This is a genomic window from Patescibacteria group bacterium (assembly GCA_004297215.1).
Lineage (GTDB): Bacteria > Patescibacteriota > Patescibacteriia > UBA9934 > GWF2-40-263 > 2-01-FULL-63-20.
Map to the genome: position 1 here is coordinate 169854 of SCUM01000001.1, position 112878 is coordinate 282731.

Consider the following 112878-nt stretch of genomic DNA (forward strand, 5'->3'; position numbering starts at 1 on the left):
CCTTGGGTTCCCGCCGCACAAGAAAGGGCGACAGACGTTCTTCAAGGAGCTCGCCTCAACGGAGGGGACGGTCGTGTTTTATGAAAGCACGCATCGGATCATGAAGTGCCTGGAGGAGCTTGATGGGCTTGAGGAGCTTAAGGAGCGACGGCTTGTCGTCTGCCGTGAACTCACGAAGCTGCACGAGACGACGTATCGTGGGACGGCGGCGGAGGTGACAGAACGGTTGAAAGCGACTAGTATTCGGGGCGAATTCGTGGTCGTCATCGGACCAAGTGCGTAGTGAGTAGTTGGTAGTACGTAGATTTTCTACGTTCTATGTCCTACGCACTACCACCTACCAACTACGCACTATCGATATGTCCAAATTCTACCTCACGACGCCGATTTACTACATAAACGGCGCTCCGCACGTCGGGCACGCCTACACCGGAATCATCGCCGACGCGCTTGCCCGCTACCGCCGCATGCGTGGGGACGAGGTGTTTTTCTTGACGGGCACCGACGAGAACAGCCAGAAGAACGTCGAGGCCGCGGAGAAAGCCGGAAAGAAGGATGACATCCAGGGGTATTTGGACACCATGGCGGCCACCTGGCAGGAAACGTTCGACGAGCTGGGGTTCACGAACGACCGGTTCATCCGCACCACCGAGGCGGCGCATGCGAAGGCCGTCGAGAAGTTCTGGAAAGCGGTCGAGGCGAAGGGCGACATCTACGAGGGCGAATACGTCGGCCTCTACTGCAAGGGGTGCGAGGCGTTCTATACGGAAACGGACCTCGTCGACGCGAAATGCCCGCTCCATAAGACCGCCCCCGAATCCATCAAGGAGAAGAACTATTTCTTCAGGCTCACCAAGTACCGCGATGCCTTGCTCGAGCATATCGGCAAGAACCCGGATTTCGTCGTCCCCGCCGCGCGCCGCAACGAGATCATGAGCTACATCCGTGATTTCATGAAGGACGTGTCCATCTCCCGCTCAAGCATGAAGTGGGGGATTCCCGTGCCCGGCGACGAGACGCAGCGCGTGTACGTGTGGTTCGACGCGCTCATCAACTATCTCACCGGCGTCGGGTACGGCACCGACGAAGCCGCGTTCAAGAAGTGGTGGCCAGCCGACCTGCACCTGGTGGGGAAGGACATCATCAAGTTCCATTGCGCGCTGTGGCCCGCGATGCTCATGAGCGCCGGGCTGCCGCTGCCCAAACGCGTGCTTGCGCACGGGTTCTTCACGATCGACGGCGAGAAGATCTCCAAGTCGCTTGGCAACGCCATCGATCCGGTGGCCGTCGCGGGCGAGTACGGCGTTGACGCGCTGCGGTACTTCCTGTTCCGCGAAATCCGCCTGGGCGAAGACGGCGATTTTTCCCTGACGCGCCTTGCGGCCCGCTACGACGGCGATTTGGCGAACGAGCTTGGCAATCTCGTGCACCGCGTGCTCACGATGACCGAGAAATACTTCGACGGGTCGGCGCCCCAGCGAGCCGACGGATTCCTCGCCGGCGCCTGGGACGGCTACCACGCCGCCTGGGAGGAGCTGCGCACACACGACGCGCTTGATGTCGTCTGGAGCCTTGTGCGCCAAAGCAACCAGCTCATCGAGGAGCGCGCGCCGTGGCAGCTTGCCAAGATGGGCGAGACGAAGCTCCTCGGGGACACGATGTACGCGCTCCTCGAGACGCTCCGGCACATCGCCTGGATGCTCTACCCCTTCATGCCAGAGACGGCAGAAAAGATGTTCGCGAAGCTCGGTCTCGCCGCCCCCAAGGAGTTTACGCAGCCGTTTGAAACGGCTTGGGCCTGGGGCGAACTCGTCCCGGGTGCTAGGATTGAGAAGGGAGAACCGTTGTTCCCGCGTAAGGAAAGGAAGGAGGCCTAAATGTCCCTCGTAGACGTCATCCTCATCTTCATCGTCGGCGGATTCACGATGTTCGGCCTGTTCTTCGGGCTCGTTCGCACGCTCGGCGGGCTCATCGGGACGATCGTCGGCATGGTGGTGGCCTCGCGACTGGTGGGGCCGGTGTACGACCGGTTCGGTTGGCTCATGGGCGGGGGAGGGACCGGCAAGGTGGTGGCATTCCTGATCGTATTCTTCGTCTTCGGGCGCATCTTCGGGCTCGGGTTGTGGCTCCTTCGCACCGTGTTCGGCTGGTTCGCCTGGATCCCGCTCGCCGGGCTCGTGGACAGGATCCTCGGCGCCGCGTTCGGCCTCATCGAAGGGATCGTGTTCGTGAGCGTCGCCTTGTTCTTCGCGCTGCAGTTCCTGCCGGACGACGCCGTGAAGATGGCGCTGTCCGCCTCCATCGTGGGGAAGGGGATGCTCGCGATCGTGGCCGCCCTTCAGGTGATCTTCCCATCCAGCCTCAAGGCCGCCGGCTGATATGCTCGTGGATGCGCACTGCCACGTGCATTTCCGCGGATATGGGGAGGAGAAGGGCGATGTCGTCCGGCGGGCGCGCGACGCCGGCGTAAAAATGATTACCGTCGGAACGAACCTCGCGACGAGCCGCGAAGCGTTGGCGTTCGCCGAGGGCCAGGACGACGTCTGGGCGACCGTCGGCCTGCATCCTAACCACACCACCGCTTCGCCACATCACGACGAGGAGGAGCTCGCGTCCGCGCCCCCCACGGAAGGGGAGCGGTTCGACGCCGACGCGTTCCGCGTCCTCGCGTCGCATCCCAAGTGCGTCGCGATCGGCGAATGCGGATTGGACTACTATCGGCTCGCAGGGGACGCGTCCGAGGCGAAGGCCCGGCAGACGGCCGCGGTTCGCGCGCAATTCGACCTCGCTACGGAGGCAGGCAAGCCGGTGGTCATCCACTGCCGCGATGGTTCGACGCCGCTCACCACAGGTGCGCACGCCGACCAGCTTGCGCTCATCAGGGAGTACGTCGCGGACGGGAAGTTGTCCCGTCGCGGTGTCATCCACTGTTTCACCGGCACATTAGAAGAGGCGCAAGCCTATGTCGCCGCCGGTTTTCTCATTTCGTTCACGGGCATCATCACGTTCCCGCCCAAGGCGAGCTATCTCCCCCTTGGTAAGGGGGAGCATGAGGGGGTCGCGCTCTCTGCCTTGCAGCGAGTCGTCCAGGCGCTCCCGCTCGAATCCATCCTCGTCGAGACGGATTCCCCCTATCTCACCCCGATCCCATTCCGCGGAAAACAAAACGAACCGGCCCATGTCCGTTTTGTCGCAGAAAAGATCGGCCAACTGAAAAACCTCCCTTTCGAGGAGGTCGCGCGCGCGACGACGGAAAACGCCCATCACCTCTTCAGTCTATCCTGAGGGCCTTGTCCGCCTGAGGCCTTCACGCCTGCGCCGTCCACAATAAAAGAGCCCCCGGTCGCGACAGATGTCGCTTCCAGGGGCCGTGCTGCCTGTGACGTGCTACCTAGTGCACCGTCGGAGGCTTCTCGGCCTCTGTGACGGGAGGTGCGGACTCGGCACCGTCCCCCGTGTCGAACCCCGCGAGATCGGGATCCACGGCCGGTGACGCAGCCGCCGCCTCTGCGGCTGCCGGCGCTTCGGGCGGAGCTGCTTCTGCCTTCTGCTTCTTCAGCTTCGCCTCGATCTCGCCGATCAGGGCCTTGAGCGCCTCGTACTGGTTCACGAGACGCTCGCGAGGCACCCTCATCCCACGATGCTCGAACTCCTTCCGCCTCTTGCCCGGCTCGTAGCGCGAGAGGTTCTTCATGGCCCGCGCGAGGACCTCATCGGAAACGCCGTGGCCGATGTCGAGCAGGTCCCGGAGCGCCGGACGCGGGAATGCCTCGCCGCCGGCCCTGATCGCATCCTTCACCTCGATGGCGTCGGAGGCATCAGGCTGCTTCACGAGCGGCACGATATCGGCGATGATCTCGTGCAGCATCTCGCGATGCAGGAACACCGTCATGACGCCCTTGCAGTGCAGGTCGGCCTCCTTCACCCGCACGACCTTCCCGAACGGGATGAGCGCCACCGCGTCCCGGATGGGCACGTTCTCCTGACCGTACGTCTGCCCATGGAACAGGAGCGTCATCTGCGGCGGGCTCTTCGGGTTGAGGTCCTGGAACTCGCCCCGCGCCCGCGCCTCATGCAGGTTGGCCGGGACGGCATACGCCGTGCTCCAGCCGCGTTTCCAGGCGACCAGCATCTTGCGCGGCTTGCCGTCGGCGTACGTCTCGCCCTTCATGCGCAACTCGCTGGCAAGCAGCACGACCGTCGGGCATGGGACCCGTGAAAGCACGTACCCGCCGAGCCGGACCAGGGTCCCCGTCTCGTCGATGCGTTGCCTGGCGGCCGTCTCCGTGGCCTCGATGCCGTAGCAGTGGTCGTCCTTCCTGATCCCGAACGCCTCGTCGTCCGCCTCGGCGACGAAGGTGACGGCCTCGCGCACCGTCACGGTCTCGACCACCTCCATCTTGGCCTTCTTGTCGTAGTGCTTGCGCTCTTTTTGCACATCGTGAAACATCTCCTCGTCGACGGTGATGGCCTTGATGTACGTCCTCGAACTGAACACGAGGGTCATCTCCACGATGTAGTCCGGGTTGGAAAGGCCGACGCTGGCGTAAATCTTCCCTTGCTCTTCGAGCTCGTAGGGGAACTTCATGGCTCAGGCTCCTTCGCGTCCGTGATCGAGCGCGGCCACCATGGCACACGCTCGCAAGGACTTCGGAAGGTATCAGAAAAACGCGGTCTTGTCAATCTGAACCGACGGAAGGAATTCCGAAGGATATTGACGATTTCGAGATTTTTTGCTACGGTCTTGGGTCTACGTCAACCGGTTTTGACAGAGAGGAGGTCTGCCGTGGACGAAATCGAACGAATCAGTGCGTGCAAGACGATCATTTACTTGCTGATGGGAAAGCAGGTATCGGACGAGAGGCGAAGCGCTGCCGCCGGGCTGCTTCCGGAGGAGGCGTGGGTTGATACGCTGCTCCTCAACGAAGTCGCCGACCATGAACAGGCGATGGAGAAGGCGAAACGAGCCATCGCCATCATCGTGTGGGCTGGCAAGCTGAAGGCGGGCAAGGTCCCGCTCACGCCAAAGAATGTTCAGCTCATCGGCGAGAAGCTGGCCGCGGCGGGGTGCGGGGGGGATCTCGAGGCGTGCGAGATCATGGCGCTCGAGACCATGCTCGCCGAGCCGCCTTCAAAGGAGCCCACGCTTCCCGCCGACGCCCTGGACGACGAGGACGACGATGAGGACGAGTCGGGCGAGGACGAGGACGGAGGCGACGATGCGGGTGACGACGCGGACGAGGATGGATCGGACGAGGGCGACGCCGATGATGCGGATGCCTCGACCGCTGACACGTCGACGCCGCTCACCCAGGCACCGATCGTCACCGGCCTCGGCCGCCGTCCGTCGTCCAGGCACGACAACGGCGACGAGAAGGAACGCGATCGCGTGAAGGACGTGAAGCAGGACGCCGACAAGCCGGCGAACGGTCCTGCCTACCGGATCTGCGGCGACCTCACGGTCCCGCCGCCCGTGCCCGGCGACCCGTTCTCGTTCCACGACGGCGAGCTGTGCCTGAACGAGCGATGGAAGCACCTGCGTTCCATGATCGTCGCGGCCGTCGAGCTGTTCCAGTCGACGGTCGAAGGGGAGCGCGAGGTCGGCAGGAAGGCCCTGATCGACCTGCCCGCGAATCTCGACAAGCCCGAGTGGAGCGCCTACTACGGCCCGCGCGTGAGTGAGGCGGGGCGGAAGATGCTCAAGCACGTCTCATCGTGCTTGGACCTCAACCCCGCCCAGCCGGCAGCAGCCGCCCCTGTCATCTGACAGCGGGCGGAAGTTCCTTCGCCGCTGATGCGTCTCAGGATGACCGAACCCTCTGCGGATTCGGTCATTTTTCATTCCATTGACTCGCGAACGGGTTCCCCATATACTTCCGGCGTCTTTATGACGAACGATCAGGCCTATATCCGGCTTGCCATGCGGATTTTCGCTGATTTCGGCGTCAGTACCGCGGTGCCTGCCGTATTGGCCGCGCTTGGAGGGAAATGGCTGGACGCCCGGTACGGGACCGCCCCGAAACTTCTCATCGCCTGCCTGGCCGCCGCCCTCGCCCTGACCGCCCTGACGATCGTCCGCAAGGCCCGCCGATACTCGGCCGAATACCAGCGCCTGATCGCTTCCGAATCGAAGGCTCCTCCTTCGCCTGAATCCTGAACCTTGTGCTCGTTCCTGCCGCCGCAGAACCCATTTTCCACATCGGGAGCTTCCCGGTCACCAACGCCCTGATCAACGGGTGGATTGCGGCCGGGTTTTTCGTGGGCCTGGCGTTCATGCTGCGCTCGCGCTCGGCGCTCGTGCCGACGGGGGTCCAGAACGCGGCGGAGACGGTCGTCGAGGCCGCCCTTGGGGAAGTGCAGAAGGTGACGGGCGACCGGGAACGTGCCCTGCGGTTCCTGCCCATCGTCGGGACCCTGTTCGTATTCATCCTGTTCTCCAACTGGATCGGCCTGCTTCCGGGCAGCGGTTCCGTCGGGATGTGGCAGGTGCATGGCGGAGAAAACCTGCTCGTCCCGGTGATGCGCGCGGCCACGAGCGACCTCAACTTCACGCTCGCGATCGCCCTGTTCGCCGTGCTCGCCTCGCACCTGTTCGGCCTGCGCGCGGTAGGGCTCGGCACGCACGTCGGCCGATTCATCCAGATCCCCGGCCTCATCAGGTCGTTCTCGAAGGGACCGATGGCCGTGATGGTGGCGCTTATCGAGTTCGCCGTCGGCTTGCTCGAGATCGTCTCGGAATTCGCCAAGGTCGTGTCGCTGTCCCTGCGCCTGTTCGGCAACGTGTTCGCGGGCGAGGTGCTGCTCACGGTGATGCTCGGGATCTTCGCCTATGGCCTGCCTATCCCGTTCCTGTTCCTGGAACTCCTGGTCGGCATCATCCAGGCCACGGTGTTCGCCATGCTGACCCTCGCGTACCTTACGGTGATGACCACGCCGCCCTCGCATGGGGAAGAGGGCGCGCACTGATTGTCGGTTGCCGCCTCTCAACCGAAAACGGCTGGGAGGCGCTAACTCGATAATGTCTGAACCCTATGGATGCTGAATCCGCAAAGTTCATCGCCAAGGCGGTTGCCATGGGCGTCGGCGCCATCGGCCCGGGCCTGGGCATCGGTCTCATCGGCGCCAAGGCCATGGAGGCGATCGGCCGCAACCCGGAAGCCACGGGCAAGCTGTTCGTCCCCATGCTCCTCGGCATGGCCTTCGCCGAAGCCATCGCGATCTACGCGCTCGTCGTCTCGTTCACGCTGTAGGCCGAAGGCCGCAGGCGGACAAGGCCCCAGGGCTGCCCTGAGGCCTTCACGCCTGAAGCCTTCCATCCAAAACCCATTATGTCTGAACCTACCGGCGGACTCGCGACCTTCGGGATCGACGGCCGCATCCTCCTCGCCCAGCTCATCAACTTCCTGGTGGTGCTGTTCGTGCTCAAGCGGTTCGCTTGGGGGCCGATCGCGGCGCGTCTGGATGCGAGGTCGAAGAAGATCGAGGAGGGGATGAAGGACGCCGAAGAGGCGGCGAAGCGGCTGAAGTCGGCCGATGCGGAACGCGCGTCGATGCTTTCCGCGACGAGATCGGAAGCGTCGGCCATCGTCGAGAAGGCGCGCGCGGACTCCGAGGCCATGCGCGCCGAACTCATCGCCAGGGCGAAGGGCGACGTGGAACGCGTCGTCATGGGCGGCAAGGCGCAGCTGAAGGCCGAGCAAGAGGCGATGAAGGCCGAGCTCAAGCGCGACGTGGCGGAATTCGCGGTGGAGGCGGCCAGGCGCATCCTGGCCGAAGGCGTCAGCAAGGAATCGTCCGAACGCCTCTCCTCCGAGATGGTCGTGGCGTGGGCCAGGAAGGAGGTATGAAGGCGAACCCCAAACAGCTGGCCGCCACGCTTCTTACGGCGGCCGAAGGGAAGTCCGGGGCGGCGCTCGACGAGACGGTCTACGCCTTCCTCGAGATGATGCATGGGCGGGGCGAGCTCCATCGGACGCGGGAGGTGATGCGCGCCGTGGACACGCAGTGGCGCAAGCGCTATGGGGTGTCACGGGTCTCCGTGGAATCCGCGCATGCGCTCCCGGTGAAGGTCCAGCAGGCCGTGGACAAGCTCGCGAAGGGCGCGGATGTCTTCTTCTCGATAGACCCCTCGCTCATCGGCGGCGCGCGCGTGCGGGTGGACGACCTGGTGATCGACAACACCGTGCTCGGCAGGGCCGACCGACTCAAGCGGCAATTGATGGAACGCATCTGATATGGCAACCAAAGCAGACATCCTGAACAGCCTCAAGGAGCAGCTCGCTTCCTTCCAGTCCGGCATGCAGGAAAGCCAGGTCGGCACGGTGCTCTCCGTCGGGGACGGCGTGGCGCGCCTTTCGGGCCTTTCCAGGCTCCAGGCTTCCGAGATGATCGAGTTCCCGGGAGGCATCCTGGGCGTCGCCCTCAACCTTGAGGAAGACACGGTGGGCGCCATCGTGATCGGCGACAGTGCGCGCATCAAGGAGGGCGACACGGTGAAGGCGACCGGGCGCATCCTCTCGATCCCGATTTCCGATGCCGTGCTCGGGCGCGTCATCGACCCGCTGGGGAACGCCAAGGACGGCAAGGGCGTCATCCGCGCCGCGCAGTTTTTCCCGATCGAGAAGATCGCCCCGGGCGTGATGACGCGCCGCAGCGTGGGCGTGCCGCTCGCCACCGGCGTGAAGGCGGTCGACGCGCTCATCCCGATCGGTCGCGGCCAGCGCGAACTCATCATCGGCGACCGCCAGACCGGCAAGACCGCCATCGCGGTCGACGCCATCATCAACCAGAAGGGGACCGGGGTGAAATGCATCTACGTCGCGATCGGCCAGAAGGAGTCCAAGGTCGCGAAGATCGTGGCCAAGCTCGAGGAGGCCGGAGCGATGGAATACACCACGGTCGTGGTGGCCGGCGCGTCCGACCCGGCGGCCTACAGCTTCGTGGCGCCCTACTCCGGTTGCGCCATCGGCGAATACTTCATGGCAAAGGGCGAGGACGCGCTCGTGGTGTACGACGACCTGTCCAAGCACGCCTGGGCCTACCGCGAGATCTCGCTGCTCTTGCGCCGCCCGCCGGGCCGCGAGGCCTACCCGGGCGACGTGTTCTACCTCCACTCCCGCCTGCTCGAGCGCGCGGCGCGCCTTGACGAGAAGAACGGCGGCGGCTCGCTCACCGCGCTGCCCATCATCGAGACGCAGGCCGGCGACGTGTCCGCCTACATCCCGACCAACGTGATTTCCATCACGGACGGGCAGATTTACCTCGAGACAGACCTGTTCTACCGCGGCATCCGCCCGGCGCTGAACGTCGGGTTGTCCGTGTCGCGCGTGGGCTCGGCCGCGCAGACCAAGGCGATGAAGAAGGTGGCCGGCCGCCTGCGCCTGGACCTCGCGCAGTTCCGCGAGCTCGAGGCGTTCGCGCAGTTCGCCACGGACCTCGATGAGAAGACGCGCAGCCAGATCGAGCGCGGCCGGCGCCTCACCGAGATCCTCAAGCAGCCGCAATACCAGCCGATGCCGTTTGAGGAGCAGGTCGCGGTCATCTACGCCGTCACCAACGGCCATTTCGACGCGATCCCCGTGGCCGACATCGCCGAGACGGAAAAGAAGTTCCACGCGTTCATGCGCTCCTCCGGCGCCAAGGCGCTCGCGGCCCTGCGGGAAAAGAAGGCCATCGACGACGAGGTCGAGGCGGGCCTCAAGGCGGCGATCGCGGATTTTATTGAAACGCTAAAGGCATGAAGGCCGCAGGCAGACAAGGCCGCAGGGAAGCCCTGAGGCCTTCACGCCTAACGCCTTAACGCCTCCTATGGCCGTCCAAACCCGTTCAATCAAGCGTCGCCTCAAGTCGGTGCGCAACACGCGCAAGATCACCAAGGCGATGGAACTCGTGGCCGCGAGCAAGATGCGCAAGGCCGTGAGTTCGGCGTTGGGCAGCCGTCCGTACGCGAAGATCGCCTGGGAGACCGTGCGCTCGATTTCCGAAGTGGTGGACGTGAGCCTGCACCCGCTGCTCATGCCGCGCGTGGGGAAGCCGGAAAAGGCGCTGCTCGTGCTCATCACCTCCGACCGCGGGCTCGCCGGCGGGTTCAACAGCAACGCCGTGAAGCATGCCCTGTCCGAAGTCCGCAAGGCCGGCGTCTCGTCCGTGTCGGCCGTGTGCGTGGGACGGCGCGGGGCCGAGGCCGTGAAGCGGGCGGGGTATCCGGTGCTCGCGAGCTTCGTGGACGTCACCAACAAGCCCACGTTCCAGGACATCCTGCCCATCGGCAAAGTGGCCGTGGAGGAATACCTGGCAGGGCGGTGCGACACCGTACTCATCGCGTACACGGATTTCGTGAGCGCCCTCACGCAAAAACCCGCGGTGCTTGAGCTGTTGCCCTTGGTCGATGAGGCGAGGAAGGCTCCGGGCGGCAAGGCCGCAGGAGAAGCTGAAGCCTTCACGCGTGAGGCCTCGAGGCCTTCCGACTTCACCTTTGAACCCTCACCGCAGGCCGTGCTCGACGCGTTGCTCCCGAGGATCGTCGAGGCGATGACCTACCAGGCCGTGCTCGAGTCGGCCGCGAGCGAACACTCGGCCCGCATGATGGCCATGCGCAGCGCCACGGACGCCGCTTCCGAAATGATCGACGACCTGAATTTCACCTTCAACCAGGCACGCCAGGCGGGCATCACGCAGGAGATCGCGGAGATATCAAGCGGCAAAGCCGCCTTGGAAAGCCAATAGCCGTCAGCCATTAGCCATTAGTAATATTTAGCGACTATCCATAAGCTGACGGCTGACGGCTAGTGGCTAAAGGCTCTACACTATTATGAAAGGAACCATCTCCCAAATCATCGGCCCGGTCGTGGACGTTCGCTTCGACGGCGCGCTCCCGGCCATCACGAGCGCGCTCACCATCGCGCACGAAGGAGGGACGCTCACGCTCGAGGTGGCCCAGCACGTGGGCGGCGGCGTGGTGCGCGCCATTGCCATGAGCACCACCGACGGCCTCACCCGCGGCATGGAGGTACTCGACACCGGCGCGCCGATCTCGGTCCCGGTGGGCCCGGAAACGCTCGGGCGCATGTTCAACGTCACCGGCGACGAGATCGACAACCTCGGGGCGGCGCGAGCCAAGCGCCGCGACCCGATCCACCGCAAGGCGCCGAGCTTCGACGAGCAGGCTACCAAGGACGAGGTGTTCGAGACCGGCATCAAGGTGATCGACCTGATCTGCCCGTTCCTGAAGGGCGGCAAGACCGGGCTCTTCGGCGGCGCCGGCGTGGGCAAGACCGTGCTCATCCAGGAGCTCATCCACAACATCGCCACGGAGCACGGAGGCTACTCGGTGTTCGCCGGCGTGGGCGAGCGCACGCGCGAGGGGAACGACCTGTACATGGAAATGAAGGAGTCGGGCGTGCTCGCGAAGACCAGCCTCGTGTTCGGCCAGATGAACGAGCCCCCGGGCGCCCGCGCGCGCGTGGCGCTCTCCGGCCTCACCATCGCCGAGTACTTCCGCGACGTGGAGGAGCGCGACGTGCTGCTGTTCGTCGATAACATCTTCCGCTTCACCCAGGCAGGCTCCGAGGTGTCGTCGCTCTTGGGCCGCATCCCGTCGGCCGTGGGCTACCAGCCCAACCTGGCCACGGAAATGGGCGGGCTGCAGGAACGCATCACCTCCACCAAGAAGGGTTCCATCACCTCCATCCAGGCGGTGTACGTGCCGGCTGACGACCTTACCGACCCGGCTCCGGCCACCACCTTTGGCCACCTCGATTCTACCGTGGTGCTCTCGCGCGGCCTGTCCGAGCTCGGCATCTACCCGGCCGTCGATCCGCTCGACTCGAGCTCTACGGTGCTCTCGCCCGATGTCGTCGGTCAGGAGCATTACGACGTGGCCCGTGGCGTGCAGAAGGTGCTCCAGCGCTACAAGGACCTCCAGGACATCATCGCGATCCTCGGCATGGACGAGCTTTCCGAGGACGACAAGCTCGCCGTCTCCCGCGCGCGCAAGATCCAGAAGTTCTTGAGCCAGCCGTTCCATGTGGCCGAGCAGTTCACCGGCATCAAGGGCGCCTTCGTGAAGCGCGAGGACACCGTGCGCTCGTTCAAGGAGATCCTGGAAGGGAAGCATGACGACAAGCCCGAGCAGGCGTTCTACCTCAAGGGCGGCATCGAGGACGTGATCACGGCGTCCAAGTAGCCCTTTTATGTCCCTCTCCCTGAAAATCGTCACGCCCGAACGGGTGGCCTACGAGGCCACCGTGGATTCGATTACCGCGATGACGCAGGACGGGGAAATCACGGTCCTGCCCGGTCATGCGCCCCTCGTGAGCGCGCTGCGGCCAGGCGAAGCCAGGGTGAAGGTCGGCGCCGACGAATCGTTCCTCGCGCTCTCCACCGGCTTCCTGCAGGTGCGCCCCGACAACGAGATCGTGATCATCGCCGACCACGCCGAGCGCATGGAAGAGCTCGAGCTTGAGGCCGTCAAAGCTGCCAAGGAACGCGCCAAGGCGCTCATGGAAGAAAAGCGCCACATCGACGACGTCGCGTTCGCGGGCGCCGCCGCGCTCATGGAGCGTGAGCTGGCCCGCGAAAAGGTGGCCCTGCGCCGACATCACGCCCGTGGTCCGCACATCGAAAGCCAGCCATAAAAAACGGGGCCGAAAGGCCTCGTTTCGTTTGGACTAACGGTTGACAAAATCGCCAAAACATGATATTTGTTCAACGCTTATGATCCTCTAAACAGGACGGGGTGGCATCGTGCCAGCAATCGTTAAACGTACTTCTGGATACGTAGTTGAACGGCTAGATTTGCGTGCGACGTGGGATACTGCCTCAGAAGTATCCGCGCTCCTCAAACGACTGAGGGGGTTGAAAATCTACAAGAAGTCGCTCGTGTATTGCGGATTCGACGCGTCCTGGATAAACCGGATTCAGGACAACCATCCTGCAGTGATGTCGAGGCGATCCACCTTCTGTTCGACGGAAAAAGACCTGCTCGATGGCGACGAGTTGGAAAGCGCGCTCTATTACGCGCACGGACATCCCCGACCTTGCATGGCTGTCTATGACAGCGCAAGGCTACAACAGGATCCAGGACACCGCGCCCTATATTTCTTCAAAGAGGAGTGTGGCGGCTACCACGGGGCCTTGATCGCGTTATTTGTTCTCGGAGGATAGCTCGGAGCGGCTCAGCAATGGGCCGCTCTCTTTTTATTCTGCCTCTTCCGGCGGGAGCGTCTTTTCGATGCGTTTCGCGTGTGCGCGGGCGCCGGCCATTTGCTTGCGTTGGTCGGCCTCATGCTTCTTGAGCTTTTTTCGGACATCATCCTTCACCCGCATGCGCAGGATGGTGTCGTACCCGCTCGCGACATGAGGCTGCAGCTCGGGGGCCGCCTTGGCGATCGCCTCCTCAAGGGCTTGGGTCTCCCCTGAGCCTGTCGAAGGGTCGCCTTCGGCAGAATTGGCCTTCAGGATGGCCTGCAACGCCATCCAGACGCGCTCGGTATATCCCGCGGCGCGTCTCTCGAATCCATACTCGGAATCCCACATACTCCTTCATGGTATCACGGCCGCCCCCCCAGGGGTTGACTTTTTGCCCACAATAGGTTAGGTTGTCAGCGGATCGGTCAACCTGTCCCCCCCAAGTCGGCGGAACGCTTCCGCCCCGATCCCGCTCCCCGAGCAGGGTGAGCGCGTGCGCACGTGTCGACCCGCTTCGGCGAAATCTCCCCCCGATTTCGTCGACCGGAAGACGCCTCGCGCACCTGAGAGACCTTGCAATAGGCCTCTCATTTTTATTTGTGCTACCATGCGGCCGATATGGGATCCGACCGGCTTTTGCATGGGCTGAACGATGAGCAGGCCAAGGCCGTGCGGCATGGGGAGGGGCCGCTGCTTATCGTAGCCGGGGCCGGGACGGGGAAGACCACTGTCATCACCAAGCGCATCGCCTGGCTCATCGAGACGGGAGCGGCAAGGCCCGAGAATATCCTCGCGCTCACGTTCACGGACAAGGCGGCGGGGGAAATGGAAGAGCGCGTGGACCAGCTGCTGCCGTACGGGTACGTGGACCTGCAGATTTCTACTTTCCATGCGTTCTGCGAAAAGCTGCTGCGCGACTACGGGACGGAGATGGGATTGCCGCGCGATTTCAAGATGCTCACCGAGATCGATTCCTGGCTGCTTGCCCGCCAGCATTTCGATCGATTTGACCTCGAACATTATCGGCCGCTGGGGAATCCGACGAAATATCTGCGTGGTCTCCTTTCGCATTTCTCCCGCTGCAAGGATTCAGCCGTCAGCCCGGAGGAGTACCTCAAGTTCGCCGAGGAGAAGCGGGCGAACCTTGATTCCGCGAATTCGGATGAAGAGGCGACGAACGAGATCCGGCGGATTTCCGAATTGGCCAAGGCATATCACACGTACCAACAGATCCTCATCGAGAACGACTCGCTCGATTTCGGCGACCTTATCGCCTATGCGCTTCGCCTTCTCCAAACGCGCCCGAACGTCCTGAAAGCCGTGCGTGCCAAGTATTCGTTCGTCTTGGTCGACGAGTTCCAGGACACCAACCTCGCGCAGTACGAGCTGGTGAAGCTCATCGCGGCGCCGAAAAACAACCTCACGGTGGTGGGCGACGACGACCAGGCGATCTATTCGTTCCGCGGGGCGAGCCTCGAGAACATCCTCACGTTCGAGAGCGATTACCCGAAGGCGGCGCGCGTGGTGCTCACCGACAACTACCGCTCGGTGCAGACGATCCTCGACCACGCCCACCGGTTCATCCAGGCAAACAACCCGAACCGTCTTGAAGCACGCGCCGAAGGGGGGCTGGACAAACGCCTGAAATCCGCACGAACGGACGCGGGGGCGGTCGAACACGTTCATTGCACGACCGTCGAAGAAGAGGTCGGTGAGGTTGCGCGACGCATCCTGGCCCTCAAGGAAAAGGATCCGGAGCTCAATTGGAACGACGTTGCCATCCTCACGCGCAGCAACGACGCGGCCCTGCCGTTCATCGCGGCGCTCGATCGTCGCCGGATCCCGTACCTGTTCTACGCGCTGCGCGGGCTGTACGTGAAGCCGGCCGTGCTCGACGTGGTGGCGTTCCTGCGCGTGCTCGACAACCCGTTCGACAGCCCCAGCTTCTACCGCGTGCTGTCGCATCCGAATTTCGGCATCCCGCATGTGGCGCTCGTCGAACTTTCGCACGCGGCGAATAGGAAAGGGAAGTCGCTGTACGAGGCGTGCCAGAACGCCCGCGCGTGGAGCGGACTCGATGCGGACGATCTCGGCAAGGTCGACGCGCTGCTGGCGCTCGTCCTGCGTCTTCGCCCGGAGGCGACAAGACGGAAGGCGTCGGAGCTGTACGTCCTCGTCGCGCGCGAGGCCGGATACGTGGAGCACCTGAACGCGCTGCCGGACCGTGCCAAGGCCGAGGCGTTCGCATTCCTCGAGCAGTTCTACCGGCGCATGAAGGCGTTCGAGGAGCGGCACGAGAACCCGGTGCTCAAGCACTTCCTCGAGGAGTACAAGCACGAGCGCGACGCCGGCGAGGAAGGGGCGCTCGCGCCGGACGTCGAGAGCGGCCCGGACAACGTGCGCGTGATGACCGTGCACGGGTCGAAGGGGCTCGAGTTCAAGCATGTGTTCGTGGTGAGCCTCATCGACCGTAAGTTTCCCACGGACGTCCGACGCGACGCGATCCCGCTCCCGGAGGGACTCGTCCCGGCCACGCACGGGGAAGGGGAGTGGCACCTTGAGGAAGAACGCCGCCTGTTCTATGTCGCGATGACGCGGGCGAAGGAAGGGCTCTATCTCACCTCGGCCGACGATTACGGCGGCGCGCGAAAACGCAAGGCGTCCCGTTTCCTGGCCGAGCTCGGCCTTACGCAGACGCAGCCGCGACGGATCGCCGCGAAGGAGATGTTCGACGCGGACGAGGATGCCGGCGGGGTCGTCCTGTCCGAAACCGCGGTAACGATCCATGTCCCGAAACATTTCTCGTTCTCCCAGCTCGTCGCGTTCCGTTCATGCCCGCTCCAATACAAGTTCGCGCACATCCTCAAGATTCCCGTGTTCGGCAAAGGGACCTTCTCGTTCGGGAAGACGATGCACAACACGTTGCACAAATATCTGCAGGCATGGCTGGAACGGACGAGCGTGAAGCAGGAGTCGCTCTTCGCGACGAACGCAAGCTATCCCTCTCCTTTCGAAGGAGAGGGCATGGGTGAGGTAGGCGTGCCGTCCGTGCCCGTTCCGTTCGAAGAGATGATGGCGATGTACGAGGAGTCCTGGATCGATGACTGGTATCGTGACGACGCTGAACGTGAAAAATACCGAAAGGAGGGTAAGGCCTCACTCAAGACCATCTTCGGGCAGTTCGAAGCGCGACGGCCGTTGCCGCACATGTTAGAACAGGCGTTCACCCTGAAGGTAGGTGACATCACCCTTAAGGGTCGCATCGACCGCATCGACGCGCTTCCCGAAGGCGGCTACGAGATCATCGACTACAAGACCGGCACGCCGAAGACGGAAGAGAAGATGGACAAGGGCGACCGCGAACAGCTGTATCTCTATCAGCTCGCCGCGCAAGAGTTGCTCGGGCTCGAGGTGAAGAGGCTGACCTATCACTATCTCAAGGACCACTCCCAAGTGTCGTTCCTCGGCACCGCGGACGACCTGCTCACCCTGCGCGAAGACATCGTGGACCGGGTGAACCGCATCAAGGCGAGCGCGTTCACGGCGACGCCGAACCAGTTCACCTGCGCCACCTGCGACTTCCGCGACATCTGCGAATTTTCTCAAGCGTGAACGTATGGCATTCGATGCGTTGAAGGATCTCCTCCCGGGCGCGATGAACCGCGGGCATATCGCCGAGCAGGTCGCGATCGCGCGGGCGCTTGAAGGGGCGAACCGCGCGATTGCCGCGGCGCTTCCGGCCGGGCGCGACGGGGACGCCCGCGCCCTGTCGCTTCGCGACGGGGTGGTCATGATCGCCTGCCTGAACGCGCCGGCGATGCGGCTCATCTCGCGCATCGAGCGCGACGTGGTGGCCGGGGCGCTGAAGGAAGCGCCCAAAAGCGACATCCACGGCATCCGCGTCCGTCTCGTGCAACGGATCTCCGCCTCCGGAGATATGATAGGATGAGTGCCGTATGACCTTACGCGGCTACCTCGCCGTCATGGCGCTCGCCTCGGTCGCGGCGTGGCTCTCGTGGATCATCGTGCTCGTGGCCATCGACCCGTCGCAGGCGGGCACGCTCGGATTCGTGTTCTTTTACCTCACCCTTGCGGCCGCGCTCATCGGTTCCATCGCCACGCTCGGCGCGGCCGTCCGCGTGTGGGCGAGGCGCGAGGAGCTTGCCGCCCGGCACGTGTCGAAGTCGCTCCGGCACGGGCTGTTCGTCACGGCGCTCGTCATGCTGTCGCTTCTCCTGCTTCCGAAAGGGTTCCTCACCTGGTGGACCGCCACCTTGCTCATCATCTTCTTTTCCTTGCTCGAACTCGCGTTCGTTTCGGCCCAAAAGGGGAGGGGATAACGGGTGCATACGCGCCCTTGTGCCTAACCCCGGGCTTGGCTAAGCTTCGGGCGGGATTATGCTGAACCGGTTGCTCGGACGCTTCTCCAAGGACCTCGGGATCGACCTCGGCACGTCGAATACGTTGGTGTACTCGCAGGAGCGCGGCATCGTCATCAACGAGCCGTCGATCGTGGCCGTGAACGTCCGATCGAACCAGATCCTCGCGGTCGGGCGCGACGCCAAGGACATGCTCGGCAAGACCCCGCCGCACATCTCCATCACTAAGCCGCTTTCCAAAGGGGTCATTTCCGATTTCGAGGTCACGGAAAAGATGCTCAAGTACTTCATCGACCAGGTGCACAAGGAATCCTTCACCATCGTCCCGAGGCCGCGCGTGGTGATCGGCGTGCCGCTCGAAACCACCGAGGTGGAACGCAAGGCGATCGAGGACGCGGCGCTCTCGGCCGGCGCGCGCGCGGTGTTCATGGTGGAAAACCCGCTCTTGGCCGCCATCGGCGCGCGCCTCCCCATCACCGATTCGGTCGGGACCATGGTGGTGGACGTGGGCGGCGGCACCACGGAGATCGCCGTCATGTCGCTTTCCGGCATCGTGACCTGGAAGTCCCTTCCCGTGGCCGGCGAGGAGATGAACAAGAACATCATCCAGTACGCCCGTGACGTCTTCAGCCTGCTCCTGGGGGAGCGCAACGCCGAGCAGGTCAAGATCCGCGTGGGCACCGCCATCCCGCCCGCCGACGGGCCGCTCACGCTCGAGATGCGCGGCCGCGACCTGGTGACCGGCCTCCCGAAGGAGATCCTCGTGAACGACGGGCAGGTCCGCGAGGCGCTTCGCCGCAGCATCTCCACCATCATCGAGAACGTGAAGGCGACGCTTGAGGTGACCCCGCCCGAACTGGTGTCGGACATCTATGAGCGCGGCATCGTGCTCACGGGAGGCGGCGCGCTCCTGCGAGGGCTGGACGTCCTGTTGAGCCGCGAGGCCGCCATCCCCGTGCGCGTGGCGGAGGACCCCCTGACCTGCGTGGTGCGCGGGGCAGGGGCGTTGCTTGACGACGAGACGCTCCTCAAGGACATCGCCATGCCGTCGAGCCAAGGTCCGGTGAGCTGATCCCTGTGAGACGTGAAACGTCGCGCCTCATCCGCTACGCGTTCGTCGCCGCCGCCCTGGGAGCGGCCGCGATCTGGTTCCGGACCCCGCTGGAACGGATGGCCTCGGCGGCCGTCGCCCCGCTCGCCCGCTCGGGGCGCTGGATCTCCGGGTCGATCGAGGAGGACGAGATCGGGAAGCTCGAGGCTCGGGTCGCGTCGTTATCGACCGACCGCGCCGAGCTGGAACTCCTGCGCGACGAGAACCTCCGGCTGCGCGACCGCCTCGCCTTTCAGGAACGCACGCGATTCAACGCGGTCCAGGCCACCATCGTCCTGCGAGACGCCTCCCGGCCTACGCGCCGGTTCGTCTTGGATCGCGGGGCGGATGACGGGGTGGCCCCGGGCGCGGCCGTGGTCGCGGGCAACGGCCAATACGTGGGCAAGGTCGTAGGGGTCACGGCCGCCACCGCGACGGTGGCGGAGGCGACGGCGCCTGGGGAAAAGACCGCGACCACCCTCCTCAACCTCACCCGGACGATCGGGCTTTCGGAGGGGGACGGCTCGTCATTGCTCACCATGCGCTTCATCCCGCACGACCAGGCCATCGCCGTGAACGACCTGGTGGTCACCTCCGGGCTCGAGGACCACGTGCCCGCCGGGCTGGTGGTGGGGGTGGTGAACGCGGTCACGGACGATCCCACCTCGCCGTTCCAGGACGCGGTCGTCGAGCCGATCGTCGACCTCAGGCGCGAGACGTCGCTCGCCATCCTCGTCGACTAGGCCTGTGCCGCGCATCGTGCTCTCGGCGGCCATCGCGACCCTCCTCTTCCTCGTCGAACGTTCGCTGTTCGGCGCGCTTCCGGATCCCTTCCCGCGCACCCCGCTCGTGCTTGCCTGCGGGACGTACCTCGTCCAGCACCTGGACCTGCGCGACGGAGCCGCCTGGATCATCCTCTCCGGACTCCTCAGCGACGTCATCGGACTCACCGCGCCGGGGGCCGTCCTTGCAGGCGCGGTGGCGGCCGCCACCTGCCTGACGTTGTCCCGATCGGTATTCACCAATCGTTCCTTGTACGGCATCGTCGCCTGCGGCGCCTGCACGATGATCGCCTGGGCCGTCACGTACGCGTCCCTCCTGGCGATCCAGGGAGCGCTTGCCCATGCCCCAAGCGGCTGGGCCGACCCGATCCTCGGCCTTCCGAGCACGCTCGTGCTCGGGACGGTCATCCTCGCCTTCCTCTTCCGCCTAGCCAAGCGCCTTCGCGGAGCCCTTTCCTCCGCCATCATGCTGAATCGATGACTTCACGCATGCTATGGTCCCGACGTCCCTGCGTAACGATGACCCGTCCCACCCGTTCCGCCTCCAGGAGGACGGCCGGTTTGGGCGGGTCGGCGCGGCCGAAGGGATCGGGCAGGACGCCGGCATCCTCCTCGAGCACGCCACGGCCGGGGAGGGAATCTCGCGCGTCGGCACGTCGATCCCGTCGCGACGCTATGTCGGCGCCGCGACAGGCGCATCCATCCTGCTGATCGGCCTGCTCGCCCGATGCGTGGACCTGCAAGTGGTGCGGGCCGCCGCCTACCGCGCGCTGGCCGAGGGCAACCGGGTCCAGGAACGCGTCACCGACGCCCCGCGCGGCATCGTGGCCGACCGCCACGGGAACGTCCTCATCCGGAACGTGTCATCGTTCATGCTCACCCTCACCGCCTCGGCGCTCCCGACCGACGAGGCGCAGCGCGACCTGGTGCTGTCCCGCGCCGCGGAGCTTGCCGGGGTAACGAGGACGGACATCGACCTGCTCCTTTCGGACGCCTCGCGCACGGACCTCCCCGTGCCCGTGCGTCGCGGCATCCCTTACGAGTCCGCCATGCGCCTTGCGGTGGAAACGTCGCGCCTTCCCGGCTTCGCGCTCGACACCTCGATCTCCCGCCAATACGACACCGACGCAAGCTCGCTCTCCCATGTCCTCGGGTATGTCGGACGGATGGACCAGGGAGAGCTTGACGCGCACCCCGGATATCGCCGGACCGACGACATCGGCAAGGCCGGGATCGAACGCGGGGCCGAGGCGCTGCTGCGCGGCCTCCCGGGCCGCCAAGTCGTGGAGGTGGACGCGCTTGGCAACGAGCTGACCCTCGTTTCCGACGTGCCAAGCGTCCCGGGAGCCAACCTCATCCTCGCGATCGACGCGGATCTCCAGTCCCTCATAGAACGGCGCCTGGAAGAGACCTTCGCGCGCAGCGGCACGTCCCGGGCGTCGGTGGTCGCGCTCGATCCGCGTTCCGGCGCCGTTCGCGCGCTCGTGAGCCTCCCTGCCTACGACAGCAACAGCTTCGCGCTTGGCATCAGCCACGCCGAATATGAGCGCCTCGTCACGGACGAGGACCAGCCGCTGTTCCCGCGCGCGGTTTCCGGAGAATTCCCGAGCGGGTCCGTGTTCAAGCCGTTCGTCTCGTACGCGGCGCTGAAAGAAGGGGTGGTGGACGAACGCACGAGTTTCCTGTCCACCGGCGGGATTTCCATCGGGCCGTGGTACTTTCCGGACTGGAAGGCCGGCGGACACGGCACGACCGACGTCCGCAAGGCGATCGCGGACTCCGTCAACACGTTCTTTTACGTCGTCGGCGGCGGGCTCGACCAAGTGACGGGGCTTGGCGTGGAACGCATCACCGATTACGCCAGGATGTTCGGATTCGGCAAACGGACGGGCATCGAGCTGCCCGGCGAGGCGGACGGGTTCCTCCCGACGAAGGAGTGGAAGCTGGAAACCAAGGGGGAACGATGGTTCGTCGGAGACACCTACCACCTCTCGATCGGACAGGGCGACCTGCTCGCCACCCCGCTTCAGGTCGCCGCGGCGACGGCGGCGATCGCCAATGGCGGACGGACGGTGCGTCCGCATCTCATCGAAGGCGTCGACGGTCCGACCGTCCCCGGGCAGGCGATCTTCGCCTCCCGCGTGCCGTCGCAGACATTCGATCCGGCCCTGGTGCGCGTGGTCCAGGAAGGGATGCGCCAAGGGGTCACCAAAGGCAGCTCGAGGGGCCTCGCGGGCATGTCCATCGCGCTTGCGGGAAAGACCGGGACGGCCCAGACGCCGGGAGACAACCCCACGCATGCCTGGTGGACCGGTTACGGCCCGTACGGCAGCCCCACGCTCGCGGTCACGATCCTCATCGAGCATGGAGGGGAGGGGTCGAGCGCGGCGATCCCGATCGCCCGGGACATTTTCGACTGGTGGAGCGTGAACGGGGAGTGATCAGGAACCTCGGACGCGGCCGACGATCGCGCAGGCCGCGAACAGTCCGGAGGCCGCGAGCACGATGGGGGCGCCGGAAGGCAGGTCGAATCGGATGGAGGCGAACAGGCCGAGGATCATCGCGAGTTCCGAGAGGAGGACGGTCATGATGAGCGTCCCGCGGAAGGTGCGCGCCACCTGCCTCGCGGCGGCGGACGGGATGATGAGGAGCGCCGACACGAGGATGAGGCCGACGAGCTTCACGCCGAACACGATCGCGGCGGCGAGGGACAGGTAGAGGAGCAGCGTGTGCAGCCGGACGTTGACCCCGCTGACCGCGGCGGATTCCTGCGAAAGGGAGAGGAACGTGAGGGAGCGGCGCGCATGGATGACCCAGGCGCCGATTCCCAACGCGGCAAGCGCGGTGAGGGCGAGGTCGCCGCCGCCCACGGACAGGATGCTGCCAAACAGCGCTTCCTCAAGCGCCTCGAAGTCCTGCGCGCCGCCCAGCGCGCCGAAGAGCACGATGCCGACGGCCATGCTCGTCGTGAATAGGATCGCGAGGATCGTATCTGACGGGAGCCTCGTCGAACGTTCGAGGCGGTACATCGCATAGGCGATGCACAGTCCCCAGGCAAGGGCGACGGGAAGCGCTGACACGCCGCCGATGACCGCGACCGCTACCCCGGCAAGGGACGCGTGGCCGATCCCTTCGCCAAACAGCGCCATGCGCTTCAACGCGGCGAACACCCCGAGCGTGCCGATGAGCGGCGCGATGATCATGCCTGCGGCGAACGCGCGGGAGACCGGGTCGGCGAGGACGAAGGAAAGCGGTTCCATAGGTCATGAGCCTCCGTGATGCGGATGGCGCTGATGTTCGTAGACGTCGGTATCCTGGCCGAACAGCTCGCCGACGTTCTTGCGCGTGAGGACCTCTTTCGGGGGACCGGCGCACAGCAGCCGCCGGTTGAGGCACAGGACGTCGTCGACGATGCGGGCGATCACGGAGATATCGTGGCTCACGATGAGCACCGTCGTCTTGTGCTCCTTGTTCAGGTGCCGGATCACGTCGTAGAACGCCGATTCGCCGGCCGCGTCGACCCCGGTGGACGGCTCATCGAGGATGAGCAGTGGCGGGTTGTTGAGGATCGCCTGGGCGATGAGCACGCGCTGGAGCTGCCCGCCGGAAAGCGAGCCCAGACGCGCGTCGAGGACGGAGAACGGGAGCCCGACGTCCGCGATCGCCTGGTCCGCCGAGCAGCTCGTACAGGCGGGCTGGCGGGAGAGCGCCATGAATTCGCGCACGGTGATCGGAAATTCGATGTCGAACGCGAAGCGCTGGGGGACATATCCGATATCCCCGTGCATGTCATGGGGATGGCGGCCGAAGACGGCGATGGACCCCTTGGTAACGGGCTGCAACCCGAGGATGGCGCGCAGCATCGTGGTCTTTCCGGAGCCGTTGGGGCCGATGAGCGCCGTGATGACGCCTTCGCGCACCTCGAAGGAGACGTCTTCCACGGCAGGGGTGCTCCCGAAGGATATACTCACGCGTTCCGCCTTGATGGCCGGCACGTGCCTATGCGAGCGGCTGTGCGAGTGGATGGACATAGTCCGGTCCATTATCGGCAAACATCCGCCTCTGGTCAATCTTCCGCGTCCCGCTGGCGGATGCTATCATCAACGCCCATGAGGCGCCTTCCCGTCATCTTCCTGCTTTGCCTGTCCTGTATCGCCCTCTCGCGCGCCGTCTTGGCGCAGCAGGACGGCACGCCGCCGGAAAGCCGCGACACGCAAGCCACGGTCACGCGGATCCTCGACGACAAGGTCGTGGACGGCAACCGTCAGATGAGATTCGAGGCGCAGGACGCCGGCGGGGCGTCGTACGAGGTTGACACCTCCTCGTCGTACACCGAAGGGCTTCGCTACGACGTCCGACCCGGCGACCGCGTGTTGCTGGTGCTGCTCCCCAACGAGGGAGGCGGATACGACGCCCAGCTTGCCGACGTGATACGGACGCGCGGCCTCCTGATGATCGTGGCGCTTTTCGCGCTGCTGACCGTGGCCGTGGGGCTCATGCGCGGATTCACGTCCCTCGTGGGCCTGGCGGTCACCATCGGCATCCTGTTCGGCCTCGTGCTCCCGCGCATCCTCTCCGGCGGCGACCCGGTCCTTACCACGGCGCTCGGCGGGGCGGGGATCCTCGCCGTCAACATGCATCTCTCGCACGGGTTCAGCCGCCGCACGTTCGTCGCCTTCCTCTCGACCGTCCTCTCGCTCGGCTTGGCCGTGGTCTTTGCCCGCCTGTTCACGGCCTGGGGACGGCTTTCCGGGATGGGATCCGAGGAGGCGGCATTCTTATCCTGGCAGATGGGCGCGGGGTGGGACGCGCATGGGATCCTCCTTGCCGGCATGATCCTCGGCGCCGTCGGGGTCCTCGACGACATCGCCGTCACCCAGACGGAGGCGGTGGCCGAAATCGCGCAGGCGAATCCGTCGCTTTCGCCGCGCGAGCTGTACGTGCGCGCGATGCGCGTCGGCCGTCATCACATCGCCTCCACCGTGAACACCCTCGTGCTCGCGTATGCGGGCGCTTCGCTGCCGCTCCTGCTCCTGTTCCTCAATTCTTCCGTGAGCTACTCGCTGTTCGCCAATACCGAAGTCGTGGCCGAACAGGTGGTCCAGACGCTGGCCGGCACCGCGGCCTTGGTCCTTTCCGTCCCGATTTCGACCTTCCTCGCGAGCCGTCTTGCGGCCTCAAATGACGGTGTGCATAAGGAACTTGACGGCCACCGCCACGCCGGGTAGTCTTTTCCCAGACAGAGAAAGACCAATGGCTCGTGGCCGATTTTCGGCCGCGAGTTGTTTTCACCCCACCTATGCCCACCTACCTCTCCAAGGAAAAACTGAAGGAAATGGAAACCGAGCTCGAAACGCGTCGGATGGTCACGCGTAAGGAGATCGCCTCCCGGTTGGAAGCGGCCAAGGAGCTTGGCGACCTGTCCGAGAATTTCGAATACCATGAGGCAAAGGACCAGCAGGCGCTCAACGAGACGCGCATCGTGGACCTTGAGGGAATGGTCAAGGACGCCGTGCTAGTGGAGCAGAAGTCCGGCGGAGAAATCGAGCTCGGATCCAGGTTCGTGGCGGAAGTCGCCGGCAAGGGCCGGGAATTCGAGATCGTCGGCAGCAACGAGGCCGATCCCATGGCCGGGAAGATCAGCAACGAATCGCCGCTCGGCCAGGCATTCATCGGGCGCGGGGCGGGGGAGGAGGTCGAGGTCGCGGTCCCGTCCGGCACCATCTCGTATCGCATCGTCGACGTCCGTTGATTCGCGTTGACAACGCAAGGCGTGAACGATAAAATACGGCGAGATTGAGCCGTATTTTCCGTATGATCGAAGAAGAAGCCGTCCGGCGCGAACGCCTCAAGGTCCTGCGTGAGGCGGGCGAGGATCCCTATCCGCCCCGCGTCACGCGCACGCATGAGATCGCCTCCTATCTCGCGCGATTCGCGTCGTTCGAGGCGTCTCGTGAACGCGTCACGCTGGTCGGCCGCATGAAGACCATCCGCAAGCATGGCGGACTCACGTTCGCGCAGCTGGAAGACGGCAGCGGCATCGTGCAGGTGGCGCTGCGCCGCGACGTGGTCGGGGAAGCGCGCTACGCGTTTTTCCACCAGGTGGCCGACATGGGGGATTTCCTCGAAGCTGCCGGGACGGCATTCGTCACGAGGAAGGGGGAGAAGTCGCTCGACGTGACCGCCTGGCGCATCATCAGCAAGAGCCTCCTGCCCATGCCGGAAAAATGGCACGGGCTTTCCGACGTCGAGATCCGCTATCGCAAGCGATACCTCGACCTCATCGCCAATCCGCACGTCCGATCGATCTTCAAGACCCGCGCCACCGTCGTGAAGGCGATGCGCGACTATCTGGACCGACACGGGTTCCTCGAAGTGGAGACGCCGGTTCTTCAGGCGGTCCCGGGCGGAGCCGCGGCGCGGCCGTTCGTCACGCACCACCACGCGCTTGACATCGACATGTACCTGCGCATCGCGCCGGAGCTCTATCTCAAGCGGCTCGTCACGGGCGGGTACGAACGCGTGTACGAGGTCGCCCGCTGCTTTCGGAACGAGGGGATCGACCACGCCCACAATCCCGAGTTCACCCAGATCGAGGCGTACGCGGCGTACATGGATTACGTGGAACTCATGGCGTTCGTGGAAGGGATGGTGTTCGACGTCGTGAAGGCGTGCGGATTGGATCCGGCTGCCGTCCCGTTCCAAGGGAACGTCCTTGACTTCACTCCGCCCTGGCCGCGCCTCACCTTCCGCGACGCGCTCCGGCAATTCGCGGACCTCGACATCGAGGCGTTTCCCACGCGCGAGGCGATCGCCAAGGAGGCGCTGCGCCTTGGCGTGCCGGTCGCGACCGCCGACGGCCACGCCACCATCATCGACAACGTCTACAAGCACCATGTGCGCACCAAGATCGTCCAGCCGACGTTCCTGATCGATTATCCGGTCGAGATCTCGCCGCTGGCCAAACGCAAGCCCGAGGATCCGCGATACGTGGAGATGTTCCAGCTTGTCTACGGCCCGGGCGTGGAGAACGTGAAGGCGTTCACTGAGCTCAACGACCCGCTCGACCAGGAGGAGCGGTTCCGGCAGCAGGACGAGGCGCGCGCGAAGGGTGACGCCGAGGCCCAGCACGGGGACAGCGATTTCGTGGAGGCGCTCAAGCACGGCATGCCGCCGACGGCCGGATTCGGCATCGGGATCGACCGCCTCACGGCGACCCTCGCCGACGCGCACGCCCTGAAGGAGGTAATCCTGTTCCCGACCATGCGGCCGGAGCATTGACCGCCTATGCGCAGCCGGAGGATCAGGTTGTCCGACCGCCTGTCTCGCGACCGTTTCCGGTCGCGACGGTTCGAGAACCCGTATTTCCGGCGCACGAAACGGGGAGACCGAAAGGGATGGCTGGTCGGCCTCTGCGTCCTCCTGGCCGTCATGGGCATCCTCGGCGCCGCCGGATACGTGTTCGCCTCGTCACGGTTCGATATCGGTGACGTTTCCGTCGAAGGATGCAGGACGATCCCGACGGACGCCGTCTCGGCCATCGTGCGGTCGCACATGGATGAGCGGGTGCTGCTCGTGCTGCACCGGCGTAACCGGTTCCTGTTCGATCCGGCCGTCGTCCGGACCGACATCCAGGCGGCGTTCGACCTGGCATCCCTCGAGATCTCGAGGGATGGGGGCCACGTGACGGTCCGGCTCGAGGAAAAGGTGTCCCGGCTCGTCTGGAAAAGCGCGGATGCCCGTTTCCTCGTGGATCGCCAAGGGACCGTGATCCGCCCGATTGCCGACGGGGAAGACCCATCCGCCGGAGCGGACCGGCCGCTGCCGATGCTCCTGGACGTGAACCGGGGCGCGGCGACCGTCGGGACGGCCGTGCTGACCCCAGACGAGGTGGACGGGATTTTCGCGTTCCACGAGCAACTCACGCGGTCCGGCATCCTGTTTGGCACCACGCGCGTGGACCGCCTGGCGGGGAAGTGGGTGAGCGTGGACACCGCGGACGGGTACGGGATCCTGTTCGACCCGCTTTCGGACATCCAGGCGCAGACGGACAACCTCAACGCGGTCCTGCGCGACCAGGTGAAGGATCCGTCAAAGCTCCAATACATCGACCTGCGATTCGAAGATCACGTCTACTTTAAGTGATATGGACTACCTTCGATACGACGATGGCAACATGTTCTCTTCCGCCAGCGGGGAAGGAGGGGTGCGAACGCACGAGGTGGGCGAACTGCACGATCGGCTTATGGCCGCGCACGCGAGGCTCGAGGGCCTGCGACGCGACGCGACGCAGGGGTTCATGGACCTGCCGGGCGCCACCGACGGCCTACGGGCGTCGCAAGAGGCGGCGCATCGCGTGACGCGCGACTTCTCCTGCCTGCTCGTGATCGGCATCGGCGGATCCGACCTCGGCGGGCGCACGCTGGTGCAGGCGCTGGGCGATCGGGAGAAGGGCGTCCCGGTCAAATTCCTCGCCTCGCCGGATCCTGACGCCGTCGCCCCGATCCTCGACGATCCGGATTTTCTCCGAGACGCCGCCATAAGCGTCGTGTCCAAGTCCGGCTCCACGCTTGAGACCGCAGCCGTCTTCTTCGCCGTGCGCGACGCGCTCATCCGCGCCGTGGGCGAAAAAAACCACGCTCGGCACGTCTTCGTGACGACGGACCCCACGGACGGTCCGCTGCATCGCCTCGCGAAGGAACGAGGATATGGAATCCTCCCGCACCCGCTCAACGTCGGGGGACGGTTCTCCCTGTTCTCCCCGGTCGGACTGTTTCCGGCCCTGTGCGCCGGAGCGGACGGCAACGGCGTGCTGGAGGGCGCCCGCTGGCTCGAGGATCATCGGCGCGAGAAGGGGCCGGATTCGATGCCGGCGCGGTTCGCGGCGCTGCAGTATCTCGCCATGACCGCAAGGTCGCAGCCGATTCACGTGCTCATGCCGTATGCGGCCCGCCTCCAGGCGTTCGCCTCATGGTACAGGCAGCTGTGGGCGGAATCCCTCGGCAAGCGCAAGGGGAACCGCGGCGTCGGTCCCACCCCGGTCGCTGCCCAGGGACCGGTCGACCAGCATTCCCAGGTCCAGCTGTATGCAGAGGGGCCCAGGGACAAGACGGTCACGTTCATCGAGACGGGACGGTTCCGCCGCGACGTGCGCGTGCCGGCGGATCTCCCGGACCCCTTCGGCTACCTTTCGGGAAAACCCTTCGACGAATTGCTGAGAGCAGAGCGTGGAGGGACGGCCGAGTCACTCGCGCACGCCGGACGGCCGAACGGGACCTTGCACATCCCGTCGATAGAGGCAGGTCCGGTCGGAGCCCTCGCCCAGTTCTTCATGACCGCGACGGCCTATATGGGCGAACTGATGGGCGTGGACGCGTATGACCAGCCGGGCGTAGAAGCGGGCAAGATGGCCGCACGTCACATCATCGAAGGGATCCTATGAGATTGACCGTCTTTCGCTCCGCGGCCGTGATGGCAGGCGTATTCCTGATCCACTTGCTCCTTTCCAGGGCATTTGACATGTACGATCGATTTCCGAATTTCGACATCCCCATGCATTTCATCGGCGGATTCGTGGCCGGCATGGTTGGAATCGCCCTGCACGTCAGGCTCTCGGGAAGGGGACACGCGCGAAACGCGTCCTATCCCGTGGCGTACCACGCGCTGTTCGTCCTTGGCATCGTGATGGCGATCGCCGTCGGTTGGGAATTCCACGAGTTCGTCCTTGACTGGTACAACCGTGAAGACGTCAGTTGGCGCCTGACGCAGCCGTCAATCGCCGATACGATGCTCGACCTGCTGATGGGCGCCATCGGGGGACTCATGAGCGTCCTCGCGTTCAGGAAACAACTATAGCGGAGAACGGCGGGTTCAGAATCCCTAATGCGTCGTATAAGATATATTGTACGACACATCATCCCTTCCGATCAAAGGGCGGCCAGCAGACTCGTCCCGTACGCAAGCGCCAGCATCCCTGCCCCGATGAGGAAGACGGAACTGAACACGAACACGAGGACTTGGACCAAGGAATCCTCTTTCGCGACCCCGATGAACATGGTCGCGCTGATGAACAGGAACAGTCCCAACGGCACGGCGACGAAGAGCCAGCCGACGATTTTCACGATCAAACTGATGGATGGCATAACGCCACATTCAAATCGTAAGGAGGCTTCGTTGTCAAGACGCCCTTCCCTACGGTTTCGAGATCATGAAAGGCATCGGGTCCACGGGAATTCCCCCCTTACGGACTTCGAAATGCAGGTGCGGGCCAGTGGACAGCCCGGCTCCTGACGTCCCCGGCATCCCTCCGGACAGGCCGATCGTCTCTCCGCGAGCCACGAATTGGTCCGCCTTCACCTTCACCTTGGAAAGGTGGGCGTACAGCGTTGCCAGGCCGTTCCTGTGGATGACCATCACGTAGTTGCCGTACATGCTCCCCACGCGCGTCCAGGCCACATAGCCGGGAGAAGCGGCCCCGACGGGGGTCCCCTGGGGCTGCGGGATGTCCAGGCCGGAGTGCTCGAATAAACGTCGGAACGGATAGGTCGGGTCATGGAACAGCGTGGAAATGCCCCGATACCCCGCATCGACGGGCCAGGACATCACGGAACTGTCCCCGACGATATCGGTCGCATCGAGCTTTTCCTGGATATCGCCCTGCAAGGCGGCGATCTGCTGGGCCACGTACGCCTCTTCCTCGCGCAGGCTTGCGACGATGGCGCGGAATTGCGCTTCCGAGGCCTGGCTTTCGGCCAACAAAGATTCTTTCGCCCCTTTTTCGAGCTCGAGCTGCCTTCGATTGGCAAGCAGCGTCTCTTGGATCGACGCGAGCCGGGCCCTCTTCCCCTCTTGATCCGTCCGGGCGACCAGGAGCTGGTCCCGTTCGGCGCGGGCGCGCTCCAGGGCGGAAGCGAGCTCCTCATTCACGTCCGCGAGCTGCTGCAGCCGGTCGAACAGGTCGGCGACCGACTCGCTCGAAAAGAGCGCCTGCAGCAACACGTCCCCGTCGGACGAATCCATGGAACGGATCAGTTCGGCCATCAGGAGCTTTTGGCGCTCCAGCTGGGATTCGTGCGCCCTGACCTGCTTGTCGAGGACCTGCACCTGCGCCGCGACCAGGTCCAGCTCGACCATGTTCCCCTCGATATCGAGTTCGGTCTTCGCCGCCCGATTCTCAAGAAGGCCGATCTGGTCGTCCAGGCTGGCGGCTTCCGACTCCTTCTTGGCGATTTCCGCCTTATACGCGCTGATCCTGTCGTGCAGGCCGTCGACGGACGCCTGTTTGTCCTTGATTTGCCCGTTCAGTTGGTTGATTTCGGCCGCGACCGTCGGATCGTCTACCGTGGACGTCTCAAACGTCGCCGACCGACCGGTTCCGATACGCAAACACGCGGCGAACGCGAGCGCCGCGAAGACGGATAATCCCGTGAGCTTGATGGAATCCCTCCTGTGACCTGTCATGCGGAAAGTAGGTCAATGGCTTTTTTCAGACGCTGGAGCGTTTCCGCCTTCCCAAGCACCCAGGCGTACTCAAACGGGCTTGGCGACGCGCTGCGGCCGCTCAGGGCCACGCGCATGGGCCAGAGCATGTTGCCGTTCGACAATCCTTTATCCGCAATATACCGCTTTACGGCCGTTTCTATCAACGCGACGGAAGAGAACTCGGATTCGGGAAGCGATTCGATGAGCGTTCGCGCCGCGGTCAGGTTTATCAAAGCGTCGGCCTGATCCGCCTTCTTCCAGACGAGCATTCCCGGGTCATACGCCGGAAGCTTCGCAAAAGATTCGACGGCGTCGACAATCCCGGCGAGCGTCACGAGTCGATTACGCTCGACCGCGCAGATCTTGAGGAGGGTGTTCGCATCAGTCCCCTTCCCTGCGGCGATCAGGAAAGGCAGGCAAAGCGCCATGAGTTCCTCCGGCGACTTGCGACGGATGTATTGGCCATTCATCCAGTCCAGCTTTTCGGGATTGAAGACGCCTCCTGACGAATTGACCTTCTCCAGTTCAAACCCCGCCTTGAGTTCCTCGATTGAATACAATTCTTGTTCGCCGCTCGGGTTGAACCCGATGAGCGCCACAAAATTCAGGAGCGCTTGCGGCAAATAACCCTTCGCAAGATAGTCCTCGACCGCGACGTCGCCCTGTCGCTTTGAAAGTTTTGATCGGTCAGCGTTCAGGATGAGCGGGAGATGCGCGAACGTCGGCACTGTCCAGCCGAACGCCTTGTAAAGCATCACATGCTTGGGCACGCTTGAAATCCATTCCTCGCCACGGATCACATGCGTGACGCCCATCATGTGGTCATCCACGACGTTGGCGAGATGATACGTGGGAAATCCGTCGCTCTTCACGAGCACTTGGTCGTCCACTTCCCTGTTATCGATCTCGATACGGCCGCGGATGGCATCGTCGATGACTGTCGTCCCTTCGGGGATTTTCAGACGGATCACGAACGGTTCGCTTGCAGACATCTTTTGCTCAACCTCTTCCTTCGACAGGGAGAGGCAATGCCGATCGTACTTCGTGGTGAGTTTTGCGAGCTCCTGCTGCTTGCGTAGCGAATCCAGACGGTCCTTCGAGCAAAAGCAGCGGTAGGCGACCCCCTTTTCGACCAGGATCCGGGCATGGTCATCGTGAATCGCCTTGCGCTCGCTCTGGATATACGGCCCGTTTTGTCCCTTCTCGACCACCTTCCCGGACGCATCGAGTACCGGACCTTCGTCATAATCCAATCCTACGGCGGCCATCGTCTTGATAAGGGCCTCGACCGCGCCAGGAACAAGGCGTTCGCGGTCCGTGTCTTCGATGCGCAGGACGAACTTCCCGCCATGTTTGCGGGCAAACAGCCAGTTATAGAGCGCCGTGCGCAAGCCGCCGACATGCAGGTAGCCGGTGGGCGACGGCGGAAAGCGGGTGACGATGATCGGCATAGGCGGACAAGGCGTTCAGGCATTGACAGGCCTCGAGGCCTAGGGGCCTGAGGGCCTTTCACGCCAGAGAATCCTATCCCAAATCACGAGGACCGGGAAGACGACGACGGCACGCAAAATCCGACCGATCCGACGCGGTTCCTGGATGAGCCGCCATGCCCATTCCATGCCCAGGCGACGCATCCAGGCCGGAGCTCGTCGGATGCGTCCTGAAAGGAACGCGAACGTGCCGCCGACTCCGATCGCGACTCGGACGGAGGGCAGCTTCGACAGGTGATCCGCAATCCATCGCTCTTGCTTCCCGTGGCCGAACGCCACGGCGAGGACGGCAGGCGCGAATGCCTGCACCCGTTCGACGAGATCAGCCGGTTGTCGCCAGGCCCCGTCCGCATCCCGGATGACCTGTCCGGGGTCGAGGGATATGACATCTGCGCCAGGAAACCGTCGAAGGGCCGCCTGGGCCGCGCGTTCACCCTCTTGAGGACCGCCCCCGAGGAACACCACTTTGAGCCGGCGCTCCGATGCGGCCGACAATAGGGCCTCAAGCGCGTCCACGCCGGTCATCCGGGTCACGGAGTGACCCAGAAGCCAGGAGGCCGCCCACTGCACCCCTGCCCCATCGGCAAGGATGATCGCGGAGCGGCTGATAAGGTCGCCTAGTGACCGTTCGGTCCGCGCCGCAAGCGCCATTTCCGGGTTGAGCGTCACCGCCTGCGATGGGTGGTCGCCATCAAGAAGGCGGAGCAAGTCGCCTTTGGGATCCTTGACGGATAGCCGTAAGAGGTCGATGCCGAACCATCTCATGCCCGACATCTTACAGGTTCCGATTGACAAGGCGAATTAGCACTCTATAATGGTGAGTGCTAATATGCTTCCCAATAATTTCACCCTCAAGTCCCAAGAAGCGCTCCAGGCCGCCCACCGCATCGCGGTGGAAAACGGGCAGCAGGCTCTCGAACCGCTCCATGTCCTTGCGGCATTGCTCGCGCAGGACGACGGCGTGGTCCCGGCGATCGTCAATAAGGTGGCCGGAGACCGGGCGGCGCTGCGTGCCCACGTGGATGATGCGATCGATGCCCTGCCGAAATCCAAGGGGCAGCGCATGCAGGCGAACGGGCAGCCCCAGGTATTCCTCACCCCGGAAACGGCCGAATGCCTGTCAGGCGCCGCGAACAAGGCAAAGCAATTCAAGGACGAGTTCATTTCCACCGAACATCTCCTGCTCGGCCTGATGACGTCGAAGAGCGCCGGTCCCCTTCTCGCCCAAGCGGGGATTTCGGAGGAAGGCGTGATGCGCGCGCTCAAGGACATCCGCGGGAGCCAGCGGGTCGATTCGGCGGAGCCTGAAGCCAAATACCAGGCGCTCAAGAAATACAGCCGCAACCTCACCGATGCCGCGCGCGCCGGCGAGCTTGATCCCATCATCGGCCGCGACGCGGAAATCCGCCGCGTGATGCAGGTGCTGTGCCGGCGCACCAAGAACAACCCGGTACTCATCGGCGAAGCGGGCGTCGGCAAGACGGCCGTCGTGGAGGGCCTCGCGCAGCGCATCGTAAGCGGCGACGTGCCGGAGCTCCTGAAGGACAAGGAGGTGGTGTCGCTCGACATCGGTTCCATGGTGGCCGGGACGAAATACCGCGGCGAGTTCGAGGACCGCCTCAAGGCGGTCACGAAGGAGATCGAGGAGAGCGGCGGGAAGATCGTGCTGTTCATCGACGAGCTGCACACGCTGGTTGGCGCCGGTACGACCGAGGGCGGCAGCCTCGACGCGAGCAACCTACTCAAGCCGGCGCTCGCCCGCGGCAAGCTGCGCGCGATCGGCGCGACGACCACGAAGGAATACCAGCGCCATATCGAGAAGGACCCGGCGCTCGAACGGCGCTTCCAGCCGGTGGCCGTCGACGAGCCCTCGGTGGAAGATACGATCGCCATCCTGCGCGGCATCAAGGAAAAATACGAGATCCACCACGGCATCCGCGTGAGCGACCCTGCCATCGTGTCCGCGGCCACGCTTTCGGACCGCTACATCACCGACCGCCGCCTTCCGGACAAGGCGATCGACCTCATCGACGAGGCAGGCTCGGCGCTGCGCATGCAGATCGATTCCATGCCCGAGGAGCTCGACGTGGTGAAGCGCGACCTGATGCGCCTGGAAATCGAACGCAAGGCGCTTGAGAAGGAAGAAGACAAGGAATCCAAGGCGCGTCTGTCCGAAATCGAACGCCAGATCGCGGACATCCGTGAGAAGGCTGACGCGCTTGAGGGCCGTTGGAGGAACGAGAAGGATAAGATCGGCGAGATGCGCACGGTCAAGGAAGAACTCGAGTCCTTGAAGCTCGCGGCCGATGCGGCTGAACGCAAGGGGGCTCTCGATGTGGTGGCTGCCATCCGCTACGGCCAGATCCCCGACGCGGAGCGCCGCCTGAAGCTGGCCGAGGACCAGCTGCACGCGCTCCAGGCCGAACGCGGCATGCTCAAGCAGACGGTCACGGAGGAGGAGGTCGCGTCCGTCGTGTCGCGCTGGACGCACGTGCCCGTGTCCAAGATGCTCGAATCCGAGCTTACCAAGCTGGCGCGCATGGAGGAGGAGCTGCGCAAGCGCGTGGTCGGCCAAGAAGAAGCCGTCACCGCGGTCGCGAATGCCCTGCGCCGCTCCCGGGCCGGCATCGCCGAGGAGAACCGCCCGATCGGCAGCTTCATTTTCCTGGGTCCGACCGGGGTGGGAAAGACGGAATTGGCCCGTGCGCTCGCCGCGTTCATGTTCAACGACGAGTCCGCTCTCGTGCGTCTCGACATGTCCGAGTACATGGAGCGCCATGCCGCGAGCAAGATCATCGGTTCCCCGCCCGGATACGTCGGGTACGACGAAGGCGGCCAGCTCACCGAAATCGTCCGCCGGCGCCCCTACTGCGTGATCCTGTTCGACGAGATCGAAAAGGCGCACCCGGACACCTTCAACCTGCTCCTGCAGATCCTCGATGACGGGCATCTCACCGATTCCAAGGGTCGCAAGGTGAACTTCAAGAACACCGTGATCATCATGACCAGCAACCTGGGGTCCGACCTGATCCTGAACGCGGGCAAGGAAGGCGGCGCCATAGGGTTCGCGGACGAACGTCCGGCGGACGGCGGTGATTCGGCCGAGGTCAAGGAACGGGTCATGGCGCTCCTCAAGGATTCCTTCCGTCCGGAATTCTTGAACCGCGTGGACGAGATCATCATGTTCCATTCCCTCGCTGAGGAGGAAATCGGGCAGATCGTGGAGCTGCAGCTCGCCCGCGTGTTCGACCGGCTAAAGAAGCAGCGGGATATCGCCCTGACCGTGTCCCCGGCCGCCAGAAAGCTGCTGGCAGCCAAAGGCTACGACCCGTCGTATGGCGCCCGGCCCCTCAAACGGGTCATCCAGAGCCTTATTCTCGACCCGCTTTCGCTCATGCTCATCAAAGGCGAGGTGGCCGAAGGAGCGAACCTCACGATCGGGGCGAAAAACGACGAGATTGCCATCAAGAAGGAATAGCAGGGAAAGCGGCCTTCATCGGCCGCTTTTCGATTTTCGATAATTTGGCTGAACACAGCATAAATATCCATCGTCCCCCCTTGACAAAATGCCCAAAAAGTGGTATATTCGTTGCGTCGAAAATGATTCGACATTAGAGCGATGGTCCGAAAGGACCCAGGGAGTTCGAAGGCCCTGCCGCTCGCAAACCGAATCTTGAGGAGAGAGATAGGACCTGTTTGTAAGAGACCTGTCTCTGCTGTCTAACAAACTGGTTTTTTATATCCCTATGACGATCTTCTCCACCATTCTCGCGACCCTCGTCTTCATCGGCGTTTCGGCTTCCCCGGTCCCCTTGGACCAGGCCCCTGCCCGCCAAAGCCTCGGCGACGGCGGGGCGACCCCGGCGTTTACGCCGGTGCCCGTGGCGGAGTCCGCCTCCGAGGTCGGTCCGGACCTGTCCGAGATCGTAAAGCCGGCTCCCAAGCCGAAGGCGATCGGCCGCAAGGTCACCGTCACGGCCTACACCTCGGAGCCCCGCCAGACCGACTCCACGCCGTGCATCTCCGCGGATAACTCCGACATCTGCGTGAAGTACGCCGCGGGCGAAAAGATCTGTGCCACCAACGACCACCCCATGCACGCCAAGCTCCATATCGAGGGGTACGGCGAGTGTACGGTGCGTGACCGCATGAACAAGCGCTACACCGGCACCGGCCGCGTGGACATCTACCTCGGGATGGACACCCCGGCCGCCCGCGTGTGGGGCGCGAAGTTCGTGAACGTGTCTCGGATCTAACCGGGAACGCCGAGGGCCATCGCTCTCGGCCCTTCCCTTCGGAGGCGAAGCAAGCGCTTAGCCTCCAAAGACGAAGGTTCGACATCCGCGATTCTTTCCCAATCCAAAAACAACGCAGAAACAGATCCTGGAGGGTCGCATGGCAGATAAAAAGAGTCCTTCCGTCTCCTTTGGAGACGTGCTCGGAGTGGTCGCCCTCGCGATCGTCTTGTTCGTCGTGGTGGGAAAAGGTTGTTTCCCGGACACGGCCAGGGCGGCGACCATGACAGAGCAGGCGACGGCTTCGGCGCCTGCTCGTGTGCCGATGCAGTGGCACAACATGTTCTACTCCGTCTCGGCCTATTCGCCCAGCGAAGACGAGACGGACTCGACACCCTGTGAGTCCGCAGACGGGACGAACCCGTGCGAGCTGTACGCCCTCTACGTCGCGACCGACGGCGAGGAGGGCGAGCTCACCTGCGCACAAAATGAACTCCCGTTCGGAACGCCCATGGACATCCCTGGGTATGGTCCCGAACACCTGCAGGAGAACGGGTTCGGACGATGCGTCGTCCATGACCGCATGAACGAACGGTTCAACGGCAAGTACCACCTCGATGTCTTCTTCCCCACCAAGGAAGAGGCGCTGAAGTGGGGCAGGCAGACGCGGAGGGCCGTTTACTGGACCCCCGTCTCCAGTGATGACGGCACCGGTTGGGCCTGTCCGACCGAAGAACAAGAAATGACGTCCGGCTGGGGCATGCGCAAGCTCAAGCAGCGAAAGCATGCCAAATTCCACCTAGGCATGGACCTAGAGGCGGACGCGGGCGACAAGACGTTCGCGGTCACGGCCGGGAAGGTGACCCATGCCGGAAGCTTCGGCGATTGTGGGCAGACGATCGACGTCACCCATGATGACGGAGTGATGACGCGCTACTGCCACCACGCAAGCCTGACGGTCCAGGATGGACAACGGGTCGAGCGCGGACAGCAGATCGGCATCGCCGGCCGCAGCGGAAACGCCCAGGGCATCCATCTGCACTTTGAGGTGCTGAAGGGTGGCACCAGGGTCAATCCCGAAGAGCTGCTTCCGCGGCGCTGCTGGGATCCTGGCGGCGAACGGATTGCCAAAAACTGAGTCCATACGGGACTCCCCGCATCCATACTGTCGTGAGACAGGATGGGTGCGGGCCTCCACCCGGGCGAATAATGCTCGACCTTGTTCTCCCGGGACGGGAATCGTCCCATCAACAACCAGCAACCAAGAGGTACGCGATGCCCACGACCCCGTTCGCCGACTTCCGCCGCCTGCGCAGCGTCAGTCGAATCAGTTCGTTCGTCGGCGCGCTCGTCATGCTGGCCGTCGGCATGTCCTGCTCCGCCGCCGTCGGCGCCCTCGTCCTCTCTGCCCCGGCCCGCAAGGCCGTCGTGCAGGAGTTCGATGAAGGGTTCCAACAGGTGAAGCTCGACTTCGGCAGGCCATCGTCCCGCAAGACCGGCCCGGTCAAGCAGGGCGAGACCGTGGTGCTCGAGGTTACGGCGTCGACCACCGGCTACGGCGTGTCATGCGTCGGAACCGACGGCAGCGACGTGTGCCGCCTGTTCATGGACGGCCACGAACGCGTCTGCGGCTCAAACATGTTCCCGATCGGGACCGTGCTCAAGCTCCCCGGCTACGGCGAGTGCGTCGTGCGCAACACGATTCACCGCAAGTCCGGGAGTCGCCTCACGGTGTATCTCGGTTACGACCACGACGCCGCGCGCCGATGGGGCGTACAGCGTCTACCGGTCATGGTGATCGGCCAAGGCCTCGCCTTCGACGAACGTCTACTTGCGGCGCTGGTCAAACGGTCGGAGGAAACGTTTCCCGTGTCCTGCCGACCCGGCGAACGGCGCTGCGACTTCGCCAGATGATGCCGAACCTGGAGGGTCGAGCGACGGTACGCGTCGCTCCCCTCCCGCCCACGCCCTCCGAAGCTTCATCAGAAGCGAAGGAGGGCCTCTACCCGAGCCCGCGTGCAATGTCGTACGCTGTCATAGGAGGAGTTCACATGTTCGATTCGCGCTCTAGGCCACCAACGGACCTCAACAGGGTTCCCCGCAACAGGGACATGGTCCCGTTGATCTGGATGGTGGGTGTGATCGGAGTTGCCATCATTGTGGCGCTCGTCATGCTCATCGTCGTCCTGCTCAAGTGAGCAGGATACCCTTCCCCCCTTCGGCTTCCCCCCGCCCGACACCTGTCGCGGCGGGGGCGTTTTTTTATCCGTGCGGATGCGCTACAATATCGCCATTATGAATCGTGGGGCCGCGGCAATCCTTTTAGGTTCCCTGTTGGCGGGATTCTTCCCGACCGCGCCTGCGCGCGCGCAGGCGTACGTGGATCCGAACGAACTCCTCTCCGACCGCGAGATGACCGATTCCACGGCCATGTCGCTGTCCGACATCGAAGCCTTCCTGGACCGTGGCACGCTTGGCACGTATCGGACGAGGGACCTGGACGGCGTCATGCGCAGCGCGGCTGACATCATCTGGAACGCCGCGCAGGAGTTTTCCTTGAGCCCGCGTTTCCTTCTCGCGCTATTGCAACGCGAACAGTCCCTCGTGGAAGACCCCTTCCCCAGCCGCGACCAGCTTGACTGGGCCATGGGATACGCCGTGTGCGACGACTGCGCGAAGGACGACTCGAGCATCCAGAAATACCGCGGGTTCGCGCCCCAGGTGCACTACGCCGCGCAGCGCATCCGCGAATCGTTCCTTGCCGACGTGGAAGTGTTCGGCCGGACCCTGTCCGGATTCGGGCCTGGCCTCGTGAGCCGGGTGGACGGCCGGGCGATCATGCCCGCGAACGCCGCCACGGCCGCGCTCTACACCTATACCCCGCACCTGCACGGCAACGAGGTGTTCGTGCGCGTATGGGAACGCTGGTTCGGCTCCGGCGGTCCGCGTGAACAGATCGCCAACTATTCCCTCGTGCGCAGCCCGCGCGGGACGGTGTTCCTGCTGGTGGGGGACATGCGTCGCGGCTTCCCTTCCCGGGAGGTGTTGCGGGCGCACGGGTTCGTCCCCGACGAGATCCAGGACGTGTCCTTCGCCATGCTCGACAGCTACCGCGAGGGGCCGCCGGTCGGGTTCCCCGACGGCACGCTCGTGCGCAGCAGCGTCGATCCCACGGTCTACGTCGTGAGCGAGGGAGCCCGTCGCCCGATCCTGAACGAACGGGCCTTCCTGTCGCATGGCTGGCGCTGGGACGACATCCTCTGGACCGACACGCGCGCGCTCGCCGTGCAGCCGCTTGGCGAGCCGATGGGCGTCCTCACGCTCTCGGGCGCTTCCCTATGATCTGCTTCGCGGCCTTCACCCCGCACACCCCCCTGCTGCTCCCGACCATCGGCCGCGACGCCCTTGAACACATGAAGGCTACAAAGGGGGCGATGGACCGATTAGCCGAGGATCTCTACCTCGCCATGCCGGATACGGTGATCGTCCTTTCCTCCCACAGCGTGCAATTTGAAAAGGCGTTCTCCCTGAACCTCCACGACGAGTACGCCGCGGACATGAGCGAGTTCGGCGACCTCACCGTGCACCGCACGTTCAAGCCGGACCTGGGATTCATCGACGCCCTCCAGCGCGCGGTCCGCCGGCAAGGGATCCCGCTCGCGCTCAACTCCTCCGGAAGGCTCGACCACGGGACGAGCGTCCCGCTCCTCACGCTGGCCGAACGCATCGGGCGCGTCCGCATCGTCCCCGTCTCCTATTCGGGACTCGGGCCGAAGGAACATTTCGCCTTCGGCCGCGCGCTCAAGGAGGTGATCATGCATTCGCCCCGGCGCATCGCGCTCGTCGCCTCCGGGGACCTCTCGCATTGCCTCACGAGCGACGCGCCGTCGGGGTATCGGCGGGAAGGCGCCGTGTTCGACGAGCTCGCCCGCCAGGCCGTGGAGGGGGTCTCGTCGGCCAAGCTCCTGTCCGCATCATCCGAGCTCATCGCCGCGGCGAGCGAATGCGCGTATCGGCCGCTGCTCATGCTGTTTGGCGCGCTCGACCACATGAACGTCCGTCCCGAGATCTTGAGCTACGAAGCGCCGTTTGGCGTGGGGTACATGGTGGCGGAATTCCATCTTTCCTAAGGTGGTAGGGGGTAGGGAGTAGGTGGTAGGGTATGGACGTGTGAAATTCGCCGAAGTATATCCGCTCAAGCGATTCCCGAGACGATTCCGCGCCTTCGACTATTCCGTCCCGGAAGGGACGGTGGTCGGGCGCGGAGATTTCGTCATGGTCCCCTTGCGCGGGTGGTCGGTCGTCGGGATCGTCGCGGCACTGAAGGATACGCCGCCCGTCGGCATTGACCCGAAGCCCGTTGAGCGCGCGTTAGGGGCATCGTTGACGGGGCGAGAACTGGACGCCTATGAGTCGTTGGCCGCGGATCTTGTGCAATCCCCGTCGTCGGTGATGCATGCGGTGTTGCCGGTGCCGCCGAAGCGGACGAAACCGTCAGTCTTCGACTCCGAGGTCGCTCAGACTCGAGGAGCCGTCAGCGGTCAGCCTGCCGCGGTCAAGGCGTCAGGACCGTCCCCGGGGTTGCGGATACGCACGCAGGACGCGCCGGATATCACGGAGGCGGTGCGGTTCATCACGGACCTCCCGGCGAGTTTCGTCCGTTCGCCCGACCTGCGGCATGGCGCGGCGCTGATCGCCACGTATCGACGCGCCTGCCCGGGTCCGATCAGGATCGCGGCCCCGAACGTGCGTGATGCGCGCCTGCTGCATGCCGCCCTTGGTGGGGAAATCCTGACCGGCGAGGAATCGAACGGCTCCCGATTCGCCGCATGGCAGGGATTTCGTTCGACGAAAGACGGGCTGCTGATCGGCACTCGTCTCGTCTCCATGCTTGAACATCCTTTGGGTTCAACGCTGTTCCTCGTCCGAAGCGGGCACGAGAACCACCGCCAGGCCGACCGCAACCCGCGGTATGACGCGCGTCGAGCCGCTGTGCGATGGAACGCTTCCGGCGACAGGATCGTTTTCCTGGATGCCTTTCCCCGCCCCGACGACCTGCACCTGTTCCCGGATTCCCTGCGCTGTCCTGCGCTCGACCCGATCCGGGCCATCGCCATGACGGGACGGGAATCCTGGCCGCACGCCTTCATTTCCCCTCCCGTGTTCGAAGGCGTGCAGGACGCGATGGAAACGGGAGGTCGGGTGCTGCTCGCGTTCAACCGGAAAGGGATGGCGCGCGTATTGTCCTGTCAGGGATGCGGGTGGACCGTCCCGCTCGCCGGCGCGGCCCCGCCCAGGTTCTGCGACTCCTGCCACTCGTCTGACCTGCATGAGCGCGGATTCGGCACTCGTGCCATTCGGAAGGCGCTCCAAGGCGCCTTCCCGGACGCGACCGTCGCCGTCTGCGAAAAAGGCGAGGGGGCGACGGATGCCCGCATCGTGATCGCCACGAAGCACTATCTGGAAAACGCCTTTGACCCGTTCGATCCGGAACCGTTCGCCATGGTGGCCGACCTGGACGCGGATGCCGGACTCGCGGACAGGTCGCAACGGGCGGTCGAACGGACGCTGTGCACGGCCGCCCAGTGGCAGGCCGTGGCTCGCGCCGCACGCGCGCCATTCCTCATCCAGACGGCCAGGCCGGAGCTGTTCGTTCGGGCGTTCCACGACCCCGTAAGGATCCTCCGCGAAGAGCTCGAGACGCGTCGCGCCTACGGGCTGGAACCGTTCGTCCGCTGGATCACGGTCGACGGGGTGGAGCAACCCCTTTCTGACTCTTCATCCCTTTCCGCCCTCCCTGACTCCGTCGTGATTGACACGAACGCGTTTTTATGACATTTTGGTCATCGTTATGACCCGTTTGGCCGTCCTCCGATCGCCCGCTCCGACCCTCCGCGAGCCCTCCGTCGAGGTGCCGGTTTCGGCGATCAAGACGCCGCGCATGGAGAAACTGGTCGCCGACATGGTAGAGACGATGAAGCTTGAGAACGGCGTCGGCATCGCGGCCCCGCAGGTGGGCGTGAACGAACGGGTCATCATCGTGGAAACCGGCGCCGGGCCGGAGGCGTTCGTGAACCCGGTCATCACCCGCCGTTCGCTGCGCAAGGCGGACAGCGAGGAAGGATGCCTGTCGGTGCCGGGCGTGTACGGGATCGTGAAGCGCCACAAGGGCATCCGCGTCGAGGCCCTCAACGCGAACGGGGAAAAGATCGCCTTGGACGTTAAGGGCTTCCCGGCCATCATCTTCCAGCATGAGATCGACCATCTCGACGGCATCCTGTTCGTCGACCGCGTCGAGCGGTATACCCAGGCGCCAAAGCTGTGAAAATCGTCTTTTTCGGTTCCCCTGAACTCGCCGTCCCGTTCCTTGCGGCGCTCAAGGCCGATCCTGCCTTCGAGGTCGTCGCGGCAGTCACGCAGCCTGATAAGCCTTCCGGTCGCGGCAAGACGATGAGCGCTGCGCCCGTCAAGGAGACGGCGACGCGCCTGGGAATCCCGGTCTTGCCGTTCGTCTCGCTCAGGAAGGACCCGGCGGCCGCGGAAGCGCTCAGGGCGCTCGGCGCCGACCTGTTCGTCGTCGTCGCGTACGGGAAGCTCATCCCGAAAGGGATCCTCGAGCTTCCGCGTCTTGGCTGCGTAAACGTGCATCCGTCGCTCCTCCCCAAGCACCGCGGACCGAGCCCTATGCAATACGCGCTCGCGCAGGGCGACCCGACGACCGGCATTTCCATCATGTCGCTCGACGAAGGGATGGACACCGGACCGATCCTCGCCTTCGAGTCGATCGGCGTGGATGACGTGGAGACGCTCCCTTCCCTGTCCGCGAAGGTGATGCGCCTGGGCCCGCCCTTGCTCGTCTCGACCCTCAAGCGCCTTGCCAAGGGCGAGATCGTCCCGATGCCGCAACATGACGCGAAGGCCACGGTCACGAAATTGCTCGAGCGCGAGGACGGGCATCTTGATTGGGCCAAGCCCGTCGCAGAGGTCGAACGCCTTGTGCGTGCCTACCTTGGCTGGCCGGGCACCTTCGCCGTCTGGACGCGAAACGGGTCGCCGCTGCGCCTGAAGGTCCTTTCGGCGCGACCGACCGACCTGCGCGCGGATTTCCCGCCCGGGACCGTACGGGTTGCGGACGGACGGCTCTTGGTGGAAGCCGCGGACGGGACGCTTGAGATCCTTGCCCTGCAGCCCGAAGGAAAAGCGGCCATGACGGCCGCCCAGTTCCTTTCCGGCTACTCGGACATCAACGGCGCCGTGCTCGCTTGAGCCGCCACGGGAGCCGCCGCCTCCGTCGCCACGACGGGGGGTTTCGTTTTCATGAACGGGAGGACGAACAGGAGCAACCCGAGCCCGAGCGGATGGTTCAGGTACGGAGAGAACGCGTGCGTGGCCGCGAGCATGGCAAGGGACGCGATCAATCCCGCATGGAGCCATGCCTGGTCGCCTGCGAGCCCGCGCGAGAGGGAGCGCGCGGCGGAGGCGAACACCCAGACGAACGCCGCGAGCCCGGCAAGGCCCGTCTTCAGCCACACGTCCAGCCAGCCCCATTCGAACGCATAGGTGGTCCAGATGCCCTCGGGATCGCGCGCACGCACGCGCGGATCGTCGGACACGAACGTGATGGCATGCCCGAACCCATGGCCCGAAAGCGGGCGTTCGCGGATCCCGTCGATCATCGGGAGCAGCAGTTTCCGGCGGCTGTCAATCGCCGCCTCGGCCGTCCCGGTCGCGCGCTCCGAGAACAATCCCGCGAGTTCCCCGAACGTCACGCCGTTTGGCGGAGGGATCGGGAAGAATAACGCGGCCGCGAGCAGCGCGACGCCGAACAGCTTCCCCCCGACCAGCGCTGCGATTCCCGGGAGCGCCCGCTTGAGGCGGATGCGCGATGCGAGCGCGAGGAGAAGGATGAGCACGAACGCCCCGGCGACGCCACCGACCCAGAATGAACGGGACAGGCTTGCCAGGATCGCCACGGAAACGGCCGCGAACGAGGCGACCGTCGCGACCCATGCCCGCCGACCCTTCACGCCCGAGAGCGCGAGCGAACCGAGCAGGAGCGCCGCCACCACGGTCGAGAATTGCGCCTGAAGGAACACGCGGAAGATCCCGGGAGCCATCTGCGTGAGCTCGCCCGTGCGCGTGTCGCGGATGAACGTATAGACGTCGGCGAGGGCAAGGCCGGAAAGATGGCTGAAGGCGTACACGAGCCCGAGCGTAAGCGCGGACACCCATGCCGCGCCGGCGGCGAGCGTCTGCAGGAGCAGGCGCTTCCCTGCCGCATCCCAATGCGCGGACAACACCGGCAAGGCGTACAGGGCGTAGAGGTAGGCGTTCCCGTCGCGAAACGCGTTCCCAAACCCGTTCAGCCTTATCCCGATCAGGAACGCGGCGAACGCGACGGCGTAAAGCAGGATGTATGGCGAAAGCCGGGTGTCGCTAAGAGGAAGTCGAACGCGACGACGGATCAGATGGACACTGTAGGCGGCCATCACTCCGAAGAACACGGCCATGCGCGTCGAAAGGACGAATCCGCCGATCGGCAGGTCCGCCAGGTGGCCGTGCGAGTTAGCGAACAGTTCGGCGAAGGCAAAGGCGATTCCCCACTCCAGCCGCTTGAGGGCGACGGCGAATGCCGCGATCGCCGTCGCCGCCACGAGCGCGCCGGCGAACGGGGTCTTGAACGCGAGCGCCGCGAGCAGGAAATACCCCGCGAGGCAGGCGAGAATGACCCTGAACTCTTTCCCGAAAAACTGTTCGATCATACGGGCCAGTGCCAATGCTTACGGGCGTACCGGCGCAAGCTCCTCAACACCATCGACTGCTTCCTGATGGTCGCGATCGTGAGGAAGCTGCTGCCGCGCGCGTGCCGGGCGGACACGTCGGCATAATACCTTGTCTTCCAGCCGGCGTCCGCCGCGCGCTTCGCAAAATCCACCTCTTCGTACCACATGAAGAACCCGTCATCGAGCAGGCCAATCCCGTCGAGGAGCTTGCGGCGGATGCAGAAGAACGCTCCCATCACCTGGTCCACGTCCTGCGTCCTGCCATAATCGAAATCCAACATCCGCCACCGACGGATGGGTCCGATGTTCGGGAACAGATGCGGCACCTTGAGGAGCATCAGCAGCTGGTCGAGCGGCCGCGGGAACCGCCACACGCACGCCTGCTGGCTCCCGTCCTCGTTCTTGAGGCTGATGCCGCCGATGCCTACCTCCGGATCCGCGTCCATGCGCTTCATGATTTCGCAGGCGGCGTCGGAATCGAAGACGACATCCGGATTCACGAGCAAGACGTAATCCCCCTTCGCCTGCGCGATGGCGAGGTTGCATCCTCCGGCAAACCCGAGGTTTTTCTGCGAAACGATGAACCTCGCGTTCGGGAACCTCGCCTGCAGGTCGGAGAGGTCGTCACCCGAACCGTTCTCCACCACGAACACCTCGGCGTCGCATGCGAGGTGCGCGAACAGGCTCTCGAGCATGCGCGCGAGATACTTCTTCGTCTTGAAATTTACGGTGATGATGGAGACCATGCGAGTGCGTAGGGGGTAGGGGGTAGGTGGTAGGTGGTAGGGGGTAGTTTTTCTACGCACGAAGTCCATGCTTCTCAACGATGACCGCCTTCGCCTCGAGATATTTCCGAATCGGCGCAGGAGCCCACCCGAGCCGTTCCCACGGGACATGGAGCAGGATCGACGGGAACCACTGGCTGATTCCCGCACGCCCGCTCATGTCCAGGATCGAGAACAGCTCCTCGGGCACGTACGTCCCCACATGGCCGTCCTCGAGCATCGTGAGCCACACGTCCCAATCCTGGAACCGGCGGATCGCCTCGTCGAATCCCGGAAAATGCTCACGACGGACAAGAGCCGTCGTGTGGATGTAATTCATGCGCCGCAAGAGCGGCGCGTCGAACGGGTAGCTCGGCATCCGTTTCCATCCGAACCGGAACGCGCTATAGGCGTAAGACGCGCCCGGCCGGTCATCGAGCGCGGACGCGAGACGTTGAAGCATCTCGGGCCTCATCCATACGTCCGCATCGCAAAAGATGACCAGGTCGCCCGTGGATGCCGCGAATCCAGTATTGCGGGCCGGATTGCTTCCGCGATTCTCCGTCTTGATCACCCGCACCCCGCGCAGGAGGTATGGCTCGAGCGCGGCTTGGGTCTTATCGGTGCTGCCGTCGTCCACCACGATGATCTCATCCGGCTTGCGCGTCTGTGCCAACACCGAATCAAGGCAGAAGCCGATGGTTTCCGCATGCTGATAGGTAGGGATGATGATGGAGATTCGGCTCATAGTCAGTCGACACTTCGTGTCGACTCAAAAGGAATCAAACAGGCTTTTAAGAGGCTGAAAACATTGGTCGGGAGTGAAATCACGCATCGCTCTTTCACGAGCCGCCGACCCCAAATCGTGCCGACACTTCGTGTCGGCCTTCAGCCTGGCAATCGCGTCAGCAAGCGCCGCGACGTCCCCGTCCGGCACGAGCACGCCCGTTTTCCCGTCGAGCACGGCCTCGTCCACACCCGGCAGGCGCGAGGCAATGCTCGGCACGCCGTGGCGCGCGGCCTCGAGATACACCATGCCGAACCCTTCCCGATCGGCCCCTTCGCCCGACGTGGGCATCACGAACAGGTCAGCCCATTCGTACAGTTGCCCTAATTCCTCGTCCGAAACCTCCTTGAGGAAGGTCACGACGTTGTCGAGCCCGAGCTCGCGCGCGGCCCGTCGCAGCTCCCCTTCCATCGGCCCGGCCCCCACGATGCGGTACGCGGACACGACGTCGCCACGTCCCGCATCCCGAAGCGCCTTGATCGCGTCGAGCACGCGACGGTGTCCTTTTCGGGACACGAGACGCGAGACGGTGAGCAGCCGCAGGCCGGCTATCCCCTCCTTGGCAAGGAGGGGCATAGGGAGGTCGGTGCCGCGAAGGGGCGGGTACGCCACCACCACGTTCTCCGCCTCGAACGTCTCGCGCGCCTCGCGTTCGGTCGCTCGCGAATTCGCGACGACGAGCTTCGCGCCTCGAAGCACGCAGCGAGCGAGCCAGCGTTTCCATGGGTTGCGCGCGGCCAGAGCCAGGTCCATCCCATGCACGATCACCGCGTACGGCTTGTCCGTAAACGCCTTGGCGATCATCGCCGCCGTGCCGATCGGCAGCACGTGGCTCACCACGGCCACATCGTACGACCCCTTCCGCGCGATGAGTTGCCACACTGCCGGGAACCAACGGGGGTTCGTCCAGCGCCGGATCAGCGTCCTGCGGACCACGGGGTACCCGCACGAGGCATCGAACGCCCGCGCCCCCGCCTCTCTCGGCGCGACCACCGTGATCGTATCGCGGAAATGCGAAGCGAGCGCGTCGAGATACCGCGCGACGCCGCCACGCGTTGGCGGGAAATCAAGCGTCAACAGCAGGAGCCGGGGCATAGGATGCTTCCTTCTTGCGGAACAGTCCGACCAGCTCGCGCAGGTCGGTACGTTTCACGGCGCCGGTCACGAACAGCATCGCCACGTACGTCGCGGCACCGACGGCCACGGCCGCGACCAGTCCGACGACCCCCGCCCCGAACGTGTCCGAAGACAGACGCGCGCAGGACGCCATGACGGCGCCGCTCAAGAGCATGCGCGCGAATGTCGGGATGATCTGCGAAACACGGTAGCCTGGAATGATGGCTGGCACGAAACGCAGGCCGCACACCACCAGCACCCAGGTACTCGTGACCGACGCGGCCGCGGCGCCCATCATCCCGAATCGCGGGATGAGCAGCCAGTTGAGGAGCGCGTTCACCGCCATCACGATGCCGAAGATGGCGGTCTTCGTCCCTTGGCGCCCGGCGGCGTTCAGCAGCGACCCTACGGGAAAATCCAGGAAGGCCGGGATGAGCACGAACGCGAACAGGCCGAGCACGGGCGCGGCCGCCGCGTATTCCGGGCCGACGAGCGCCACGGCGCTCCCGGCGATGGCCCATAGGCCAAAGGCAAGCGGCATCGCAAGCAGGAGCATGTACCACACGGCGCGCTCGAACAGCCGCGCGAGCCCCGCCGGGTCCTTCCCTACCCTGGCGCTCATCCCCGGGTACAAGGCGGCCACGAACGCGAGCGGGAGGAACTGGAAGGCGTAGGTATACTTGTATGCGATGGAGTACACGCCCACCGCGGAGGGTCCGAGATAATGATTGAGGAACTGCACATCCACGTAGCTGTACACCTTCACGAACAGCCCCGCGAGCAGGAACGGGAACGCCGCGCGCAGGAGCGGGCGCGACCCGGACAGGTCGAACGTCGGCACGAGCACCATGGATCCCAGGCGTCGCGCCGCCATGGTCGCGGCAAAGGCGAGATTGAACGCCGAGCCGACGAACAGCGCGAGGATGAGCATGGGCAGCGTCGGGGAGAACGCAAGCGACAGCGACCCGACCGCGAGCGTCGATCCCATGCCCACGAACAGCCCGACGGATTCGTAGCCGAGCCGGCGCAGCCCGCGCAGCACGCCGTAGTAGAACTGCGAGAAGGTGTCCGCCGCCATCACCGCGACGGCGAGCAGGACGAGCGTGCGCACGTCCGGCGCGTACCCGAGCGTCGTCGCGGCCAAGAAGGCGAACGCGCTGCCAAGGATCGTCGTCAGGAGCTTCAGCGCGAGCGCCCGGCGGACCAACCCCACGTCGTCCGGCTTCTTCGCCACCTCGCGGATGATGACCGAGTTCGTGCCGAAGTCCGACACGACGAGCGCCACCGTGATCACGGAGAGCGCGAGGAAGTATCCCCCCGTCGCCTCCGGCTTCATCACACGAGCGATCAGCAGGAAGTAGACGAACGAAAGCAGCTTCTGCCCCACCGAAGCGATCGTCAGGTACAGCGTGTTTTTGGCAACGTCAGAACCGCTCACAGTGGGCAGAATGTACCGCATTCCTGGTGGATTTTCAATGAACGTGCCATGCTGTCGGAAATAGAGCCGTGGCTATGCAAGACACTATCAAGCGGTGGATTCCCGTCATCGTGCTCGTCGTGCTTGTCGTAGGCTCTCGATTCCTTCCCGACGGGCCGACGCTCGCGGACCAATATGATGACATGAGCCTTCAGGACATCATCGAGAAGGAATGGGAATTGGCGGGAAAAGCCACGGGGAGCTATGCCGTGACATTCGATGATGCCATCCGGGCTTCCCTTCCGATGGATGATGGTCGTTGGCAGGATCGCATCGCTTTTTATCACTCCGTGGGACTGCTGAAAGACATCGCGGGAAGGACCGACGCGGAATCGGCGAAAAAACTGCAAGAGGCATTTGCGTACGAGTGGAGCGACATTGCGGAACCGTATGACGAGATCTTCATGCTCGGCCTGGATGCGGATCACGTCCTCGTGACCGACCCGGAAGCCGACGTCCTCGATGGGAATGAGATGTACGTCGAGACCTTGGACCAGCTGGCAAAGCTGTCTGACAGCGCGTTTGCCCCAAAGGACATCGAGGAGCGCTGGGCCGGAGAGGAGGGTCCGGTCACCGTGTCGTTCAAGGTAGCCGGAACGTCGCATACGTTCTCCCCTGCCTATCTCGACGACTGGCTGGACCTTGGCGCCACGCTCGACGCGGCGAACGCGACCCTGCCGGCCGACGGATCTCGGTTCTGGATGTTCGTCGACGGGAACACCGCCATCATCGCTTTCCTCACCGCGGCCCAACATGAAGCCATCAGGACGAAGCGCGGCATCGAGTTCGTAAGATAAAAAAGCCCCGAGCGGAGTCGGGGCATGCGTGGGCGGACTCTCGTGCGAATCCGCAGCGCGTCAGCGCTTGTTCGCGCGGATGCGCTCGAGCGGGCCCATCCAGAGCGAACGGGGCCGTGGCCGGTCAACGGCCGGATCGGGCGCCTCGGCCTCGTCGGCGTCATCGTCTGACGGGACCGGGGGAGGGCCGGCCGTGGAGGAAGGGGCCGGCGGTTGTTCTTCGCGTCGTGGCGGCTTCTTGAATCCTTTGAAAGACATCGGTCCTCCGTCTGTATCGTCTCGGCACACGGTGAGCTGGAAGCCCATAAACGGTACGCCTGGCATTTGCAGCCGTCAAACGTAAAACCCGCCATGAGGCGGAATGAATTGTGTTATCCACAGCCCTAGCCTTGAAGCACTGAACGAGTCATGCTAGTCTTCAAAATAGGCCGTTTTGGCCGTCATAAGTCTTTATTGGCAAGTGCTATGAAGGACTTTTTGATCGCTCCCACCTCGGAGAAGGATGAAATCCGGTAGCCGCGTGAATTCCAGTTCACAAAGCTGCTAGACAGAGGCCCGAACCTTTCGTTTGGGAGCAACATGGCACAAAGCGTCGGATGCTTGCGTGATGAAAGCAATAGCGTCTGGAAAACGCGCGGCGATGGATATGCACTGGAAATGCTGGGCCATCGCGTATATCACGACCCTGAGGAACGCAGAGTGAATATTGGCGGGGCTTCCAACCCCGTCTTTATTTTTGTCAACAAATAATTACTTTGTTGAAACATTACGAACAAGCGAGACGACGCCCTTATAAAGGCAGTACACGACTACCACGTCTCCGAAGATCGCCGCGCCAGTACCAATGATATCTGCTGTCGCGTTGCCAGTATTACTTAACGCATATCCAAGCAATGCAATACACAGACCAATGACGAAAATAACCCATATCGATATTCCACGCTTCTGCTTTCCCTTTTCTGCTTTCCCTATTTGATTGCCAAGGATGATGTAGAGTGTCGCCTGCCTGATACCAAGAAATACAACTATAACAATGAGAAGAGCTAGCAATCCGATACCGACGGCTTCACCGCTACCATCTTCCTGTTGATTGATGCTGTTCGGTACGCAAGATTCAGTCGCGGCCACGTCATTCCAGTAGACCGGATAATAACTAAGAAAGGCACACCCGAATTCAGCATTCGTTATCCATGGATTTGAAACTTCTTTAGCAAAATCTTCGCCGAGAAATTTTTGCATCTCGGCATTATCTGCGTATGCCTCCCCAACCTTTAAACCGAACTCATCAAGTGACAGTTCACCGGTTCCCAAACACCCGACACAGCTTGGTGTATTTTGATCCTCAGTGGCGACTGCTAGTGTCACACCCAGAACGACTATGACCGCTAGCGAAAAAACAAGCCCATACACGACTTGCACCAAACGCCACCACGACGTTTTATTTAGCTGTTCGTACGTCATAGGTAAGCATCATTAATCGTTTGCAGTATAACACAACACCTGTCTTTCGGCGGGTATTTACTTATTTCAGTGTCGTGACCTTGTTCGACCACCGTTCATGGAGTGCTATATGCGGGATCTGGAAAGACTCAGCCAATCTTACTACATCAGCCATCCATATTTCGGGAATTGCCCCGATCTGTGTAATGATTAGGTTGACCCGACAGTTCGTCTTCTTCATCAGGGCGAGCTCAATTTGTCGAAATGGATTTGTTATTGAACTAGCAGGCAGACTAACAACTATAAGCCCTAAATTGTTCTCCTCGCATCGCCTGATCCACTCAGCATCTGATAAATCCAACTGTTTATTCAGAATTTTCTTAAGTTCCTGGATCGCTCGACCTTCATCCCTGTGTCCCTTAGGAAGTTTTTTTAGAATTAGCGAGAGTCCTGCCGCTCGTTCTGTTGCTATGGGTAAAAATACCTTACCCAACCCTTCCGACTTACGTTGATAGATAACATTATTCGGGTCGCCGCCAGCCAAGGTGTGCTGGAAATATGCTTCCAGGCCATTAGCGTCTATAACCTTAAAGTCAGATTCGGGTGACTGTCCCAATCGCATAAACTCTATAACTGCTGCCCCATACACTGACTCATACCAACGATCGAAGGAATTTCGAAAAAGTCGAATTTCATCCTCAGTCCACTGTTCAAAGGCGTTGATTGAAATTACTTCTCTAACATTCATAACCTAGACAAAACCCGCCGTGAGGCGGGTTTTCGGTTCGCTTAACGCTTGGCCCACTGCGGGGAGCGGCGGGCGCCTTTCTTGCCGTATTTCTTGCGCTCGCGCTTGCGCGCGTCGCGGGTGAGGAAACGGTTCTTCTTGAGCACCGCGCGGTATTCCGGATTGAAGACGAGCAGGGCGCGGGAGATGCCCAGGCGGATGGCGTCGGCCTGGCCGGTGATGCCGCCGCCTTCGGTGGCGGCGGTCACGTCGAATTTCCCTTCCATCCCGATCGCGGTGAACGGACGGACCACGTTCTGGCGCAGGATGTCGGTGCCGAAGTACTGGCCCAGGTCCTTGCCGTTGATGGTGACCTTGCCGGTTCCCCCCGCGATGAGGTGCACGCGCGCCGTGCTGGTCTTGCGGCGGCCGAGGCCGTAGTACTGGTTGTCTTTCGTTTCTGCCATACGTTTAAGCCTTCACGGTGAGCCGCTTGAGTCGCGGGGTGCGGTGGCTGTTTTTCGGGAGCATGCGCGAGACCGCGCGGGTGATCACCTGCGTCGGGTCCTCTTCCATGGCGGTCTTCATCGCCTTGGTGCGTAGGCCGCCTGGGGCGCCGGTGTGGTGGTAGTAGGCCTTCTGCTCAAGCTTGCGGCCCGTGACCTTCACCTTGGCGGCGTTCACCACCTCCACGATGTCCCCGGCGTCGACGTTGGGGAAGAAATCCACCTTATGCTTGCCGATGAGCAGGTGCGCGATGCGCGAAGCGAGCCGGCCCGGGGCCTGGCCTTCGGCGTCGATCACGTGCGTGGCGCGGGAAATCTTTGCCATATCAGACGAGTTCGATTTGCACCATGTCGGCCGCGTCGTTGGCGCGATGGCCGAGCTTCACGATGCGCGTGTAGCCGCCCGGACGGGTGGCATAGCGCGGGGACACCACCTCGAGGATCTTCTTGACCGCGTTCTCGGTATAGAAGAACGACAGGAGCGCGCGGCGGGCCGCGAGGGTGTTGCGCTTGCCGGTGGTGATCATCTTCTCCACGATCGGCTTTACCGCCTTGGCCTTGGCCTCGGTGGTCTTCACCTTTTCGTACAGGATGACGGAAGCCGCAAGATTGCGAAGCATGGCTTCGCGCGGAGCCTTTTCTCGACCGAGGATTGCGCCTTTCTTACGGTGTCGCATATGAGGAAATTACTCCTTGGCCGGTTCCTCCACCGGCATTTCTCCGCCTTCGGCGGGAGGATTTTGGAGCAGGATGGAAAAATGGTCGATGAGGGTGTTGGCGGCGCTCTTCACGGCCTCTTCGGGCGTGATGGTGCCGTCGGTCTCGATGGTCATCGTGAGCTTGTCGTAGTTGGTGATCTCGCCCACGCGCGTGTTTTCCACCTTGTATCCCACGCTGCGGACCGGGGAGAACAGGGCGTCCACCGCGATGGTGCCGAGCTCGGCGGCCCCGGAGGGGCGCTCCTCGGTCGGGCTGTAGCCCCGGCCGCGGCCCACGGTGATTTCCATGTCGAGGACCGCCTTGTCATCGGTGAGCGTGGCGATCGTCAGGCTCGGGTTCGCGATCTCGACGTCCGCGTTCTTCTCGATGTCCTTGGCCGTGACGACCTTCGCGCCCTTCACCTTGAGCGAGAGCTTGACCGGCTCCTCGCTGTGGGACTTGAGGCGCAGCCCCTTGAGGTTGAGGATCATCTCAAGCACGTCCTCCTTGACCCCGTCAATGGCCTGGAACTCATGCGTGGCGCCCTTGATGCGGATGGCGGTGACCGCCGCTCCGGTAAGGGACGAGAGCATGACGCGGCGCAGGGCGTTGCCGAGCGTCGTGCCGTATCCGTGGTAACACGGTTCCACCACGACGACGCCCTCGTTGGGGCGCTCGCCGGCTTCGAAGCGGATGGCGGAGGGGAGAAGGATGTTCTCCATAGATGGGCGTGGGGGTTTATCCCGCCGAAGTTAGCGGGAATAGAATTCGACGATCATGGTGGGATCGAACACCGAGCGGAGGTCTTCCCCGTCGGGCACGGCCGTGACCTTGCCCGAGAGCGTCCCGATGTCCAAGGCGAGCCACTTGGGCGGCTCGAGCTTGGCGATGCGCTCGGCAAGCCCCTGCAGGAGCCCCTTGCCTTTCTTATTCTCCTTGAACGAAACCGTGTCGCCCACGCGCAGGCGGTACGAGGGGATGTTCACCGGCTTGCCGTTCACCAGGAAGAACCCATGGCTCGCCATCTGGCGCGCCTGGCGGCGGGTCTTGGCGAAGCCGAGGCGGTAGGCCGCGTTATCGAGGCGCAGCTCGAGCATCTGCACGAGGCGCGTGGCCGTGTTGCCTTTCTGGCGGGAGGCCTCCTCGAAATAGTTGCGGAACTGCGTCTCAAGCACCAGGTACAGGCGCTTTGCCTTTTGCTTCTCGCGCAACTGGGTGCCGTACGAGGACAGGCGCGGCCGGCGCAAGCTTTGCGCGGGGCCGTGCACGCCCGGCGGGAACGCGCGGCGCTTGACCGCGCATTTCTCGCGCCCGCACAGGGACACCCCTTCGCGGCGGCACATCTTGCAGGTGGTTTTCAGCGTCTTGCCCATATCAGGTTACACGCGGCGGGCGCGGCGAGGCCGGCAGCCGTTATGCGGAAGCGGGGTGAGGTCCTTGATGGAAAGCACGTTGAACAGGTTGGCGTTGAGCGCGCGCACCGCGCTGTCGCGGCCGCTTCCCACCCCTTTCAAGAACACGCTCAGGTCGCGCATGCCATAATCCTTGATCTTGTCCGCGACGGCCTTGACGATGACGCCGGCCGCGTACGGGGTGGCCTTCTTCGGGCCGCGGAACCCGCATCCACCCGAACTTGCCCAGGCAAGCGTGTTGCCGTTGAGGTCCGTGATCGTGATGATGGTGTTGTTGAACGTGGCCTGAACGTACGCGCATCCGTGCGGCACGGAGCGGACGGCCTTCGCCTTCTTCTTGGGCTTCCCGACCGGCTTGGCGCCTTCCTCCGCCACGGCCGTGCCTTTCATCTGTTCGGACATAGGGAGGTTAGGTCTTGGTGAGGATGCGCTTGCCGCTGCCCGTGGTCTTGCGCACGTTGCCGCGCACGGAGCGGGAGTTGGTGCGGGTGCGCTGGCCGCGCGCCGGCAGGCGCTTGGTGTGGCGCGTGCCGCGGTAGGAACCGATGTCCTTGAGACGCTTGATGTTGCCGAGCACGTCGCGGCGCAGGTCGCCTTCGAGCTTATAGGTCTTTTCGAGCAGCGTGCGCAGCGCGTTCACGTCGGCCTCGCTCAAGTCCTTCACGCGGACGTTGCCATCCACCTTGGTCTGCGCAAGCACGTTCTTGGCCGTGGTGTTACCCACCCCGTAGATATAGGTGAGGGCGATGACCGTGCGCTTGTTGTTCGGGAGAGTGACTCCGGCGATACGTGCCATAGGAAAAGGTTAGCCCTGACGCTGCTTATGGCGCGGGTTCTTGCAGATGACAACGACCCGGCCTTTGCGGCGGGTGGTCTTGCAATCGCGGCAGATCGCCTTGACGGATGCGCGGACCTTCATAGAGAGGGGTAACGAGAAACGCCGTCAGGCGGCTGCCTGATGGCGTTGGGGACTCTAGAAACGGTAGACGATGCGTCCCTTCGTAAGGTCGTAAGGGCTCATTTCGACTTTCACCTCGTCGCCTGGGAGGATGCGGATGCGGTTCATGCGCATTTTCCCGGAGAGGTGGCCAAGGATCTCCTGGCCGTTCTCGAGACGGATTTTGAAATTCGCCGCCGGCATCAGCTCAAGGACCGAACCGCGCATCTCGATGAACTGCTTCGAACCGTTGTCGGCCATAGTCGACCGAAATGCTATCAGTTGAGCGCAATTCTGGCAAGCGAGCTGTGGATACGACGAGTGGCCATATGGTACTTGCGCTCCCAGCACATGTCAAGCATCCGTGCCAGAGCCGCCTGTGGATGGATTTTTCCGCTTATTTCAGCGATTCATTAGCTGATACGGTCGCCTTGATGCGCCGGACTCCGGAAGCCACTGCCTCCTCCTTTTGGATGGTAAAGGCCTTGAGCTCGCCCGTATGCTCGACATGGGGGCCGCCGCAAACTTCCGCGCTCGCTACACCCCCTTGCGCTTGGTCCCCGACGAAATACACCTTGATCTTCCCGCCGAGCTCTGCGTACTTGTCCTCGAACAGGCCGATGGCGCCTCGGCGCTTGGCCTCCTCGATGTCCAGGATCTCATAGCGCACGGGGAGGTCACGTCGGATGGCGTCGTTCACGATCTCCTCGACGCGCCTCACCTGCTCCGTTGTCATCTTCTCGGGGTGCGAGAAATCGAACCGCAGCCGCTCGCGCGTGATGTTGCTCCCCTTCTGCGCGACGTGCGGTCCGAGCACCTCGCGCAACGCCTGATGAAGGAGATGCGTGGCCGTGTGAAGGCGCGCGCACTCCGCGCTGCTGTCCGCGAGCCCGCCGGTGAATTTCTGTTCGGCGCCGGCGCGCGAGAGGTCCTGATGCTTCCTAAACTCCGCCTCGAACGCGGCACGGTCTACGTTCTGGCCCTTGTCCTTGGCGAGCTCCTCGGTAAGCTCGAGCGGAAACCCGTAGGTGGAATACAGGACGAACGCGTCGTCGCCCGTGACCTTCCCTTCCCTGGCAAACAGCTTCTCGAACTCCCGGAGCCCCTTTTCGAGCGTGCGCCCGAACTTCTCCTCCTCCTTGGTGAGCTCGTCGACCAGGCGCGCCTTCTGATCGAAAAGCGCCGGATAGGCCCCGTCGAAGGTTTCGACGATCACGTCGTACAGCTTGCCGAGGAACGCGCCGTGCAGGCTGAGCGACAGGCCATGGCGCACGCTCCGACGTATCAACCGTCGGAGCACGTATCCCTGGTCCTTGTTGGATGGGATGATGCCGTCGGCGATCATGAACATGGCCGTGCGCGCATGGTCGGCCACGATGCGCATGGAACGCCCGGCATCGCTCGCATACGCCTTGCCGGACATCTCCTCGAGCGCCTTGGCGATGGGCGCGAACAGGTCGGTCTCGAACACGTTGTCAAAGCCGTTCAGCACCGCGGTGATGCGCTCAAGGCCCATGCCGGTATCCACGTTGCGCTGGCGCAGCGGCACGAATTTCCCGTCGGCCGTCTTCTCGTACTGCATGAACACGTCGTTCCAGATCTCGATGAACCGGCCGCAATCGCAGGCAGGATGGCAGGTGGCACCAAAGGTCGGATCGTGCATTCGGCCCGTGTCATAGTACATCTCGGTGTCCGGGCCGCACGGGCCGGTGATGCCGGCCGGTCCCCACCAGTTCTGCTTCTTCGGGTACGAAAAGATCCGTTCGCCGAGTTTCGCGTCGATGCCGGCCGTCTTGAACGCCGCCTGCCAAAAGCCGATGGACTCGTCGTCGCGCGGCGCGTCCTGGTCGCCTTCGAATACCGAAACGTACAGGCGCTTGGGATCGAGCCCGAGCCATTCCTTTCCCGTGAGGAACTCGAAGCTCCAGGCGATCGCTTCTTGCTTGAAGTAGTCGCCCAGCGACCAGTTGCCGAGCATCTCGAAGAAGGTGAGGTGCCGGTTGTCTCCCACGTCGTCTATGTCGCCAGTGCGCACGCACTTCTGCACGTCTGCAAGTCGCTTTCCCCCTGGATGCGCCTCGCCCAACAGGTACGGCACGAGCGGATGCATCCCGGCCGTAGTGAACAGCACCGTGGGATCATTTTCCGGAACGAGCGAAGCCGACGGGATCACGGTGTGGCCCTTGGAACGGAAGAACTCGAGGAATTTAGACCGGATCTGGGCAGAGGTCATATCGACGGCATCATGCAGGATTCGCGGTCCGGAATCAACTTCACGCCGTCCCTTCGGCGGGCGGGATGGCCTCCTCGGGGGCGGCCTTGCGCAATACCTTACGACGCATCCCTTCCATGAGGTCGTGAAGCTCGCGCGTGCGCAGGAGCCGACAGATCGCCACGTACGCCGCGAGCCCGAGTCCGCCGGCGATGAATCCCTGGCCGAACACGCCGAAGAAGGTGTCAATCGAGAACAGGGAGAGCACGAGCGGCTTGGTGGCCTGCATCACGGCGGAGGCGACCATGGACGCGAGCGCGATACGGACGAGCGAGGGGAACATGCTCGCCTCGCCCAGCGTCCCCACGCGCCCGCGCAGCGTGGCCCACAGGAGCGCCGCGTTCGCGAATGACGCGAGCGAGAACGCCATGGCGAGCCCCGTGACCCCGAAGGGGCCGGTGAGCCAGAAGGCGGTCACGATTCCCAGGATGCCGGACATGATGCCGGCGACAAGCGGAGTCGCCGTGTCGTGCAGGGCGAAGAACGCGCGTGAAAGGAGATACACGAGCGATTGCGGGACGAAAGACAACGCGAAGAACGCGAGCGTATCCGCCGTGACGATGGTCGCGGGCCAATCGAACGCCCCGGCGCCTACCACGACGCGCACCACCTGGGCGCGCACGACCAGGAACAGCGCGGTGAGCGGGACGATGAAGAACAGCATCTGGCGCACGGACGTCGCGAACGTCTCCACGAACCGATCGTCCTCCTTCCTGGCCGCGTGCTCGGCAAGCGATGGGAACGCGGCGATGGCGAAGGACACGCCCACGATCCCCACCGGGAAGAACTGGATGTTGTAGGCGAACTGGAACACGGTCACCGATCCTTCGCTGAGCGTGGACGCGATTCCCGCGAGCGCCACGAACGTGAGCTGCGCGACGGCGATCCCGATCATGCGCGGAGCGGTGAGGCGGAACACCTCGCGCGCGTCCCTGTCCAGGATCGGCCGCTTGAACGCGGGCCGCCATCCGGCGTTCCATACCCCGATCCCCTGCACGAGTGCGTGCAGCAGGGCCCCCAGCACCACGCCCCACGCAAGCCCGATGGGCCCGATGGAGCGCGCGAGCGTCACGGCGCCGACGATGATTCCCAGGTTATAGAGCACGGGCGCGCTCGCGTAGAGCACGAACCGCTTCATCCCCTGCAAGGCGCTCCCGAACACGATCGAAAACGAAAGGATGGCCTGCGCGAGCAACATCACGCGCATGTGTCCGGCGACCATCAGCTGCTTCTGCGGCGCGAATCCAGGCGCGACGAGCGCGGCGAGCGGGTTCGCGAGCGCGGCGGCCACGAGCGCGACCAGTCCCATCCCGACCACGACCACGGCAAGCACGTGCGAGGTGAGCCGCCACGCGCGCTCATGCGCGAGAGGATTCCCCCAGTACGAGGTGAACAACGGGATGAATCCGGCGGACAAGGACCCCACCACGATCAGGGCGAACAGGAGGTCCGGCACCTTGAACGCCGCGTAGTACGCGTCGAGCGTGTCCCCGGCGCCGAATTCGCCGGCAAGGACGCGGTCTCGGATGAGACCGAGGAAGCGGCTCGCGAACGAAAGGACGCCGACCACGGTGGCGGCGCCCACGATCGATTTTGACTCGGCGTTCAGGAACTTGAGCACATCAATCCTCGCGGCGGACGGAGAGCCTCTTTCCCTTTCCCGTCTCCCCCCGTGGCGCTTCTGGGACCTCCTTCGGACGGATCGCCTCGGGCAGGTCGATCGCCAGCTCGTAATCCCGTTCCTTATGCACCGCGAAGGTGGTGCGCACGAGGGTGAACAGCCCGCACAGAAGCAGCACGCAGAGCAAGGCCACGGCCCCTTGCATGATCGGATTCCCCAGGCTGAAGAACGGCACCTGGACCTGCGTCTCATCCTTGGTCTCCCGACCGTCAGGATCGGTCACGCTAAGGCGGATGCGGTAGCTGCCGGAGGCGGCGTACGCATGTTCGAGGGCGTATTGGTTTGACGTGACCCCGTCGCCGAAATCCCACTGAAACCGATAGCCGGGCAGGTCGGGAGTGAGCGCCTTCACGGCGAAACGGTTCCAATCCAGGCGATCCGTGCTGAACACGGCGGAAATCATCCCGACGTCTCCATCGGGCCGTCCTGTGTCCTCTGCCGTCGGTTCGACGGGGGGTTCCGGCGGCGGCGTTTCTGAAGTGACGGCCGCCTCGACAGGCGCCGGAGCGGATGCGACGGGGGCCGGTTTTGCCGGCGCGGGGGCCGGGGCGGGCGCGGGGGCTGGAGGCGGCTCCTTCGTCCTGGTCGGATCGGTCGGGAACACGTCGTCCTTGTCGGACACGCCGTCGCCATCGGTATCCTTCTTGAGCGGGCTGGTGCCGATTTCCCTTTCCACGTCGTCGGAAAGGCCGTCATCGTCGTCGTCCTCGTCGCAGGCGTCCCCCTGCCCGTCCTTATCCGTGTCCTTCTGGTCCGCGTTCTTCTTGGAAACGCAATTGTCCTTCTCGTCCACGACCGCGTCGTGGTCCTGGTCCGCGATCGGGGTGAACAGCCCGGTGATGGCGACGTCATTGCCGGCGTTCGTATCCTGCGGATCGGTCCCCTTGATCTCGGCGCGGATGTTGAACGACCCCGCCGGGACGGTGAAGTCCACGAACACGTCCTCGGGCACGCCGTCGGCCCGCACCGATATCACCTGGCTGTCGCCGACCGGGATGGACCCCTGGAAGAACGACACGTATCCGCTCATGTCCTCCGTCCCCACGTTGCGGACCTGCGCATACAACCGGATGCGATCCCCGGCCACCAGCGTCTTCACGGAGAAGGAAATGTCGCTCGATCGGATGCTCAAATCGTTCGTCGCACAGAGGGCGGCGACGGGGGCGAGGGTCAGCGCGAGGATGATGAGGAAACGGCGGAACATAGCCACATGATACCACTATCCGACCTTGCGGACGGAGGCCCGGTCACCCGCGGTTACCCACAGTTCGGCCGCCTCGTCGGGAGAGAGGTGGCATTCGAGGGCAAAACTTGGATGCACGCGCACCAGGACATGCTCGACGTGCGCCCCCGTCTTGTAGAGTTCGAGCGTGACCACGTCTCCGTCCTTCACCCCCAGCCGTGTGGCGTCCGCGCCGTTCGCATGCAGGTGCCGGATGGGGATGATGGCGCATTTGCGCCGGACCTGGCCGTGCGGCCCGCGGAGCGTGACCGTGGCGGCGCCCGAAAGCTCGCCGCTCGCGCGCACCGGCGCATCCACCCCGAGCGCCGCGGCCTCCACGGGCGACAGCTCGAGCTGCGTGGACTCGCGCGCCGGGCCCAGCACGCGCACATGCTCGAGGATCCCCTGCTCGCCGATCACCGCGACCGTCTCCTTGAACACGTGCTGTCCCTTATGGCCGAGCTCGGCGATCGGCGCGAGCTTCGAGCCGAACAACGCGTCCATGTCCTTTTGCGACAGGTGGACGTGCCGATGATGGACGATGATCGGGATTTTCATACGTCTCGATGCCTCAGGAATCCCTGAAGCCTTCACGCCTGCGGCCTTCCCGCCTTTCCATGCCCGAACGAATAGTTGAACAGGTCGTGCTTGATCGGCCCGAGCGTGGCCAGGTGCAGCTCGGCCAGCATGAACTTGAGCGCGATGTTCACGCGTCCGTCGCGGTCGAGCCGGCGCACGGACACCGGCACCTTGAACGGCAGGAACCCGAACGAGCCCGCGCGCGCGCCACGGCGCGCGTAGTCGTGGTCTTCGCAGAACGTGACGCTCTCGTCGAACCCGCCGATCGCGTCATGGAGCGACCTGCGTACGAGCAGGCAGAACCCGGGCGCATGCGGGAACGCCTTGCCGAGGGCGCGGACGTAGCGGTTATAGGCGCCGTGCATCACATGGTCGAGTGGGGCGTCGGAAAGGGGGAACACGTCGCATGTGGCGAGGTCGAGCTTGCGGTCTCGCATGCACGCGACGGCCTGCTCGAGGAACGTCGGGTCATCAAGCTCCACGTCGGCGTCGAGGAACAGGATGAGCTCGGTGGATGCATGCGCGGCGCCGCGATTGCGTCCGGGACCTGGCATGCCGCCATCCACCACGCGCGCGCCAAACGAAACCGCGACCTCTCGCGTTCGATCGGTCGAAAACGCGTCCGCCACGATGATTTCGGCAGGCTGAAGCGTCTGGCGACGGATGGACGCGAGAAGGCGCGGCAGGTAAGTCTCTTCGTCTTTGGCGGGGATGACGATGGTCAGCACACTACCACCCATCCTAGCCGATTTTGCGTCCAAGGACAAACAACGCGACCCCTGTCGCCACGGCCACGTTGAGCGACCGTTTGGCGCCAGGAAGCGGGATTTCCACGGTCGCATCGCAAGCCGCAACGACTTCTTTGGGGACGCCTTCCACCTCGCTGCCCAGGATCAGGGCGAGACCGGGAGATTGCTTCGTCCCCTTCGACAAGCTCAGGGTCCTCGCAAAGACAGATAGGTCAACTGCCCCTTCGCGATTGTCGAGCGCGACGACCGTCATCCCCTTTCCCTTCAATTCCACGATGAGCGCCAGCACGTCTTCCCGCTTTTCCCACGGCATACGGTCCTGACTTCCCAAAGCCGTCTTCGCGATCTCATTCCTTGGCGGAGTCCCGGTGTATCCGGTAAGGTACAATTTCTCCACGCCAAAGGCATCGGCGCTCCGAAAGATGGAACCGACGTTATGGAGGCTGCGGATGTCGTGGGCGATGAGGAACATGGGGAAAGGTTTGAAGGGTTGTAAGGGTTGTAAAGGTGTAGGATGTCTTTTTTGTGAAATTATATCAACCGATAAGCGGCAAGATCGAACGTCTCGCGCATGACGGCAGCGGGGAGATTTCGCGTGCCGAAGGAAAGCCGTATTTCATCTACAACACGATTCCTGGCGAGACGATCACGGCGCTCCCGTTCAAGCGGGCGAAGGAAGGCGTGCGCGCGGAACTTCAGTCCGTGGCCGAAGCGTCGCTGGATCGCGTCAAACCGACCTGCCCGTATGCCGGCACCTGCGGCGGATGCAAATGGCAGCACATGGGCTACGAGCGCCAGCTCGCCGAAAAGCTTGCTGGCATCCGTGACGCCTTCGAGAAGGCCGGCCTTACATGTCCCGTCTCTTCCGTGATGCCCTGCCCGGACCCGCTGTACTACCGCAATCGGATGGATTACGTGTTCGGTCGCAACGGGGAGCTCGGGCTCAAGCAGCCCAACAAGTGGTGGGCCACGCTCGATCTGGAAACCTGTTATCTCCTTTCTGAAGAGTCCGTCGAGGTGACGAGACGCGTCCGTGAATGGACACGAAAGACGGGTCTGCCCTTCTGGGACGCGAAGACACAAACGGGATTCTTCCGCTACCTCGTCATACGCGAGGGAAAGAACACGGGCGAGCGCATGGTAATGATCGTCACCGCTCGACCTGAAGCTCCCCAAGCTCATCAAGCTCTTCAAGAACTCCCCGCTCTTCTCGACAATCTGGCGACGTCCGTCATCTGGGGCATCAACCCGCATCTGACGGACCTTTCGATCGCCCACGAGATCATCCCGCTCAAAGGCAACCCGTGGATCCACGAACGGGTGAACGGCGTCTCCTACAAGATCACGCCCAACGCCTTTTTCCAGACCAACACGGTGATGGCCGCGAAGCTGCAAGACACGGTCCGTGATTTCTGCGGCGACCTGTCGGGCAAGACGCTGCTTGATCTGTACTGCGGGTCAGGATTCTTCTCGCTGGCGCTGGCGCGCGACCCCCTCATGCTCCCCCTTTCCAAGGGGGAGGTAGCGCGAGTGATCGGCATCGAGCTGTCGGCTGAGGCTATTGAGTGTGCGAAGGAGAATGCGGTCGCGAACGGGATAACTGCCGAATATTTCGCCTCATCCGCCGAAGCGTTCGACTGGAAAGGCTACGCGCCGGACGTGGTGATCCTCGACCCACCGCGCGCCGGGATGCACCCGAAGGTAATCGAAACGATCCTTGAGGCCGCGCCTCCAGTCCTTGTGTACGTATCCTGCAGTTATACGCGTTTTATCCAGGAATTCACGAAGCTCGGCGATAAGTACGTCCTCGACTCCGCCACCGCCCTCGACCTATTCCCGCAGACGCCGCACGTGGAGTGCGTGTTCAAACTCGTCCGTCGTCAATCATAAATGGAATGGTCGCCGATCGAATGGAAAAGTGCATGATGCCGGTCGATGAGCCGAAAGATGATCCGATAACGAAAATTAATCGAGAACGACCAATATTCCTGGAGTCTGCCGGTCAATTTATGCGTCTTGAGTGTAGGCTCGAACGGGTCAACCAAGAAACGCTCGACGCGGTCTTTCACGATGGAACGAAGCGATGCCGGCAGCTTCTTCGCTTCGCGCGCGAACCTGGAGGTATAGCTGACTTCCACAGTCCCTAGGCCCAAAGTTCATCGATCTTTTTCAGCTTCTTCGCCTTGCCTGCCGTGAATTCCTTCTCGCCTTCCTGCAGGTCAACCAGCAACCGTCCGGCCATCCAATCACGGAGCAGGTGCCTGAAAAACTCGCTTTTCGAAGCATAGTGCTTCCCCTTCACCTCCCGGTCCACGACCGCGTTCAGTTCCGCGGGCAAAGAGATGTTCACGACGTTGCGCATATCCAAGGCTGTAATAATATGTATTACAGTATGTCATCGGGCAGGCTCCGTCAAATCGCCGCCACCCTCGACCTGTTCCCGAACACGCCGCATGTAGAGGGCGCGTTCAAGCTGGTGAGGAAATAAAAAAACAGCTCCCGAGTCGGGAAGCCGTTGAGACAGTCGGACGTCAAAGAGGTGATTCAACCCCATCGCGAACCCGAATTACTTTGCCACCAGGCAAATGGCAGAAGGCAGGGTAGACGTCGAAGGACCAATGTATTTGGCCGTTCTCCTCGTCATGCTCGAATTCCACTGTCGGAAACGTGTCTCCTACGTCCCCATAAGGACCGTAAATCTTTCCATCAGCCACTATAGTCACGTGAATGCCTTCTCTCAAAAAGATAAAGGTGTGACCGGCAAATGTCCGTACCGATTTAATGTGATTGTCCGGATGGAACGGCCCAATCCTCCAGCCGTCTCCGATAAGGAATAATTCATTCGGCTCGAGGATCGCAGCGATGATGCCGTATTCTTGATACAACGTGATCGAATCGCGTCTGAACGGTTCGCTCAATGTCCCGTTCGTGATGAGGAACGATTGTCCGCCGCGTTGCACAATGAATCCGTTGCCCCACCAACCGTCTGGCAGGACTTTCTCGACATCGAACGGCACGCCATTCACTTCCCCCGTCACCACCGTGGCGACGGCCCCATCGGGATACGCCTTCAGGAAGCGGTCTCCGTCGGCAAGCAGCAGATATTCGTCATTCTCCTTTTTGGACGGCCTGCCACGTGATTTCGCAAGGATGCCGAGCATCTCATCAGGCATCTCGAGGAGCGCCTGAATATGCGCCGGCGTGATTCGGCCAGCGTTGAACTGCTGGAGCAGTTCGATGATCTGGTTTGGAATGGACGCTTTCGCCACGATGCACCTCTTTACCGTTCGGAAGCGCGCAGGTGTTCCCACGTTCGCTTCTCCGGGCATGGCATGACCACACGACGGATGTCGCACGGGTCCAGTTGGACACGCGTAAAATAGCTCAATCTTGCCAAAATGTCAATCCTCTGCTAGCCTACGCGTAATTTATGGCTGAAACGCAGAAGAAATCCGGGTTCGCCGTGATGGTGGGGCGCTCCAACGTGGGGAAATCCACGATCTTGAACGAACTCGTTGGCTCCAAGGTGGCCATCACCACGCCAAAGCCGCAAACCACCCGCCTGCCCGTTCAGGGCATCGTTTCGCGTCCGGAAGGACAGGTGGTGTTCGTGGACACGCCGGGGATCATCCAGAAGTCCCGCGATTCCCTCACCCAGCGGATGACCAAGTCGGCAAAGGACTCGCTGCGCGACATCGACGTGGTGCTGTATGTCGTGGACCCCACCCGTCACATCGGGGACGAGGAAAAGGCCGTGATGCGCATGCTCGAGGACGTGACGAAACCCAAGTTCCTCGTGATCAACAAGATGGACCTGCCCGAGGGCGAACGGGAATTCCAGGACTATTACGACGACCTTCAGGGGCTCTACGACGGGACGTTCGAGGTATCCGGCAAGACCGGCAAGGGCCTTGATGCGCTGCTCGCGGCGGTGTTCGAGAAGCTGCCGGAGGGCGAACCGTATTATCCGGAAGGCCAGCTCACCAACATGCCGAGCGAGCGCTGGGTGGCCGAGCTCATCCGCGAGAAGCTGTTCCTGCGCCTACGCGAGGAAGTGCCTTACTCCACGCACGTGGAGGTGGAAGAGCTGGAGCGCCGCGAGGACGGGACGATGTACGTCAAGGCGACCGTCTACACCACGGAGGAGCGCTACAAGCGCATGATCATCGGCGCGCGCGGCCAGGGCATCAAGGAGATCGGAAGCAGCACGCGGCATGAGCTGGAGGCCGTGATGCAGACGAAAGTGTTCCTGGACCTGAACGTGGACACGGACCCGCATTGGGTGGACAGGATGGAGTGAGCGAAAACTTGAAACGTGAAAACTTGAAATCTTGAAAGGAAACGTGAAAACTTTTGAAAAGGCGAAACGGATAAACCGCTTCGTCTTTTTTCATCGTTTCAAAGTTTCAAGTTTTTCACCCAAAAAACCCCATGTACCACGTGAGGATCGGTCGTCCGAACAGCAGCATCACGAGCGTTGCCAGGGTAAGGAACGTGCCGAACGGGACCTGCGTCTGCCAGGCCGCCTTCTCGCGCTGGATGAGGAAGAGCCCCACGACGGCACCCAGGGCATAGGCGATGAACAGGGCGCCCAGCGCGTCCTTCCAGCCGAGCATGAATCCCATGAGCACGCCCAGGCGGATGTCCCCGCCGCCGATCCAGCGGCCTTTGGAGAACAGGTATTGGGCCAGGAAGAATCCGCCCAGGATCAGCCCTCCCGACAGGAGATCGTACGGATGGAAGGTGCCAACCCACACGTTGAAGGCGAACGCGATCGCCATGGCCGGGACCGTGAACCGATCCAGGATGAGGTAATACTTGAGGTCGTAGACGAACAGGAGCATCAGGGAGGTGACGAACGCCAGGTCGCGCAGGAAGAACGCCACCGACTGCATCGGGGAAAGCTCCGGCGGCAAGCCGAATCCGTACATGAACCGGAGGTAAAAGACGAAAAACAGCAGCCCGGTGCCGAATTCCACCAGCGGGTACTGCCAGGAGATGCGCTCGCCGCAGCTTCGGCACTTGCCGCGCAGCGCGATGAAGCTCAAGACCGGGATCAGGTCCTTTGGGGCGATTTGCGCCTGGCAGGACAGGCAACGCGAACGCCCGCCAAAAGAACTCCCGGCGTTCGTGCGCAGGATGACCACGTTGAGGAAGCTCCCGACCGAGAGCCCGATGACGAAGGCCAAGAGCGCGCCCATCATCATAGCTAGAGGCGGCAGGCGCCGGCCGAGAGCCCGTCCGGACTCGCGCAGTTGAGGCCCTTCGCGAGGCCGGCCTCGGGCCAATTCCCTTCGAGCTCGAATTGGATGCGGTACGTGGAATCTTCCCGGATGGAGAGGTAGCACAACGCATCCGCCTCGCCGGCGCAGGAGGCCAGGCCATCGAGCCCCTTGACGACCGTGGCCGGGACCCTGCGCAGGAACGTGGCGCCGGCGCAGGAGGCGGCGAACCCCTCTTCGCCCAAACATCCGGTCTCAAGCACGCCCAGCGCGATCCCTTCCCCTCCCGGCGGGTAGGCGTTCTTCTGGTTGAAGTAATTCTCCATGGCCGCCTGGACCTGGCGAACGTTAGAAAGACGCACGGCGTCCCGCGCCTGCGCGCGAGCCGCGTTCACCTCGACCGCGGCGAACGCGCCGATGAGGCCGATCGCCAGCAGGCCGGCCAGGATCTGGATGATCTTGCGCTGTCGTTCCTCCATAGGGTCTGGATGAAGAATGTGGGATGAAGGATGTAGGATTTCTTTGCGTATCCTACATCCTACATCCTTCATCCTACATTCTAACCCGTTCCTTTACGAGCCGCTCCACGTGCGCGCGCGTTTCCGTCGGCGTGACATGGCCCTTGAGCAGGTATCCGTCCGTGCCGCAGGCAAGCGTCTCGCGCACATGCTCGCGGTCCCCGCGCGCCGTGAGCGCGACCACGACGATGCCGGAGCTGGTCGGGTCTTCCTTGAGCGCGCGGACGAGCGCGAACGCCTCCGGCACCGTATCGGCGTCGAGGAGCATCGCGTCCGGAGCCTTCTTCGCGACGAGCTTGCGCGCCTCCTTCGCGTCCGGCGCGAGGCGCGCGACCCACCGGGCCGCCTCGAACCGCCGCGCGTAGATGCCGGCGAACGTCGCGTCCGGATCAACGATGAGCAGCTGGCGCTTGCGGGCAGGCACACTACTCGATGTCGCGCATCGCGAGCCCGATCGACACGGCCATGCGCGGTCCGATCTCGTCGAGCACCGGACGCAGGTCCGCCGGGTAGGACACCCGCGCCCACGGGTCGCCGCGATAGACGTTCAGGTTGAGCGAGGCGGAGAGGAACTCGGGCACGCCCGGGAGATGCGCGCTGCCGCCGGTCACCACCACCTTTTCCACCTTCTTGAACTCCGTGAGCTCCATGCGCGCGTACAGCTGGAGCGCGTACTGGATCTCGTGGAGGATGGGTCCCATCGCAGCCTCCACCGCGGGCGGGAGCTTGCCTCCGGGCATGGCCGGCTGGTTCCCCAGGTCGGTCTTGATCTGTTCGGCCTCCGATTCGGGCACCGACATCTGCTCCATGATCTTCTTCGTGACGGACGATCCTCCCACGTTGATGGACCTGGTGAGGAACGGGATGCCTTTCTCGACCACGGTGATGTTCGTGCGCCCGAACCCGATGTCGAGGATGAGCACCGCGCTCTTGTCCTTGCCGATCAGGCTGCGGATGAGGGCGAAGGACTCGGTATCGATCGCCTGGAGCTCGAGCTTGGCCGTGCGGAAGATCTCGATGTACTTCTGCACGAGCGTCTTGGCCGCGCCCGTGACGAGCACGCGCACGTAGTCGGACGGCTTGCCAGCCGGAACCGTTTGTTCTTTTCCTGCGGCCTTCGTGCCTGAGGCCTTCCCCGCCTGCAGAGGATCGATGAACGTCGAATAGGTGATCATCTCCGAGATGGGAAGCGGGGTGAGCTTGGCCACCTGCGCGTCGATGAGCGGTTTCATCTCCTTCTCGTCCTTGCGCCGCGGCACCGCCACGATCGTCGAAAAGATCGAGGACAGCGGGAGCGCCGCCATGGCCTTGTTCGTCTTCACCCCGGCGCGCTTGCACAGTTCGGCAAGCGTCTCCCCGGCGCCCTTGACGTCCTCGAACGGCGAAACCACGGCCTCTCCCGGCTTGCGCTCGGAATAGCCGTAGGTCAGCAGCGTGGCGCGGCCCTTCTCGTTGGAAAGCTCCACCACCTTGACCCCCCCGGCGCCGACGTCCACGCCGAGGAAACTTTGCTTTTTCGGAGCGCCGAACAGGGCCATAACCGGCTCAGTATACCACAACGGTCAGGTGTGCGCGTCCAGACACGCATTCACCGCCGCATCCGCCTCCGTGTTCTGCTCGCGTCGCACGTGCTTGAACGTGACGCGCTTGAAGCCGAGGGCGAGGTTGTGCACCTGCATGAACAGCTTCGCGAGGTCCGGATTCTTCACCTTATACTCGCCCTTGAGCTGCTTCACCGCCAGTTCCGAATCCATGCGCATCTCCACTTCCGTCGCCCCATGCCGCTTGGCCGCTTCGAGCGCGATGACGATGCCGGTGTACTCCGCCACGTTGTTGGTGGCGCGACCCAGGAACCGCGAGAGCGTCTCGAGCACTTCGCCGTCCGCGGTCTTCACGACCGCGCCGCCGCACGCCGGCCCCGGGTTGCCGCGCGATCCTCCGTCGGAATAGGTGATGAGTTTCATACGGATAGGCAGGAAGGCCTCAGACGTGAAGGCGTTAAGGGTAATCCCTGAGGCCTTGTCCGCCTAAGGCCTTCACGCCTTCAAGTCAACGATCCTCAACTGCAATTCCCGGTTCCCCTTCCACTCGTTCACGCCTAATTCGAAGGCGACGTCCAATGCCTGCCCCGGTTTCAGTCGCTTCACCCATTCCCCGAACCGGAACCCGATGAACTTGGCTATTCTCCCACCCTTGCCGCGCGCCGACAACCGGAGATGCTTCCCGTCCGCGCCGACCGTGTCAAAGGCGACGACGGTCGCGCGCGAGGCGAACAATGGACGCGGGTTCTTCTCGCCGAACGGTTCGAGTTTCTGCACGGCCTCGAGCAACGCCCAATCCACGTCCTCGAGGTCGAGGTCGGCGTCCACGCGCAGGATCGGACGCAAGTCATCCGGCTTGATGTGCGCGTCGGCGTGCTTATGGAGCGATTCGACGAGGAACGCGAACCGTTCTTCCCCGCTCACCGAAAACCCGCACGCCTGCGGATGCCCGCCGAACCGATCGAGGTGTTCCTTGCACGCGTGAAGCGCCGCGGTCACGTCGAACCCGCCGAAGCTACGGCCGGAGCCGACATAACGCTCGCCATCTTTTCCGACCGCATACACCGGACGACAAAAATCGTTCACCAACTTGCCCGCGACGAGCCCGACGAGTCCCGGCGACCAGCCGGCGCTTGAGACGATGACGCACTTCGTGTCACCGGGATCGCCGACGAGACGCTTCGCCTCCTGATACATCGCCTCGGACGCCTTCTGACGATCTGCGTTCACTTCGTTGAGACGCATGGCAAGCTCGGCCGCTCGCGTCGGGTCTTCTTCGAGCAACAACTCGACCGCGCCACGTGCGTGCTCCATGCGTCCAGCTGCATTCAGCCGCGGTCCGATCTGAAAACCTATGGTCACGGTGTCGAGCTCCCCGCCCTTGTTACCAGCCGCCTCGAGGAGTTTTTGGATGCCCACGCGCCGCGTCTTGTTGAGCACTTTGAGCCCATACGTCTCGAGCACGCGGTTCTCCCCCATGAGCGGCATCACGTCCGTGACGGTCGCGATGGCGACGAGGTCGAGCAGCCATTTCTCATACCCTTCCGCGAAGCTCGCACCACGTTTAGATGCCTCATGGATAAGCGCGCTCGCCAACTTAAAGGCGACTCCTGTCCCGCACAGCGTCTTGTTCGGATACGTCTCCCCTGGCACTTGCGGGTGCAGCAGGATGGCCGCGTCCGGGAGCGCGTCGGGCACGGCATGGTGATCGCACACGATGGTGTCCACGCCCAGCTCGCGGCCCCGGTCGATCGCGTCCTTGTTGGAAATGCCGCAGTCCACGGTGATGACCAGCTTTGTCCCTTCGGCCGCAAGCTTTTCCATGGTCGCGACGGACAGGCCGTAGCCTTCCTTCTCGCGGTGAGGGATATAGGAGGAGAGCTGAAAGGCGGTAGAGGCCCGCAGGCCCGCAGGGTTTTCCCTGAAAGCCTTGTCCGCCTGGGGGCCTTGTCCGCCTAACGATCGACAGATGTCGCACAGCGTGGACATGAGCACGGTCGTGCCGCACACGCCGTCCGCGTCGTAGTCGCCGTGGACCGTGATGCGCTCGCCGGCCTCAAGCGCCGCGAAGACGCGCTCAACGGCCGCTTGCATGTTGCGAAACATCGAGGGCGAGTGCGCATCACGACTCCAATCCGGCCCCAGGAACACGTCCATTTCGGCTTGGGTCCTCACTCCCCTGTTCCACAGCAACCGTAATGCCACCGGATGCACGTCCGGGAATGCCGCCCGAGCCTCGTCGGGCACGGCCGGATCGGTTATCCACACGCGCTCTTTCATGGCACGAGGATAGCACAAACGGACCCGCACGGGTCCGTTTGCCTACCCCCGTTTCAGCACGCTCATGTACGCCTCGCTCGGGATGTCGACGGAGCCGCGGCCGAACTCGGCCATCTTGGCCTTGCCCTTCTTCTGCTTCTCGAGGAGCTTGCGCTTGCGCGTGACGTCGCCGCCGTAGAGCTTGGCCGTGACGTCCTTGCGCATGGCGCTGATGCGCTCGCTTGCCACGATCTTGCCGCCCACCGCGGCCTGCAGCTTGATCACGAAGTTCTGCGCCGGGATGCTTTCCTTGAGGCTCTCGAGCATGCGGCGGCCCACGCGGTCGGCCTCGTCGCGATAGACGAGCGACGCGAACGCTTCGACCGGTTCTTCCGCGACCAGGATGTCCAATTTCACGACGTCCGCGACGCGAAAATCCATCAGCTCGTAGTTGAGGCTGGCGTACCCGCTGGTGACCGACTTGAGCTTGTCGTAGAAATCCACGATCACCATGGCGAGCGGGATCTCGTAGTGGAGGATGACCCGGTTCTCGGACAGGTATTCGGTGTCCTTGTAGATGCCCCGGCGATCCGTGACCAGCTGCATCACGCCGCCGATGTGGTCGCTGGGCGTGACGATGTCGGCCTTCACCCACGGCTCCTCGATCTCCTTGATGTGCGACATGTCGGGAAGCTCCGAGGGGGACTTCACGACGAGCGTCTCCCCGGACATCTTGAGCACCTTGTACGCCACGCTCGGCACGGTCACCACGAGCTCGATGTCGAACTCGCGCGACAGGCGCTCCTTCACGATCTCCATGTGCAGCATGCCCAGCAACCCGCAGCGGAACCCGTAGCCGAGCGCGGGCGAATGCTCGGGCTCGTAGGTGAGCGAGGCGTCGTTGAGCTTGAGCCGCTCCATCCCCTCGCGCAATCGCGCGAAGTCGAACCCTTCCTTGGGGAACAGCCCGGCGAACACCATGGGCCGCACCTCGCGGTACCCGGAGAGCGCCTCGGTGGCCGGCACCTTGAGGCTCGTGACCGTGTCGCCCACGCGGCAGGCCGCGATGTCCTTGAACCCGGTCACGACGTAGCCGATCTGCCCGCATTCGAGCTCGGGCATGGCGTCGAAGCGGCCCGGGCGCAGCGCGCCCACGTCGAGCAGCTCGCCGTCGCTGCGGCTGGCCATCATCAGGATCCTGTCGCCCTTCTTGAACGCGCCGTCCACCACGCGCACGTACGCCACCACGCCCTTGTAGTCGTCGTAGGCCGAGTCGAACACGAGCGCGCGGGCGCTCGCCGCGGGGTTCCCTTCCGGCGCAGGCACGCGCTCCACGATGGCGTCGAGAAGTTCAGGAACGCCCTGCCCCGTCTTTCCGCTCACCAGCAGCACGTCTTCCTCCTTGCATCCGATGAGCTGCACCAGCTCGGCCATGCGCCGTGGCACGTCGGCGGCGGGCATGTCGATCTTGTTGAGCGCCGGGATGATCACGAGGTCTTCGGCGAGCGCGAGGTACAGGTTGCCGATGGTCTGCGCCTGCACGCCCTGCGTGGCGTCCACGAGCAGCACCGCGCCTTCCACGGCCGCGAGCGAGCGCGACACCTCGTAGTTGAAATCGACGTGGCCAGGGGTGTCGATCAGGTTGAGGATATGGCCCTTGTGGGTCATGCGCGCCGGAGCGAGCTTGATGGTGATCCCGCGTTCGCGCTCGAGGTCCATGGAGTCGAGCATCTGGTCCTTCATCTGACGCTTGTCGACCGTCCCGGTGACCTCAAGCAGCCGGTCGGAAAGCGTGGACTTCCCGTGGTCGATGTGCGCGATGATGCAGAAGTTGCGGATCTTGGACTGGGGAACCATACGTGCGCGCATCCTAATAGAAAAAGCCCTGGAAATCCAGGGCGCGAAGGCGCGGGGACGGGCCGAAGCGGCGGGTCAATCCTCTTCGATGAGGCGTACGGCGCGCTCGAGATCGGCACGCGAGTCCGAATCGAGCTGTTCGCGGGCGAGGACGAAGCCCGCATCCGCGCTGTTCGCGAGCGTCTTGTCCACGTCCGAGCGCACGGCATGACGCACTTCGGCGTAGCACAGCGCGCGCTGGTAGGCGCTTTCCATCCTCGACGCGAGGGCGAGCGCTTGGGCGTACTGCCCGAGCCCGACGTGCGCGTCCACGACGAAACCGCGGGCCGCGTCGCGCAGCCACGGGTCGCGGATGCGCGCGATCTCCTCCAGCGCGGCGACGAACACCGCCTCGGCCTGGCCCGGCTCGACCTGCGTGGCGAGCTTGGCGAGGCGCGCGGCGCGGCGGATGGGATCTCGCAGGGCACGGGTGCTCTCGACGAGCGAGAGGATTTTGGAAGGTCCGTGGTTCTTCGACATGCTTCCTCCTTGGGTTGAAGCCCCACGAAGATACCCGCTTCGGACGCGAGCGTCAATCCGCGGAAAAAGAAAACACCCTGGGACCCAGGATGCGAGCGTCGTGGTGGCGCGCGGCATCAGGCCATGGAGCCGCGTGGCACGATCGAGGACTTGGTCGGGACGCGCACGTCCATCATCACCACCTGCGCGCGACGCCTGGGATCCCTGATGTACGGCACCAGGTCGTTGGCCGCGTCGACCGCCCCGATGCGCACGAAGAGCTCGAGCGCCTTCTCGATCCTCGCCTCGAGCGCGTTCGCGTCGAGCCGTTCGAGGCAGTACGACGCCCGGTTGGCGAGATTCCTCGCCTGCGACCTCTTGTCCATCCTCTCGGCGAAGCGCACCACGAGCAGCATGGCGTCCGCCTTGCGCCGCGGTTCGACGGCGCGCAACGCCTGCTGCTCGGCCTTCCACAACGGCACGTCGAGGTGGGCCCACCCGTCGCCGGTCTCGACGTAGCGCTCCACTTCCTTGAAAAAAGGATCTAACGCGAACACGGACATCGTTTCCTCCATTTGGCAACGCGGATGGTACGCCCGCGTGAGACGGGCGTCAACCGTCAGACCTCGACCGTCTCCCCGAAGCTCGGGGCGTGGACCTCGGTCTTCAGCTCGTGGCGCAGATGCGTCTCGAACACGTCCTGCGCCTCGGGGTCGCCGTGCACGAGGAAGATCTTCTTGGGCACCCCGCCCTCCTCGGGCATGAGCCAGCGCGTGAGCTTGTTCATGTCGCCGTGCGCGGAAAACGAACCGATGGCGGACACTTTGCAGCGCACCGTCACCTCCTCACGGAACACCTTCACGCGCTTGGCCCCCTCGTAGATCTTGCGGCCGAGCGTGCCGGCCGCCTGGTAGCCGATGATGAGCAGCGTCGATTTCGGGTCAGGCAGGTGGCGGATGAGGTGGTGCAGGATGCGCCCGCCGCTCATCATGCCGCTCCCGGCGATGAGCACGTACGGCGGCTTCACGTCGAAGATCGCTTTCGACTCGGGAACCGTGAGCGTCTCGCGCAAATTGGGGAAGCTGAAGAAGTCCCGATCCGGCTCGGACAGGATGGAGCGGTCGAACAGGAGGTACTCCTTGAACTGCCGGTAGATCTCGGTGGCGCGGATGGCCATCGGCGAATCGAGGAACATCGGGATGTCCGTCCGAAGGTCCTTGAGCAGGTTATTGATGGCATACAGGAGCTCCTGCGTGCGCTCGATGGAGAAGCTCGGGATCATGAGCACCCCGCGGTCGCGGATGACCTGCTCGATGGCCGCGCGCAGCTTCTCCCCGCGCTCCTTCATGGGCTCATGCACGCGGTGGCCGTAGGTGGATTCGCACACCACGGCGTCGGCGCGCGAGAGGCGCTCGGTGGGCGGAAGGATCGGGACGTTGTCGTTCCCGATGTCGCCCGAAAAGACGACGCGCTTCCCTTCGGCCTCGATCGAGACGAACGAGCTGCCGAGGACGTGGCCGGCGTCGTGGAACATCACGGTGATGCCCGGGGCGATCTCGACCTGCTCGTGGTAGCCCACCCCCTCGCAGCGGGAAATGAGCGCATCCAGGTCTTCGGGCGCATACAAGACCGGATCGCCGCAGCGCTTGGCGTTCTCCTCCATGATGTGCGCCGCGTCCAGGAGTACGATGCGGGTGAGCGCGCAGCACGGGCGCGTCATGATCACGCGGCCGGCGAACCCTTCCTTGAGGAGCTTGGGCAGGCGCCCGGTGTGGTCGGCGTGCGGATGCGTGACGAACACGGCCTCCACGGACTCCGGGTCGAACCCGAACGGCAGCATGTTCTTGCTCCCGCACAGGCGCTCCTCGCCCTGGAACATCCCGCAGTCCACGAGGAACCGGTGCGCCTGTCCGGCGCTGTCCGCCGCTTCGACGAGGTAGCAAGAGCCCGTGACCTCGCGCGCGGCGCCGTAAAAGGAGATCTTCACAGCTGCGGCTGCTCCGTGTCCAAGCCGATCGCGGCCTGATACTCCGCGAACCGTCCGCGAAGCGCTTCGGCCATGCCCACGGTCGACGAGTCGTCATGCATTTCGCCGAATCCGCGATGCCGTTCGATCACTTCGTCCACGAGGTCGACGTATTGCTCCTTCGTGTTGATGCCCTCGGCGCGGCCGAGCTCGACGATCTCCAGGAAGATTTCGGACGGGTCGACGTTGAGGAATTCGATCATATGAGGATAGGCGTTAAGGCTTCAGGCGTGAAGGCGTTAAGGGATTTCCTGAGGCCTTATCGCCTGAGGCCTTCATGCCTGAGAAGAATGACGCAAAGGATGAGGATCGTCAGAATGGAGACTTGCGACGTCACGCACAGCAGGCACCAGCTCTTGAGCACGAACGCCTCGATGCCCGAAAGGTAAAGCGCGAAGGCCGTCCCGCCGGCGGCGGCGGCGAGCAGGATGCGCGTGAGGTTCTTGTCCTGCATGTCGCGGCGCTTGAGCGCCGCGGCGGCGAGCAGGAACAGGTATCCGAGTACGCCGATGCCTGCCACGGGGATGCCGAACAGCACCGAATACGGCCCCTTGTTGACCACGTCGCAATTGAACGTGTCGCCGATGGTGCAGAACGACCCCGACGAGAACCCGCGATTATGAAGGAAGGCGTAGGTCGATATCGAAAGGCCGATGGCGGAGAGGAGCATCACGAGGTGCAGGACGTGCTTGTCTTTCCCTTCCATATCCTGCCTATCGGGCCGTCTCCGCCGGAAGTTCGCACCCGACCTTGGCGCCCAGCGCTTCGAACGACTGCTCGCCGGAAAGGCGCGTGCCGTCGGGGAACGTCCAGGTGGGATATCCTTCGACCCCGTCGTCCTTGCACTTTTGCGACATGGCCTTGGTGCCGCCCGGGGAACATTCGACGTAGTCCACCTTGGAGAAGGCGTTACCGAACAGCGCCTTCTGCTTGGTGCAGTGCGGACACCACCAGGCGCCGTACATCTTCGCCCCTTTCTCGGTGAGGCACTGCGCGAAGGCGGTCGCGGGAGACGGGACCTGCCCGTTCTTCACCACGAAGCCGATGAGACCGATGGCGACCACGGCCGCGACGAGCATGAGGATCTGGGAGGACGTGACCTTCGCCATACGGGGATTGACCCGGCAGCTGCCAGGGTTGAGGAATCAGGGAGTTTCGGCTAGTATACGCGGATTCCGAAACGTATGGCAACGCTCGACTGGAACAGCCTGCCCCGCCCGATCGTGGCGCTCTCGCCCATGGCCGACATGACCGACTCGGCGTTTTGCCGCATCGTGAAGTCCATGGCGTCGCCCGTCGTGTTCCGCGAGATGGTCTCCTCCGAGGCGGTCGTGCGCGGCAACGACAAGACGCTCGGAATGACCGGCATCCATCCGGCCGAGCGCCCGCTCGTACAGCAGCTGTTCGGCTCGGACCCGGCCGTGATGGCCGAGGCGGCGCGCGTCATCTACGAGTCTCACGGGCCCGAGGCGTTCGACGTCAACATGGGCTGCCCGGTGTACAAGATCGTGCACAATTTCAACGGCGCGGCGCTCATGAAGGAGCCGGCGCGCGCCGCCGCGATCGTGAAGGCGATCCGCGAGGCCGTGCCCGTCCCTGTTTCCGTGAAGATCCGCACCGGCTGGAGCGACCCCGCGGACTGCCTCGCCTTCGCGCCTGTGCTCGAACAGGCCGGCGCGGCGCTCATCACCATCCACGGCCGCACCAAGGCGCAGGGCTACGCCGGCGTTTCCGACTGGGCGCGCATCGCCGAGGTGAAGAGGCTGGTCTCGATCCCCGTGCTCGCCAACGGCGATGCGCACACCGCGCCGAGGGTCGTTGAGATGCTCGAGGCCACCGGAGCCGACGGCGCCATGGTGGCGCGCGGCGCGCTCGGCAACCCGTGGATCTTCGCGCAGGCGGACGACCTGCTCGCCGGACGTCCTCCGAGAGAGGTCACGACGGAGGAGCGGATTCGCGTCGTGAAGGCTCACGCCAGGCTTCACGTCGAACAGTACGGGGACCCTTCGACTTCACTCAGGGTCGGGCTGAGCCAGTCGAAGCCCGAACGAGGAGTCCACACCTTCCGCAAACACCTCTCGTGGTACTTCAAGGGCCAACGCGGGGCGAAGCTTTTCCGCGAAAAGCTCATGCGGGTTTCCACGCTTGCAGAGCTTGATGCGGCGCTGGATGCCGTTTCCGCATCGGCGCCCTGAAAAGCAAAATGCCCGGCCCCCACGACCAGGCATCCTGCGAAGAGCGCCGGAACGGATCAGCCGATGCGGGCGGCGGAGAGCCGTCCTCATCACGCGTCCATTTCAGCGCTGCCATTGTACCGAAGGGCCTGAAAACGGGCAAGAAGGGATATCCACGGCGCGGATTGACAGGGCCGCATGCCTTGTCAGGACGACGATCCCTTGGTACTCTTTCGCCGTTCTCCGGGATCGTCTAATGGCAGGACAACAGACTCTGAATCTGTTTATCTTGGTTCGAATCCAAGTCCCGGAACCAATATTCCTCCATACGCGATGATGGAGGAATTTTTTTCTCGGGACGGGTTCGAGTCGCCTGTAGATAAGTGCCCGAACCCCAATGAACCGGGGACGTTGACCGTGCTTTTCATTCGTCTATAATCAGGAAGCGATGTGTGTCACTTGTGCTCCCCGAATTCGGATGTCTTTTCTGCTCTACGCTCCTGTCGAAGGACGTGGTGGGAGAGGCGGGAATCGAGGCCGCATGCAAGGGACGCGTAGCTCGTGAAGCTCGCGGTTCAGCGGGCGTATTCCCCCACCGTATGCCATCTCCATCCACCATCGACGTGACCGGCACGGTCGAAGAGTACCTCGGACGCGAGGACTGGCGCGTGAACGCGAACGCCAACCAGGGCTACTCCCTGGGCGGCATGATCCTGAACATGGCCGGAAAGGTGACGGCGAAGTACTGGCTGCACAACGTCTATCCGGAGGCGATCCGGGACGCCCACATCGACGGGGACTTCCATATCCATGACCTTGACATGTTTTCCGGCTACTGCGCCGGATGGAGCCTTCGCCAACTCCTCGAGGAAGGGTTCAACGGGGTGGCGAACAAGGTGGAATCCGCCCCGCCCAAGCATTTCGACACCGCCCTCGGGCAGATGGTGAACTTTCTCGGCACCTTGCAGAACGAATGGGCCGGCGCCCAGGCGTTCTCCTCGTTCGATACCTACCTCGCCCCCTACGTCAAGGCCGACGGCCTCACCTACGACCAGGTGCGGCAAGGGGTCCAGACCTTCGTGTTCAACCTCAACGTCCCGTCGCGCTGGGGGATGCAGACCCCGTTCACGAACATCACCCTGGACTGGACCTGCCCGGAAGACATGCGCGAGAAGCAGCCCATGATCGGGGGAGTCGTGCAGCCCTTCACGTATGCCGATTGCCAGCCGGAGATGGACATCATCAACCGCGCGTACATCGACGTGATGAGCGCCGGTGACAATAAGGGGCGCATCTTCACCTTCCCCATCCCCACCTACAACGTCACGAAGGATTTCGACTGGGACCATCCCAACGCCCAAGGGCTGTTCGAGATGACGGCCAAGTACGGCATCCCCTATTTCCAAAACTTCCTCAACTCCTCCCTCAACCCGAGCGACGTGCGCAGCATGTGCTGCCGCCTCCAGCTGGACCTGCGGGCGCTCAAGGCGCGCGGGGGCGGCCTGTTCGGCTCGGCGGAAATGACCGGGAGCGTGGGCGTGGTCACGATCAACCTGCCGCGCATCGGCTACCTCTCGCGCACGAAAGAGGAGTTCTTCACGCGCCTGGGGACGCTCATGGACCTCGCGCAGACCTCGCTCGAGCTCAAGCGCAAGGTGGTGCAGGAAAACATGGATCGCGGCCTGCTCCCGTACACCAAGCGCTACCTGTACTCGCTGCGCAACCATTTCTCCACCATCGGGCTCAACGGGATGAACGAGGCGTGCCTCAACTTCCGCGGATGCGACATCGCCTCGCAAGACGGCAAGGCGTTCGCGGAGGAGGTGCTGGTCTTCATGCGCGACCGGCTCGTGGAATACCAGGAGCATACCGGCCACCTGTACAACCTCGAGGCCACGCCGGCCGAAGGGACGACCTATCGGTTCGCGCGCAAGGACCGCAAGCGGTTCCCGGACATCGTCCAGGCCGGCACGCCGGACGCCCCGTACTACACCAACTCCTCCCACCTCCCCGTCGGGTACTCGGACAACCCGTTCGACGCGCTCCGGCACCAGGACGACCTGCAGACGAAATACACCGGCGGCACCGTGCTCCATCTCTTCCTCGGGGAGCGGGTGGAGGACTGGAAGGCGTGCCGCGCGTTCGTCCGCAAGGCCCTGGAAAACTTCCGCCTCCCCTACATCACCGTCACGCCGACGTTCAGCATCTGCCCGACGCACGGATACCTGCGCGGCGAGCTCCCGACCTGCCCGACCTGCGCGGCGGAATGCGAGGTGTGGTCGCGGATCGTGGGGTATTTCCGGCCGGTCAGCCAGTGGAACAAGGGAAAGAAGTCGGAGTTCGCCGAACGGGTCGAGTACCGCACGGAAGCTTCCCTTGAACCGGTGTGCGCCTAGGGGGATTCATCCCCGTAAGCCTGCTGGATTATCCGGGCAAGGTGGCCGCGGTCGTGTTCACGCAAGGGTGCCCGTTCCGCTGCGTCTATTGCCACAATCCCGAACTGATCCCGTCCGACCGGCCCGGAGCGATCGACGAGGAAGAGGTCATCTCGCGGCTCGCCGTCGACCGCGCCCTGCTCGACGGGGTGTGCGTCACCGGCGGCGAACCGACGTCCCAGCCGGACCTCCCCGCGTTCCTCGCCCGCATCAAGGCGCTCGGCCTCGCGGTAAAGCTCGACACCAACGGGATGCACCCGCGCATGGTGGCGTCCTGCCTTGAGGCCGGCCTCGTGGATTGCCTCGCCATGGACCTCAAGCACCGGTGGGAGCGGTATGCGGACGTGATCGGCGAGCAGGCCGCGGCGGCCGTCTCGCGATGCCGCGAGACGTTCGCCCTCATCCAGCGCTCCGGCATCGACCATGAGTTCCGCACGACGACGTATCCCCGACTCCATACGGCCGAGGACCTGCACGAGATCGCCTCCCACCTGAGGCCGGGGGAGCGGTATTTCATACAGCCGATCCGTTACGGCAAGACGTTCGTGCCGGATCTTGAGCGGGTGCCCATGGACTACGCCGAAACGGTGGCATCCCTTCAGCGGGCCTATCCTCTCCTGGAGATCGCCGTGCGCGGCCAGGCCTGAACCGCTCGCTTAGAGCCCGGTCTCGCGATTTATCCACCGTTGACAACCATGCCGGATTCAGGCATCATTTCGGTTCCATCGAACATTTTCGCGGAGGCTAGATGGACATGAAGTGCCCTACGTGCGCCCGTCCCCTTCCTGACCTTCCCTCTTCCTCCCCTCCAGGCGTGTGCGCCCAGTGCCAGGAGGGGTTCAAGGCTCTCGACCGCGCGCTCCAGAAAGACCGCGCGAGGCTCCGACGCCGCAAGCCGCTCGCCGACGTCCTTTCCCGCCATCTGCGCCAGGGCAAACGACCGCCCTGAGTTCCTTCGCCTGCCTGCCGGTAGGCAGGTCGCAGAGACTCCTCATGATGACCCTCCCCTCTGCGGGAAGGGTCTTTTTTCATGCCGCGCTGCCGCCGAACTCCTCGAGAAGGAGGTCCACGGCCTCGTCCGGATCCGTCGCTCGCGCATACGTGCCGTGCAGGTGCAGGCGCGCGCCGTACACGCGCTCGAGCACGGGATCGAGGATGAGGCGGTTGCGGACGGTATTGAGCGTGTCGGCGTGGAGCGAATAGGCGAAGCTGATCTCGATGCGGTCGCCATCCACCCTGGAGATCTCTCCGGTCCGCAGCACGACGGGCAGCGACGCGTTTGCGGCCTTCACCAGCTGGAACACGTCCGGCCATTTGGCCTTGACCTGGTCGATGGAGAGGACGGGGACGGTGCCGAGAGCAGTGGGGGGAGAAGGCGGTAAGGCATCAGGCGTTGAAGGCCTCAGGACGGGCGAATCGGAGACCGAAATAGTCTGAACTTCTACGTTCCCTTCGGCCTTGTCGCCTACGGCCTTCACGCCTCCCTCTAGCCTCACCGAACCAACCCTCGTCCTCCTAAAATCCGCGCTTCCCTGCGGGCCTTGTCCGCCTGAGGCCTTGTCCGCCTCGCCGACGCACGACTCCACGATCGCGATCTCTAACGGGAGCGATGGAATGGATTCGCCTTTGGACTGACGCCGCGCCTTTTCAAAACGATCGATGAGCACGGCGATCGCACGCGGATTCGTCTGCCCAAGCAATGCGGTAAGTCGTCCTGCGCTGTCATGGTCGAGGCGCGAGGGGAGCGCTTGCGCGTCGCCAAGGCTCGCGTGGAGCAGGGCGCGCAAGGCGTCCACCACGTCGGCGGCGAAATGCGGGAGATCGACCCCCTGCTCCGCCACCTTCCCGACGAGGGCCACGGCCGAGGCCGCGTCGCGCTTCACCACGTGTTCGACGAGTTCGGCGGCCGCCAGCGCGTTGGTCGCGGGCAAGACGAGCGAGGCCTCTTCCATCCCCACCTTCTTGCCGCCGATGGCGAACAGCTGGCCAAGAAGCGACTCGGCATCGCGCAATCCTCCTTCGGCATGACGCGCCACGGCCGCGAGCACGGCTTCCTCGACCTCCACCCCTTCCTTCTTGGCGATGCCACGGAGCGTCTCGACGAGTTCCGCGACGGGGATGCGTCGGAAATCGAACCGTTCGCAGCGGCTGATCACCGTCGCGGGGACCTTGTGGATCTCGGTGGTGGCCAGGATGAACACGGCGTGCGCGGGCGGCTCCTCGAGCGTCTTTAAGAGCGCGTTGAACGAACCGGCGGAGAGCATGTGCACCTCGTCGATCACGTACACGCGGCGCTTGAGGCGGTTGGGCGCGAAACGCACGGCCTCGATCACCGTCTCGCGGATGTTGTCGACGCCCGTGTGCGTGGCCGCGTCGATCTCGAGCACGTCCATGGCCGAACCGGCGGCGACGGACTGGCAGGACTCGCACGCGTTACACGGCTCGCCCCCCTTCGACGCGAGACAATTCACGGCCTTGGCCAGGATGCGGGCGATGGTGGTCTTCCCCACCCCGCGCGGACCCGTGAACAGATACGCATGCGCGACCTTGCCCGAAACAACCTCGTTTCTGAGCGTGGTCTTCACGTGGTCCTGGCCGACCACTTCGTCGAAGCAGGTCGGACGGTAGGTTCGATACAAGGCTTCGGACATGTCAGCTCTTCATCACGTTCTCCATCGCCGCCCACACGGATTTCGCCCCTTTCGGGACCAGCACCGCCGCCTCGTCGCCGGGCTCGGCGCGATAGAAGGTGATGCTCGCGGTAAGTACCTTGTACACCGCCCCGGGCGTGCTCACAAGGTAGGAATCCGTGCTGGGGTCGAACGCCACTTTTCCCGTGACGCGCCGGCGCTCGACCGGGCTGATCTGCTTGAAAAGGTGCGCGCCGTCCGCGCGGATGCACAGCTTCAGCACGTCCCCTTCCACCAGGCGGGATTTGGACGCGTAATTGGGCGGCACCCGATAGCTGCGGCCGTCGTTGCCCACCATGGCGCACCCGTCGAACACCCCTTCCACGACCTGTCCGCCGCCTTGGAGCGCCTCTGCGGCCTGCCGCTTCCCCGCGACAAGCGAGGCGATGTGCCGGTGCGCCAGTGCCCCGTCGCCGCCCTCAAGCAGGGCGAGCGCGTTGCCGATCGCCTCGTGCGCCTGATGGAGGATCCGCGCCGCCAGTTCCGTCCGGCCTTGCGCACAGAGCGCCGGCGCCGACGGATCGCCCGCCTCGTCGGGTTCGGGCTCGAAAGACGTGAAATCAGGCTGGTCGGTTGGCATATTGGTGTTTGTCTGGATTTATTTCCCTCCCACGTCCGACTGGATGGGCGCGGCGGCGGCGATAGACGTGCGTTCCAGGATTTCCGCCTCCACGAGACGCTTGTCGCGGCCGTACTTGAGGCGTGAGAGCTCCTTGATCGCCTCGGCAAGCTCGACGTTTCCCTTGGGCGCGGGGGTGAAGCCCATCGTGAACGGCTTCACCGAAGCGTTATCCACGATCATCTTGGTATACCAGGTGAACTTGTCGCTGTTCTGCATGTCGTACCCGGAAAAGTCCGGCGCGTAGATCTTCTCGAAGATCTCCACGTCCTCGGGACCGATGCGGCCCACCATCATGGTGCCGGCGTTGCCGAACACGGCGTCCTTGATCTTCGTGTCGTTGTCCTTCACCAGCTGTCCGACATATTGGTGGGCGATGATGAGGTCGAGCCGGTACTTGCGCGCCTCCGACAGGATGGTGGCGATCGAATCCGTGATGAAATTCTGGAACTCGTCGATGTAGAGGTAGAAATCGCGACGTTCGCTCTCCGGCATGTCGGCGCGGGCGAGCGCGGCCATCTGGAGCTTGGACACGATGATGAGGCCCAAGAGCTCCGCGTTGACGTCGCCAGTCTTCCCCTTCGACAGGTTCACGAGCAGGATCTTCCCCTCATCCATCACCTCGCGGAAATCGAAGCTCGACTCCTGCTGGCCGATGATGTTGCGCATCATCTCGTTCTCCACGAACCGGCCCACCTTGGAAATGAGGTATCCGAGCATCTCGGACTTGTGGAAGTCGCTCGTCTTGTCCACCTCGTTCACCCAGTAGGACATCACCACCGGGTCCGTGATCTTCGCCCGCCACTTGTTCTGGAAATCCACGTCCGAGAACATGCGCGGAATCTCGATGATGCTCCCCGCCTGCTCCGGATCGGACATGAGGGTGAGCATCGCGTTGCGCATGTGGTGCTCGAACATGGGCCCGATCATCTCCGGCGGGAACAGCTTGTAGAAGATGGCGATCATCTCCTGCACGGCCATGTCCTTCTGGCTCGGATCCTTGCATTCGAGCATGTTGAGCCCCATGGGCCGGTCCGTGTCCGACGGGCAGAAATGCACGACGTCGTCCACGCGCTCCTTGGGGATGTTCGCGAGGAGATGCTCGATGAGGTCGCCGTGCGGGTCCACCACGGCCACGCCGCGGCCGGCCTTGATGTCCTGGACGGCGAGCGAGGCGATCAGCTGGGTCTTTCCCGCGCCGGACTTGCCCATGACGTACATGTGGCGCTGGCGGTCGGCCTCCTTGATCCACACCGGGGTCTTCACCCCGCGGTACACGTTATATCCCATCTCGAGCACGCCGCCGTCCTGCGGACCGGTGGGCACGTTGCTTGGCACGGCGCCGGCGCGCGCCCCGAGCCACTGGATGTTGGGGGTCTCGGTCCAGGGCGTGGGCATGTGCCAGAGCGTGGCCATCTCCTCGGCGTTGAGCACGATCCTCGCCTTCTCGTCGAACGCGCGCGCGATGAACTGGCGCACGATCTTCGTCTTCGACCGGGGCACGCGCTTCTCGAAGGAATTGCCGTACTCGTAGATGTTGAACGGCGAAAAGGCGTTCAACATGTTGGACAGCGTCGACTGCGCGCTCTGCGCGTCCGGTCCGCTTACCATGAGGCGGATGTTGGCCTCCATCCCGGCCTTGCTCGCCTTTTCCTCGAGCCCCTTCACCAATTGCTCTTCCTGCGGCGACAGCTTGTGCTCCCTGGGCGGCTCCTGCCCTTCCTTCGCGGACGCGAATCCGGAGAGCTGCGCGACGCTGCTCCCTTCGCCCTTGCGCTTGCCCTTGATCGCCTCCTCAAGCGTCATCCCCTGCTGCATGTTCTTCGCGATGCGCACGCCGGCCCTGCGCCAGCCGCCCGGGGCGGAGCGGACGACGAACTGGAACGCGGCCCCGCTCCCCTCGGGGATCTTGGCGATCGCGTTGGTGATGGCGGAGAGCGGATCCTTGTCCTGGCCGCGGTACGTCTTGATCGGGAACACGCTGTCGCGGCGCAGCGCGAGGTGCGCGCCAAGGATGACGCCGGTAGGCGCGAAGATGTTATAGTCCTCGACTTCTTCCACGTGCGCGTCGTGATAGCTGGCGGAAAAGGTCTGCTCGACGAACGCCTGCAGGTGGCGGGGAGCGGCCACATAGAACCGGATGAGCTTCTCATGGCTCACGATCTCGAAGGACATCTCCTCATGGTTCCCTTTGAGCCAGGTGAAGAACCCGTGACGGGGCTTGAGCCCGCCGATCGCGGAGAACATCGTTTCCGCCGCGGCCACGGCCTCGATGAGCTGCTCCTTGGTGCCCGTGCGCGTGCTCTCCTCCTCGTGCCGGAACTTCGGGAGGCTCACGGACAGCACCACGTGGTCGAACCCGCCGCGGCGGGCGCGGATCCGACGGCGGATGAGCAGGAGGACGAGCCCGGCGAACGACAGGATGCCGACGCCAACCGCCGCCACCCACCCGTACTGGGCGATGGCGTCGTTTGCCGCCGACGTGTCGACGAAGGACGGGGGAACGTCCGTTTCGAGGCCGAACTGGAACATGGTTAGACGGCGTTGCCGCGCTCACGCTTCTCCGCTTCCGCGAGCAAGAGGAGCTTGTCGGTCTTGATCTTGGCTTCCTGCTCCAAGTAGAACCTGTTCGCCCGGTCGGAGAGGAGCTTCAGCCAGTCGCGGATGGCGTCGAACACCTTCTTCACGTTCACCTTGGTCTGCATGAGCAGCTCCCGCACCGAACGCGCGGTCTCTTCGCCCTGCTTCTTGAAATGCGCGCGCTCCTTGGGAGAAAGCTGCTTGTAGATTTCTTCAAGCCCTTCGGAAAGGACCGCTTCGACCTCCGCCGTCATCCGGTCCTTGGGGGCCTGGATGACCCGTTGCACCATCTGCACGGGGGTCGGTGCCGCGACAGGTTCGGTCGCAGCCTGCTCTGTCGTTGGCTCCTCAAGCTCTTCAAACTCCTCTTTCCCTTCCGGCGCAGCTTCAACCCGCCTGCCCGCCGTAGCTTCAGCGGAGGCGGGTTCAACTCGAATCTCCCCGCCGACCGGGGCAAGACCTTTCTTTTCGGGCTCCAAGGCCATAGATGGGGCTATTGTAGCACAAAAGGCGGACAAGGCCTCAGGCGTTGAAGGCCTTAGGAAGTCTTGATGACGGGTCCGTTCGCGCCGTCTTCGACGGCAAACCCTCGAACGGCGATCTCGTCGCGCAGCCGGTCGGATTCCTTCCAATCCTTTGCCTTCCGCGCCGCTTCGCGGGCCTGCACCAGCATATGGACGTCGTCCGGGACTTCGATCGCCTTTCCGACGAGATCGACGAGTCCCAACCCGAATACCGAGTCGAACACGGCGAGCGACTTGGCCTTCGCCGCGCTCGGGAGCGACGCGTCCTCGACCATGTTCCACAGGGCTGCCAGCGCTTCCGGCGTGTTCAGGTCGTCTTCGATCGCCTTCCAGAACGCACGCTCGTGATCGGCACATCCGACCGTGCCAGGCTCATCCCAACCTCGGACCGTGTCGCGCAGGCGCTTGAGCGCATTCTGCGCCGCCGTGAGCGCTTCCCAGGTGAAATTCAGCTTCGTCCGGTAATGGGCGCCCAGGCAGAAATAGCGGAAGGCGAGCGGATCGAATCCGCGGGTGACCAATTCCTCGAGCGTGAACAGGTTGCCGAGCGACTTGCTCATCTTGCCGCCGTCGACCGTGAGGAACTCGCCGTGCATCCAGACGTTGGCCTCGAGGACGCCGTCGGCCCCTTGCGTCTGCGCGAGCTCGTTCTCGTGGTGCACCGGCACATGGTCGATGCCGCCGGTGTGGATGTCGAACGGGACGCCGAGAAACTTCTTGGACATCGCGGAGCACTCGATGTGCCAGCCCGGGAACCCTTTTCCCCAGGGAGATTCCCACTCCATTTCGCGTTTCCCGTCCGTCGGCGAGAACTTCCACAGGGCGAAGTCCGTCGAATTCCGCTTTTCGCCCATGTCCACGCGCGCGCCCGCCTTCTTGTCTTCCGCTTTCTGACCGGACAGCCGGCCGTAATCCGGGAGCTTCGACGTTTCGAAATACACGCCGTCGGACGTGACGTACGCGTACCCGTTCTTCTCCAGTCGACGGATCATGTCGATCTGCTCCGGAATGTTGTCGGTGGCCCGCGGATACGCATCCGCCGGCAGGACGTTCAACCGCGCCAGGTCCTTCATGAACGCCGCCTCGTAGAACCGGGCGATGTCGTAGGCGGTCTTCCCCTCGCGACGCATCGCGAGCAGCATCTTGTCCTCGCCCAGGTCGGCGTCATCCGTGAGATGGCCCACGTCGGTGACGTTCATGACGAGCTTCGTCTTCAGGCCGGCCATCGACAGGGCACGTCGCAGCACGTCCACGAACACGTATGTGCGCAAATTTCCCACATGCGCGAACCAATACACGGTGGGGCCGCAGGCATAGATGCCGACATTCCCTTCCTGGATGGGCTTGAATTCCTCGACCTTGCGTGTGAGCGTGTTGTAGAGCCGGATCATAGTCGCACGCAGTATATCGGGAGCGACCCTAAACGCAAACCCCGCCTGGACGGCGGGGTTTTGCTGCTTAGTCCTCGTCTTCGTCCTCGCTGTCATCATCCTCGTCTTCGTCACTCTCGTCGGTATCCTCATCATCATCCTCGTCTTCGTCCTCATCCGCATCCTCCTCCTCGGCATCTTCCGGCTCCTGCTCGCGCACAATATCCTCGGCGTGGCGCTTTCCGTGGGCGGTCTCGATGCGCTCCTTCACGATCTCCTTGAGCGGCCGCTCGCGCTTGAGCGGGTGGAAATCGGCCGACGTGGCGTGGATGAAGGAGGCGGCGACCGTGTGCAGGGTGGCGTTGGCGACCCCTTCCACGCGGACGATGTCCCCGACCTTGAGGTCGGCCTCCGTGGCTTCCTTGCCATTCTTCTTGATCTTCGTGTCGTCCGTGTACGTCACCTTCCACGTGACGCTCGTGTCGATCCGGGAAACCCCTTCGTTCTGGGCATGGATGGACCCCTTGAGCTCCTTGCGCAGGGCGAGCTCGACCGTCAATTCGTTCTTGGCCGTGTCGATCGCCTTGATCTTGCCCAGATGGCGGGCCACGCCGCGCTTGAAGATGGATTCGTCCTTGATGAGCCGAGCCGTGATGGTGCCGTCGTCGTCCACGCGGCCGACCACGAACAGCGTGTCGCCGACCGTGAGCTCGTCGAGCGACGCCTCTCCCTTGTACTTTCGTACGAACTTGGTGTGCTCATCCACCTTGACGGTGACCAGCTCTCCCGGGACGCCCACCAGGTTGTTCACGTCGTCGGCGCGCAGGCGCTTGTCAGCCGCGAGCTCCACCGTGAGCGTCTTCGCGGACTCGTCGATCGCCTTGAGCGTGCCCGTGAACGGGCGCGTGCGGGCCTTCAGGAAGATGTCGTCCCCGCGGCGAAGCGCCACGATGATGCTCGCCTCGTTCGTGGCCGTCCCTTCGACCAGGCGGGCGCGGACGCGGTCTCCGACCTTGAAATCGGCAAGGACGGCCGGGTTCTTGGGCGGGACCACGAGATGCGTCTTGCCCGTCACCTTGAGCACGGTGTCCTTTTCCTTCCACGTGACCGTCATCGTCGATGCGGCCGTATCGATCGCCTTCACCCAGCCGTTCACCCCTTCGCGGCCGGAAAGGCTCAAGGAAAGGTCCTTGACCTCGCGCGCCGTCACGACGAGGGTGTTGTCGTTGAGCGTCCCTTCCACCTTGAGGGAATCCCCGGTGATCCAGGTGGACATGGCCGGTTTCACCTCGGCGCCGACGGGCACCTCCACCGTGTAATCCTTGAACGCGCCGGTCGGGTTCACGCGCACGACGATGGTCGTGGGCAGGTCGGTGGAGGACAGCTCGATGAGCTGGCCCTTGAGCTCGATCTTGGTCGTCGTCTCCTCCGTCGCTTCCGCCTCGGCGGAATCCTGGGCGGCCGCGGGCAATACCGGCAGCACGACGAGGGCGGCGGCGAGCGCGAGGCACGCGGCGATCCACGATCGCTTGAGGACGATGGTCATCGTCATAAGAGAAGGGTTAATTTTCGTAAGATGGATGATCTTCGTCCCGGTCGCGTCCGTCCATGCCGCCGCGACGGTGCGAGTCGATGAGCTTCTTCGCCTCTTCCTTGAAACGCTTGCGCTTTTCCTCGCGGGTGCCGTCGCCGTCGCGGACGCGCTTCACGAGGTCGCGGACCTCCGGGCCGAGCCGGGACTTGGACTCCTCACGCAACTTTACACGCTCGCGCACGGATTCGTAACGCTCCCGTTCGTCCGCCGCCCGCTCGATGAGGCGCTCCTGCCGCCCGTTTGCGATCCGCTCCGCTTCCTTGAGGCGTTTTTCCAGCATCTTCGCGTAAAACGCTGCGGCGCGTTCGGGGCTCGTCTTCGCGATCGCCGCCTCGGCCGTCTCGATCCCCTGCTTCATCGCGAACAACGGGTGCCCTTCCACCACGTCCGGGCTCTCATAGGCGAACGCGCCGGTGCCGGAGACGAGCAACGCGAACGCGCACAGCCCCACCGCCACCGGACGAAGGCGCATCGCGGGACGCGCCACGAACCCGCCCTCGGCGGCGAGCCGCGCATACAACGCGACACGAAACGCTCGGCGCGGGGAAAGGCGCCGGCGCATCCGGTTGAGGTTGAAACGTGTCAGCCAATCCATACGATCACAGCAATCCGCGGAGTTTCTTGATCACGCGATGCGTGGCCATCTTGAGCGACGTCGCGGGCCGGCCGAGCAATTCGGCCATGTCCGCGTATCCATACCCCTCAAGGTACTTGAGCGTAACAAGGCGTCGTTCCTCGGGTTCCAGCGCCGAAAAGGCCCTGGCCACCAGCCGCTGGTCGTCGGTCCGCTGCTCCAGGCCGCGACCGTCCTGTCCCACGAGCAGGTCGCAGACGTCATCGAGGTCCACATGCATGCGCCGGTCGCGGTACCAGTTGGCGAGGTGGTTATGCGCGATGCGGTAGATCCAGGCCGAGCGGGACACGGCCTCGTCGTAGCGGTCGAACGCCGCGAGCGCCTTCAGGAAGATCTCGCTCGTCAGGTCCTCGGCGGTCGGCTCGTCCGGGACGCGCAAACGGACGTATCGGTAGATACGATCGATGTTCGCGCAATAGAAGCGGTCAAATGCCCTGCGATCCATGGATGAGGCGATAAGGCCTCAGGCAAGAAGGCCACAGATTGACGAATCCTTCAAATCCCTGAAGCCTTGTCCGCCTGAGGCCTTCACGCCTCCCTACGCCGGATCGCGCCGAATGCCACCATCGCGACGATGGGGAGCAGGGCCCACACGCTCTTGCCCCCGTCGCTCGTGAAGACGGTGCGCGTGAGCGGCGACAGCCAGGGCGACGTGTCGGCCGGGAAGAAGGACAGGGTGACGCTGATGAGCAGGCCCGCGTGCAGGACGGAAAACGCGGCAACTTGCATGAAGCTCCCCTGCTCGGCCGACGCGCCGAACGCCTTGAGGAGCGCGGACTGCGACAGGAGGAAGAACAGCAGGATGAACGCGCCCAGGAACACGCTCACCTTGAGCGCGAAGGTGTCGTTCACGGAGATGCTCGCCTGGAACTCGCTGATGAACGGCACGTACTTCACCACGGCGAGCGCCATGTAGATCGCCACCATCATCACGAGGATGCGGTCGCGGCCGAGGCTGATGCCGTAGAGCAGCGAGGAAACGAGGAAGAACAGGATGATGAACACATCCCACGACGGCTGCAGCCAGTTGATGCTCGACAGGTACTGGGCGGCCTGGTGCGTGTCGATGACGACGGTCTGTAGCATGGATCCCCCTTATGGGCTGAAGTATAACACAAAATGGCCTCTCGGCCATTTCGGGATCATCGGGCGAGCGCCACGCTCGGGCGTCCCGCCTCCACGTAGGCCGGCGCGTCCGCTCGCACGAGCCCCATCATCTTCACGGATTGTTCCAAACGGACCAGCGACTGCGCCTTGCGCGCCGCCACCTCCAGCTTCTCGTTCTCGAGCGCGAGCGCGTCCACGCGCACCTCAAGGTCGCGCAGCGCATACCCGGCCGCCACGGACCCGTTGATCTGCGCGATGTACGCCGAAACCCCGCACAGCACCGCGACGAAGCCGAGCACGTTGAACGCCACCACGTGGCGTCCGAAAAACTCGGACGCGGCGCGGATCGCATGCTTCGGCGCTCCCGAAGGAGGCGTTTGCGTCGTGGGGGGGACGTTGTTCACAAAATGATTCAGGTCTTTTCCGCGACGCGCAGCTTGGCGCTGCGGGCGCGCGGGTTTCTTCGTGCTTCCTCGTCGGAAGCGGGGATGGGCCGTTTGGTGATGAGACGGAGGCCCTTCCCGTCCTGTGCCTTGAAAAACCGTTTCACGATGCGATCCTCGAGCGAGTGGAACGAAATGACCGCGATGCGGCCGCCGGGGGGCAATAATCCTACGAGCTCCGGCAATGCGCGCGCGAGCCCGCCCAACTCGTCGTTCACTGCGATGCGCAACGCCTGGAACGTGCGCGTGGCCGGATGGATCCGCCCCGTGCGCCGCACGACCGTTCCCACGATCTCGGCCAGGCGGCCGGTCGTGAGGATCCGCTCTTCCCGTCTTGCCGCGACGATCGCCTTCGCGATCCGTCGCGCGTTCGGCTCTTCTCCGTAAAGCCGGAGCATCTCGGCAAGTTCCTCCTCTCTCCATCCGTTCACCACCGCCGCGGCGGTGAGCTCAGCCCCCGGGTCGTAACGCATGTCGAGCGGCCCGTCGTGGATGAACGAGAATCCGCGCGACGCATCCTCGATGTGCGCAGACGAAAACCCAAGATCCAGAAGGATCCCGGAAAATCTCCCAACCATTGCATGCGCACGGGCCACCTCGGCCGCGTCCGCGTAATTCCCTTGCACGGCGATCACCCGGTTCCCGAACGGCTTGAGCCGTTCCTTGGCAACCTCCAGGTTGCGCGGGTCCCGATCGATCGCGAGCACCCTTCCCAGGGGTGCGGTTCTCTGAAGGATGGCAACGCTATGGCCACCCTGCCCCACGGTTCCATCAAGGAAGTCCTCGCCTGGTTTCGGATCTAAGGCTTGGAGGACTTCGGTCAACATCACTGGAACATGCACGATTTCGCTCATACGGGACGCGCTCGAGTGGCGCGGTACCGGTACGGATGCGGGAAAAGGTTCAGTAAACCCGCATCCATGCCGGAGCCGCGCCACTCAAGTCCTGGGCTGACCCTCCTTCGCTCCTGATCCACCTTCGTCCTGCTGGACTTCGGTGGACGGGTGGAGCTTCGGAAGGGCTGACAAGCTACACGCCCAGCTCCCCGAGCTTCTCTGCGATGTTCCCTGCTTCCGCTTCGGTCTGGACCTTGTAGGCCTCCCAGCGCTCCGTATCCCAGAGCTCCAGGCGGTTATAGAGGCCCGCGACCACCACGTTCTTGGCTATTCCGGCGTACTTCCGAAGATATTCCGGAACCACGAGCCGTCCCTGCTTGTCCACGTCCACGTCCATTGCCCCCGCAAGCATGAGCCGGGCGAATGCGCGCGAATTGGACTGCCCCAGGGGCAAACCTGCCAGCTTTTCGGCAAGCTTGTCCCACTCCTCCTTGGGGAACAGGAACAGCGAAGCGTCAAGACCTCGCGTAACCACAGCCCCTCTCGCGAGGTCTTGGCGAAACTTCACCGGGATCGCCAGGCGTCCCTTCTCGTCGATGGTGTGTTTGTACTCACCAATGAACATGGGACTGTGGGTGGGGTAGAACTGCTTAAGAAAAAGCGAGCACTGAACCGAAGTTCAATCCCCACTTCGTTCCACCTGCAACCACTATATGCCACTGCGTGACACGGGTCAACACGTTCCACCATCGCTGAATCTTGGCTAATCCTGTATCATTTATAAAAATTATCCATGTTCTGTGGATAACTAATCATTCCCCACTATGATGTACGGATACTTCATGGCCGGCGGCCTGGGCATGCTCGCCTTGCGCCTTGCCCTTGCCGCGATCTTCATCGTCCACGGCCTCCCCAAGATCCAAAAGCCCGAGGGCATGGCAACGGCGATGAAATGGTCGAAAACGCAGGTGCAGGTGCTGGGCATCGCGGAGCTCGTGGGCGGATTGGCCGTTGGCACGGGGATTGCCATGAGCCTTGGCGCGCTCGTGCTCGCGGCGGTCATGGTGGGCGCGATCTACTACAAGACCCAGGTGTGGAAGACGCCGTTCACGGCGCACGACAAGATGGGCTGGGAGTTCGACCTCATCCTGCTCGCCGCGGCGCTCGCGGTGTGGTCCTCTTCCGGTTGGGGCTGGGGGATGATGGGCCGCTGGTACTAGGCAACCAAAACGCCCGGCGCGTGCCGGGCGTTTTTATGTCGCCTTACTACGATTTCCGCAATCCCACCATTCCGCCGAGAATAGCGCCGAGGACCGAGCCGCCGATCATCGCGATTTGTACCGGAAGACCCTCGACGCCTGGTTCACCGCCTGGCAGGACGCTCGCGAGACCAATGATGAGATAGAGGAACAGGATGCCGCACACCATTCCGATCAGCCCCCCAAGGACAGCATGGATGGTGGTGACCGTAAGCGGATCGCGCTTGAGATCGTAGGACATACGTTCGAATTACCTTTTTCCTAAAGACTTTTTCCCTCGCACGTTGCGATGGTACTTTACCGCGAACCGGTGCGCCTCGTCACGGACGGCCTGGAACAGCTCTTTGCCGCGATGGATGACCTTCACGAGCTCGGCATCGTCCTTGTCATACACCAGTCGATCCTGACGACGATCGAACCCCTTCGCGATTCCCAGCACATGAAGCTCCTCAAGCTCCCCAAGCTCCTCGATTACTCCCTCGACGGTGTTCACCTGCCCCTCTCCCCCGTCGATCACCATCACCTGCGGCAGCTCCCATCCCTTCTCGCCGCGGATGCCGCGCACGAGGCGACGGCGCACCACCTCGGCCATGGACGCGAAATCGTTGGCGCCCTCGACCGTCTTTACCCTGAACGTGCGGTACAGCGTCTTGTCCGGACGGCCTTCCACGAACACGGTCATGGACGCCACGTTCGACGTGCCGGAGATGTTGCTGATGTCGAACGCCTCGATGCGGCCGTCCAGGTCGATTCCCCCGTCCGTTTCGGGCTTCGAGAACGGGAGCTCCACGTCCTCGCGCGTGATGAGCGCCACGTCGCGGATGTGCTCGAGCGCATAAATCCCGTTACGCAACTTTGCCGCCTCCTCAAACTGATTCGCTTTCGCCGCCGCTTTCATGTCGCGTTCCATCTGACTGACAAGGAGCGCCTTCCTCCCCTCAAAGAACAGCACGAACCGACGTATGATCTTCCTGTAGTCTGCGGACGAGATCGCTCCCGTACACACGCCCGGACAGCGGCCGAGGTGGACGTCGAAGCAGGGGCGGGAGTTGGTATGTGGGAGTTGGGAGTTGGTATGCGCAGGCGGGATGCAGGTACTCCACGGAATCACCTTGCGGATGAGGTCGAGCGCGCGCTTCAGGGACAGGCCGCTCGTGTACGGGCCGAAGACGCGAAGGAACTTCTTTTTCGCGGCGCCGGAGAGCGCGGCGTCGAACGGGTTCACGCCCAGCTTCTCGAGCTCGTGGCCGCGCATGATGAGCGGGCGCGGGAATCTCTCGTTGGTGACGACGAGATAATTGAACGTCTTGTCGTCCGTCATCAGCACGTTGTAGTACGGCTTGAGCGCCTTGATCTTATTCGCTTCAAGCACGAGCGCCTCGATCACCGTGGGCGTCTCCACGTAGTCGATGCGGGCGATCCGACCGACCATTTCCGCGAGACGGGCGTTGTGCGCCTTGGTGAAATACGACGCGACGCGTTTCTTGAGCGAGGTGGCCTTGCCGACGTACAGCAACGCGTCGGCCGCGTCGTAATAGAAATACACCCCGGGAGAATCGGGGAGCGAACCGTCCTTGATGGTTATGGATGCCGGGAGCATAATTGCTTCAATTGATACTAGCCTCAAACTCGCTATGAAGAAAGCGCTCCTCGTCCTGTCCGCCCTCGCGCTCGCCGGCGCCGGATGCTCATCGGCCGCCCCCGCCACGACCGAAACGGCCCCGACGCCGTCCATCGCGGTTGGCGAACCGAACCCGTCGGCTCCGGACGGGGACGTCCTCAAGGTGGACATGGAGGTCGGCAATTTCTTCTTCTCTCCGACGACCATCACGGCCAAGGCCGGGCAAAAGGTGGACATCACGTTCACCAAGAACGAGGGGTTCCACACCTTCGTGATCGACGGGGTCGCCAAGCTCCCGATCGCGGTGGGAACGACAAAGTCGTTCACGGTGCCGACCGCGCCGGGCTCTTACGAATTCTGGTGCGACGTGGGGAGCCACAAGGCCAAGGGCATGGTCGGCACCTTGATCGTGGAATAGTGTGACCGCTTTCGCCATCCTCTTCACCATGGCCGCGATCGGCATTGCCGAGACGAGCTACCTCATCCGCGCCCGCAAGGCGGCCGAACGGCCGGTGTGCGTGCTCGTGAACGGGTGTTCCAAGGTGCTTGAGAGCCGGTACAATTCCCTCTTCGGTGTGCACAACGACCTGCTGGGCCTCGCGTTCTACCTCGCGATGAGCGCCCTTACCGCGCTGCTGGTGATAGGCGCCGGTCCGGTGCCGTGGTGGGAACTGGGCGCCAAGCTCCTGGTGGGCGGCGGCCTGGTCATGTCTGCGGCGCTCACCTTCATCCAATGGCGCGTCCTCAAGGCCTGGTGCTTCTGGTGCCTCATGTCAGCCGGCACGGTGCTCGTCATGGCCCTTGTCCTCTTGCCTGCGGCCTTGTCCGCCTGAGGCCTTCAATGCCTATCCCTATGTCAAAACCTTCCGCCTACCACATCATGCGCGTCGCAATGGGGATCACCTTCGCCTGGATCGGCATCCTCATCTTCAAAGAGCCGGAATCTTGGGGCGGGTTCATCCAGCCTTGGGCCGCGAACCTCCTCCCCGTCCCGCTCGAACTCGCCATGATCGGCACGGCCGTGCTCGACCTCGCTATCGGCTTGCTCCTGCTCGTGGACGCGTTCGTCTGGATCGCCGCGACCGTGGCCGTTGCGCATCTCGCCATCGTCCTTACCGTGTCCGGCATCGATTCCGTCACCGTGCGCGACATCGGGCTTCTCGGCGCCGCCATCATGCTGTTCTGGGAAGACGCGCCCGAGACGCTCAAGGCGAAATTCCGCCGATTCCAGCACTAGGCGACCGAAACCGTTTCGTCCACCGCTCGTCGGGGTTGACCCGCGGGCGGTTTTCGTCTATCATTGCGATTCCACGTATGGAGGCACGTGCATGAAGCAAGATGACGCCGGAGGCGATCGCCCTGACAACCGGATCGACAGCTACGACGCGCTCGTGGAAGAAGCCGCGAAACGCCGGATCCGCAGTGCCGAAGGGTACGACCGGGCGGCGCGCGAAGACCCGCAGTTCCCGGCGCAGCCGTACTACGCGTTCCGCGAAGAATGGAAGCTCCACGGCGACTGGCCGGGGTTCCTCAAGAGGGTCGACGCGCACATGAAGCTCGGCGCCAGGAAATCGTCCAAGCGCATCCCGCCGCCGAGGATTCCGCCGCACGCGGTGCGCGCCAAGGATCCGGCGATCCGCGGACGTCTCGTGCGCGTCGCGGGCGCGGACATCGAGGACTGACTTCCTCCTCGCCCGTCGGACCGCCGCCTCCACGCAAGGGGCGGCTTTTTCTTCATCATCCCATTGACACGGACGCGAGGTTCCGATAGAACGGACGGAGCCCCCTTGAAAGGAGGCCGCATGGACGACCGAGCAAGGCGCGATACGCCGCCGTATGAGACGTTCGAGGAGGCCTCCGCGGAGGCGCGCGCCCTTGGGACGCGGAACCGGTTGGAATACGACTACTTCGTCGAGCTCCGGCTCGACCCGCGGCTTCCGGAACATCCGGCCGCCCAGTATCTGGACTTCCACGAAAAGGGCGGATGGGACGCGTTCCTCGGCAAGACGCCGATCGTCCGGCCGAAGCCGCAACCGCCTCGCCCCGCGTCCCAGACGCCCGAGCCGGAACCGCCGGCCCCGACTCCGGCGCCTGCACCGCCAATGGCACGACCGGAACCGGAAGCGGTCGTGATGCCCAGCGGCGCCAAGGCGTCGGTGCGCACCGGACGGCCGAAACGGCTCAAGCCGCCGCCGGCCGTGGAGGCGCACGAGGAACCGCTTCCGGTCGCGAAAAAGCCTCCGCCGGAACCCAAGAAGCCGTCCGTGCCGCGGATGCGCCGCAACGACCTCAAGAGCGAAGAAGCCAAACGCGTGTTCGATATGTTCTCCTGCATCACGGGAGACTGGGACGACTGAACGAGGTCCTTCGCCGCTGACGCGTCTCTGGATGACCGGATCCTCTGCGGATCCGGTCATTTTTCATTTCAGCAACCGCTTGAGGTAATGGCCGGTGGCGCTCCTCGCGTTGCGCGCGATGTCCTCGGGCGTGCCCGTGGCCACGACCTCCCCGCCCTTGTCGCCGCCCTCGGGGCCGAGGTCGATGATCCAGTCCGCGGTCTTGATCACGTCGAGGTTGTGCTCGATGACGACCACGGTGTTCCCCTTCTTGACCAGCGTATGGAGGACCTCCAGCAGCTTCCGCACGTCCGCGAAGTGCAGTCCTGTCGTCGGCTCGTCGAGCAAGTACAGCGTGCGGGTGGTCGAGCGCTTGCACAATTCGCTCGACAGCTTCACGCGCTGCGCTTCCCCGCCCGACAAGGTCGTCGCGCTTTGGCCGATCTTGAGGTAGCCGAGGCCGACTTCGACCAGGGTGTCGAACTTGTCCGCGATGGGCGAGATGTCCTTGAAGAACTCCGCGCCTTCCTCGACCGTCATCTCGAGGACATCCCAGATGTTCTTCTCCTTGAATTGCACCTCGAGCGTCTCGCGGTCGAACCGCTTGCCGCGGCACACCTCGCACGCCACGTGCACCGTGGGGAGGAAATGCATCTCGATCGCGATCGTGCCGTGGCCCTCGCAGTTCTCGCACCGGCCGCCCGGCGTGTTGAAGCTGAAGCGCCCCGGCTTGTACCCGCGGAAGCGCGCCTCCTCGGTGGCCGCGTACAGGTCGCGGATGGGGCCCCAGGCTCCGGTGTAGGTGGCCGGGTTGCTGCGCGGCGTGCGGCCAATCGGCCCCTGGTCGATGAGGATCGCCTTGTCGATGTATTCGATGCCGAGTACGGCCTTGTGCTTGCCGGGCGTATGCGCCGTGCCGTAGAGGCGCCGCGCGATCTCCTTGTACATCGTCTCGTACGCGAGCGTGGATTTGCCCGAGCCGGATACCCCCGTGATGCACACGAAGCGACGCAACGGCAGGTCCACGTCCACGTTCTTCAAGTTGTTCTCTGAGGCCCCGCGTATCTTGATGACGTCCTTGGCCGGGCTGCGGCGCTCCTCGGGGACCGGCACCATCTCGTCGCCGCGCAGATAGGCGGCCGTGAGCGACTTCTTGTCCTCGAAGATCTTGGGCGTGGGCCCGGCGGCCACCACTTCCCCGCCGTGCACGCCCGCTCCCGGCCCGATCTCGATCATGTAGTCGCTGGCGCGGATCGTGTCCTCGTCATGTTCGACGACAAGCACGGTGTTGCCCGCGTCGCGCAGTTGCAGCAGCGTCTCGATGAGGCGGTCGTTGTCGCGCTGGTGAAGTCCGATCGTGGGCTCGTCGAGCACGTACAAGGCGCCCACGAGGCGCGAACCGACCTGGCTCGCGAGACGGATGCGCTGCGCCTCGCCGCCCGAGAGCGTTCCGGCCATGCGGTTCAGCGTAAGGTAATGCAGCCCCACGTCGAGCATGAAGGTGAGGCGCGAAAGCACCTCCTTCATGGCCGCGCCCGAGATCTCCTTCTCGCGCTCCGACAGCAGAAGCGTCGACAGGTACGAATGCGCTTGGTCGATCGAGAGCTTCGTGAGGTCGACAATCGACATCCCTGCGGCCTTCCTGCCTGGGGCCTTGTCCGCCTTGCCCCCCGGCAGCCAGACGTGCAGCGCCTCCTTTCTCAGTCGGTCGCCCGTGCACAACCCGCACAGCTCCTCGCTGAACAGCTCGGCCGTGCCCAGGCCGTGGCACTCGGGGCAGGCGCCGTAGGGCGAGTTGAACGAGAACAGGCGCGGCTCGATTTCGGGGAACGAGAACCCGTCGTCCGGGCAGGAGAACTTGGCGGAAAGCAATTGTTCGCGCCCGTCCGGGAAGATCGCCGTCACCACGTCCTCGCCGCGCTCCACGGCCTGTACCAGCGCGTCAGCCAGGCGTTGGCGCGCGGCCTTCTCGTCCTTGGCGAACAGCGAGAGCGCGATCGTGTCCACCACCACTTCGATCGTGTGCTGCTGGTAGCGCGACAGCTTGATCTGCTTGCTCAAGTCGTATTCCTTGCCGTCGATGCGCACCTTGGCGAACCCGGAGTTGTAGAGGTCGTACAGCAGCTGGTAGTACTCCCCCTTGCGCCCGCGGACCATCGGGGCCAGAATCTTAATCGATCCCTTCCCCCCTTCGGTCCCTTCGGCCACTCCGGCCCCTTTCAGCACCACGTCCACCATCTCTTCATTGGTCAGCTTCCGGATCTCCTTCTTGCAGGTGACGCAATGCGGCACGCCGATGCGCGCGTACAGCACGCGCAGGTAGTCGTAGATTTCCGTGATCGTGGCCACGGTCGATCGCGGGTTGCTGGAGTGCGCCTTCTGGTCGATGGAAATGGCCGGCGACAGCCCTTCGATCTCGTCCACGTCCGGCTTTTCCATCTGCCCCAGGAACTGCCGGGCGTACGCGGACAGGGACTCGACGTACCGGCGCTGCCCCTCGGCGAAGATGGTGTCGAACGCGAGCGAAGACTTCCCCGAGCCCGAAAGCCCCGTGATGGTCACGAGCTTGTTGCGCGGGATGTCGAGCGAGATGTTCTTGAGGTTATGCTCGCGCGCGCCCTTGATGCGGATGGAATCGTTCATACGGATAGGCGGTAAGGCTTCAGGCGTGAAGGCCTTAGGATTTCCTGAGGCCTTGTCCGCCTGAGGCCTTCTTGCCTTTCAGTTCTCTCATCAGATACACGATTTCGTCGCGCAGGATGGCGGCGGTCTCGAAGTCGAGCTCCTTGGCCGCGACCTTCATTTGTTTCTCTTTCTCCTTGATGACGGCCTCGATCTCATGCGGCTCGGCTACCATCTCGATGTCGAGGATCTTCTCGACCGTCGCATCCGGATCGGCGCCGAGCATGGCGCGGATGTCCTTGATCTTCTTTTGAATCGTCTTGGGGGTGATGCCGTGCTCCGCGTTGTGCGCGAGCTGGATCTTGCGGCGGCGGTCGGTCTCGCGGATGGCGCTCTTGAGCGAGCCGGTCATCTGGTCGGCGTAGAGGATCACCTTGCCGTCCACGTTGCGCGCCGCGCGGCCGATCGTTTGGATGAGCGACGTCTCGGAGCGCAGGAACCCTTCCTTGTCCGCGTCGAGGATGGCGACGAGCGTGACTTCCGGCAGGTCGAGCCCTTCGCGCAGCAGGTTCACGCCCACCAGCACGTCGTAGGTGCCCTTGCGGAAATCCGTAAGGACCGTGATGCGGTCGAGCGTGCTCACGTCGGAGTGGAGGTATTGCACCTTGATGTCCTTCTCCTTCAGGAACTCCGTGAGGTCCTCGGCCATCTTCTTGGTGAGCGTGGTGACCAGCGTGCGCTCGTTCTTGGCCGCCCGCGCGACGATCTCGCCTATCAGGTCTTCGACCTGCCCCTTTCCGCCCTTTCCGTCTTTTCCACCCTTTCCGGAAACCGGCCGCACTTCCACGGCCGGGTCAACCAGCCCGGTCGGACGGATGATCTGTTCGACCGTCTGCGCCGACACCTTGTGCTCGAACAGGCCCGGCGTGGCCGAGACGAACACGGCCTGGCCGATCTTCTTTTCGAATTCCTGCCATTTGAGCGGGCGGTTGTCGCGCGCGCTCGGGAGGCGGAACCCGTGGTCGATGAGCGTGTTCTTGCGCGCCTGGTCGCCGTTATACATCCCGCCCACTTGCGGGACCGTGACATGCGACTCGTCCACGAATAGCAGGAAATCTTCCGGGAAGTAATCGAGCAGGGTGTACGGCGGCTCCCCGGCCTTGCGTCCGTCGAAATGGCGCGAATAGTTCTCGATGCCGTTGCAGTACCCCACGTTCTGGATCATCTCGATGTCATAGCGCGTGCGGCGCTTGAGGCGTTCGGCCTCAAGCGGCTTCCCTTCGGCCTCCAGTTCCTTGAGCCGTTCGTCGAGCTCGCGGCGCATGTCCGTAAGCGCGCGTTCCTTGGTCCGTTCCGGGACCACGTAGTGCTTGGCCGGGAATAGCCATTCGTCCTGGCGCGACGCCTTGTGCGAACGCGTCACCGGGTCGAGCTCGTCGATGCGCGAAGCCGTGTCGCCCTCGAAGGAGATGCGGTAGATGATCTCCTCGTTCATGGGCATCACCTCCATCACGTCGCCGCGCACGCGGTAGCTGCCGCGCTTCAAGTCCGCCGTGGTGCGCTCGAACTGCATGTCCACGAGCCGGCTCATCGTCTCTTCGCGATTCGATCCCTGCCCTGAGCCTGTCGAAGGGTCGCCGACCTTGAGATGCAGCACCTCCTTCTTGTACTCGGTGGGCGAGCCGAGGCCGTAGATGCAGGAGACGGACGCCACGATGATCGTGTCTCGTCGGGAAAGGATGGCCGACGTTGCCGCGTGGCGCAGGCGGTCGATCTCGTCGTTGATCATCGCCTCCTTTTCGATGTACGTGTCGGTGCGCGGCAGATACGCCTCCGGCTGGTAGTAGTCGTAGTACGACACGAAATACTCCACCGCGTTCTCCGGGAAGAACTCCCGGAACTCGTTGCACAGCTGCGCCGCCAGCGTCTTGTTATGCGCGAGCACGAGCGCCGGCCGCTGCGTCTGTTGGATGACGTTGGCCATCGTGAACGTCTTTCCCGAGCCGGTGACGCCAAGCAGCGTCTGGAAGCGGTCCTTGGACTTCAAGCCTGCGACCAACTGTTCGATGGCTTTCGGCTGGTCGCCAGCAGGTATATACGGAGCCTTCAGTTTGAATTTCATAAAAATTATCCTTCCCTACCACCTACCCACTACCCCCTAACTTATGCGCAAACGCCCCGAGAGCCAGGGCTCTAGGGGGTATGTGAACGGATTGTGGGGACAGGCTATCGGGAATCAGGCGAGTTGTCCACAATCTGATGTTGACGGAAAACACTTTTTAGCATATGCTGTTCTCATCCAGGTGAGGTTCATGGTTGAATCCTCTCGGTGTCACATAAAACGACCCTCTGAAATGAGGGGCGTTTTTTGTTCGTACCCTGGGCAGATCGTGGGCCCATGGAAGTAGTGGCAACTTCACCTGGATTGACACCGGGAGTCGCGGGTTCGATTCCCGCTGGGTCCACCAGCCCGGGACCAACCGCCCCGCCCATTTGGGCGGGGTTGGAACCCTTTTCCATCAAAAGTCGAGGATCTCTCTTCCGAGAAGGCCGTCTCGGTGTTCCTATCCTTCATTTCAAAAAGATTGTCTCCATCGGATCCAAAATCTGCGTTCAAATCACTCAAACGGCTTCTGGCGCTCAATACGAAAAAGAACTACAAGGATTTCGAACTTGCGCAACGAAAGATCGTGTTCTTGAATGTCACGTAAACTGCCGCGCGCTCCCACACCTATTTCTCCCCGTACTCGATCACGATCACGTCGTGGTCGCGCATCACGAGATTCTCGAACTTCGTCGACGGCTTGCCGTTGACCGTCATCGTGACCGCATGCGAGTCATCCGCCACCTTGTCGAGAATCTGCGTGGCGGAGAACGGCTTGCCCCATACGGCGAAGAAGTCGCCGAGGGTGAAAGGCTGCTCGGTGGGATACTCTATGTGAATCTTGCCGGTGGCGTCGTGCGTGTGCAATGCGCGCATGCATGAGGCATCGACCCCGATGTCGGCGGGAAGCTCCACGCGCTCTCCGTCCACGAGGATGGCGAGCTCGGGATGCACGTGATAGCTGATCGCGGACCCGTGCGTGACGCAGGCCATGGCCAGCTCGCGGGTCGACGACTCGGGTTCGGAGATTTCCAGAGCAGGTTCGGGCACGGAGGGTTCCGGCGCTTCCGACTTCAAGGCGAAGACGAGCAGGGTGACGACCGCGAGGACGGGGATGCCGTACGTGAGGATCGGTTTCATGTTCAGGTATTACAAGCTGTCTCGCAGGTGCCGTTCACCTTCTTGGCGGTGGCATGCATGGCGAACAGGGTGATGCCGATGGCGGCGGCGGAAAACCACCAGCGGTTGGTGACGATGAACGCGGTGCCGCCCACCCCGAACACGGCGAGCACCGACGAATAGCAGGCTGCGCACGCGAGCGTGGAGAGCACCGACGCGCCGGCGATGCCAAGCAGCGTGGTCGCTTCCTTCGTGCTCGGGCGCCTCTTCTCGTTCCGCTTCGCATGGCGGTACATGACGAACAGCAGGCCGTTCAGGACGGAAAGCAGTCCCATGAGCACGATCACTTCCCAGGGCGTGATGTGCAGCTGGAACAGGATGTCGTTCCCGGGCGTGGTGTACACCGGGACGAGGATGAGGAGGGCGAACACGGCGAGCGCCGCGGCCGCGGCTTCGAGGCCGGCGCGCGGGGAGTCGATGGACGTCTTGATGGCTTTCAGGGCGGATTTCATACGCCTGTCTTTGCGAGGAGCGTGCCGTCCAGGCGACGAAGCAATCTCCCGGGAGGTTGCTTCGTCGACCTGCGGGTCTCCTCGCAAAGACGTTATAATTTCGCTTTCCGAATTCGCAACGAGTTTAGCACCACCGAGACCGATGAGAAAGCCATGGCGGCGGAGGCGATGATGGGGTTGAGCAGTCCGAGGGCCGCGAGCGGAATGGCCGCCACGTTGTAGAAGAACGCCCAGAACAGGTTCTGCCGGATGCCGGCGTAGGTGCGCCGCGACAGGCGGATGGCGTCAACGACCTTTTCCGGTCCGCCTCCGACCAGGACGATCTGTCCGGCCTCGATCGCCACGTCCGTGCCGCTCCCCACCGCGATGCCGAGGTCAGCCTGGGTGAGCGCGGGCGCGTCGTTGATCCCGTCGCCCACGAACGCCACCTTCTTGCCCGCGGCCTGCGCCTCCTTCACGATCTCGAGCTTGCGCGCCGGGAGCACTTCCGCCTCGATGCGGTCGATCCCGAGCTCCCTCCCGACCGCTTCGGCCGTGGCGCGATGGTCGCCGGTGATCATGACGACCTCGACGCCCATGGTCCGCAACTCCTTCACGGCTTCCGCTGCCGTCGCTTTCGCCTTGTCCGCGACCGAGATCGCGGCAACGGCCTTCTTGTCGCGCGCGAGCACCATCACGGTCTGCGCCTTCGCCTGCATCGCGACGACGGCCTCGCGCACGGCGGACACGTCCACGCCCTCTTCTTCCATCAGCCGGAGATTGCCGAGCAGGACCGGTCCCCCGTCGACGGAACCCGACACGCCGCGTCCGGCCACGGCCGAGAACCCGGACACCTTGGCCGGCGCGACGCCCTTCTCCTTCGCGTACGCGACGATCGCCTTGGCAAGCGGATGCTCGGAGTTCGCCTCCAAACCCGCCGCGATCGCAAGAACCTCAGGCTCCTCAAGCTCCTTCGTCACCTCGATACCCGTCACCACCGGCCTCCCTTCCGTGAGCGTCCCGGTCTTGTCGAACATCACGACATGGAACGCCTTGCTGCGCTCGAGCGCCTCCCCGCTCTTGATGAGGATACCCATGCCCGCGCCGCGACCCGTCCCGACCATGATGGCGGTCGGCGTCGCGAGCCCGAGCGCGCACGGGCAGGCGATGATGAGCACGGCGACGGCCGGCACGAACGAGGCCGTGACGTCGCCCGTCGCGACGAACCAGGCGACGAAGGTGACGGCGGCCGCGCCGATGACGACCGGCACGAACACGCCGGAGATGCGGTCCACCAGCTTCTGGATCGGCGCCTTCTTCATCTGCGCGTCAGCCACGAGCCGCACGATCTGCGCGAGCACGGTGTCCCCCGCGGCCTTCTTCACCTCGACGGTCAAGGCTCCCTGCTGGTTCACGGTCGCGCCGAACACGAGGTCGCCGGCCTTCTTCGACACGGGCAGCGATTCGCCCGTAAGCATGGACTCGTCGAGCGACGAGGCGCCCTCGAGGATGACCCCGTCCACCGGCACTTTCTCGCCAGGCTTCACGAGCACGACGTCGCCCACTCGCAATCCGTCGACTGCGACTTCTTCCGTTTCCATCCCTGAGGCCTTGTCCGCCTGAGGCCTTCCCGCCTTAAACCGATGCGCCGTCTTCGCCCCAAGCTCCACCAGCTTCGCGATCGCCGCGCTCGCGCGCCCCTTGCTCTTGGCCTCGAAGTAGCGGCCGAGCAGGATGAAGGCGGTGATGATCGCCGCGACCTCGAAATAGAGGTGACCGTCGACGAACAGCTGCCACCAGCTGAATAGGAGCGCCGTAAGCGTTCCCATGGAAATGAGCGCATCCATGCCGAACGAGAGCCGGATCGCCTGCTTTACGGCCACGCGGTGGAACTCCATGCCCGGCCCAAGCACCACGATCGTCGCGAGGATCGCCTGCACCCACACCGACGGGCTGATGCCCACGACGTCGCCCGGGATCTCGAGCCCCGACATGACGAGCACGAGCGGGATCGCGGCGAGCCCGAGTGCGAGCGCCGCCTTTCGTCCGGCCTTCCTCATGTCCGCGCCGTGCGCCATATGCCCGCCCGCCGAAGCCTCGGCGGAGGCGGGGTCTTCCCCGCTCATCACGGTGCCGTCCGGCATGACATGGCTGCCCGCCGACGCCTTGGCAGAGGCGGAACCGGCGACCGAATACCCTTGGTCCGTGACGGCCTTATGCAGCGTCGTCTCGTCCGTTTTCTCGGGATCGTATTCGACCGCCGCCTTCTCAAGCGCGTAATTGACGCTCGCCGAAGATACGCCGGGCGTCTTCGCCAGGCTGCTCTCGATCTTCACCGCGCAGCTCGCGCAATGCATCCCCCTGATGCCGAAAGAGGTCTTTTCCATATCAGGTGTTCGGTTCGACCACCATCGTCCCACGGAACATCCCCATCGAACAGGTGAACGGGTATCGGCCGGGGCGCTGCGGGGTGAAGGAGAAGACGTTCTCGCCAGGCTTCAGTTGCGCCCGGATCCCTCCTTCCTTGAACAGGAGGGTGCCGCCGCATCCCACTTCGTTGCCGCGTTCCACCTCCCAACGCACCGGGACGCCGGCTCGCACCGTGAGCACGTCCGGCTCGTACGTCCCGTACCGCGTGACTTCCATCTGGATGAGCTGTTCGCCGTTCGCGAGAGAGCTTGAGGAGATTGAGGGGCTTGAGGAGCTTGAGGCTGCCACCGGGGCGATCCCAAGAAGCGCTAGCCCATTCTGCGCGTTGAAGATGCCAAGCGTCGCGATGAGGATGCCGGCCGCCGTGGAAAAATGCTTTGAGCGCTTCTTTCCGGAAGAGGCGGCCATGCCCACGGCGATGAGCGGCGGCGCGGACCCGAGCGCGAACAGCGCCATCACGAGGGCGCCTTGCGTGGGACTTCCCGCGGTAGCGGCGTACAGCTGCATGGACTGGGTGAATCCGCACGGGAGGAAGAACGTGGCGCCGCCAAGCAACAACGGGTCGCTCGAGAGCTTCGCGACGAATGCCGGCGTCTTGAACGAGAGCAGGCGCCCCGGGACGAGTCCGAGCATCTTGAGGCCGTAGGCGAGCATCAGGGCGGCCACGACGAGCACCAACGCGCCCGACATGGCCGGAGAGAGTGATAGGGATCCGCCGATCCATCCGAGCGCGGCGCCCAGCGTGGCGAACGTGAGGATGCGTCCGGCATGGAACTGCAGGTGAAAGGACAGGGGTTTGGCCGAGGCGGCGACGAGCGCCGTGACGAGCGCCCCGCACGAGGAGAGCGTGGACGCAAGCCCGATGACGAGCACGGATCCCAGGCCCACGGCCGCGCCGACTTGCGGCGAGAAGCGCGCGAGGCCGGTGCGGTCGAGAATCAGGTACGTGCCGAGGATGGCGAGCGCGAACGCGCCGACGCGTTTCCAGTCGGTCGTGCGCGGCGCGTCCGGCGTGCAGCAGTCGGGTAGCTGATGTTCAGACATAGGAAGAAATCAAAAACGAAGAAACGAGACGCCGTCCCTTCGCTTCATTCCCGCCGTTGCGACAACCTTCTCCGTCTCCATCGGTCGGAGTCCTGCGCCGTCTGCGCCTCGAAACGCGACGTGAGGTCCGGGGTCGCGAACAGCCAGGCAAACGCGCTGATGGCGACCGTCGCCGCCAGGGCGAGCGAAGCCGCCGGAGCCGCATCCTGCATCGCCTGGTCGATGCAGGATGAAAGGCAGCCCAGGTCCATCTCCGGCATCATCGAGAGCTGCGTGGACGCCTGCGCGACGGCAAAGAAGCCGCACAGGGCGGCCGCGGCGATCGTCAGGATGGTCAGTCTTCGATTCATGCCTTCGTTCTTGCCATGAGCATCGAGAGCCAGACGTAGATAAGGATCGCCTGGGTCCAGAACATCACCACATTTATGCCATGAGTGCCCGGACCTGTCCAGCCGGCCGCCAGATAGAAGTTGGCGTTCATGAGCATCCCGCCGAACAAGGCGATGGCGGAAACGGCTAAGGCGTTGTGTCGGGATTCCGCGTCCTTCAGGAAGACGTAGGCGGCCCCGGCGGCGGCGAGCGTCAGGCCGATGGCGACCTGGCTCCACTGCACCGCTTGCGCAAACACTGTCGCGTTCTCGCTCGCGAACCCGAGGAGGAAATCCTTATACCACGGGAACGGGTTCTCGCTCGCGAAACGCGCGAGCGTGCCGCCGATGCCCTGGACGAATCCGGGGCTCGACACCTTTTCCCATCCCGCGGACCACCACTCGTACGCGAGCACCATCTGCGTCCCGACCACGCCTATGAGCAGCAAGGCCTTCTCGTCGAGGCGATCCTTCACGCCCTTCGCCCCCAGATGCGCGGCAAGCGGACAGGCGGCGGACAGGCCTTCCGCGAGCGCGAAAAGTCCGCCGACGAATGCCAGGATCCTGGCAACCGGATGTTGATAGAGCACGACCGCGGCGAAGAGGAGGATCGCGGCGAGCGCGATGCGGACGAGGCGATCGAACGGGGCGAGATTCCGTCTCATATCCTTACTTCGAATGTTTCTTGATCAGCACCCACAGGAGCCAACCGACGAGGACCGAGTTCACCGTCCAGGTGAGTATCCAGACGAATCCGAACAGGGACATGACACCGAATCCGGCTCCCATCATCCCCCAACCGTCGTAGAAACCCATCATACTGTCGATGATACTGAATGATTACGCTATACTATACAGGATTGACCTATGGCCGTCATGCGCCGTCCGCATCTGAAACGCGTCCGCGAAGTGGTCGGCGTCTTTTACGACCTCGGGTTCGGCGCGTGGATCAGCCGGATGAAGCTGCAGTTCGTCGTCCCGATCCACAAGCGATGGATGAGGCGAACAGGCGGACCTGCGGACCTTCCTTGTCCGATCGAAGAAGAAGCGATGACGGAACTCTCGGATGTTCCTAAAAAACTCCGTCTGGCCTTCGAGCGTCTGGGCGGCACGTACGTGAAGCTCGGACAGATGTTGAGTCTGCGCGCCGATCTGGTGACGCAGCCGGTCGCCGACGAGCTCCGTAAGCTGCAAGACAGGGTCCCGCCGTTCCCGTTCGAGCAGGTCAAGGCCTCGATCGAGAAGGAACTCGGGAAGCCGCTAACGAAGCTGTTCAGGTCTTTCGACAAGAAACCCGTCGGCGCCGCGTCGCTCGCCCAAGTCCACCGCGCCGTGTTGCCGAACGGAAAAACCGTCGCGGTAAAGGTTTTGCGTCCGAATATCGAGGCGCTTGCCCGGGAGGACATCGCCTTGCTGCGATGGCTCGCAAGGCTTCTGGAGGACCATGTCCCTGCAACCCGTCCGTATCAGCCTCGCCGGGTGATTGACGAATTTCGGGAATGGACGCTCCGCGAGCTCAACCTGGTGAACGAGGGAGTCAACATCGAGCATTTCCGAACGCTTTACAAAGACGACGAACAGGTCTTTATCCCAGGCGTCCACTGGACACACACGAACCCGCGCATCCTGACGACCGACTTCAGCCATGGAATCCACATGGACGATTTCGCGTCGTATAGGAAAATTCGTTGTTCGCGGAAGGTCGTGGCCGAAATCGGCGCCAGGCTCGTCTACAGCCAGTTCTTTGAACACGGGTTTTTTCATGGCGATCCTCATCCGGGAAACTTCTTCGTCCTGCCGAACAACGTCGTATGCCTGCATGATTTCGGCATCGTCGGGCACATCGACGACAAGACGCGGCGCGAACTGATCGGCTGCTTCGTCGACTTCCTGGAGAAGAACGCTAACGGGGCCGTCAACCACATGCTCCATATGGCGCGCACGGACAACCGGTCGGACGTGGACGGGTTCCGGCGGGACGTCACGGTCATCCTGGAGCGTTGGTTCTATTCCCCGACGGCCGGAGAACGCCTGTCCATGGCGTTTTATCGCACGGTCGTGAGCGGCGCGTCGCACGGGGTGACATTCCCCTCAAGCGTCGTCCTGCTCGCGAAAGCCATCGTCACTATGGAGGGCATGGCGCTCCTGCTCGATCCGAAATTCGACGTCGCGGAAAAGCTACGGCCGTACCTCCAGCGGATCATGACCCTGGACCTCACGCCGGAGCGTATCGCGAAACGCGGCCGTGACGTGCTGCTCGACGCCGCGAACCTCCTCGAAGACATTCCCGAGGCAGCGCGTAAGCTCATGAAGCTCGTGCAAAGCGAAGAAATCGGGATCAAGGTCGACGCGACGGATTTCGACGCGATCAAGGAGGAGATCGACCGTCAGGCCGACATCAAGTTCCTCACGCTTTTTCTTGTGGCCGACCTGCTCGCGACCGCCGTCCTGCTCCATCTGGAAGGGGTGGAACGCATCGCCGGCATCCCATTCGGGGCTGCCGGCGTGGTGATCGGAACCGTGCTTGGCCTGCTCGTCCTGTCGAAAATCAGGCAAAAACCCTCCTGATCAGCTCCGCTTCTTCTTTTTTCCCGCGACCCGGCGCTTCAGCGCCTCGAATTCCGACCGCGTCGGGATGTCGAGCGTCTTGAGCGTCTCCCGGACGGCCTTCCCATACCCGGTCGACATCGCCCGATATTCCGTTTTCCCCCGGGCGGCCAGGTCCTTGCGCATCCTGGCTTGGTCCTTGGCGGCCAGCTTCCCTTCCTTCAGGAGGTAATCAAGGAAGTCCGCCGCGCGCTCTTTGGCGAGCGATGCGACTCCCAACCCCAGCATCAACGGCTCCTCGAGCTTCAGCTTTTTTGCCATATGCCGGCTTCTGTAGGTTATTTCTTAGGCGCGCAGCCGTTCTCGTGGAAGGCATGGAAGACGAGCGAACCCGCGAACCCATACGCGAAACTCCAGAGGGCGCCCACGATGATGCTCGGCAAGGCGAACCCCGTGAACCCCGGGAACAGGAACTTGAGCGAGGTGAGATGGAACTCCTGGACCGCCGGGTCCGTGCTCCACATCTGCCAGATGAGGCAAAGCGCGTACAGGATGACGAAGAACCCGGCAACGCGCAGAGCGTGTGACGACTGGGCTTTTTGCATACTCCTTAAGGAGTTAAGGATAAGTTGGATTATTTCCCTTTCACCCGTTCCACCCCGTTGAGCGCCGAGATGGTGGCCGCGACCTCTTCCGGCACCTTCGCCTTCCAGTCGCCCCCTGCTTTCATCATCGCGCGTACGTCCGTCGCGCTGATGCCCGGCACCTCCTTGATGTCCTTCACCTCCTTGCCGAGCGCGACGAATGGCGCCTTGGTGGCCGGGTTGCCGGTCCACACCTGGTGCACCTCGCCTGCCTTTTCCAACACGGCCTTGGCCCACGCCTCATCAGAAGCCATGTCCGGGACCATGACGAACTCCACGTCGAAGTTTGGGATGATGTCCTCGCCCTGCAGCGCGCGCTGGATCATGTCGCGGCGCTCCTCGGCCGTGAACGGGTTTTCGTTCGTGCCGCTCTTGTCGGAGGAACCGATCGCCACTACCAGCTTGCCGCATAGCTTGGCCATTCCCTTCACGACCAGCATGTGGCCGTTGTGGAACGGCTGGAAACGGCCTGGGAACAGGCAGGTGAATTTGGTAGGCATATGATGAGAGGCGATAAGGCCGCAGGCGATAAGGCCGCAGGCGATAAGGCCGCAGGCGATAAGGCCGCAGGCGATAAGGCCGCAGGCGATAAGGCCGCAGGCGATAAGGCCTAAGCGCTGAAGCCTTGTCCGCCTGAGGCCTAAGGCCTGACAAAAAATTTTATGGACCTCTTCCAGTCCGTCTCGCCGACCACGTCGATCCGCGTTTCATCCAACACACCGTACCCCCGCTGCGACGCCAGGGCAAGATAGCGGATGCCCGAGGGATCGATG

120 protein-coding genes, 2 tRNA genes and 1 pseudogene (2 of these 123 running past the window's edge) are annotated in these 112878 nt (G+C 63.5%); 51 read left to right on the forward strand and 72 right to left on the reverse strand.

Features of this window, described 5'->3' with window-relative positions:
- The 4 genes from rsmI to EPO34_00865 form a co-directional block, all read left to right on the forward strand.
- Positions 1 to 283 carry the 3' portion of a 16S rRNA (cytidine(1402)-2'-O)-methyltransferase gene (gene rsmI, locus EPO34_00850; GenBank protein TAK03695.1) on the forward strand. Its footprint begins 410 nt before the window's first position, so the window shows 283 of its 693 coding nt (coding positions 411-693); its start codon lies beyond the left edge, outside the window; its stop codon occupies positions 281 to 283.
- Between the two features lie 76 nt (positions 284 to 359).
- Complete coding sequence (metG, locus tag EPO34_00855; protein TAK03696.1) at positions 360 to 1877, forward strand: methionine--tRNA ligase; 1518 nt, start codon at positions 360 to 362, stop codon at positions 1875 to 1877.
- The gene (locus tag EPO34_00860; protein ID TAK03697.1) at positions 1878 to 2378 is read left to right on the forward strand and encodes a CvpA family protein; all 501 of its coding nucleotides are present in this window, start codon (positions 1878 to 1880) and stop codon (positions 2376 to 2378) included.
- 1 nt (position 2379) lies between these two features.
- Positions 2380 to 3285 carry a TatD family deoxyribonuclease gene (locus tag EPO34_00865; GenBank protein ID TAK03698.1) on the forward strand — a complete coding sequence of 302 codons (906 nt, stop codon included), beginning with the start codon at positions 2380 to 2382 and terminating at the stop codon, positions 3283 to 3285.
- A gap of 106 nt (positions 3286 to 3391) precedes the next feature.
- On the opposite strand, the gene EPO34_00870 is transcribed toward EPO34_00865, so the two are convergent.
- Positions 3392 to 4588: a hypothetical protein gene (locus tag EPO34_00870; GenBank protein TAK03699.1), complete on the reverse strand. Its 1197-nt coding sequence runs from the start codon at positions 4586 to 4588 to the stop codon at positions 3392 to 3394.
- Between the two features lie 177 nt (positions 4589 to 4765).
- Between EPO34_00870 and EPO34_00875 the strand changes: the two genes are divergently transcribed.
- The 10 genes from EPO34_00875 (at position 4766) to atpC (ending at position 12635) form a co-directional block, all read left to right on the forward strand.
- Positions 4766 to 5767 carry a hypothetical protein gene (locus EPO34_00875; GenBank protein ID TAK03700.1) on the forward strand — a complete coding sequence of 334 codons (1002 nt, stop codon included), beginning with the start codon at positions 4766 to 4768 and terminating at the stop codon, positions 5765 to 5767.
- 120 nt (positions 5768 to 5887) lie between these two features.
- Entirely contained in the window at positions 5888 to 6157 is a 270-nt protein-coding gene (locus EPO34_00880; GenBank protein TAK03701.1) for an AtpZ/AtpI family protein, read from the forward strand.
- Positions 6151 to 6966 carry an ATP synthase F0 subunit A gene (gene atpB, locus EPO34_00885; GenBank protein TAK03702.1) on the forward strand — a complete coding sequence of 272 codons (816 nt, stop codon included), beginning with the start codon at positions 6151 to 6153 and terminating at the stop codon, positions 6964 to 6966. The genes EPO34_00880 and atpB overlap by 7 nt, the downstream gene beginning before the upstream one ends.
- A gap of 65 nt (positions 6967 to 7031) precedes the next feature.
- Positions 7032 to 7250 (forward strand): ATP synthase F0 subunit C, encoded by a 219-nt coding sequence (gene atpE, locus EPO34_00890; protein TAK03703.1) that lies wholly within the window; start codon positions 7032 to 7034, stop codon positions 7248 to 7250.
- A 78-nt stretch (positions 7251 to 7328) separates the two neighbouring features.
- Positions 7329 to 7847 carry an ATP synthase F0 subunit B gene (gene atpF, locus EPO34_00895; GenBank protein TAK03704.1) on the forward strand — a complete coding sequence of 173 codons (519 nt, stop codon included), beginning with the start codon at positions 7329 to 7331 and terminating at the stop codon, positions 7845 to 7847.
- Positions 7844 to 8233 (forward strand): hypothetical protein, encoded by a 390-nt coding sequence (locus tag EPO34_00900; protein ID TAK03705.1) that lies wholly within the window; start codon positions 7844 to 7846, stop codon positions 8231 to 8233. Before atpF ends, EPO34_00900 begins: the two co-directional genes overlap by 4 nt.
- Position 8234: 1 nt before the next feature.
- Positions 8235 to 9740, forward strand: a complete 1506-nt coding sequence (locus EPO34_00905; GenBank protein ID TAK03706.1) for a F0F1 ATP synthase subunit alpha — start codon at positions 8235 to 8237, stop codon at positions 9738 to 9740.
- A 67-nt stretch (positions 9741 to 9807) separates the two neighbouring features.
- Positions 9808 to 10725, forward strand: a complete 918-nt coding sequence (gene atpG / locus EPO34_00910) for an ATP synthase F1 subunit gamma (GenBank protein ID TAK03707.1) — start codon at positions 9808 to 9810, stop codon at positions 10723 to 10725.
- Positions 10726 to 10807: 82 nt separating this feature from the next.
- A complete protein-coding gene (gene atpD / locus EPO34_00915; GenBank protein TAK03708.1) occupies positions 10808 to 12184 on the forward strand; it encodes a F0F1 ATP synthase subunit beta in 1377 nt (458 codons plus the stop codon).
- A gap of 7 nt (positions 12185 to 12191) precedes the next feature.
- A complete protein-coding gene (gene atpC, locus EPO34_00920; protein TAK03709.1) occupies positions 12192 to 12635 on the forward strand; it encodes an ATP synthase F1 subunit epsilon in 444 nt (147 codons plus the stop codon).
- A 562-nt stretch (positions 12636 to 13197) separates the two neighbouring features.
- Here atpC and EPO34_00925 read toward each other — a convergent pair.
- Complete coding sequence (locus tag EPO34_00925; GenBank protein ID TAK03710.1) at positions 13198 to 13536, reverse strand: hypothetical protein; 339 nt, start codon at positions 13534 to 13536, stop codon at positions 13198 to 13200.
- A gap of 270 nt (positions 13537 to 13806) precedes the next feature.
- On the opposite strand from EPO34_00925, the gene EPO34_00930 reads away from it, so the two are divergent.
- The 7 genes from EPO34_00930 to mrdA are packed head-to-tail and all read left to right on the forward strand — an operon-like array spanning position 13807 to position 21880.
- Complete coding sequence (locus EPO34_00930; GenBank protein TAK03711.1) at positions 13807 to 16800, forward strand: ATP-dependent helicase; 2994 nt, start codon at positions 13807 to 13809, stop codon at positions 16798 to 16800.
- Between the two features lie 4 nt (positions 16801 to 16804).
- A complete protein-coding gene (locus EPO34_00935; protein TAK03712.1) occupies positions 16805 to 17137 on the forward strand; it encodes a hypothetical protein in 333 nt (110 codons plus the stop codon).
- Positions 17138 to 17144: 7 nt separating this feature from the next.
- Entirely contained in the window at positions 17145 to 17528 is a 384-nt protein-coding gene (locus EPO34_00940; protein ID TAK03713.1) for a hypothetical protein, read from the forward strand.
- Between the two features lie 58 nt (positions 17529 to 17586).
- Positions 17587 to 18639 (forward strand): rod shape-determining protein, encoded by a 1053-nt coding sequence (locus EPO34_00945; GenBank protein ID TAK03714.1) that lies wholly within the window; start codon positions 17587 to 17589, stop codon positions 18637 to 18639.
- A gap of 5 nt (positions 18640 to 18644) precedes the next feature.
- Positions 18645 to 19400, forward strand: a complete 756-nt coding sequence (locus tag EPO34_00950) for a rod shape-determining protein MreC (protein ID TAK03715.1) — start codon at positions 18645 to 18647, stop codon at positions 19398 to 19400.
- Positions 19401 to 19404: 4 nt separating this feature from the next.
- On the forward strand, positions 19405 to 19920 hold the full coding sequence (locus tag EPO34_00955) for a hypothetical protein (protein ID TAK03716.1): 516 nt from the start codon (positions 19405 to 19407) through the stop codon (positions 19918 to 19920).
- 13 nt (positions 19921 to 19933) lie between these two features.
- Positions 19934 to 21880: a penicillin-binding protein 2 gene (gene mrdA, locus EPO34_00960; GenBank protein TAK03717.1), complete on the forward strand. Its 1947-nt coding sequence runs from the start codon at positions 19934 to 19936 to the stop codon at positions 21878 to 21880.
- Here the strand turns inward: mrdA and EPO34_00965 are convergent, their stop codons facing one another.
- Both EPO34_00965 and EPO34_00970 read right to left on the reverse strand, forming a co-directional pair.
- Entirely contained in the window at positions 21881 to 22699 is an 819-nt protein-coding gene (locus EPO34_00965) for a metal ABC transporter permease (protein ID TAK03718.1), read from the reverse strand.
- 3 nt (positions 22700 to 22702) lie between these two features.
- Complete coding sequence (locus tag EPO34_00970; protein TAK03719.1) at positions 22703 to 23482, reverse strand: metal ABC transporter ATP-binding protein; 780 nt, start codon at positions 23480 to 23482, stop codon at positions 22703 to 22705.
- Between EPO34_00970 and EPO34_00975 the strand changes: the two genes are divergently transcribed.
- The 6 genes from EPO34_00975 (at position 23441) to EPO34_01000 (ending at position 29294) form a co-directional block, all read left to right on the forward strand.
- On the forward strand, positions 23441 to 24667 hold the full coding sequence (locus EPO34_00975) for a YibE/F family protein (GenBank protein ID TAK03720.1): 1227 nt from the start codon (positions 23441 to 23443) through the stop codon (positions 24665 to 24667). The genes EPO34_00970 and EPO34_00975 overlap by 42 nt on opposite strands.
- Before the next feature lie 71 nt (positions 24668 to 24738).
- Positions 24739 to 25191: a transcription elongation factor GreA gene (gene greA, locus EPO34_00980; GenBank protein ID TAK03721.1), complete on the forward strand. Its 453-nt coding sequence runs from the start codon at positions 24739 to 24741 to the stop codon at positions 25189 to 25191.
- Between the two features lie 53 nt (positions 25192 to 25244).
- On the forward strand, positions 25245 to 26720 hold the full coding sequence (gene lysS / locus EPO34_00985) for a lysine--tRNA ligase (protein ID TAK04306.1): 1476 nt from the start codon (positions 25245 to 25247) through the stop codon (positions 26718 to 26720).
- A 6-nt stretch (positions 26721 to 26726) separates the two neighbouring features.
- Positions 26727 to 27584 carry a hypothetical protein gene (locus tag EPO34_00990; protein TAK03722.1) on the forward strand — a complete coding sequence of 286 codons (858 nt, stop codon included), beginning with the start codon at positions 26727 to 26729 and terminating at the stop codon, positions 27582 to 27584.
- A 1-nt stretch (position 27585) separates the two neighbouring features.
- Positions 27586 to 28881, forward strand: coding sequence for a glucose-6-phosphate isomerase (locus EPO34_00995; protein TAK03723.1), 1296 nt, complete (start codon positions 27586 to 27588; stop codon positions 28879 to 28881).
- Positions 28878 to 29294 (forward strand): hypothetical protein, encoded by a 417-nt coding sequence (locus EPO34_01000; GenBank protein TAK03724.1) that lies wholly within the window; start codon positions 28878 to 28880, stop codon positions 29292 to 29294. Before EPO34_00995 ends, EPO34_01000 begins: the two co-directional genes overlap by 4 nt.
- A gap of 71 nt (positions 29295 to 29365) precedes the next feature.
- Here EPO34_01000 and EPO34_01005 read toward each other — a convergent pair whose 3' ends face one another.
- From EPO34_01005 to EPO34_01020, 4 genes are read right to left on the reverse strand one after another with little or no spacing between them, the layout of a single operon-like run.
- Positions 29366 to 29581, reverse strand: a complete 216-nt coding sequence (locus EPO34_01005; GenBank protein ID TAK03725.1) for a hypothetical protein — start codon at positions 29579 to 29581, stop codon at positions 29366 to 29368.
- Positions 29582 to 29630: 49 nt separating this feature from the next.
- Positions 29631 to 30899 carry a hypothetical protein gene (locus EPO34_01010; protein TAK03726.1) on the reverse strand — a complete coding sequence of 423 codons (1269 nt, stop codon included), beginning with the start codon at positions 30897 to 30899 and terminating at the stop codon, positions 29631 to 29633.
- Positions 30896 to 32371 carry a glutamate--tRNA ligase gene (locus tag EPO34_01015; protein TAK03727.1) on the reverse strand — a complete coding sequence of 492 codons (1476 nt, stop codon included), beginning with the start codon at positions 32369 to 32371 and terminating at the stop codon, positions 30896 to 30898. The genes EPO34_01010 and EPO34_01015 overlap by 4 nt, the downstream gene beginning before the upstream one ends.
- Positions 32372 to 32410: 39 nt before the next feature.
- Positions 32411 to 33184, reverse strand: a complete 774-nt coding sequence (locus EPO34_01020; GenBank protein TAK03728.1) for a glycosyltransferase — start codon at positions 33182 to 33184, stop codon at positions 32411 to 32413.
- Between the two features lie 55 nt (positions 33185 to 33239).
- Here EPO34_01020 and clpB point away from each other — a divergent pair, with 55 nt between their 5' ends.
- The 9 genes from clpB to EPO34_01065 all read left to right on the forward strand — a co-directional run bounded on the left by clpB (position 33240) and on the right by EPO34_01065 (position 43911).
- Positions 33240 to 35888 carry an ATP-dependent chaperone ClpB gene (gene clpB, locus EPO34_01025; protein ID TAK03729.1) on the forward strand — a complete coding sequence of 883 codons (2649 nt, stop codon included), beginning with the start codon at positions 33240 to 33242 and terminating at the stop codon, positions 35886 to 35888.
- A gap of 268 nt (positions 35889 to 36156) precedes the next feature.
- Positions 36157 to 36666 carry a hypothetical protein gene (locus tag EPO34_01030; GenBank protein TAK03730.1) on the forward strand — a complete coding sequence of 170 codons (510 nt, stop codon included), beginning with the start codon at positions 36157 to 36159 and terminating at the stop codon, positions 36664 to 36666.
- Between the two features lie 139 nt (positions 36667 to 36805).
- Positions 36806 to 37783 carry a hypothetical protein gene (locus EPO34_01035; GenBank protein ID TAK03731.1) on the forward strand — a complete coding sequence of 326 codons (978 nt, stop codon included), beginning with the start codon at positions 36806 to 36808 and terminating at the stop codon, positions 37781 to 37783.
- Positions 37784 to 37920: 137 nt separating this feature from the next.
- The gene (locus tag EPO34_01040; protein ID TAK03732.1) at positions 37921 to 38559 is read left to right on the forward strand and encodes a hypothetical protein; all 639 of its coding nucleotides are present in this window, start codon (positions 37921 to 37923) and stop codon (positions 38557 to 38559) included.
- Between the two features lie 381 nt (positions 38560 to 38940).
- Positions 38941 to 39987, forward strand: a complete 1047-nt coding sequence (locus EPO34_01045) for a hypothetical protein (GenBank protein TAK03733.1) — start codon at positions 38941 to 38943, stop codon at positions 39985 to 39987.
- A complete protein-coding gene (gene amrB / locus EPO34_01050; GenBank protein ID TAK03734.1) occupies positions 39984 to 40775 on the forward strand; it encodes an AmmeMemoRadiSam system protein B in 792 nt (263 codons plus the stop codon). The genes EPO34_01045 and amrB overlap by 4 nt, the downstream gene beginning before the upstream one ends.
- Before the next feature lie 40 nt (positions 40776 to 40815).
- On the forward strand, positions 40816 to 42480 hold the full coding sequence (locus EPO34_01055; protein ID TAK03735.1) for a hypothetical protein: 1665 nt from the start codon (positions 40816 to 40818) through the stop codon (positions 42478 to 42480).
- Between the two features lie 16 nt (positions 42481 to 42496).
- Positions 42497 to 42970 carry a peptide deformylase gene (gene def / locus EPO34_01060; GenBank protein ID TAK03736.1) on the forward strand — a complete coding sequence of 158 codons (474 nt, stop codon included), beginning with the start codon at positions 42497 to 42499 and terminating at the stop codon, positions 42968 to 42970.
- Positions 42967 to 43911 carry a methionyl-tRNA formyltransferase gene (locus tag EPO34_01065; GenBank protein TAK03737.1) on the forward strand — a complete coding sequence of 315 codons (945 nt, stop codon included), beginning with the start codon at positions 42967 to 42969 and terminating at the stop codon, positions 43909 to 43911. Before def ends, EPO34_01065 begins: the two co-directional genes overlap by 4 nt.
- On the opposite strand, the gene EPO34_01070 is transcribed toward EPO34_01065, so the two are convergent.
- Genes EPO34_01070 through EPO34_01090 form a run of 5 tightly spaced genes read right to left on the reverse strand, consistent with a single transcriptional unit; the run spans position 43878 to position 49554 of the window.
- Complete coding sequence (locus EPO34_01070) at positions 43878 to 45407, reverse strand: hypothetical protein (protein ID TAK03738.1); 1530 nt, start codon at positions 45405 to 45407, stop codon at positions 43878 to 43880. The two genes, EPO34_01065 and EPO34_01070, sit on opposite strands and share 34 nt — an antisense overlap.
- Positions 45404 to 46324 carry a glycosyltransferase family 2 protein gene (locus EPO34_01075; protein ID TAK03739.1) on the reverse strand — a complete coding sequence of 307 codons (921 nt, stop codon included), beginning with the start codon at positions 46322 to 46324 and terminating at the stop codon, positions 45404 to 45406. The genes EPO34_01070 and EPO34_01075 overlap by 4 nt, the downstream gene beginning before the upstream one ends.
- A complete protein-coding gene (locus EPO34_01080) occupies positions 46227 to 46940 on the reverse strand; it encodes a glycosyltransferase family 2 protein (GenBank protein TAK03740.1) in 714 nt (237 codons plus the stop codon). The genes EPO34_01075 and EPO34_01080 overlap by 98 nt, the downstream gene beginning before the upstream one ends.
- 24 nt (positions 46941 to 46964) lie before the next feature.
- Positions 46965 to 48074 (reverse strand): glycosyltransferase family 1 protein, encoded by a 1110-nt coding sequence (locus EPO34_01085; GenBank protein ID TAK03741.1) that lies wholly within the window; start codon positions 48072 to 48074, stop codon positions 46965 to 46967.
- Positions 48046 to 49554, reverse strand: coding sequence for a flippase (locus tag EPO34_01090; protein TAK03742.1), 1509 nt, complete (start codon positions 49552 to 49554; stop codon positions 48046 to 48048). The genes EPO34_01085 and EPO34_01090 overlap by 29 nt, the downstream gene beginning before the upstream one ends.
- 53 nt (positions 49555 to 49607) lie before the next feature.
- Here EPO34_01090 and EPO34_01095 point away from each other — a divergent pair, with 53 nt between their 5' ends.
- Complete coding sequence (locus EPO34_01095) at positions 49608 to 50369, forward strand: hypothetical protein (GenBank protein TAK03743.1); 762 nt, start codon at positions 49608 to 49610, stop codon at positions 50367 to 50369.
- Between the two features lie 60 nt (positions 50370 to 50429).
- Here EPO34_01095 and EPO34_01100 read toward each other — a convergent pair whose 3' ends face one another.
- The 18 genes from EPO34_01100 to EPO34_01185 form a co-directional block, all read right to left on the reverse strand.
- Positions 50430 to 50627: a hypothetical protein gene (locus tag EPO34_01100; protein TAK03744.1), complete on the reverse strand. Its 198-nt coding sequence runs from the start codon at positions 50625 to 50627 to the stop codon at positions 50430 to 50432.
- A 492-nt stretch (positions 50628 to 51119) separates the two neighbouring features.
- Complete coding sequence (locus EPO34_01105; GenBank protein ID TAK03745.1) at positions 51120 to 51830, reverse strand: hypothetical protein; 711 nt, start codon at positions 51828 to 51830, stop codon at positions 51120 to 51122.
- Positions 51831 to 51891: 61 nt separating this feature from the next.
- Positions 51892 to 52557 (reverse strand): hypothetical protein, encoded by a 666-nt coding sequence (locus EPO34_01110; GenBank protein TAK03746.1) that lies wholly within the window; start codon positions 52555 to 52557, stop codon positions 51892 to 51894.
- A 41-nt stretch (positions 52558 to 52598) separates the two neighbouring features.
- On the reverse strand, positions 52599 to 53003 hold the full coding sequence (locus EPO34_01115) for a 30S ribosomal protein S9 (GenBank protein TAK03747.1): 405 nt from the start codon (positions 53001 to 53003) through the stop codon (positions 52599 to 52601).
- Positions 53004 to 53007: 4 nt separating this feature from the next.
- Entirely contained in the window at positions 53008 to 53367 is a 360-nt protein-coding gene (locus tag EPO34_01120) for a 50S ribosomal protein L13 (protein ID TAK03748.1), read from the reverse strand.
- A 1-nt stretch (position 53368) separates the two neighbouring features.
- The gene (locus EPO34_01125; protein TAK03749.1) at positions 53369 to 53719 is read right to left on the reverse strand and encodes a 50S ribosomal protein L17; all 351 of its coding nucleotides are present in this window, start codon (positions 53717 to 53719) and stop codon (positions 53369 to 53371) included.
- A 9-nt stretch (positions 53720 to 53728) separates the two neighbouring features.
- On the reverse strand, positions 53729 to 54463 hold the full coding sequence (locus EPO34_01130; GenBank protein ID TAK03750.1) for a DNA-directed RNA polymerase subunit alpha: 735 nt from the start codon (positions 54461 to 54463) through the stop codon (positions 53729 to 53731).
- 30 nt (positions 54464 to 54493) lie between these two features.
- Positions 54494 to 55114 (reverse strand): 30S ribosomal protein S4, encoded by a 621-nt coding sequence (locus EPO34_01135; GenBank protein TAK03751.1) that lies wholly within the window; start codon positions 55112 to 55114, stop codon positions 54494 to 54496.
- Between the two features lie 6 nt (positions 55115 to 55120).
- On the reverse strand, positions 55121 to 55543 hold the full coding sequence (locus tag EPO34_01140; protein ID TAK04307.1) for a 30S ribosomal protein S11: 423 nt from the start codon (positions 55541 to 55543) through the stop codon (positions 55121 to 55123).
- 19 nt (positions 55544 to 55562) lie between these two features.
- On the reverse strand, positions 55563 to 55949 hold the full coding sequence (locus EPO34_01145; GenBank protein TAK03752.1) for a 30S ribosomal protein S13: 387 nt from the start codon (positions 55947 to 55949) through the stop codon (positions 55563 to 55565).
- Positions 55950 to 55958: 9 nt separating this feature from the next.
- Positions 55959 to 56072, reverse strand: a complete 114-nt coding sequence (locus EPO34_01150; GenBank protein TAK03753.1) for a 50S ribosomal protein L36 — start codon at positions 56070 to 56072, stop codon at positions 55959 to 55961.
- Between the two features lie 54 nt (positions 56073 to 56126).
- Entirely contained in the window at positions 56127 to 56351 is a 225-nt protein-coding gene (locus tag EPO34_01155) for a translation initiation factor IF-1 (GenBank protein ID TAK03754.1), read from the reverse strand.
- 136 nt (positions 56352 to 56487) lie between these two features.
- The gene (locus tag EPO34_01160; protein ID TAK03755.1) at positions 56488 to 58323 is read right to left on the reverse strand and encodes an alanine--tRNA ligase; all 1836 of its coding nucleotides are present in this window, start codon (positions 58321 to 58323) and stop codon (positions 56488 to 56490) included.
- Between the two features lie 40 nt (positions 58324 to 58363).
- The gene (gene murJ, locus EPO34_01165; GenBank protein TAK03756.1) at positions 58364 to 60235 is read right to left on the reverse strand and encodes a murein biosynthesis integral membrane protein MurJ; all 1872 of its coding nucleotides are present in this window, start codon (positions 60233 to 60235) and stop codon (positions 58364 to 58366) included.
- A complete protein-coding gene (locus tag EPO34_01170; protein ID TAK03757.1) occupies positions 59985 to 61247 on the reverse strand; it encodes a PKD domain-containing protein in 1263 nt (420 codons plus the stop codon). Before EPO34_01170 ends, murJ begins: the two co-directional genes overlap by 251 nt.
- Before the next feature lie 15 nt (positions 61248 to 61262).
- On the reverse strand, positions 61263 to 61823 hold the full coding sequence (locus EPO34_01175) for a hypothetical protein (protein TAK03758.1): 561 nt from the start codon (positions 61821 to 61823) through the stop codon (positions 61263 to 61265).
- A gap of 32 nt (positions 61824 to 61855) precedes the next feature.
- Positions 61856 to 62686, reverse strand: a complete 831-nt coding sequence (locus EPO34_01180) for a glycosyltransferase (protein TAK03759.1) — start codon at positions 62684 to 62686, stop codon at positions 61856 to 61858.
- Positions 62586 to 63065, reverse strand: a complete 480-nt coding sequence (locus tag EPO34_01185; protein ID TAK03760.1) for a TrmH family RNA methyltransferase — start codon at positions 63063 to 63065, stop codon at positions 62586 to 62588. The genes EPO34_01180 and EPO34_01185 overlap by 101 nt, the downstream gene beginning before the upstream one ends.
- A gap of 53 nt (positions 63066 to 63118) precedes the next feature.
- Here EPO34_01185 and rlmD point away from each other — a divergent pair, with 53 nt between their 5' ends.
- Complete coding sequence (gene rlmD / locus EPO34_01190; GenBank protein TAK03761.1) at positions 63119 to 64483, forward strand: 23S rRNA (uracil(1939)-C(5))-methyltransferase RlmD; 1365 nt, start codon at positions 63119 to 63121, stop codon at positions 64481 to 64483.
- Here rlmD and EPO34_01195 read toward each other — a convergent pair.
- The 3 genes from EPO34_01195 to EPO34_01205 form a co-directional block, all read right to left on the reverse strand.
- A complete protein-coding gene (locus EPO34_01195) occupies positions 64474 to 64731 on the reverse strand; it encodes a type II toxin-antitoxin system mRNA interferase toxin, RelE/StbE family (protein TAK03762.1) in 258 nt (85 codons plus the stop codon). The genes rlmD and EPO34_01195 overlap by 10 nt on opposite strands.
- Positions 64732 to 64736: 5 nt before the next feature.
- Entirely contained in the window at positions 64737 to 64955 is a 219-nt protein-coding gene (locus tag EPO34_01200) for a ribbon-helix-helix protein, CopG family (protein ID TAK03763.1), read from the reverse strand.
- A gap of 169 nt (positions 64956 to 65124) precedes the next feature.
- Complete coding sequence (locus EPO34_01205; protein TAK03764.1) at positions 65125 to 65922, reverse strand: hypothetical protein; 798 nt, start codon at positions 65920 to 65922, stop codon at positions 65125 to 65127.
- Positions 65923 to 66023: 101 nt separating this feature from the next.
- Between EPO34_01205 and EPO34_01210 the strand changes: the two genes are divergently transcribed.
- Positions 66024 to 66893, forward strand: coding sequence for a GTPase Era (locus EPO34_01210; GenBank protein ID TAK03765.1), 870 nt, complete (start codon positions 66024 to 66026; stop codon positions 66891 to 66893).
- Between the two features lie 115 nt (positions 66894 to 67008).
- Here EPO34_01210 and EPO34_01215 read toward each other — a convergent pair whose 3' ends face one another.
- From EPO34_01215 to EPO34_01270, 12 genes are all read right to left on the reverse strand, one after another.
- A complete protein-coding gene (locus EPO34_01215; protein ID TAK03766.1) occupies positions 67009 to 68064 on the reverse strand; it encodes a prepilin peptidase in 1056 nt (351 codons plus the stop codon).
- A 303-nt stretch (positions 68065 to 68367) separates the two neighbouring features.
- The gene (locus EPO34_01220; protein TAK03767.1) at positions 68368 to 68874 is read right to left on the reverse strand and encodes a response regulator; all 507 of its coding nucleotides are present in this window, start codon (positions 68872 to 68874) and stop codon (positions 68368 to 68370) included.
- On the reverse strand, positions 68759 to 69871 hold the full coding sequence (locus EPO34_01225) for a hypothetical protein (protein TAK03768.1): 1113 nt from the start codon (positions 69869 to 69871) through the stop codon (positions 68759 to 68761). The genes EPO34_01220 and EPO34_01225 overlap by 116 nt, the downstream gene beginning before the upstream one ends.
- A 24-nt stretch (positions 69872 to 69895) precedes the next feature.
- Positions 69896 to 70297, reverse strand: a complete 402-nt coding sequence (locus EPO34_01230) for a ribonuclease HI family protein (GenBank protein ID TAK03769.1) — start codon at positions 70295 to 70297, stop codon at positions 69896 to 69898.
- Positions 70298 to 70369: 72 nt separating this feature from the next.
- A complete protein-coding gene (gene recJ, locus EPO34_01235; protein ID TAK03770.1) occupies positions 70370 to 72154 on the reverse strand; it encodes a single-stranded-DNA-specific exonuclease RecJ in 1785 nt (594 codons plus the stop codon).
- A gap of 42 nt (positions 72155 to 72196) precedes the next feature.
- Complete coding sequence (locus EPO34_01240) at positions 72197 to 73990, reverse strand: elongation factor 4 (protein ID TAK03771.1); 1794 nt, start codon at positions 73988 to 73990, stop codon at positions 72197 to 72199.
- 75 nt (positions 73991 to 74065) lie between these two features.
- Positions 74066 to 74509 carry a hypothetical protein gene (locus EPO34_01245; GenBank protein ID TAK03772.1) on the reverse strand — a complete coding sequence of 148 codons (444 nt, stop codon included), beginning with the start codon at positions 74507 to 74509 and terminating at the stop codon, positions 74066 to 74068.
- Between the two features lie 116 nt (positions 74510 to 74625).
- The gene (locus EPO34_01250; protein TAK03773.1) at positions 74626 to 75063 is read right to left on the reverse strand and encodes a hypothetical protein; all 438 of its coding nucleotides are present in this window, start codon (positions 75061 to 75063) and stop codon (positions 74626 to 74628) included.
- Positions 75064 to 75107: 44 nt separating this feature from the next.
- Positions 75108 to 76475 carry an MBL fold metallo-hydrolase gene (locus EPO34_01255; protein ID TAK03774.1) on the reverse strand — a complete coding sequence of 456 codons (1368 nt, stop codon included), beginning with the start codon at positions 76473 to 76475 and terminating at the stop codon, positions 75108 to 75110.
- On the reverse strand, positions 76472 to 76717 hold the full coding sequence (locus tag EPO34_01260; GenBank protein ID TAK03775.1) for a hypothetical protein: 246 nt from the start codon (positions 76715 to 76717) through the stop codon (positions 76472 to 76474). The genes EPO34_01255 and EPO34_01260 overlap by 4 nt, the downstream gene beginning before the upstream one ends.
- A gap of 56 nt (positions 76718 to 76773) precedes the next feature.
- Positions 76774 to 77220, reverse strand: coding sequence for a hypothetical protein (locus EPO34_01265; protein ID TAK03776.1), 447 nt, complete (start codon positions 77218 to 77220; stop codon positions 76774 to 76776).
- 7 nt (positions 77221 to 77227) lie between these two features.
- The gene (locus EPO34_01270; protein TAK03777.1) at positions 77228 to 77623 is read right to left on the reverse strand and encodes a hypothetical protein; all 396 of its coding nucleotides are present in this window, start codon (positions 77621 to 77623) and stop codon (positions 77228 to 77230) included.
- A gap of 75 nt (positions 77624 to 77698) precedes the next feature.
- Between EPO34_01270 and dusB the strand changes: the two genes are divergently transcribed.
- The 5 genes from dusB (at position 77699) to EPO34_01295 (ending at position 82072) form a co-directional block, all read left to right on the forward strand.
- Positions 77699 to 78709, forward strand: coding sequence for a tRNA dihydrouridine synthase DusB (dusB, locus tag EPO34_01275; GenBank protein TAK03778.1), 1011 nt, complete (start codon positions 77699 to 77701; stop codon positions 78707 to 78709).
- Positions 78710 to 78930: 221 nt separating this feature from the next.
- Positions 78931 to 79004, forward strand: a tRNA-Gln gene (locus EPO34_01280).
- A gap of 283 nt (positions 79005 to 79287) precedes the next feature.
- Positions 79288 to 81084 (forward strand): ribonucleoside triphosphate reductase, encoded by a 1797-nt coding sequence (locus tag EPO34_01285; protein TAK03779.1) that lies wholly within the window; start codon positions 79288 to 79290, stop codon positions 81082 to 81084.
- Positions 81075 to 81770, forward strand: a complete 696-nt coding sequence (locus EPO34_01290) for an anaerobic ribonucleoside-triphosphate reductase activating protein (protein ID TAK03780.1) — start codon at positions 81075 to 81077, stop codon at positions 81768 to 81770. Before EPO34_01285 ends, EPO34_01290 begins: the two co-directional genes overlap by 10 nt.
- 107 nt (positions 81771 to 81877) lie before the next feature.
- Entirely contained in the window at positions 81878 to 82072 is a 195-nt protein-coding gene (locus EPO34_01295) for a hypothetical protein (protein TAK03781.1), read from the forward strand.
- A 79-nt stretch (positions 82073 to 82151) separates the two neighbouring features.
- Here the strand turns inward: EPO34_01295 and dnaX are convergent, their stop codons facing one another.
- From dnaX to mraZ, 12 genes are all read right to left on the reverse strand, one after another.
- Entirely contained in the window at positions 82152 to 83774 is a 1623-nt protein-coding gene (gene dnaX / locus EPO34_01300) for a DNA polymerase III subunit gamma/tau (GenBank protein TAK03782.1), read from the reverse strand.
- 1 nt (position 83775) lies between these two features.
- Positions 83776 to 84393, reverse strand: coding sequence for a hypothetical protein (locus tag EPO34_01305; GenBank protein TAK03783.1), 618 nt, complete (start codon positions 84391 to 84393; stop codon positions 83776 to 83778).
- An 18-nt stretch (positions 84394 to 84411) separates the two neighbouring features.
- A complete protein-coding gene (locus EPO34_01310) occupies positions 84412 to 86964 on the reverse strand; it encodes a type IV secretory system conjugative DNA transfer family protein (protein TAK03784.1) in 2553 nt (850 codons plus the stop codon).
- Positions 86965 to 86966: 2 nt separating this feature from the next.
- On the reverse strand, positions 86967 to 87497 hold the full coding sequence (locus tag EPO34_01315; protein TAK03785.1) for a hypothetical protein: 531 nt from the start codon (positions 87495 to 87497) through the stop codon (positions 86967 to 86969).
- Positions 87498 to 87550: 53 nt separating this feature from the next.
- Positions 87551 to 88927, reverse strand: a complete 1377-nt coding sequence (locus EPO34_01320; protein TAK03786.1) for a cysteine--tRNA ligase — start codon at positions 88925 to 88927, stop codon at positions 87551 to 87553.
- Between the two features lie 67 nt (positions 88928 to 88994).
- Positions 88995 to 90458, reverse strand: a complete 1464-nt coding sequence (locus tag EPO34_01325) for a hypothetical protein (GenBank protein ID TAK03787.1) — start codon at positions 90456 to 90458, stop codon at positions 88995 to 88997.
- A 10-nt stretch (positions 90459 to 90468) separates the two neighbouring features.
- Entirely contained in the window at positions 90469 to 91095 is a 627-nt protein-coding gene (locus EPO34_01330; protein ID TAK03788.1) for a hypothetical protein, read from the reverse strand.
- A gap of 4 nt (positions 91096 to 91099) precedes the next feature.
- Positions 91100 to 91579: a sigma-70 family RNA polymerase sigma factor gene (locus EPO34_01335; GenBank protein TAK03789.1), complete on the reverse strand. Its 480-nt coding sequence runs from the start codon at positions 91577 to 91579 to the stop codon at positions 91100 to 91102.
- Positions 91580 to 91662: 83 nt separating this feature from the next.
- Positions 91663 to 92220: a hypothetical protein gene (locus EPO34_01340; protein TAK03790.1), complete on the reverse strand. Its 558-nt coding sequence runs from the start codon at positions 92218 to 92220 to the stop codon at positions 91663 to 91665.
- Between the two features lie 56 nt (positions 92221 to 92276).
- Positions 92277 to 92645, reverse strand: coding sequence for a hypothetical protein (locus tag EPO34_01345; GenBank protein TAK03791.1), 369 nt, complete (start codon positions 92643 to 92645; stop codon positions 92277 to 92279).
- A gap of 8 nt (positions 92646 to 92653) precedes the next feature.
- A complete protein-coding gene (gene rsmH / locus EPO34_01350) occupies positions 92654 to 93538 on the reverse strand; it encodes a 16S rRNA (cytosine(1402)-N(4))-methyltransferase RsmH (protein TAK03792.1) in 885 nt (294 codons plus the stop codon).
- Between the two features lie 175 nt (positions 93539 to 93713).
- Positions 93714 to 94145, reverse strand: a complete 432-nt coding sequence (mraZ, locus tag EPO34_01355; GenBank protein TAK03793.1) for a transcriptional regulator MraZ — start codon at positions 94143 to 94145, stop codon at positions 93714 to 93716.
- A gap of 199 nt (positions 94146 to 94344) precedes the next feature.
- Here mraZ and EPO34_01360 point away from each other — a divergent pair, with 199 nt between their 5' ends.
- Positions 94345 to 94740, forward strand: coding sequence for a DoxX family protein (locus tag EPO34_01360; protein TAK03794.1), 396 nt, complete (start codon positions 94345 to 94347; stop codon positions 94738 to 94740).
- Between the two features lie 46 nt (positions 94741 to 94786).
- Here the strand turns inward: EPO34_01360 and EPO34_01365 are convergent, their stop codons facing one another.
- Together EPO34_01365 and EPO34_01370 are read right to left on the reverse strand one after the other, a co-directional pair.
- Positions 94787 to 95020, reverse strand: coding sequence for a hypothetical protein (locus EPO34_01365; protein ID TAK03795.1), 234 nt, complete (start codon positions 95018 to 95020; stop codon positions 94787 to 94789).
- A 9-nt stretch (positions 95021 to 95029) separates the two neighbouring features.
- Entirely contained in the window at positions 95030 to 96727 is a 1698-nt protein-coding gene (locus tag EPO34_01370; GenBank protein TAK03796.1) for a hypothetical protein, read from the reverse strand.
- A 92-nt stretch (positions 96728 to 96819) separates the two neighbouring features.
- On the opposite strand from EPO34_01370, the gene EPO34_01375 reads away from it, so the two are divergent.
- The 4 genes and pseudogenes from EPO34_01375 to EPO34_01390 all read left to right on the forward strand — a co-directional run bounded on the left by EPO34_01375 (position 96820) and on the right by EPO34_01390 (position 98409).
- Complete coding sequence (locus EPO34_01375; protein ID TAK03797.1) at positions 96820 to 97233, forward strand: hypothetical protein; 414 nt, start codon at positions 96820 to 96822, stop codon at positions 97231 to 97233.
- Positions 97234 to 97253: 20 nt separating this feature from the next.
- On the forward strand, positions 97254 to 97637 hold the full coding sequence (locus tag EPO34_01380; protein ID TAK03798.1) for a hypothetical protein: 384 nt from the start codon (positions 97254 to 97256) through the stop codon (positions 97635 to 97637).
- A gap of 91 nt (positions 97638 to 97728) precedes the next feature.
- Positions 97729 to 98082, forward strand: a complete 354-nt coding sequence (locus EPO34_01385; GenBank protein ID TAK03799.1) for a hypothetical protein — start codon at positions 97729 to 97731, stop codon at positions 98080 to 98082.
- A gap of 120 nt (positions 98083 to 98202) precedes the next feature.
- Positions 98203 to 98409, forward strand: a pseudogene (locus EPO34_01390) (hypothetical protein).
- A 411-nt stretch (positions 98410 to 98820) separates the two neighbouring features.
- Here the strand turns inward: EPO34_01390 and uvrA are convergent.
- Both uvrA and uvrB read right to left on the reverse strand, forming a co-directional pair.
- A complete protein-coding gene (uvrA, locus tag EPO34_01395; GenBank protein ID TAK03800.1) occupies positions 98821 to 101379 on the reverse strand; it encodes an excinuclease ABC subunit A in 2559 nt (852 codons plus the stop codon).
- A 34-nt stretch (positions 101380 to 101413) separates the two neighbouring features.
- Positions 101414 to 103480, reverse strand: a complete 2067-nt coding sequence (uvrB, locus tag EPO34_01400) for an excinuclease ABC subunit UvrB (protein TAK03801.1) — start codon at positions 103478 to 103480, stop codon at positions 101414 to 101416.
- A 270-nt stretch (positions 103481 to 103750) separates the two neighbouring features.
- On the opposite strand from uvrB, the gene EPO34_01405 reads away from it, so the two are divergent.
- Positions 103751 to 103826 (forward strand) — tRNA-Ser (locus EPO34_01405).
- A 263-nt stretch (positions 103827 to 104089) separates the two neighbouring features.
- Here EPO34_01405 and EPO34_01410 read toward each other — a convergent pair.
- From EPO34_01410 to EPO34_01435, 6 genes are all read right to left on the reverse strand, one after another.
- The gene (locus tag EPO34_01410) at positions 104090 to 104602 is read right to left on the reverse strand and encodes a hypothetical protein (protein ID TAK03802.1); all 513 of its coding nucleotides are present in this window, start codon (positions 104600 to 104602) and stop codon (positions 104090 to 104092) included.
- 2 nt (positions 104603 to 104604) lie between these two features.
- Positions 104605 to 105093 carry a hypothetical protein gene (locus EPO34_01415; GenBank protein TAK03803.1) on the reverse strand — a complete coding sequence of 163 codons (489 nt, stop codon included), beginning with the start codon at positions 105091 to 105093 and terminating at the stop codon, positions 104605 to 104607.
- A gap of 92 nt (positions 105094 to 105185) precedes the next feature.
- A complete protein-coding gene (locus tag EPO34_01420; GenBank protein TAK03804.1) occupies positions 105186 to 107459 on the reverse strand; it encodes a copper-translocating P-type ATPase in 2274 nt (757 codons plus the stop codon).
- 1 nt (position 107460) lies between these two features.
- Positions 107461 to 108546, reverse strand: a complete 1086-nt coding sequence (locus EPO34_01425) for a hypothetical protein (GenBank protein TAK03805.1) — start codon at positions 108544 to 108546, stop codon at positions 107461 to 107463.
- A gap of 44 nt (positions 108547 to 108590) precedes the next feature.
- On the reverse strand, positions 108591 to 108896 hold the full coding sequence (locus tag EPO34_01430; protein ID TAK03806.1) for a hypothetical protein: 306 nt from the start codon (positions 108894 to 108896) through the stop codon (positions 108591 to 108593).
- On the reverse strand, positions 108893 to 109579 hold the full coding sequence (locus EPO34_01435) for a DUF2892 domain-containing protein (GenBank protein ID TAK03807.1): 687 nt from the start codon (positions 109577 to 109579) through the stop codon (positions 108893 to 108895). The genes EPO34_01430 and EPO34_01435 overlap by 4 nt, the downstream gene beginning before the upstream one ends.
- Before the next feature lie 202 nt (positions 109580 to 109781).
- Between EPO34_01435 and EPO34_01440 the strand changes: the two genes are divergently transcribed.
- A complete protein-coding gene (locus EPO34_01440) occupies positions 109782 to 111482 on the forward strand; it encodes an AarF/ABC1/UbiB kinase family protein (GenBank protein ID TAK03808.1) in 1701 nt (566 codons plus the stop codon).
- Here the strand turns inward: EPO34_01440 and EPO34_01445 are convergent, their stop codons facing one another.
- The 4 genes from EPO34_01445 to EPO34_01460 all read right to left on the reverse strand — a co-directional run.
- Positions 111483 to 111782, reverse strand: coding sequence for a hypothetical protein (locus EPO34_01445; GenBank protein ID TAK03809.1), 300 nt, complete (start codon positions 111780 to 111782; stop codon positions 111483 to 111485).
- A 17-nt stretch (positions 111783 to 111799) separates the two neighbouring features.
- Positions 111800 to 112066 (reverse strand): hypothetical protein, encoded by a 267-nt coding sequence (locus EPO34_01450; protein ID TAK03810.1) that lies wholly within the window; start codon positions 112064 to 112066, stop codon positions 111800 to 111802.
- A 29-nt stretch (positions 112067 to 112095) separates the two neighbouring features.
- Positions 112096 to 112605: a nicotinamide-nucleotide adenylyltransferase gene (locus EPO34_01455; protein TAK03811.1), complete on the reverse strand. Its 510-nt coding sequence runs from the start codon at positions 112603 to 112605 to the stop codon at positions 112096 to 112098.
- A gap of 140 nt (positions 112606 to 112745) precedes the next feature.
- On the reverse strand, positions 112746 to 112878 hold the end of the coding sequence (locus EPO34_01460) for a DUF362 domain-containing protein (protein ID TAK03812.1). Its footprint extends 770 nt past the window's final position; the window shows 133 of its 903 coding nt (coding positions 771-903); its start codon lies beyond the right edge, outside the window; its stop codon occupies positions 112746 to 112748.

Coding starts and splice junctions, on each gene's coding strand:
- EPO34_01455 (TAK03811.1), bottom strand. CDS start 112,605: ATGCCTACCAAATTCACCTGCCTGTTCCCAGGCCGTTTCCAGCCGTTC.
- EPO34_01005 (TAK03725.1), bottom strand. CDS start 29,581: ATGCCATCCATCAGTTTGATCGTGAAAATCGTCGGCTGGCTCTTCGTC.
- amrB (TAK03734.1), top strand. CDS start 39,984: ATGATCTGCTTCGCGGCCTTCACCCCGCACACCCCCCTGCTGCTCCCG.
- EPO34_01240 (TAK03771.1), bottom strand. CDS start 73,990: ATGGTTCCCCAGTCCAAGATCCGCAACTTCTGCATCATCGCGCACATC.
- EPO34_01145 (TAK03752.1), bottom strand. CDS start 55,949: ATGGCACGTATCGCCGGAGTCACTCTCCCGAACAACAAGCGCACGGTC.
- EPO34_01410 (TAK03802.1), bottom strand. CDS start 104,602: ATGAAACCGATCCTCACGTACGGCATCCCCGTCCTCGCGGTCGTCACC.
- def (TAK03736.1), top strand. CDS start 42,497: ATGACCCGTTTGGCCGTCCTCCGATCGCCCGCTCCGACCCTCCGCGAG.
- EPO34_01385 (TAK03799.1), top strand. CDS start 97,729: ATGAAGCAAGATGACGCCGGAGGCGATCGCCCTGACAACCGGATCGAC.
- EPO34_01360 (TAK03794.1), top strand. CDS start 94,345: ATGATGTACGGATACTTCATGGCCGGCGGCCTGGGCATGCTCGCCTTG.
- EPO34_00935 (TAK03712.1), top strand. CDS start 16,805: ATGGCATTCGATGCGTTGAAGGATCTCCTCCCGGGCGCGATGAACCGC.
- EPO34_01215 (TAK03766.1), bottom strand. CDS start 68,064: ATGTTTGGGCGAAGAGGGGTTCGCCGCCTCCTGCGCCGGCGCCACGTT.
- EPO34_01020 (TAK03728.1), bottom strand. CDS start 33,184: ATGTCGGGCATGAGATGGTTCGGCATCGACCTCTTACGGCTATCCGTC.
- EPO34_01000 (TAK03724.1), top strand. CDS start 28,878: ATGAGATTGACCGTCTTTCGCTCCGCGGCCGTGATGGCAGGCGTATTC.
- EPO34_01365 (TAK03795.1), bottom strand. CDS start 95,020: ATGTCCTACGATCTCAAGCGCGATCCGCTTACGGTCACCACCATCCAT.
- EPO34_00970 (TAK03719.1), bottom strand. CDS start 23,482: ATGGACCGGACTATGTCCATCCACTCGCACAGCCGCTCGCATAGGCAC.
- EPO34_01415 (TAK03803.1), bottom strand. CDS start 105,093: ATGAAATCCGCCCTGAAAGCCATCAAGACGTCCATCGACTCCCCGCGC.
- EPO34_00900 (TAK03705.1), top strand. CDS start 7,844: ATGAAGGCGAACCCCAAACAGCTGGCCGCCACGCTTCTTACGGCGGCC.
- EPO34_00945 (TAK03714.1), top strand. CDS start 17,587: ATGCTGAACCGGTTGCTCGGACGCTTCTCCAAGGACCTCGGGATCGAC.
- EPO34_01260 (TAK03775.1), bottom strand. CDS start 76,717: ATGATCGAATTCCTCAACGTCGACCCGTCCGAAATCTTCCTGGAGATC.
- EPO34_00995 (TAK03723.1), top strand. CDS start 27,586: ATGGACTACCTTCGATACGACGATGGCAACATGTTCTCTTCCGCCAGC.
- EPO34_01040 (TAK03732.1), top strand. CDS start 37,921: ATGCCCACGACCCCGTTCGCCGACTTCCGCCGCCTGCGCAGCGTCAGT.
- EPO34_01090 (TAK03742.1), bottom strand. CDS start 49,554: ATGCGGTACATTCTGCCCACTGTGAGCGGTTCTGACGTTGCCAAAAAC.
- EPO34_00990 (TAK03722.1), top strand. CDS start 26,727: ATGCGCAGCCGGAGGATCAGGTTGTCCGACCGCCTGTCTCGCGACCGT.
- EPO34_01110 (TAK03746.1), bottom strand. CDS start 52,557: ATGAATGTTAGAGAAGTAATTTCAATCAACGCCTTTGAACAGTGGACT.
- EPO34_01430 (TAK03806.1), bottom strand. CDS start 108,896: ATGAATCGAAGACTGACCATCCTGACGATCGCCGCGGCCGCCCTGTGC.
- rsmH (TAK03792.1), bottom strand. CDS start 93,538: ATGAGCGAAATCGTGCATGTTCCAGTGATGTTGACCGAAGTCCTCCAA.
- EPO34_01100 (TAK03744.1), bottom strand. CDS start 50,627: ATGTCTTTCAAAGGATTCAAGAAGCCGCCACGACGCGAAGAACAACCG.
- metG (TAK03696.1), top strand. CDS start 360: ATGTCCAAATTCTACCTCACGACGCCGATTTACTACATAAACGGCGCT.
- EPO34_00860 (TAK03697.1), top strand. CDS start 1,878: ATGTCCCTCGTAGACGTCATCCTCATCTTCATCGTCGGCGGATTCACG.
- EPO34_01135 (TAK03751.1), bottom strand. CDS start 55,114: ATGGGCAAGACGCTGAAAACCACCTGCAAGATGTGCCGCCGCGAAGGG.
- EPO34_01115 (TAK03747.1), bottom strand. CDS start 53,003: ATGGCAGAAACGAAAGACAACCAGTACTACGGCCTCGGCCGCCGCAAG.
- EPO34_01070 (TAK03738.1), bottom strand. CDS start 45,407: ATGATCGAACAGTTTTTCGGGAAAGAGTTCAGGGTCATTCTCGCCTGC.
- EPO34_01170 (TAK03757.1), bottom strand. CDS start 61,247: ATGTTCCGCCGTTTCCTCATCATCCTCGCGCTGACCCTCGCCCCCGTC.
- EPO34_01435 (TAK03807.1), bottom strand. CDS start 109,579: ATGAGACGGAATCTCGCCCCGTTCGATCGCCTCGTCCGCATCGCGCTC.
- EPO34_01320 (TAK03786.1), bottom strand. CDS start 88,927: ATGATCCGGCTCTACAACACGCTCACACGCAAGGTCGAGGAATTCAAG.
- EPO34_01210 (TAK03765.1), top strand. CDS start 66,024: ATGGCTGAAACGCAGAAGAAATCCGGGTTCGCCGTGATGGTGGGGCGC.
- EPO34_01310 (TAK03784.1), bottom strand. CDS start 86,964: ATGTTCCAGTTCGGCCTCGAAACGGACGTTCCCCCGTCCTTCGTCGAC.
- EPO34_01325 (TAK03787.1), bottom strand. CDS start 90,458: ATGACGATGACCATCGTCCTCAAGCGATCGTGGATCGCCGCGTGCCTC.
- atpF (TAK03704.1), top strand. CDS start 7,329: ATGTCTGAACCTACCGGCGGACTCGCGACCTTCGGGATCGACGGCCGC.
- EPO34_00870 (TAK03699.1), bottom strand. CDS start 4,588: ATGAAGTTCCCCTACGAGCTCGAAGAGCAAGGGAAGATTTACGCCAGC.
- EPO34_01180 (TAK03759.1), bottom strand. CDS start 62,686: ATGCGACCGTGGAAATCCCGCTTCCTGGCGCCAAACGGTCGCTCAACG.
- recJ (TAK03770.1), bottom strand. CDS start 72,154: ATGAAAGAGCGCGTGTGGATAACCGATCCGGCCGTGCCCGACGAGGCT.
- EPO34_01125 (TAK03749.1), bottom strand. CDS start 53,719: ATGCGACACCGTAAGAAAGGCGCAATCCTCGGTCGAGAAAAGGCTCCG.
- EPO34_01155 (TAK03754.1), bottom strand. CDS start 56,351: ATGGCCGACAACGGTTCGAAGCAGTTCATCGAGATGCGCGGTTCGGTC.
- EPO34_01425 (TAK03805.1), bottom strand. CDS start 108,546: ATGTCTGAACATCAGCTACCCGACTGCTGCACGCCGGACGCGCCGCGC.
- EPO34_01265 (TAK03776.1), bottom strand. CDS start 77,220: ATGGAAGGGAAAGACAAGCACGTCCTGCACCTCGTGATGCTCCTCTCC.
- EPO34_01010 (TAK03726.1), bottom strand. CDS start 30,899: ATGACAGGTCACAGGAGGGATTCCATCAAGCTCACGGGATTATCCGTC.
- EPO34_01185 (TAK03760.1), bottom strand. CDS start 63,065: ATGTTCCTCATCGCCCACGACATCCGCAGCCTCCATAACGTCGGTTCC.
- atpC (TAK03709.1), top strand. CDS start 12,192: ATGTCCCTCTCCCTGAAAATCGTCACGCCCGAACGGGTGGCCTACGAG.
- greA (TAK03721.1), top strand. CDS start 24,739: ATGCCCACCTACCTCTCCAAGGAAAAACTGAAGGAAATGGAAACCGAG.
- EPO34_01030 (TAK03730.1), top strand. CDS start 36,157: ATGACGATCTTCTCCACCATTCTCGCGACCCTCGTCTTCATCGGCGTT.
- EPO34_00925 (TAK03710.1), bottom strand. CDS start 13,536: ATGTGGGATTCCGAGTATGGATTCGAGAGACGCGCCGCGGGATATACC.
- EPO34_01225 (TAK03768.1), bottom strand. CDS start 69,871: ATGGCCCTGTTCGGCGCTCCGAAAAAGCAAAGTTTCCTCGGCGTGGAC.
- EPO34_01305 (TAK03783.1), bottom strand. CDS start 84,393: ATGCCAACCGACCAGCCTGATTTCACGTCTTTCGAGCCCGAACCCGAC.
- EPO34_00905 (TAK03706.1), top strand. CDS start 8,235: ATGGCAACCAAAGCAGACATCCTGAACAGCCTCAAGGAGCAGCTCGCT.
- EPO34_01270 (TAK03777.1), bottom strand. CDS start 77,623: ATGGCGAAGGTCACGTCCTCCCAGATCCTCATGCTCGTCGCGGCCGTG.
- EPO34_00880 (TAK03701.1), top strand. CDS start 5,888: ATGACGAACGATCAGGCCTATATCCGGCTTGCCATGCGGATTTTCGCT.
- EPO34_01075 (TAK03739.1), bottom strand. CDS start 46,324: ATGTCCCGTGGGAACGGCTCGGGTGGGCTCCTGCGCCGATTCGGAAAT.
- EPO34_01140 (TAK04307.1), bottom strand. CDS start 55,543: ATGAAAGGCACGGCCGTGGCGGAGGAAGGCGCCAAGCCGGTCGGGAAG.
- EPO34_01440 (TAK03808.1), top strand. CDS start 109,782: ATGGCCGTCATGCGCCGTCCGCATCTGAAACGCGTCCGCGAAGTGGTC.
- EPO34_01445 (TAK03809.1), bottom strand. CDS start 111,782: ATGGCAAAAAAGCTGAAGCTCGAGGAGCCGTTGATGCTGGGGTTGGGA.
- murJ (TAK03756.1), bottom strand. CDS start 60,235: ATGAGACGCAGGTCCAGGTGCCGTTCTTCAGCCTGGGGAATCCGATCA.
- dnaX (TAK03782.1), bottom strand. CDS start 83,774: ATGTCCGAAGCCTTGTATCGAACCTACCGTCCGACCTGCTTCGACGAA.
- mraZ (TAK03793.1), bottom strand. CDS start 94,145: ATGTTCATTGGTGAGTACAAACACACCATCGACGAGAAGGGACGCCTG.
- uvrB (TAK03801.1), bottom strand. CDS start 103,480: ATGAAATTCAAACTGAAGGCTCCGTATATACCTGCTGGCGACCAGCCG.
- EPO34_01335 (TAK03789.1), bottom strand. CDS start 91,579: ATGGATCGCAGGGCATTTGACCGCTTCTATTGCGCGAACATCGATCGT.
- EPO34_00930 (TAK03711.1), top strand. CDS start 13,807: ATGGGATCCGACCGGCTTTTGCATGGGCTGAACGATGAGCAGGCCAAG.
- EPO34_01285 (TAK03779.1), top strand. CDS start 79,288: ATGCCATCTCCATCCACCATCGACGTGACCGGCACGGTCGAAGAGTAC.
- mrdA (TAK03717.1), top strand. CDS start 19,934: ATGGTCCCGACGTCCCTGCGTAACGATGACCCGTCCCACCCGTTCCGC.
- EPO34_01200 (TAK03763.1), bottom strand. CDS start 64,955: ATGCGCAACGTCGTGAACATCTCTTTGCCCGCGGAACTGAACGCGGTC.
- EPO34_01295 (TAK03781.1), top strand. CDS start 81,878: ATGAAGTGCCCTACGTGCGCCCGTCCCCTTCCTGACCTTCCCTCTTCC.
- EPO34_01245 (TAK03772.1), bottom strand. CDS start 74,509: ATGTCGAAGAACCACGGACCTTCCAAAATCCTCTCGCTCGTCGAGAGC.
- EPO34_01175 (TAK03758.1), bottom strand. CDS start 61,823: ATGAAAATCCCGATCATCGTCCATCATCGGCACGTCCACCTGTCGCAA.
- EPO34_01315 (TAK03785.1), bottom strand. CDS start 87,497: ATGGCCTTGGAGCCCGAAAAGAAAGGTCTTGCCCCGGTCGGCGGGGAG.
- EPO34_01380 (TAK03798.1), top strand. CDS start 97,254: ATGTCAAAACCTTCCGCCTACCACATCATGCGCGTCGCAATGGGGATC.
- EPO34_01230 (TAK03769.1), bottom strand. CDS start 70,297: ATGAAACTCATCACCTATTCCGACGGAGGATCGCGCGGCAACCCGGGG.
- EPO34_01080 (TAK03740.1), bottom strand. CDS start 46,940: ATGAGCCGAATCTCCATCATCATCCCTACCTATCAGCATGCGGAAACC.
- EPO34_00940 (TAK03713.1), top strand. CDS start 17,145: ATGACCTTACGCGGCTACCTCGCCGTCATGGCGCTCGCCTCGGTCGCG.
- EPO34_01095 (TAK03743.1), top strand. CDS start 49,608: ATGCAAGACACTATCAAGCGGTGGATTCCCGTCATCGTGCTCGTCGTG.
- EPO34_01160 (TAK03755.1), bottom strand. CDS start 58,323: ATGACCTCTGCCCAGATCCGGTCTAAATTCCTCGAGTTCTTCCGTTCC.
- EPO34_01250 (TAK03773.1), bottom strand. CDS start 75,063: ATGGAGGAAACGATGTCCGTGTTCGCGTTAGATCCTTTTTTCAAGGAA.
- EPO34_01105 (TAK03745.1), bottom strand. CDS start 51,830: ATGACGTACGAACAGCTAAATAAAACGTCGTGGTGGCGTTTGGTGCAA.
- EPO34_00975 (TAK03720.1), top strand. CDS start 23,441: ATGCGAGCGGCTGTGCGAGTGGATGGACATAGTCCGGTCCATTATCGG.
- EPO34_01340 (TAK03790.1), bottom strand. CDS start 92,220: ATGCTACAGACCGTCGTCATCGACACGCACCAGGCCGCCCAGTACCTG.
- uvrA (TAK03800.1), bottom strand. CDS start 101,379: ATGAACGATTCCATCCGCATCAAGGGCGCGCGCGAGCATAACCTCAAG.
- EPO34_00965 (TAK03718.1), bottom strand. CDS start 22,699: ATGGAACCGCTTTCCTTCGTCCTCGCCGACCCGGTCTCCCGCGCGTTC.
- EPO34_01205 (TAK03764.1), bottom strand. CDS start 65,922: ATGCCCGGAGAAGCGAACGTGGGAACACCTGCGCGCTTCCGAACGGTA.
- EPO34_01450 (TAK03810.1), bottom strand. CDS start 112,066: ATGCAAAAAGCCCAGTCGTCACACGCTCTGCGCGTTGCCGGGTTCTTC.
- EPO34_00865 (TAK03698.1), top strand. CDS start 2,380: ATGCTCGTGGATGCGCACTGCCACGTGCATTTCCGCGGATATGGGGAG.
- EPO34_01130 (TAK03750.1), bottom strand. CDS start 54,463: ATGGAGAACATCCTTCTCCCCTCCGCCATCCGCTTCGAAGCCGGCGAG.
- clpB (TAK03729.1), top strand. CDS start 33,240: ATGCTTCCCAATAATTTCACCCTCAAGTCCCAAGAAGCGCTCCAGGCC.
- dusB (TAK03778.1), top strand. CDS start 77,699: ATGGCAACGCTCGACTGGAACAGCCTGCCCCGCCCGATCGTGGCGCTC.
- EPO34_01085 (TAK03741.1), bottom strand. CDS start 48,074: ATGCCCCGGCTCCTGCTGTTGACGCTTGATTTCCCGCCAACGCGTGGC.
- EPO34_01420 (TAK03804.1), bottom strand. CDS start 107,459: ATGGAAAAGACCTCTTTCGGCATCAGGGGGATGCATTGCGCGAGCTGC.
- atpG (TAK03707.1), top strand. CDS start 9,808: ATGGCCGTCCAAACCCGTTCAATCAAGCGTCGCCTCAAGTCGGTGCGC.
- atpE (TAK03703.1), top strand. CDS start 7,032: ATGGATGCTGAATCCGCAAAGTTCATCGCCAAGGCGGTTGCCATGGGC.
- EPO34_01045 (TAK03733.1), top strand. CDS start 38,941: ATGAATCGTGGGGCCGCGGCAATCCTTTTAGGTTCCCTGTTGGCGGGA.
- EPO34_01330 (TAK03788.1), bottom strand. CDS start 91,095: ATGGATTGGCTGACACGTTTCAACCTCAACCGGATGCGCCGGCGCCTT.
- EPO34_01015 (TAK03727.1), bottom strand. CDS start 32,371: ATGCCGATCATCGTCACCCGCTTTCCGCCGTCGCCCACCGGCTACCTG.
- EPO34_01120 (TAK03748.1), bottom strand. CDS start 53,367: ATGGCAAAGATTTCCCGCGCCACGCACGTGATCGACGCCGAAGGCCAG.
- EPO34_01150 (TAK03753.1), bottom strand. CDS start 56,072: ATGAAGGTCCGCGCATCCGTCAAGGCGATCTGCCGCGATTGCAAGACC.
- EPO34_01035 (TAK03731.1), top strand. CDS start 36,806: ATGGCAGATAAAAAGAGTCCTTCCGTCTCCTTTGGAGACGTGCTCGGA.